The organism is Traorella massiliensis (assembly GCF_900104665.1).
GTDB lineage: Bacteria > Bacillota_I > Bacilli_A > Erysipelotrichales > Erysipelotrichaceae > Traorella > Traorella massiliensis.
Genome location: NZ_LT629969.1, coordinates 591,716 through 707,058, shown reverse-complemented (window position 1 = coordinate 707,058; position 115,343 = coordinate 591,716). Strand labels below are relative to the sequence as shown.

Below are 115,343 nucleotides of genomic sequence, written 5' to 3'. Positions count from 1 at the left end.
TCCTAGAAGGTCAGTAAAAGTAAGACGAATGAATTTCACATCATTTTCTTCTACAAATCGCAAGACTTCACGTTCTGTTTCGTTCATAAATACCTCCTAAATATGAAAAAAGCATTCAACACAAAAAAGATGTGGAACGCCTTTGTCCTACTAATATATCTTAATAACTCATCGTTAATTTGTCAATTATTTTCTTTTTTTTTTCATGGCATAATGAGTTATTTTATTCTAAATAGAAATTGCCTAAAATATAAAAAAATGATATTATGTATCAGTAACAGTTAGGAGTGAAATTTATGCCAAGTTATGTTGTCGTAGGGAGCCAATGGGGTGATGAAGGTAAAGGTAAAATCGTTGATGTCTTAGGTGAAAAAGCAGATATGGTCGTGCGTTTCCAAGGTGGAAATAATGCAGGTCATACCGTAGTAGTCAATGGTAAGAAAACAGTGCTTCATCTTCTTCCAAGCGGTGCTTTGCATCCAAATGCTAAATGCATCATTGGTCCTGGTGTTGTTATTGATCCATTTGTTTTTTTACAAGAAATCGATGCTTTAGAAAGTCAAGGTTTCGATAGTTCACACATCTTGATTTCTGATTGTGCTCATCTCATCATGCCATATCATATTAAATTAGATATGCTTCAGGAAGAGAGATTAGCCAATAATAAGATTGGAACGACAAAAAGAGGAATTGGTCCTTGCTATGCGGATAAATATACACGTATTGGTTTAAGAGTTGGCGACTTGATAGATTTTGAAACTTTTAAAAAACGTCTAGCATCTACTCTAGCCATTAAAAATGAACAGATTACTAAGCTCTATCGTGAAGAACCATTTGATTATGATAAGCTGGTAGAACAATTTAAAGAAATTAGAGAAAAACTATATGATCGTATCATTGATTCCGTTACTGTCGTCAATGAAGCTTTAGATAGCAATCAGCATGTTCTCTTTGAAGGCGCTCAAGCAGCAATGCTGGATATCAATTATGGAACTTATCCTTATGTCACAAGTTCTTCACCAACCAGTGCCGGTGTATGTGAAGGAGCGGGTGTATCGCCACATAAATTAGATAAGATCATTGGTGTTGTGAAGGCTTATTCCACACGTGTAGGAGAGGGTCCTTTTATAACCGAACTAAATGACGAAAATGGTGCAAAGCTAAGAAAGATTGGAAATGAATATGGCGCCACAACAGGAAGGCCTCGACGTTGCGGCTGGCTGGATCTATGTGTTGTAAAACGAGCAGCCGTCATCAATGGGCTTACAGATTTAGTAATCACTAAAATTGATGTATTAGACAGTTTTGAAAAAATTCCAGTATGTATCGCTTATGAAATCAACGGTAAACGCACAACTGCCATTCCAAGCTCTCTTGAAGAATACGCAAAAGCAAAGCCTATCTATGAAATGATGGATGGCTGGTGTGAAGATATCACTTCTATTCGCTGCTATGATGATTTACCTGAAAACTGTAAGAAATTCTTAGCAAAAATTGAAGAATTTACAAAAACGAAGATATCTCTTGTATCCGTTGGCCCTGATCGAGAAAATAATATCGTTATTCATGAAATCTAAAAAATACACCTGATTGGTGTATTTTTATTCTATTTGTTGAATTGGGGCATCCGGATCATAGTTTGGCTTTTCAAAATGAATCGTTCCGTTCCATTTTTCAATTTCAATCAGACTAACGATCGATTCAGGAAGCAACGCAAAATATTCGGATACCTTCCAATTCATATTGTCTGTAGTAATGAGCTTTTCATTCGAATAAGGTAAAATCCTGTTATTTCTCATTCGATCAAGATCAAAAGCAAAATTTTTCATAATGTCCATATGAGCATTTTCCAAGAAGTAACGATATATCTGAGTCAAAAATTCAGTGTCTATAATCGATACTTCATAAGTATCGATAGCTCCAAAACTTACGCATGGCTCATAAGAAGCGGTTAAATCATTAATAGTATGACTTTCAAAATACCATTCTTCTTCACCTAATACTGTCACCAATTTTCTAAGTTCCGTAGTAGAAAGATTAGTAAAAGAGCTGCACTTATAATTGTTTAAAAAGTTCATGAGCTTTGTAGTTTTTAATTCATTTCTTTTTTCAAAAATACCTTCAATTACTGCATTGATATCATTACTTTTTTCATAATAATCAGCCACTTGCTCAGCATTCATCATTACTTTTTCTATCGTACAGACTTCTTCTACACAGACTTCTTGAGGAATACTAACTCCCTGCATGATATCCACATAATTTAAAATCGACTGAATATTTGTCTTGATGAAATAATCAAATTCAACGCTAAATATACTTTCAATAGAATATAATAGATTGTCAATTCCATTATATGAAACATTATATAGTGCATCAGGATAAGAATCATAGGCAACATTAGGAATATACAGGTTATTTGGTATTTCAATGACCGTAAATTCATGATCAAGAGGATCAATAAACAGAATCAAGCATTTTATTGAATATGAAACATAATCTACAGGAATATCATCTTCGCTTAAAGTAAGAAGAATACTGATTGGCTGATTTTCATCTAGAGGTTTTGACACATGAGAGATCTGAACTTCATGTACATTTTGACTTAAAAGAATAAGATCTTGATATATTTGTGGATATGTGGCTTCTAAAACAGCTAGATTATGATCACTAAAAATCATTCCCTGAATCTCATTCGCTTCTAATGCTCGTATTAAATAATCCATATTGTAATATTCAACAAACTCACAGTTTTGCGTCTGAAAAGAAACGTTGATATCTTGAAAAGTCTGAATATGATTACGATCATTCATTACAAAACCTATTTTCTTACCATTAAGATCTTGAGAATCTTTTATATTTTCATCATTACTGAGAAGGTTCATCTGATAATCCATTACATTTTCTTCTTTTTGCTGATCAGCAGAACGTTTATCTCCTAAATAAAATCCTCCAATTACTAAGGCAATGCTCAGAATTAATAAAATGAAACGACGTAACCAGGCTAATTTTCTGGTTAAAAGAAGCCAAATAAACATACCTATCAGAAAAGCAATAAAAAGCAATATCAAGAGAATCAGCCATAAAAATGAAACAATATTTCCTAAATAGAGCTGAGTTGACATGAAAATGGCGGACACTGTAAAGATAATCAGTAAAATCAGATCAATTGTCGTACTGATTCTATCTTTTCTCATATGCCCACCTCCATTCTATTTAGAAATTATATCTAAGATAACTTGGAAAATAAGTTGGAACTGTATCATAGTAATTTTCGACTGTAATTACCTTTGGATCAAGCTCGAAAGTATTTTCATATTTCTCCATATCATTTAAATCAAAAGCAAAATCATTAAAGGTTTCATCTGAATTCATCGTTACATATAAATCATGCACATGCATAATATCTTCTTCCTCTAATAAAACTGCATAAAGATCCTGACTCGTATAACTTGCACAAGGGAAAAGATATTCATAATTTGAATTTATGGTAGAAGAACCAAATGTCCATTCATGACCATCGCTGATAGCGTTCATTACGAACGATTTCACACTGCTCATCGGAAGATTTGTAGACACATAGTTAGATGCAACATTTAAAACATCTCCTGCTTTTAAAGCCCCTTCAACAGAAAGCAACTTATTTACTACAGCAGCAATGATATCACGTTGAGCCTGTTCTCTTCCCTTTACATCCCATCCGGCAGTATGACGATGACGAGCATACGCCAAAGCCTGAGAACCATTAAGGTGCTGGTAGCCTTTATTCAAGCAGATCAAATCAGAAGAAGCAAATGAACGATTTTCATCCTGTTCACAGAAATCCAGCTGTACATCAACATCAATACCGCCTAATGTATCTACAATTTCAATCAATGATTCAAAAGTTACTTTCGCAGTATAATCAATTTCAATTCCAAAAATTTTCTCTAGTGCTTCCGCACCTGCTTCGACACCATCCCAGCCAAGATGAGTCAGCTTATCCGGATAATCATCATATTTAGAATTTGGAACATATGTATCACGATTTATTGAAATCATTTCAACATGATAATTTTTAGGATCTACCATTAAAAGCATATTAACATCACTTAAACCATTATAAGTTGGCTCACCCATATCATCCATTCCAGAAACATAAACTACGAAAGGTTCTGTCAGATCACTTTCAACAACATCTGACTCCGTTGTTGTTGTCATCTCGATCGTATGGATCACTTTGTAATCATCTGAATATGTACTGTCTTCTTTCTGAATTTCAAAAGTCTGATCCTGATCACTAATTAAAACTGCATCAGCTTCGTGATCATTCAAAGCAGCAAGCATCTCATCAGTATTTTCATAAGCCATATTTTCCATAGAATAACTTTCTAGCTGTTCCATCGAATAAGTAATTAAAGCATTGACATGATCCACATAACCAAGTACATTCACATCTTCAATGTTTTCTAAAGATGAATCCTTCAGGGCAATCACATACATTCTGCTGATATTGGTAGAACCGTCATCGACATTCGCAAATGCACTCCGTATTCTTCCCTGGAACACTGCCCCAAAACCGAGCACACAACATAAAAATACTAACAAAATTTTACGAATAATAAAGGCTGCCATATTTTCTATTCGAAAGCTGACAAATATTAAAATAAAAATCAATAGCAATATAACGCCAGCAATCAAAATATAGTTCATCGGAATCAATTCACCAACGATTGCTTCAACCAAAAAATAAATACTTCCTGCAAGAAAAAGGATCAGCAGTACTAGATCAATTCTCTTATTGATTTTTTTTGTACTTTCTTTCAAAATATCACTCCTATTCTAAAATCTATACCTTAAATACTCCGGAAAGTATTCTGGCACCACATCATAATAATTTTCTAGCGTTACTACATGTTTGTCAAGAGTAAAAGTATCCATATACTTTTCCATATCATCTAAGTCAAACGCAAAATCATTAAAATGTATCTGTGTATTCATGGATGTATAAATATCATGCACAAGCTGAATATCATTTTCCTCTAATAATACTACAGAACGTTCTAAATCATTTTCCATGGCACAAGGAAGAAGTACCTCAACATCTCCATTTACCGTCGATGAACCGAAAGTCCATCCGTGTCCTGAATCAATGGCACTCTTCACAAAAGAGCGTGCACTATCCATTGACATATTTGTAGATACATAGCTTGCCGCCACATTCACCACATCACCTAATTTCAATGCTCCCTCAACTGAAAGCATCTTATCTACGATAGCCGCAATGATATCACGCTGAGCCTGTTCTCTTCCTTTGACATCCCATCCTTCTGTATGACGATGTCTGGCATAAGCTAAAGCTTGTGACCCATTGAGATGCTGATAACCTTTTTCCAAATGTATTAAATCACCTTCTTCAAAAGAGCGATTCTCATCTTGTTCCGTAAAAGATATTTGTACATCGACATCAATCCCGCCTAGAGTATCAATAATTTTGATCAATGACTCAAAAGTAACTTTCGCATAATAATCAATTTGAATACCGAAAACTCTTTCTAACGTATTCATGGCTGTTTCAGGCCCATACCACCCAAGATGAGTCAGCTTATCCGGATAATCATTCATCATCGGATTTGGTATATAAGTGTCACGATTAATTGAAACCATTTCAACATGATGATTGATTGGATCAACCATCAAAAGCATATTGACATCATGCAAACCTAATTGTGTAGGCTCACCCATATTATCAAGTCCTGCTATATATACAACAAAGGGCTTTGAAGTTAAATCATTTGAAACGACATCATTGTTGCTTTCAATCGTCATTTCTATCGTATGAATCGTTTTATATTTCCCCGAAAAACTGTCATTATTTAATTCCTGCAACGTCTGATCCTTTGCACTGATCAATACCGCATCAACTTCTCCGCCTTCCAATTCTGAAAGTTCTTCTTCAAGACTATCATATGTCTTTTTTTCAAACTGATATTCGCTCAGTTGTTCCAGCGAATATTCTAAAAGATCATCACTCTGGCTTAAATATCCGAGTACACCTACATCTTCTATATTTTCATAACTGTTATCCTTCAATGTAATGACATACATGTAATCTTTATAAAAAGAACCGTCATTTACATTTGAAAAAGCATTTCTGATTTGTCCCTGGAAAATTCCTCCAAATAATAATACGACACATACAACCACTAAAAATACTTTTCTAAAAACACGAAAAGTTGAATTTCTCACTTTAAATGTAAGAAAAATACCAACAAACAAAAATAAAACTACTACTAAAAATATAAGGATATATTTTAATGGGATCAAATTTCCAAGAATTGCTTCTATTCCAAAATATAATCCAATTACCAAAAATATCAGTAATAAAACAAAGTCTACTTTGTTATCGATTCTTTTCCTTTTCCTTTTCCTATTCTTCATATCGTTTCTCCTAAAAATAACATTTGTATTATACCACTTTTCATAGAGGATTAAATGTGAAATTTTGTGATTCTCCCTTATCTGAAAATTGTTCGCACTCATTGAACAAAAAAAGGAGAATTATCTCCTATAAATCTTTTAAATCATTGTCTAATAGTTCCTGCATGATTTTTTTCTGTGTTGGATCATTTGTATATTGAATAACTAAGCGAATACATTCTTTAGCATCCTCTAGCTTTTTATTAGCTTTCAAAACATATGCTTTTTTAAGATTCCAAACTGCTTTTTCCGCATCATCACTATCTTCTATTTTTTCATCAATATAAGGAATCGTAGAAATATCTTTATCAAAATACATCTTCATATCCATCTCAATACTCTTTTTCATTTGCGGATCAAGATTATTTTCATCAATAAAAATATTCATTTTACGCTGCATGTTTTTAGCGTTCGATTCACTATTAATCGTAATAAAATACTGAAAAGCTGTCTGATATACGGCAAAGTGTTGCTTACGATTCATACGCATCTTTTCCATCAGTGAGATCTGTTCCTTTACCTTTTTATCAGCACTTCTGGCAATATAATTATTTAAACGCATAAATTCACGATTATATGGTGCAAAAAGATACTTTACTATAAAAGAATCAAGAAGCTTTAAAAACTCATCTTCATCAGTCATCATAGCCTTCATAAGCTTTATTGTATATTTCTTTCTTATGTATTTTCCAACAATATTAATTATCACTGCCAAAATAATACAGACAATGATAGCTATCAAAATTCTGTTATCCATATTTATCCTCCAAATACCCAATCATAAAGATTCAACATGTAGATTATAACATATTTATCATAAAAAAAGAAGTTCAATTTCACAATTGAACTTCTAAACATTTATTTCATCGTATCACATATTCATCATTTTCAACATCTAACAGTACACGCTGATCCTTACTGATCGTTCCTTCAATGATCTTTCTTGCGATCATCGTTTCAATATTACGTTGGATATAACGTTTCATTGGACGAGCACCATATACTGCATCAACACCATATTTTGAAATATTTTCATAAACACGATCACTGATTTCAAGCGTAATATCTTTTTGTTTTAAGCGTTCAACTAATTCATTCATAAACTTATGAGCAATCTTGCGTAACATTTCATCATTAAGTGAATTGAAAACGATAATTTCATCAATACGATTAATAAATTCTGGCTTAAAGAATGATTTAACAGCCGCCATATAACCTTCCTTAGGATTCACATCATTCGCATGCTCGCTTCCTAAATTGCTTGTCATGATCAAAAGGGTATTTTTAAAGTCAATCGTAACACCTTTGTTATCTGTAATACGTCCATCATCTAAAATCTGAAGCAAGAGGTTAAATACATCTGGATGTGCTTTTTCAACCTCATCAAAAAGAATGATGGAATAAGGATTACGGCGAACCGCTTCAGAAAGCTGACCTCCTTCATCATAGCCAACATATCCTGGAGGAGCACCAATCAGACGGCTCACACTATGTTTCTCCATATACTCGCTCATATCGATACGAATGATATGACTTTCACTGTCAAACAACTGTTCAGCTAATGCTTTTGCGACTTCAGTCTTACCAACACCTGTAGGGCCTAAGAAAAGGAAGGAACCAATAGGACGATTTTCATCTTGAATTTGTGCCTTGCTTCTCATGATCGCATCACTAACGAGCGTCAATGCTTCATCCTGACCAATGACCCGTTTTCCTAAAGCTTCACGCAAATGAAGAAGTTTGATACGTTCACTTTCAACCATTCGGCTCACTTCAACACCGCTCCATCGGGAAACCACTTTTGCGATCATTTCTTCATTGACCGTCTCCTGAATCAAAGAATCACTTTTTATATTCTCACTAGCCTCTTTGATACGTTTTTCAAGATTTGGTATCGTCTGATACTGTAAACGAGCTGCTTCTTCATAACGGGCATCATTTTGGGCTCTTTCAAGTTCCAGCTTAGCCTTTTCCAAATCAATCTTATCCTGCTTGCTGGCTTCCAGATCACGCTTTTCATCCATCCATTTCGCATGCAATTCATCACGTTTTGTCTTAAGTTCTTTAAGCTCTTCAACAATTTCAGCCAATCGTTCCTGGGTCTTTTTATCTTCTTCCTGTTTTAAAGCTGTTTCTTCAATTTCCAGCTGCATGATCTTACGAGAAAGCTCATCCAATACTGTTGGCATCGAATCCATTTCTACACGCAGCATAGCACAGGCTTCATCGATACAATCGATAGCCTTATCCGGTAAGAAACGATCCGTAATATAACGATTGGAAAGTGTTGCACTAGCTATAATTGCCTCATCGAGGATTTTTACACCATGATAAGATTCAAAACGGCTTTTTAATCCACGAAGAATGGAAATCGTATCTTCAACACTCGGTTCATTGACCATAACTTTCTGAAAACGTCTCTCTAAAGCAGCATCCTTCTCAATATATTTACGATATTCATCGAAAGTTGTAGCACCGATACAACGTAATTCTCCACGAGCCAGCATCGGTTTTAAAAGATTTGCGGCATCCATGCTGCCTTCTGTTTTACCGGCACCTACCAGGTTATGAATTTCATCAATAAATAAAATGATACCGCCATTTGCATTTTTAACTTCTTCAAGAACCGCTTTTAAACGTTCCTCGAATTCACCACGATACTTAGCACCGGCAATCAATGCTCCCATATCCAATTCAATCAATTTTTTATCTTTTAATGTTAAAGGGACATCCCCCTTCATGATTCTCCAGGCAATACCTTCTACGATAGCTGTTTTACCAACCCCTGGCTCACCAATCAAAACAGGATTATTTTTAGTTTTTCGTGATAAGATTTCTATTACACGACGAATTTCTTCATCACGTCCAATAACAGGATCAATTTTGCCATCCTTTACATCCTCAACTAAATCACGTCCATATTTACTTAAAGCTTCAATGTTATTTTCACTCGTCTGGGTATTCATCTTCATTCCCCCTCTGCGAATCATTTCTTCATTTTCCAGCTTTTTCAAATCAATGTGACATTCACTAACGACACGTTGTGAAATACTGCTTTTATTCTTTAAAAGAGCCAGCAGAACACTAAATACACTCATATAGCTTTCATCATGTTCATCTGACCATTTTTTCGCATTCATAAAGCTTTCCTGAACCTTATTACTTAACGTAATATCCCTATAAGAGGTTCTAGCAATATGCGTATTTTCATCCCGAAGAATTTCAAATACTTTTTCTTTATCAAGTGAAACACGCTTAAAAAGGCCGTCAAGTGTGTTATCCTCAAATATAGCTTCTAAAAATTCTAATGTATCTACGCTCACATGCTGATAGTTCTTAGCTTTTTCAATTGCCTTCAGCAATATTTTCTGCATATTTTCTGATAATTGATTTACATCCATGAGAATCCCTCCTTTAGCACTCTCAATCACTTTGTGCTAATGGTATTATAGCACATAAATTAGCACTGTCAACCCCTGAGTGCTAATTATTTTAATTTTTTATTCTTTTACGTGCTTCTCTTCTTGGACAAACATCAAAATGACTCCTATAAGCATAAAGAATGCAGCGATCCAAATAGCATAATTCCCCCATTGCCAAGAACATAAAGCACCTATACCTGCCCCAAAAGCAAAAGTAAGAATCAGCAAATAATAATACAAACTTTTCCTTTTTAACTCTTTATCTTTGTTTAGATGATAATGACAAAGCATTTCTGTAGCACTTCGCATATTACCGATACACATTGTAGTTGCGAAAGAAATTCCTTTAAACTTACGAAAGCTCTGTACCTGCATGGCACAGGCAAATGATAAAAGGACATTCGCAATCATATCTGTTTTTAGAAATCCTGCTAAGATCAGCAAAAAAATCTCACTGACTAATACAAGCTGGCGCCAGTGAAAAAGGTGCGAATATTTATATTTCTGATGAATTTTTTCACTAATATAAACACCCAATATAAATGCTAATATCGGTAAAAGATAATGGAGGGCCTGGCTAAACTGAGCACTCATCAAATTCTGAGCAAATAAAACAATATTTCCTGTCTGAGCATTCGCAAAAACATGTCCTCGGCTATTATATGAATAAGCGTCCTGAAACCCTCCTGCCAGTGTTAGCAGGATTGCTAATGGCATTGATTGTGACATTTGTCTTTCCTGATTCATTCTTTTTCCCCCTAATGCTTTTCAATCCCTATTATGTATGGTGCCAAATGGCGATTTAACAATCCAAAGCGATAAATATCATAAAACTTGCTTTCAAAAGAAGCAAGCTCTTTTTCGATTTGCTCAGCTTCTAATTTTCCACTTTCAAAACCTGGATAACAAACGATCACAATCTTACCGCCATGATTTAATTTCTCCACTGCTTTTTTTATTGTCAGTAATACTTCATTTGCATTTGTAATAATATTTCTATTCCCTTTAGGATAATATCCTAGATTAAAAATGCCTCTATCAAAATGTTCTACATCCTCATCAAAATACAAATGGCTCTTATGGTGAAACTCGATATTTGAAACTTGAGAACACAATTTTTTCGCATCATCAAGTGCTTCTTTTTGAATATCATAGCTATATACAAAAGAAACATACTTGCTTAAAAAAAGTGAATCATGTCCTCCCCCACATGTAAAATCAACTGCAACACTCTGCTCATCAACCCCCTCAGCCAATATTTCATGAGCAATATCTACAACTTTTTTCAACATTCTCTTGTTACCTTTTCCTTTCCAATCTATAATAAAACTAAGATGAAAACTTTGCAACTATTACCTCCTCAGCCAATTCAAGAAGTAGTCAAAAAGCTGAGTGAACATTATGAAACTTATTATGTCGGAGGCTGTATCCGTGATTTTTTATTAGGAAAAGAAGTTCATGACTACGATGCTGCTACGGCTGCCAGTGTTGAAGAAATGAAAGAAATACTTAGTGAATATAAAATTATAGAAACAGGGGTACGTCATGGAACCCTCACGATCATCAATCAGCACCACCATATTGAAATTACTACATTTCGTATTGAAAAAGATTATATCCATCATCGTGCTCCTAAAAGTGTTGTTTTTACACGCTCTCTTCGAGAAGATTTAAAGCGAAGAGATTTCACTATCAATGCTTTTGCCTGTGACCCCGATGGAAACTTTATTGACGAACATCACGGGCTTGATGATTTAAATCATAAAATCATTCGCTGTATCGGTGATCCTCAAAAACGATTTCATGAAGATGCTTTACGCATTTTACGAGCCATACGTTTTGCTTACTCCTTGGGTTTTACGATTGAAAAGGAAACAGAAAAAGCTCTCTTCAGATCTCTTCCTGAATTAGAATCTATTTCCATTGAACGGAAAGTCGATGAACTAAAAAAAATGCTCATGATCAAAGATAAAAATCCGTATTCTATCCTTGTTTATTATCACTTATTTCCTTATTTCGATATCAAGGCTCATTCTTCTATCGCCTCTGCTCTTGAAAAAGCTCCACATGATCTGGAATGCAAGATAGCCTGTTTTTTCTTTTCTGGTTCATATGCCAGAAAAACATTAAAAAAATGGCATTGTTCGAAAAAGATGATCCGCCAAGTTGAAAAACTAGTTGAATACAAGAAAATTGCCCTTTCAAATGATCCGGTTACCCTGCGACATTTAATCTATGAAAACGGAATTGAATTAAGTGAAAAGATATTATGTTTTAAGCAAATCGATCTTACTTTATTTCATCAAATGATTGAAGAGCACGACTACTTAGATAAGCTTGCTATTAACGGCAACGACTTAATTACCTTAGGTTTGGAAGGAAAACAAATCAAAGAAGCCCTGCATCGATGTGCTGAGCTAGTGCTAGCTTCCCCTTCTCTCAATCAAAAAGAATATCTTCTAAGTTATATAAAATCATTGATGAAGAAATAATAGCGTCAGCAATAAAGCTGACGCTATCGTTTATATTCATTACTTTTTTAATGAAACATATCTTTTTTCTTAAAAATCCAAGTAGCAATCACACAGGCAATCACTGCCAGAAGAGTTGGGAACCACCACTGAGCAATTGGAAGTCCTTCAACATTCATTCCATAGAAACTAAAAATAATATTAGGAATGGCCATAACGATCGTAATGACAGTCAATACCTTCATAACAATATTCAAATTATTCGAGATAACGGAAGCAAAAGCATCCATCGTACCTGATAAAATATTTGAATAAATATTACACATCTCGACCGCCTGATGAATTTCAATCATAACATCTTCTAAAAGATCCTGATCATCTTCATACATCTTAATCAGCTTGCCACGCATGATCTTATTCAAGGTGACCTCATCGGCCTTCAAAGAAGTCGAGAAATAAACAAGTGATTTTTCAAGTCCTAACATTTGAATCAATTCTTTATTCTGCATAGACTGATGAAGCACTCTTTCTGTTCTAGAAGACTCTCTATCAATTTGACGCAGATAAATCAGATAACGTTGAGAAATTCTCAAAAGCAGTAAAAGTAAGAAGCGGGTTTTTAACTCTGTATTCATCCCCTTCACTCTTCCTTCAGCCATATCTTCTATATTGAGATTTTCCTGAAGTGCAATTGTAACAATGTAATCCTTCATAATGACAACACCTAAGGGTAAAGTTGTATACAATAGTGTCTTATTATTCGGATCATCATCAGCATTTGGATAGTCTACGATCACAAGTGTCTGTCCTTCATCTTCATCATAATCTACGTGTGAACTTTCTTCTTCATCCAGAGAAGCTTTGACAAATTCAGGCAAAACCTTAATTTCATTGATCAGATAATCTGTTTCTTCAGTCGTCGGATGTACGACATTAATCCAGCACCCTTTTTCAGGTGCATCAATTTTCTTTGTTACATTATTAAAAGTCTTGTAGAATTCAATCATATTCCTACCTCCTTTTTACAGGAGATAGTCTTGCACATCTCCTGTTTTCTTATTCATTCTACTTCGATCAGGGCCTAAGGGCTCAGGAGACATACAAACACCTTCTTTCCTGCTTCATTATACCACAGTTTAAATCAACTGTAGTCTATAAATTTTATTCTTTTTCAAAAATAAAAGCTGCCTAAGCAGCTTCCTAATCATTATTTTTAATTTCTCTTACAGCCATTTCAATTTCCATTGACATATCTCTTTTACGATAAGAGTCTTTGGATTCACATAAAGGACAAACATAACCATCCTCATTTAAAAACTCTTCTCCATCAAATTCATAACCGCAAATTGAACACATCCACATAACTTTTTTCCTTTCTATCATTTCATTCCTTATATTTTGAGAATGATTACTATTATTATAACATGTTTTAGGTGTTATACAATTATTTTGATTAAAAAAAGCTCCTATGCGATGCATAGGAGCTAAACAATTTTATCCGTTGATCTGTGACATTACTTCTTCTGCAAAGTTTTCCTGACGTTTTTCAATACCTTCACCAACAGCATAGCGTACAAATGATTTTACGCTAGCGTTATGGTTTTTTACATATTGTCCAACTTTCAAATCTGGTTCTTTAAAATAAACCTGATCAACTAAGCAGATTTCCTGAAGAGACTTTGTCAGTCTTCCTTCAACGATACCGTGAAGCACTTTTTCAGGCTTGTTAGAAAGTTTAGGATCGTTCTTTAAGATTTCCATCTGAACGTGTCTTTCATTTTCAATGGCTTCCTGAGGCATGTTTTCACGAGAAACATACTGAGGATTCATAGATGCAACCTGCATTGCTACATCCTTAGCTACAACAGTATCATTTGTACCCGCTAAAACAGCTAAAGCAGAAATCTTGCCACCCATATGAATATAAGCACCGAAAGCATCAGCATCAGTTTTTTCAACAACTTCAAATCTTCTGAAAGTAATTTTTTCACCGATAGTTGCTGTTGCATCTGTTACTAATTCTTCTAATGTCTTACCATCTGCAGTTGCAGCCATTGCTTCTTCAAGCGTACTTGGCTTATTTTCCAGCAATAGATTCTGGATCGTATCCATAAGTGCTAAAAACTGTTCATTTTTCGCAACGAAATCTGTTTCTGAATTTACTTCAAAAATAACTGCTGTATTGTTGTCAACAGCTACACGAGTAGCACCTTCAGCAGCAATGCGTCCAGCTTTCTTAGCAGCTTTTGCAATACCTTTTTCTCTTAGCCATTCGCTAGCCTTTTCAATATCACCATCGCATTCAATCAGGGCTTTTTTGCAGTCCATCATTCCTGCACCTGTTTTTTCTCTTAATGCTTTTACATCTTGTGCCGTAATTGCCATTTGCTTTTCCTCCTGTAATTATTCAGCAGCTTCTGCTTCTGTTTTTGCTTCACTAGCTTCAACTACTGGTTCAGCAACTGTTCCTTCTGTTGCTACTTCTTCTTTTTCTTTTCTTGCGAATGAACGTCCGCCTCTTTTACCATCTCTGTTGTAAGGACGACGCTGAGCCTGCTGAGCACGTCTTTCTTCATTTTTCTGACGACGTCTTCTTTCATTTTCAGCAATCTGTTCTTCCACATTCACAATTACATCAGCCATTGTAACATCTGGTTCTTCTTCAACCTGACGAGCTACTGACAATAATCCGCCCTTAGCTTCTACAATCGCATCTGCCATCAGTTCAACCACTAACTTAATTGAACGAACAGCATCATCATTTGAAGCAATTGCATAATCAACTACTTCTGGATCACAGTTAGTATCTACCATTGCAAATACAGGAATACCTAACTTCTTAGCTTCTGCAACAGCATTATGTTCTTCTTTAGGATCAATAACGAATAAAGCGTTAGGAAGCTTCTTCATTTCCTTGATTCCACCTAATGAATTTTCTAATTTTGTTTTTTCTTTCTTGATCTGAGCAACTTCTTTCTTAGGATAAACTTCCAAAGAACCATTTGCTTCCATTTCTTCAATTTCAATCAGACGTTTAACACGTTTCTGAATTGTTCTGAAGTTTGTAAGAAGTCCTCCAAGCCATCTCTGATTAACATAGAATGAACCTGAACGTAAAGCTTCTTCCATAACGATCTGCTGAGCCTGTTTCTTTGTACCAACGAATAGTATCTTTCCACCTTCTGCAGCAATCTGATTCAGCTTGTTGTAAGCTTCTTCGATCTGTTCTTGAGTTTTCTCAAGATTAATGATATATACACCGTTTCTTGATGTATAAATGTTTGGTTTCATTTTTGGATTCCATCTGCGAGTCTGGTGTCCAAAATGAGTACCTGCTTCCAATAATTTTCTCATTGAAATGACTGCCATATACTTTTTCCTCCGTTTTTCCTCCATCATTTCAAATCTCTGATAACCTATCATCATCAACCAGCTTCGGGACTAAGGCACGGATCAGAGAATCCATGATGTGTGTATTTTGCGCATTGCGCCTGTTTATTATAGAATAAAAACGCCTGAAAAACAAGCGTTTTTATTGATTTCATAGGAATTTCATTCATAATTCACCACAAGATGTATAGTACATTAAACTATCCACGTGGAAAAGCTTTTTCATAGGTATTTTTTAAATGTTCTCTGGATACATGAGTATAGATTTGTGTCGTCGAAAGAGACGAATGTCCTAACAGTTCCTGCACAACTCTTAGATCCGCTCCGTTATCAAGAAGATGGGTTGCAAATGAATGGCGGAACATATGCGGATGTACCTTTAAAAGCAGCCCGCTTTTTAAAACGACCTTATCTAAAATATACTGTACTCCACGAGTTGTTAATGGTTTTCCTTTCAAATTGAGGAAACAGATACGTTCTTTTTCATCACACCATTTTCTTCGCACTTCTTTCAAATACAACTTTAAGATTTCTGCTGCTTCATCATAAAAAGGCACGATCCTTTCTTTGCTTCCCTTTCCGATAACTCGTAATATTTGTTCATTAAGATCAATATCATCAATACGCAATGATACAACTTCACTGACACGTAGACCACAGGCATACATGATCTCAAACATTGCCCGATTACGAATATTTTCATCATTATCAAGAGAAATACTGTTTAATAAAGCATCCATTTCATCATAAAAGAGAAATTCAGGAATCTTTTTCTCTTTTTTTCCTAGTTTGATCAGCGCAAATGGATTTTTATCTAAGCCATGATATTCACTTAAATAGCGATAAAATGAACGTACGGTCGATATCCTTCTTAAAACAGATGAATTTTTTAAATTACATTCCATTCTTAAATAAGTAATATAGTTAAGAATAATTTGACGATCTACCTGATCATAACTGATTTGTTCCCTTTCTAAAAAGGTTTGAAAATGATTCAAATCACGTTGATAAGCATCTCTTGTGTGTTCACTATTCGTATTGGCAGAAGCAATGTAATCAAGAAATTTATCGATCCATTCATTCATCAAAACATGCCTTCTTTTCTTGAATGATATCTAATGCTTGTTTCGCCAGCACTTCTTTTTTATTATGCTTATTTGTTTTAGAAAGACACTGCATGATTCCATAAGTAGCATTCATCGGCTGAAAATATTTAGGATGTGTATGCGTAATATAGTGAGCCATAGCCCCCATCATACAGCTTGGCGGCAAAATGACACATTCCTTGCCACGCATACGATTTGCCATATTCAGTCCTGCTAACATACCACTGGCAGCTGATTCGATATATCCTTCGACACCACACATCTGACCGGCAAAGAATAAATCGTCTTTTAGCTTACACTCATAAGTAGCTTTTAACACCTTTGGTGAACAAATATACGTGTTGCGATGCATGACCCCATAACGGGCAAAGCGAGCATTTTCAAGTCCTGGAACTAAAGAAAGCACTCTTTTTTGTTCTGGCCATTTCAAATGGGTCTGAAAACCAACGACATTATATAAAGAGGCTGCGGCATTGTCCTGACGAAGCTGAACAACTGCATATGGCTTGATTTCATCCGTTTCTAGACCTACAGGCTTCATCGGACCAAATAAAAGTGTCTTTTCACCTCTTCTGGCCATTTCTTCAAATGGCATACATCCTTCAAAATACTTTTCTTCTTCAAATTCATGCATCTTAACACATTCTGCATGAATGACTTCCTGATAGAAAACTTCAAACTGTTCTTTTGTCATAGGACAATTGATATAACTGGCTTCATCTTTATCATAACGTGATTTATAGTACGCTTTTGTAAAGTCGATTGAATCCTTTTCAATGATAGGTGCTGCGGCATCATAAAAATAGAAAGATTCTTCCTGAAGCAGATCTTGAATACTTTTTGAAAGAGCATCACTTGTTAGAGGACCGGTTGCAATGATACAAGCCCCTTCTGGAATCTCACCTACTTCTTCATGAACGATCGTCACCAATGGATGCTCACTTAACCGCTGGGTAATTTCTTTCGCAAATTCCTCACGATCTACGGCTAAGGCACTTCCTGCCGGCAAGCGATGTTTTTCAGCCACCTGCAAGATCAAAGAATCAAACTGGCGCATTTCTTCTTTTAGAAGACCTATTGCGCTTGTTATCTCATTGCTGCGTAGTGAATTACTACAAACAAGCTCACTAAAATAAGCACTTTTATGAGCTGGCGTGCTTTTTTTAGGTCTCATTTCAATCAAGGTCACAGGAATATTACGCTTTACTAGCTGCCAGGTTGCTTCACAGCCGGCAAGGCCTGCACCGATCACTTTGACACTATTCATTTTCTTCACCTTTTTTCTTTTTTGGCTGTTTTTTTATGTAATGACATTTTGGAAAGCCTGAACAGCCGACAAAGGTCGTTCCATATCTTGATTTACGTTCAATAAGCGGCTTACCACATTCCGGACACATCTCACCTGTTGGTTTTGGTTCCTCTTTAGGTGCATTGATTTTCTTGATCGTTTTACACTTTGGATAATTGGAACATGCTAAAAAGCTTCCATAACGGCCTTTTTTCATTACCATCGGACTGCCACAATTTGGACATGTTTCTTCAGATTGCGTTTCTTCTTCATTCTCACTTTTTGTATATTTGCAAGCTGGAAAGTTACTGCAAGAAATAAAACGGCCATATTTTCCATTGCGATAAACCAGCTCACTGCCACATTCCGGACAAAGTTCACCTGTCTTTTGAGGTGCTAATTTTTCCATTTTTTCATAAGCTTCATCTAAAAGCGGTACAAATTTATCATAGAATTCCTTTAATTCTGTATAACTTTCTTTTCTTCCTTCCGCAATCTCATCCAAATCTTTTTCCATATTAGCTGTATAAGAGACATTGATGATGCTTGAGAAATATTCCTGAAGCTTGGCATCGGTCAAAAAGCCTTGTTCTGTAGGGATGAATACCTTTGTTTTACTATTTTCATTACTTTTCACAAGTTCCACATATAAACGTTTCTGAATCGTATCAATAATACTTGCATAGGTACTTGGCCGTCCAATTCCCTTTTCTTCCATTTCTTTGATCAGTCTTGCTTCAGAATAACGTAATGGCGGTTCTGTAAAATGCTGTTTTCTTTCCAAAGAAACATTCTTTAAAACTTCCTGTTCGCTCATTTCCGGAAGTACTTCATCTTTATTCTGTTCATAATCTTTATAAGCCTTTAAATATCCATCAAAAGTTAAAACAGAACCAGAAGCATTAAATTCATGCCCCTCATTTTCAATCGTTACACTAACACTGTCACTCTGACTTGGAGCCATCAGATAAGCGATGCTTCGTGCATAGATCAATTTATAAAGCTTATATTCATCATTCGTTAAATCTTCTTTGATAGAATCAGGTGTATAGTCAATGTGAGTCACACGAATCGCTTCATGGGCATCCTGGGCATTTTTGTTATTTTTCTGATGTACCTTCCCCACATATTTCTTTCCATATTCTTTTTCAATATAGTCAAAAGCCTCTTTCACAAACACATCGCTCAATCGTGTTGAGTCACTTCGCATATATGTAATCAAACCTTCATGATTACCTTTAATAGAAATACCTTCATAAAGTTTCTGAGCGATGCTCATCGTTTTCTTACTAGAAAAATTTAGTTTTGTAGAAGCTTCCTGTTGAAGCGTTGAAGTAATGAAGGGAAGACGTGGCTGCTTCTTTTTTACTTTTTTATCGATCTTAGTAATAACATAGTCACCATTGCAGGCATTTTCAATAGCTTTCGCCTCTTCTTCATTTTTTATTTTTATCTTTTTACCATGCACCTTATTTAAAGAAGCTTTAAATTTCTTATTATTTTTAGTCACCAAAGCATCGATCGTCCAGTATTCCTCGCTTTTAAACGCCTGAATCTCTTTTTCTCTTTCTACGATCAGATTCAATGCTACCGATTGTACACGTCCTGCACTCTTTGATTTGATCTTATTCTGCAATAGTCCTGAAAGCTTAAATCCAATGATACGATCCAGCATTCTTCTTGTTTCCTGACTCTTAACTAAATCCATATCGATCGTACGAGGTGACTTAAAAGCTTCAATAACCGCATTTTTAGTAATTTCGTTAAAGATGACACGATTTTTCTGATCTTTATCTACTTCTAATACTTCCGCTAAATGCCAGGCGATAGCCTCTCCTTCACGATCGGGGTCGCTCGCCAGATAGATTTCAGAACATTTCTTAGCAGTTTCTTTTAATTCTTTGACAGTCTCTTTTTTATCTTTGCTGATCACATAGGTTGGCGTAAAATTGTTTTCAATATCAATTCCCAGTCCACCCTTACCACTGGTTGCAAGATCACGTATATGTCCTTTACTAGAAACTACTTTATAGTCATTTCCTAAATATTTTTCAATTGTTCTTGATTTTGATGGGGATTCCACAATTACCAATTTTTTCATTTTTATCACACTCACTTCTTTATTATTATTCTTGTTTTTTTCTTTTTGTCAACACTTTTCATCTTTCCTTTATAAAAATGCTGGCTCCCTGTTCAATCAAATAATTACATCCAATCCCAAAATCATCATCAAAACGATATGGAAAAGCAATGATTTCTTTATTTAATGACTGAACATAATCCGCAGTGATCATCGTACCACTTTTACTTTTTGCTTCCACAACATAACACCTGTCACCTAATGCCGCTAAAATACGATTGCGCCAAGGAAAATGATGGGCCAAAGGTAAAGAACCTGCTGGATATTCACTAAGCAATAACTGATCTTTTTTCATTTTTTCATACAATTCATCATTTTCTTTTGGATAACTTTTATCCAGGCCACAGCCAATGACGCCTATCGTCTTGTAGCCAAGTTTAAGCGCATTATGATGAGCTAAGGCATCGATTCCCTTTGCCATTCCACTAACGATGACTGTTTGCGGATCCAATGAGCGAATCAGGTCATAACAACTATTGTTTGCATACCTGGAACAATTTCTAGAACCAATCACACATACCTTTGGATATTTTAAAAGCGTCAAATCACCTTCATAAAAAAGAATATAAGGAGGATCGTCTAAAAGAAGAAGTTCTTTTGGATAATCTTCGTCCAATATAGTTAGATAACGCTGCTTACAATTTATTCTTTCCCACTTTTCATTACGCATGATTGCCTGATGCATGGAAGCATACTCACCATGATATTTCAATGCATAATATAAAATCTGTTCTCTCATAAAAAAATCACCTCTACTCTTATATATGCACAAAAAGGTGATTTTTCCTAAAATAATTGTAATTGTTTTATTTTTTGTTTAGCTATTGGACCATAACTTTCACGATGAATCTCTAATACTCCATATTTTTCTATAGCTTCTAAGTGCTGTTTTGTCCCATATCCTTTATGTTTCGCAAATCCATATTCCGGATAGAGAAGATCATAGCCCTTCATGATGTGATCACGGACAACTTTCGCCAAAATACTGGCCGCCGCAATGCTGACACTTTTCTGATCGCCTTTTACGATCGCACAAACTTCACAAGACATGCCATTCAAAGGCATCGCATCTGTCAAGATTCCTTCAACACACTTGAATTCATGACCCAGCTCTTCCATCGCTTTCTGTGTGGCCCGATAAATATTTAAACGATCAATTTCTTGAGGACTTACGATCTTGATATGATATTCTAAAGCATCTTCAAGGATGATCTTAAACATTTCTTCACGTTTTTTCTCACTAACCTTTTTAGAATCGTAGATTCCTTCATGATGGTAGCCCTTTGCAAAGCAAACAGCTGCCACTACTAAAGGACCGGCTAATGGTCCACGTCCTGCCTCATCCATTCCGATGACATATGTCTTTCCATCCTTCCACCAGCGTTTTTCATATTCATTCGCTGTTTCCATCGCTTCTCTCCCAGCTAATTCTGCCGATCAAACCATCACGGGCTTCACGAATAAAAAGATTCATGGCTTTTTCTTCATCCAGTTCATTTGCTGTTTTAATACATCCACGCTTTCTAGCAATTCGGCGTAAATTTTCTAATGGATCATCACTTAATTCAATTTCAAAACGGCTGATAAGATACTGTGGGTAATACTCCATGCAGTATTTTAAACCAAACATAAAAATCTCTTCCATCGGCAATATTTCATCTCGGATCGCTCCACTGATTCCCAAACAAAGACCTACATTTTCATCTCCAAATTTAGGCCATAAGACACCTGGCGTATCTAACAGCTCCAGATCTTTATTGATCTTCACCCACTGTAATGTACGGGTCACACCTGGACGATCAGCTGCCACGACAGCTTTTTTCTTGGCAACACGATTGATCAGTGTTGATTTACCAACATTAGGAATACCCACGATCATGATACGAATAGCTCTTGGATTAATCCCTCTTCTTTTCTGACGTTCAATAAAAGAAGCCATGATTTCTTTGCTGGCAGAAGTCAGAATCTGCGTCATATTGTCTTTTAATACATTGCACCCTAAAACCTTTGTCGTATCATTTTTCAAGCTTAAGATCCATTTTTCCGTTTCTTTAGGATCGGCCTTATCTATCTTTGTTAGAATGATACAACGTGGTTTATGGGCAATCAATTCTTCTAACAAAGGGTTTTTAGAAGCATTTGGAATTCGGGCATCACGACATTCCACCACCATATCTACCATTTTTAATTTTTCCTGCATTTCCCTTTTGGCTTTTGTCATATGACCCGGAAACCAGTTGATATTTGTTCTATTTTCTCCCATAATTCACTTCCTTTACTAAATGATACATGATTTATCTAATGATTACTTTATCCCAAATTCATCAAAAGGATAATAGATAAAAATACCTACACTTGTAATTTCATCTTTATGAAAAGCCCCTACAACTCTTGAATCTGTAGAATGCTGTCGATTATCACCCATTAGAAAATATTCATCTTCTCCCAAAATAAATGGACCAAAATCCTCCGTGAATCTTCCATATGTCGCAACTTCACTAGCTACATATTCTTCATCCAAAAAATCCTGTTCCAAAGGTTCACCATTGATATAAATCACATCATCACGGCATTCAATCGTTTCATTTGGCATACCGATGACTCTTTTGACCCAATGATCATTACTATTATCCTTGGCTTCCACAACAACGATATCAAAACGATGAATATCAAAATTTCTAGAAATAATACTTGAAAAACCTCTTTCTTTATCTTTTAAGGTTGGATACATGCTATTACCGATAACCTGAATCGGATTCACGATAAATCGGGTAACAACCAGAAACACCACAAACCAAAAAACAAGAAGTTTCACAAAATCAAAAACTTCTTTTTTTATATCAAATCTTTCTTCTTCCATTATTTCACAACCTTTCCATGATTAAAAGGCCACAATATATATATATCCTTTGCAATCAGCTGACTCGTATCAAACGGTCCTACGATTCTTGAATCCAATGAATGTACTCGATTGTCGCCCATTAGAAATACTTCATTGTCATTAAGCTTAACTTCATTAAAATCCTTCGTAAAAAAACCATGTTCTTCAATTTCCTGCTGAACATATTCTTGATCAAGAAAATCTTCTTCAATCAGCTCTCCGTTGATATATATGTGGTTATCCTTACAGGAAATCGTTTCACCAGGAAGGGCCATGACACGTTTTACCCAATACTCATCATCTACTTTCACAATAACTACATCAAATCTTTCTAGCTTTTGAGTTTTAAGCGAAAGAATGCTGGAAAAACCAAAATCTTTATCGTGAAGCGTTGGATCCATACTTTTTCCATCAATTTGAATCGGATAAGCTACAAAATTTACGATTAGAAGCATCACTGCTAAACAAGCTAAAAATGTAACCTGCATTTGAAGTATATTCAATAGTTTTGTTGTCGTCTTATTCCCAATTTTTCTCATGTTTCTATTATATCATTCTTTTTATAAATTTGTACTTAAATAAATAAATTGTCATAAACCAGCCACACCATAAAAAAAACAGACCGAAGTCTGTTTTTAGCGAATTTCTTTGATACGTGCTGCTTTTCCAGATAAACCACGCAGATAAGTTAACTTGTTTCTTCTTACCTTACCAATACGAATTACTTCAATCTTATCAACGATTGGTGAATGTAATGGGAATGTTCTTTCTACACCTACACCATTAGAAATTTTTCTTACGATGATATTTTCATTGATACCGCCACCCTGTTTTGCGATAACGATTCCTTCAAATACCTGGATTCTTGACTTATCTCCTTCTTTGATCTTTACGTGCACTCTTACAGTGTTTCCGCTTCTGATTTCAGGAAGATCTTTTTTCAGTTGTGTTTTAGTTACTTCATTTACTAGATTTAAGTTCATCTTTCTTCTCCTTTTCTCATGTGTTTTTTTACACTTATTCATTCGTATTGCTACCAGCGGAATAAATGTGCCTATTTAAGCCTATTTATAATAACATAAATGAATTGCAGGATGCAATTATTTTTTTTCAATTTCTTCAATAATTTCACTTAAAAACTGTTTTTCTTCTTTAGTGAATGCTCTTTTTTCTAATAAATCAGGACGTTTTATATAAGTTTTTCGCAATGATTCTTTTAAACGCCATTTACGGATGTTTTCATGATGACCGCTCAAAAGAATTTCCGGTACCTTTTTACCATCATATTCGATAGGACGGGTATATTGCGGATATTCAAGCAAACCATTTTCAAAACTATCATCCTCATGACTCTCTTTCGTAATGACACCATCCAATAGACGAATGATGGCATCTGAGATCGTCATAGCGCCAATTTCACCGCCTGTAAGCACGAAATCACCCATACTGACCTCTTCATCCACATAATCACGAATACGCTCATCAAAGCCTTCATAATGTCCACAGATAAGAATTAAATGTTCATAGTTTCGTACATATTCATGAGCCATTTTCTGATGAAAAGTCTTTCCCTGCGGTGTAAGCAAAATAACATGTGAATTTTCCTGACGAACAGCTTTTAGACAATCAACGATTGGCTGAACCATCAAAAGCATCCCTACGCCTCCACCACAAGGCGTATCATCAACATGATTGTGCTTATCAAGCGTATATTGACGATAATCGACACATTCAAGTTCAACGTGTCCTTTTTCAATCGCTTTCTTAATGATAGAAGTCGTCCTGAAGGAATCAAAAAATTCTGGAAACAATGTCATGATCGTAATTCTCATAACATGCCCTCAATCACATCAACATCAATTCTTTTTTCATCAGCATCTACATTTAGAATAAACCGCTCCACATATGGAATCAGTATATCTTTCTTACCTTCACAAGAAATACGCAAAATTTCATGAGCCTGTGTTTCTAAAATTTCACTTACTTCACCTAAAAGTTCATCATGATAATATACTTGACAACCTTCCAGTTCATAGTAATAAAAGTCATCATCCTCACTGCCATCCACCTCAACCAAAAGATCAAGGCCTTTATATTTTTCAACATCATTGATATGATGATGATCTTTAAACGTTACTAGAACACACCCTTTATGAATACGAAAAGAATCAATTTCAAAGTAAATCGTGTCTTTACCATAATGAATAAAAACTTCATTTCCTTTTGCAAATCTTTCTTCCAAAGAATCTGTATTAGGCATGACCTTCAGTTCTCCTCTGATCCCATGGGTATTTACTATTTTTCCTATACTCAGCTGCATACTCTCACCTCTAAAAATAGGATGCAACTGCATCCTAATAAGATTCAAACTTGATCGTAATCTTTTTATCTTCCTTGCGGCTTGCTACTGACATCATCTGGCGAATGCTAGAAGCCATAGCTCCCTTCTTGCCAATCAAACGTGCCACGTCATCACTATTTGCGTAAACATAAAGACAGATTTCATGCTCATCTAACGTCTCCATCCGTTTCACTGAAAGATTCAACGCATCACTGACGATAGGTTCGCACAGGTTATATAAAACCTTTTCGTAATCAATCATTACTTAGACAATTTAGATTCGTGGAACTGTTTCATGATACCCTGCTTAGATAAAATGTTACGAACTGTGTCACTTGGCTGTGCACCGTTCTTCAGCCATTTCATAGCAGTTTCAGCATCAACTTTTACTTCCGCAGGATTTTTTGTTGGATCATAATATCCAATTTGTTCAATAATTCTTCCATCTCTAGGGAAACGGGAATCAGCAGCTACAATTCTGTAAAAAGGAGCTTTTTTAGATCCCATTCTTTTTAATCTTAATTTAACAGCCATGTGTTTATTTCCTCCATATTTTCTATACGGACATGATTCTACCATAGAGAAGAATAGATGTCAAGGTTTTTTACTTGACATCTTGAATACTATTGGCTTTTTTATTCACTGATTCGAAAATGCCCAATAATCTCATATCTTTCTAAAACATCTTCTTCATAACGAAATTGCAAAGGTGAAGCATGATGGATCAAAAAAGGAATTCCTTTCCCATTTCTTTTGTCCGATATAATACCAATATGTTCAGGAAAAACAACGATATCCCCACCCTGCCACTCTTCAATATCACTAAGATCATTTGTCAAAGAAACCGCATGATTTTGAAAATAAACAAGTAAGTTGCGTACCCGTCGAAAATCTATGTTAGCATCTGCCACTTCAACATCATAATCATCCGGATGAGCAGCGATATCTTCATCTACTAAAATCTGCAAATCATAACCAGCATCTTTCAAGGCAAAGGCGACGACATCACTACACACTCCATAACCATCATTCGGATATCCGCCCTGATAATAAACACTTTTATATTTCGGTTCTGTTTCTATATAATGAAGTGCATTCATTAAAATATCACTTTGATCATCCACTCCATCCTGATTTTTATCTATAGAGCTTCTGAATGTCTCTATACCAAAATAAGCATTATCATAATAACGATGAGGCAGTATGTTGAAATGGTAGAGCATCAAAACAATAATACCTGTGAATATTAGAATACCTGTTATCAATAAAATTCTTTTTCTTTGTTTATGATTCATCCTTTCCCTCCCATCCTTATTCTATCATAAATAGATTCTCTTATTTCTTACATTTTCACACAAATGAAAAGAAGTCCTCTTGGACTTCTATCTTCTTCTTCCTTTTGTTTTCAATTTTGGACGATTCATGCTGCTAGAGCGCATCATCTGATTCATCTTAGCCATATTCGGCATACCGCCCTTTTGCATTTGACTCAACATCTTCATCGCCTGTTTGCTTTGTTCGTACTGCTTGATCAGCTTGTTGACATCACTGACCTGCACACCACTTCCCTTAGCGATACGACTCTTACGAGAAGCCTTCAGGATGCTTGAATCATCTCTTTCCTCTTGTGTCATTGACAGAATGATCGCCTCTGTTTTCTTCATATCATGACTCGCTTTGACCTCATCGATCTGACCTGCCATCTGACTCATACCAGGGATCATTTTCAAAATTCCACCAAGTGATCCCATTTTATTGACCTGACGCAGCTGCACTAACATATCATCAAGCGTAAAACGCCCGCTCATCATACGCTTAGCTGTTCTTTCACTTTCTTCGATATCCATTTTCTCTTGCGCCTGTTCCACAAGAGTCATGATATCACCCATACCTAAGATACGATCTGCCATGCGATCTGGATAGAAAATATCTAAATCATCAATTTTCTCACCCTGACTGGCAAATTTAACCGGTACTTTTGTCAATGAACGAACAGAAAGGATACCACCACCTCTGGCATCGCCATCCATCTTAGTCGCAACCAAACCTGTTACATGTAACTGTTCCGTAAAACTTTGCGCCACGCTGACAATATCCTGACCACTCATAGCATCTACCGTCAGCAAGATTTCATTTGGTTTCAGATAAGCTTCTATATCTTTTAATTCCTGCATCAATTCTTCATTGATATGCAGACGTCCTGCAGTATCGAAGATCAACGTATCATAGTTATTAGCCTTCGCATAATCAAGTGCATGCTTCACCTGTGTTAATACATCAACATCTACACCTTCACTGTAAACTTCAACATCAATGCTTCTTCCAAGTGTCTTTAACTGTTCAATAGCTGCCGGACGAATAATATCACAAGCCACTAACAATGGTTTCTTGCCCTTTTTCTTTTTCAAGACATTAGCAATCTTAGCTGCTGCTGTCGTTTTACCGGTACCCTGAAGACCTACCAGCATGATCGTTGAAAAAGAAGTCAGATTCAGTTCATTATCACCATCACCTAATAATGCAACGATTTCATCATGAACGATCTTAACGACCATCTGACTTGGATTCAACGAATCCATGACTTCTGTGCCCATTGCCTTTTCTTTGACATTAGCAATGAAGTCTTTTACAACCTGATAGTTTACATCCGCTTCCAGAAGCGACATCCGCACTTCCTTGAGCATCTCATTCATATTTTTTTCTGTAAGTTTACCCTGACCGGATAAATTTTTAAAAGCCTTATTTAACTTATTTGTCAATGATTCAAATGCCATACTCCACCTCGTTTTGCCTCACCATTATACCATAATTTTCACAAAAGACTATACCATTCTTAAAGATAGCTTTTGAAATGCTTGCGCTTTAGCTCATAATCTACACTGCTACGTTTTTCACCTAACTGATTCACCCAGGAATCAACATTCACCCTCACCTTTTTAAAACCTAGCTGTTCATAGACGTGCTGTGCACGCTCATTTTCTAAATCAGTATCTAAAATGATTTTTACCATTTTTTCTTCTTCAAAAAGGTATTGGATCAGAAGGCTTAAGATTTGTTTACCATATCCTTGATCCAGCATTTTTAAGTCACAGATCTTAATACCAATTTCAGCTGTTTTATCACCAACATAATGAAGCCCCATCTCTCCGATAGCACGAGAATCTTTTTCAATGATCAGTCTTTTATGATTTGTATCTGAACATAACTGTTGTTTTACCTTAGCCTCATCGATATGTAAGCCTTTCGGAAAACCTGCATGAGCCATTACACGACCATCATTCCACCATTCTACTAGCTGACCGGCATCATTTTGAAAAGCACTACGAATCGTGAAAAAACCATGTTTCAAATAAATGTTCTTTTTCGTTACCGTTTCCTCTATTTTTCGATATATTTGAATATCAAATTCAATTTCCGTATGTAAGCTTTCCATAGAAGCTACTTTATGAGCAGCCTCTTTACTGCTTTTCCAATAGTAAGGAGTCATCATAAACAAAGCCTCGATATCATCATGATGATCGACATGGATGATATCTTCTACCTTAATACGTTCTATTAGTTCAAAGCGTTCATCCTTGATTACATCCGTTTCATTTTCATAGACCTGATCATATAATTCTTTTTTCAATCCCCAAAGATGGCGTTTATGAGGAGCTACCCGAACATAAAAACCATGCTTTTTTAAAACACGAGCACATTCATCGATAGGAGCCGGGGCAAAAATATTCGTTACACAATCGACACTTTTATCTTCAAAAGGTAAACGAAAAATGCTCGCAACGATATACTGGCTATGTTTATCTGTCCGTGAAGCTATTTTTAAAGCATCTTTGCTTAAATCAACACCATAAGCTTCATCAACATACTGACTCATACCAGAAGTGTAATACCCTTCCCCACATCCTAGATCAAGTAATATCTGTACTTGAAGACTTTGAATAACTTCTTCTAATTTCTCTTTTAACACACGATAATGACCCGCCATCAAAAACTGATGACGAGCCTGTACCATTTCCTTAGAATCACCATGAACCTTGCCGCCAAGCATCAGATTAACATAACCCTGTCTGGCAATATCATATGTATGATGATTTTCACATCGCCAAACACCTTCACTATGAATCAGTTTTGCGGCACATTTTGGGCAAATCATAAAAGTGCCTTTCTAGCATCATTATAAATGGTTTTAAAATCCTCAAAAGTTACATCCTGATAACCTTGATCATTTTTACGATAAATAAATATATGATTGTGACCATCTTTATAAATATTATAAAATGTATTATTCAGTTCAATTTCTCCAAAGTCATAACGATTTTCATCTTTACGCATCTGGGTTTCCAAATCAGCAATTTCTTCCTTTTCAATACGCCATGTATAAGTGCCATAAATCGGAAAAGCCTTGATCATAATGACCGTATCCTCCACCTTTTCCTCATTGAGTTTCATAAATTTCATTTCAATATTTGAACGGATATCTACTGGCTGATCAAAATCTACTTGACTGAGCACTTTTTTATAATCATCAAGCGTCTCATAAGGAACAATGATCAAAGAAACCGGATTACCTACGAAGGCATCTTTTGCGATGACAGGAACCTCTAATCTGGAAAAAACAATTTTCTCGATTCTATTATTTGCGAAAGCACGGCTTTCGATCCATTTGATTTTTTTATGAAAATGAATCTGTGTCAAATAATTGCCTTCAAATGTTTCAGCACCTACTGTCGTTGTTTTTTCTCCTAAATGAACATAATGAAGACTCTTATTTTTAAAATCATCACCATCAATCACTAATACAAAATCATTAAAAAATAATTCACCATCTTTAAATAAATACAGCCTTTTCTCAACCATTGTTATCCCTCCGTTATTACTATACAGATACAACCCTCATGAAGAGTGATCTTGCTTTCTTTTCCTATAAATTCATTATCAACCCCTAGTGTTGTCGCATTGCTTATCCTTTTATGATCCAAAGAGTATTTAAGATTCTCTATTGATATCACTGATTCATCCGCTAATGAAAAAATACTGATATATCCGCTCATAGAAGCATCATAGCTCCTGCTTCCTTTACCAAGCACCTCCACACGGCTATTTTGCGAAATCATGATCCCATGAGCTTTCTTTTGGCATAAAAAATTTAAACATTGTATATTTCCTAAGGTATGTTCCAAACGGCCTCCCATACCTCCATAAATTACAAATTCATCATACCCTCTTTCTAATCCTGCCAGAATTGCCAGCATCATATCTGTATCATCTTTTTCAGGCTGACTGCGCAAAATTTCTATCCCCTTGATTTCATGGGGATAAGAATCAAAATCACTGACAACTAGATCCGGATGAATATTGAAATTCAAACAATATTGATATCCTCCATCAACAGCTATAACAAAATCATTTTTTTCAAGAGAAATGTTTTCTTCCTTCATTTCTCCAGCACCAATCAAAATACATCTCTTATTCATAGTATCATTTTACCACAAATCAGCATATAGTGATGAACATTTCATCATTATTTTATTGAATCATCTAACCAGCGTGTTGCTCCTATCTGACCAACTGCCTTACCACCACATTCATTTGCGAAATCAAGACAATCCATCAGCGATTGATTATCTAAAAGCGCTTTTAAAAAGCCTGCCACGAAACTATCACCCGCACCCGTCGTATCAACACATACAACTTCCTTTTTAGGTGATACCCATTGATGTATTTCATCATTATAAACATAACAGCCTTGCGCACCCACTTTAATGATAACATTTTTAACTCCCGCATCATAAATCTTTTTAGCCGCTTCTTCAACACCTCTAACACGTGTAACAAGTTGTGCTTCGCTCTCATTACAAAACAAATAATCAATAAGAGGTAAGGACTGTTTTAAATCATCCAGCGTTTCCTGATGTTTGCATTTTGTCATATCGGCCGCAACGGCCATTCCCTGCTTCTTAGCCATATTGAAAATAGCTGCAAGCTCCTGATCATTAATTTGAGGAAAAACAAAGATACTGGCAAAGCATAAAATTTTCGCAGATGCACAAAAAGGCATCGGAATATCTTCTAAGGTCAGCTTTCTTAAAGAACCATTTGCATTCGTCAGAAAGTGACGTGAACCATCCTTTTTGATCAAAACACCATTAATTCCTGTTTTTAGATCATCACGCATCGTCTTATCATTTAATAGTATATGTTGTTGCTGACATTTAGAAAAAATAAACTCCCCTGCCTGATCTTTTCCAAGAATCGTAATAAGCTCTACTTTTTTCTTAAAAGCTGAGAGAACCAACGCTTCATTCAAAGCATCTCCACCATAGGACAACACAACATCATCGCAAGAATAAGAGCCTTCCTGAAAAACACGCTCATCAGCAGGATAAGCCAGCACATCCAAAATAGCTGCTCCAACAAGAATAATTTCAGGGTTCATATTAAATCATCTCCGCTATTATTCTATCATATTTTTACTCATAGACAGCATCTTTCTAATTTTTATTAAGAAACATGAACAAAATTAAAAATGGGTGTTGCATTTTCTTGCAAATTTTTATATAATAAACAGGCAGTAAAGAAACACGGTTCCTTAGCCAAGTGGTAAGGCAATAGACTGCAACTCTGTGATCGCCAGTTCAAATCTGGCAGGAACCTCCAATCTTGGGCTCGTGGTGAAACTGGTAGACGCAAGGGACTTAAAATCCCTCGGATGAATAATCCGTGCCGGTTCGATTCCGGCCGGGCCCACCATTCTAAATTAAATTGACTCTTTCAAACGAAAGAGTCTTTTTTTCTATAAAGAGTAAAAATCTAAAATGTTTTATGCTCAAACCATATTAAATACATAAATAAAAGAAGATGATATCAAAATCACCTTCTTATTTATCATTAATGAGCTTTTACTTTTACCCAAAGTTCTGAAAGCTTAGCTGTCAGCTCCTTGTTGTAAACAAAGACTTCATCTTTATCATAACCGCTTCTTGGAATATAAGCATCATTTCCTTCAAATTCACCTGCGCTTAATTCTTCCAGTACTTCTGCATTGCTTGATGCATAACCTGCATATTCAGAATTAGCATATGAAGCATCATAACCTAAGATAAAGTTAATGAATTCATGAGCCAGATCAGGGTTTTCAGCATTCTTAGGAATTACCATTGCATCACTCCAAAGATTTGTTCCTTCCGTTGGACAATAATATGCCATGTCTTCGTTTTCCATAAGAATTGTTACAGCATCACCTGAATATACTACTGCAAGATCTTTCTGACCTGATGACATTGCATCAATGACTTCATCAGTCACATAAGCTGGAGACATCGTATCATTGATCTGAATCAGCCAGTCATAAGCCTCTTGAATTTCACTTTCATTGCTTGTATTCATTGAATATCCTAAAGATTTAAAAGCAATCATGAATGAATCACGTTCTGAGTCATACATATAAATTCTACCTGCATAATCTGTATCCTGGAAGATGGCCCATCCTTCATTTTCAAGATCATTGATATCTACATTATTTTTATTGTAGACGATACCTACGCTTCCCCAGAAATAAGGAACAGAATATGTGTTATCTGGATCATAAGGAAGATTTTTTACACCATCAGCAAGGTTTCCAATATTAGGAATCTTTGACAGATCCAATTCCTGAAGCATATCTTCCTGAACCATTCTTTCGATCATGTAATCACTAGGTACAAGGACATCATAAGTTTCACCTGTCTGAACCTTTGTGTACATTGCTTCATTTGATAAGAATGTTTCATAGACAACTGTTACTCCAAATTCATCCTCAAAATCTGAAATAACGCTTGGTTCGATATATTCTCCCCAGTTAAATACCTTCAATGTCTGTCCCTGATATTCACTATCAGAGTTAGAAGGTGTGTTTGAGCAGCCGCTCAAAGTTAGCAGTGACAGCGCACCAATTACAGTAAATAACTTTTTCATGTTCATGCAACCTCCTTTTTCTTTCTTAGCATTGGAACAATATTTACTAATATCAGAACAACAGTAATTATCACAATTACTAGTGTACTGACGGCATTAATCGATGGATTGATTCTTTTTGACATCGAGTAAACAAGAATCGAAATATTACTTACACCGTTTCCGGTAACAAAATAACTAATGACAAAATCATCAATGGACATCGTAAAAGCAATCAAAGCTCCTGATACGATACCCGGAAGTATTTGTGGAACGATAACTTTAGTCAGTGCCTGCCAAGGCGTCGCTCCTAAATCAAGGGCTGCTTCCGCAAGGTTAGGATCAAGGGATCTCAGCTTTGGAGATACCGAAAGCATGACGTAGGGGATACAAAACGCAATATGCGCTAGTAATAAGGTAAGAAATCCCTTTTCAATGACTCTAAAACTTGAAAATAACATCAATAGGCCAATTGCCGTTACAATTTCCGGATTCATGACCGAAAGATTGTTGACCTGTTCGATTGCCAATTGCAATGCTTTTCTTGATTTAGAAAGACCAATGGAAGCAATCGTTCCCACGATCGTAGAAATAATCGTTGCCAGAATAGCAATGACAAAAGTATACCAGATGGCTTGCATCATATTACGGTCATTGAACATTCGTTCATACCACTGTAATGAGAAGCCTTTAAATACTGTCAATGAACGTGAATCATTGAATGAAAAAACAATCGTATATAGAATAGGCAGATAGAAGAAGATCAGAATGAGAGCTAAATAGAATTTAGAAAATAATTTTTTCATAATACCCTCCTTTTCCCTGCCGTTTCCTTATCGGCCTTCTTTGTCAGATACATGCTTATGATAATAATGATTGCCATGATCAGTGAAATAGCACTTCCTTTATTCCAGTCCCCAGTTGTCAGGAAGTAATTTTCAATCACATTACCAATCAATTGTACACTTCCCTGTCCAATCAGCTGTGAAATCTGGAAAGTGGAAGCAGCCGGTAAAAATACTAACGTAATACCGCTGATAACTCCAGGAAGAGAGAGCGGGAAAGTCACTCGCCAGAATGATTGAACCCGATCAGCCCCCAAATCTGCAGCAGCTTCCAGATAGCTTGTATCCATCTTGATAAGCTGTGAATAAACCTGCAGAATCATAAATGGCAGGAAATTATAGACCATAACAAAGATCACAGCACCTTCTGTACCGATCATCTGTTTAGGACCAATCCCTAAATATCCTAGAATCGTATCAAACAAACCACCGCTTTGAAGCATTCCTAACCATGCATAAGTTCGAACAAGCATATTGATCCATGTTGGAAGAGTAATCAGCAGCATCATCAAATTTTGATATTTGCTTCCAAGCTTTGCCATAAAATAAGCGGCAGGATATCCGATCAGAATACAGACCACAGTTGTAATCAAGGCAATCTTAAATGAAGTTGCCAATACTTTCAGCAATACCGGCTCTGTCAAAAAATAGATAAAATTATCCAGTGTCAGACGTACCTGAACCACATCATTTCCCTGCGTACTGAATGCATAAAACAGGATCATCAGCATTGGCACTACGATCATGATCGTTGCCCAGATAGCGTATGGATAAGCCATTCTCGCAAACTTTTTCATGAGAATGTTTCCTTGCTCATGATATGAATATCTTCCGGATCAAAAGATAGACCTACCATGGAATCAACTTCAGCATAATCTGTTGTGTGAACCTTATATTCATAGCCTGTTGTCTTAAAGGTTACCTGATACTGACCTGGTGTAATATTTTCAGGATCAAAATCATAATCAACAGTTGTAATTTCAACCGGGATATCCTCATCAAGATCCCATGCCTGGGCATTTGCCCAGATCTTTAGATCTGTTTCTAAAGCTACAGAATCCTGAATTTCATCCACTTTTTTAAAGAAGTCTTCCGCAAAGATCTCTTCTGCATATTCTTGTGATTCTACACGGTTTTGATCTTTTACGATCATGTTGACCGTACAGCTCGTACCCGCAGCCGTTGTAAAGGTAACTGGATAAGTTCCCTTATGAGGCTGGATATCATGAGATACCTTCACAATTGAAATAAGTTCATCTGTTTCACTGCTCCAAGCCTGAGCATCTGCACGAGCAATGATTTCCGCATCTGTTAATTCCTTAACATCTTCAATATCAAGATTGAAATTATTAGCGCTCATCAGCTCTTTGGCACTTTCATTCACGATTGGTTTATCATCTTTCACATCCATCGTTACCGTAATGCTCGTACCTGGACGGGTTTCGACAACAATCTCATAGTGAACACCTTTAAATAGTACTGATTTCACGATACCTTTCAGCTTTCCTTTAGATTTTGGTACAATATTTAAATCTTCAGGTCTTATAACTATATCGACTTTTTCATTTTCTTTAAATCCAAAATCAACACATTCAAACTTTTTATCTTCAAACATTACCTGATAGTCTTTCAGCATCACACCTTCAATAATATTGCTCTCACCAATAAAATTAGCGACATACTCATTGATAGGTTCATTATAGATATCCGTAGGTGTACCTACCTGCTGGATTTCTCCTTCTTTCATAACCACAATCTTATCTGACATCGTTAAAGCCTCTTCCTGATCATGTGTTACAAAAATAAAGGTGATACCGACTTCCTGCTGGATACGTTTAAGTTCCTTCTGCATTTCTTTTCTAAGCTTTAAATCTAAGGCACCTAAAGGTTCATCTAAAAGCAATACCTTTGGTTCATTGACCAAAGCACGGGCAATCGCAACACGCTGCTGCTGTCCACCGCTCATTTCCTTAACATCACGATGAGCATATTCTTCCAGATTTACAAGTTTCAACATACGGTTTACTTTTTGTTCAATGATATCTTTCGAAATCTTTTTAATTTTCAAACCGAAAGCAACATTATCAAACACATCCATATGTGGAAATAATGCATATTTCTGAAAAACTGTATTTACTTCACGGCGATAAGCTGGAACATTCGTAATTTCCTCACCATCAAAATAAATCTCTCCCTGCGTTTGATCAAGAAAGCCTCCTAAGATCCTTAAAAGAGTTGTTTTCCCGCATCCGCTAGGTCCTAATAACGTCACAAACTCATTTTCATAAATATCCAGATTGATTCCTTTTAGAACGATCTGGCCGTCAAATTCTTTGACGATGTTTTTAAACTGAATTAAAGGTTTCATATTCTATTCCTCCTAAAATAGCGGCGGCGTCGTGATCCACAGCACTTTGGCAGGCGCACTGCTTTCATTTTTGAGATAATGCGTATTTAATCCCTTGATATAGAAAGTTTCTCCCTTGCGCACCGTAATTTCTTTATCTCCATCTACTAGGATGACGCGTCCGCTGAGAACAAATCCAAATTCCTCTCCATCATGCGGATCAAGTCTTTGGCTTTCTCCTCCTGCTTCAAGTTCAAGCAAGATTGGTTCCATTTCATTTTTTTGAGCATTTGGCACGATCCAATTAACGATACAGCCATCCCGCTCATCAACGAAATAATCTTCCTTGGTAAAGACACTTTTTTCTTCCTGTTCTTCTTTAAAGAATGCCGCCAGTGTCGTACCTAAAGCTTCCAGTATATCGTTCAAAGTTGCGATAGAGGGGGAGGTCAGGTTTCTTTCCACCTGGCTTAAAAAACCTTTGGTAAGCTCGCTGCGGCTTGCCAGCTCCTCCAATGTTAATCCGTTTTTCGTCCGCAGGCGTTTGATTTTCTGACCTATGTCCATAGCCCCTCCTTTCTTTGTTTAGTTATGCTAAACAAATTGTTTTGTTAATCGAACCAATGATATTATACAGAATTTTCAAATAAATGCAACACTATTTTAAATATTTTGTTTAATATTTTAAACTTTTTTATCAGAATAAAAAAAAAGACGGCTTCACCGTCTTAAAAATGTATTATTTTTTTAAAGAAATGGCTTCTTCAATTTCTAATAACTCGATCCAGCGTTCATTCTTTCTTTCAATTTCCGCTTCGATTTCACTTCTTTTTTTAGAAAGTTCATTGATCTTTATAAAATCCTGTGTTTCGTTCATTTCATCATCGATATCCTGAAGTTCTTTTTCAAGCTTTTTCAATACCTCTTCCATCCCTTCCAGCTCTTTTTTATCCTTACTTGAAAGATATGGCTGATTCATCCGTTGCTGTTTTTTGATCTCACTATAAGATTGCTTCTCTTTTACGATCTTTTCATTTTTTTGATGATGACTATAGTAATCAGAATATGTACCGACATAAGAATGAATCGTTTTATTTTCAAAAGCAAAAATATAATCACAACAGCGATCCAAAAAGTAACGGTCATGAGATACGACAAATACGGCTCCATTAAAATGATCCAGATAATCTTCTAAGACATTCAATGTCTGAATATCTAAATCATTAGTTGGTTCATCCAAAAGCAATACATTAGGTGCCGACATAAGTACCTTCAATAAATATAATCTTCTTTTCTCTCCACCGCTAAGATAGCTTACACGTGAATACTGCAGATGAGAATCGAATAAAAATCTCTCCAGCATCGCTTTTGCGTTCAATCGTCCTTCATCAGTAACAAGATCATCGCTTACCTCCATGATCACATCTTTAACGATCTTAGAATCATCCAGATCATCACTTCCCTGTTTGAAATAACCAATTCTGACCGTTTCACCAATTTCGATATGTCCCTGTGTTGGGGTTAAATCACCTGCAATCAAATTTAAAAACGTACTTTTCCCACAGCCATTATCGCCAATGATCCCTATTCGGTCATTCCGCTTTAAATGATATGAAAAATCAGTAAAGAGCGTCTGCTGATTGATGCTCATTCCAAGATGCTCGATCTCGATTGTTTTCTTACCTAAACGGGTAGAAGTATGAATCAGTTCTACTTTGCCGTTTTCTTTGATCTTTTCAACATTTGATAGCTTTTCAAAACGAGCAATACGCTCCTTGCTTTTTGTACTGCGTGCCTGAGCATTTGAACGGATCCATTCAAGTTCAACTCTTAAAAAGGCATTTCGTTTACGCTCATTGGCAAGAGCCACTTCTTCTCGTTGTTGTTTTAATTCAAGAAAGGCTGAGTAATTTGCCTGATATTCATAGATCTTAGAACGATCGATCTCAATGATCTTATGAACGATTCTTTCTAGAAAATAGCGGTCATGGGTTACCATTACTAAAGCACGATTCATTTTGATCAGATATTTTTCTAACCACTCGATCATTTCATTATCCAAATGATTGGTCGGTTCATCTAACAACAAAAGATCACACGATTTTAAAAGAGCTATACCTAAAGCCACTCTTTTTCTCTGTCCTCCAGAACAAGTAGCGATCTTTTTATCCAGATCATCAATTTTTAGTTTTGTCAGCACTGAGCGAATTTCAAAGTCCTCACATTTTGGTGCCCTCTCCTGTACGACCTCAAAAATCGTACGATCATCATCAAAATCATCATCTTGTGCAAGATATGAAATCTGAAGATTACTTTTGTAAATCATCTTTCCTTCATAAGTTTCTTTTCCTGCCAAGATCTTTAAAAACGTGCTCTTGCCAACACCATTCACACCCACAAGTGCTATCTTATCATTTTCTTCGATAGAAAAAGAAACGTTATCTAAAATACATTTCTCATTATGAAACTTACTTATCTCACTTGCACTTATTAACATAAAATCACCGTTTCAATCATACCACAAGTCGTATGAATCAGCAAAAGAAAAAAGGCAATTACTGCCTTTACTTACAGAACCGTATCAATCAATGCTTTAATTGCTGGTTTTGGCTGATAACCGACAACCTGTTTCACTATTTGGCCATCTTTCATCAAAACCAGATTTGGAATCGACATCACACCGTATTCTCCGGCAAGATCACCTTCCTGATCAACATTTACTTTAACGAAGTTGATTTGTCCTTCATATTCCATTGAAAGTTCTTCAAGCACTGGAGCTACCATCTTACATGGTCCACACCAGTCAGCATAAAAGTCAACTAATACAATGCCATTATTTTTGATTGATTCAAATTCTTCCTTGTTTACAATTCTCATTGTGCATCCTCCTTTTGATGATTCTAGTATATCATATACCTTTTAAAATGCTAGTGTTTTGCCTTCATGACAATTTCATCATACCCGGTTTTTTCATCAAATTCACGTGCAAACTCAAATTCATCCAATTCATGAAGAATGATTTCCGCAGTCGTATTGATAAGTGTCCCCTCCATCAAATGTCCACCCATCGTATGGCCATCTTCTCCACTCAAAGAAATATGCAAATGCACGCCATCTTTAGAAAGCGTACCAATGAGCGAAACAATTTCATAACGGTTTTTATCGTGAAAAAGAGTTTTGCCATCTGCTAAGCGAAGTCCTGTTTCATAGACACAGCCAACACAACAAGCAACATAACCTGCATCGATATGATGCATTTTGATATATTCTTCAAGACTTTTTTTCAAATCAGCACCATAGGTTAAACGAAATACATGTGTTTTCATTGTCCTCCATCCTTTCAAACAATAAGCGCCATAGAAGCTTGCGTAATTTTCATAAAATCATCTACCGAACAATGAATCTGACAGCCAATTTTACCTCCGCTAAAGATAATCGAATCCATCGAAGAAGCTGTATCACTTAAAATAACAGGATATTTCTTTTTCATGCCTATCGGTGAACATCCTCCTCGTATATAACCTGTCAGTCCTAAAAGTTCATTGACGTGTACCATCTCAATACTTTTTTCATGAACCGCTTTTGCACATTTCTTAAGGTCCAGCTCATCGGCAACATTCACAACAAAAACATAGATTTTTTTAGAAGCTGAACGAGTTACAAGAGTCTTATAAACCAGTTTAACATCCTGATGACATTTTTGAGCGACACTGATGCCATCAATCATCCCATCCTCAGTGTCATAAGTATAAACTTCATATTTTACTTTTTTTGCGTCTAACTGACGCATAGCATTTGTCTTAACGTTTTTCATACAAAGTATTATAAACATCTTTTCAAAAGTTTGCAAATACGTTATAATAATCCCATGCCGACTTAGCTCCAACGGTAGAGCAACGCCATGGTAAGGCGGAGGTTGTGAGTTCGAATCTCATAGCCGGCACCAGTATTAAATCAAGCCCATTTCAAGGGCTTTTTTCTTTACAAACTTTTTTATAAAAAAATTAAAATTTTTTAGAGGAGGTAACTAAATGTACACGATGATGCAAGTCTGTAAAGAAACAAATATGACCTATCAGACGTTAAAATATTATTGCAATGAGGGATTGGTACCTAATGTTAAACGTGACGAGAATAATCGTCGTATTTTTGATGAGCAGGATGTAAAATGGATCAAAGATCTTGTGTGTCTGAAAAAATGTGGTATGACCATTCAAGAAATGAAAGAATATCTGCAGCTTTGCCTTGAAGGTGAATCAACCATTCAAACACGTAAAAAAATGCTTACGAAAAAGCAGGAAGCATTACGCATATCTATTCAGGAATTAGAAGAAAGTGTTGCCTATATCGACTGGAAACAAAACTTCTATGATGAAGTTCTTTCAGGCAAGCGACCTTATGTAAGTAATCTTATACGCAAATAATATTTAAATCATGTTAGTATAGTTACAAAAAGGAGAGGATAGAATGAAAAGTATTTTACGTTTTTTTTCAGCACTTGTCAGTGAACAAATTTTTGGTGCTGTTTTAGGGGTTTTAGCTATCATTGCTTTTGTTTATTATGCATTAAAAAAAGATTATCAGGATTTGAGCGATCATCATATGATAGGTAAGATTGCTCATAAATTCGGAAATCTTCCCGCTAAATTATTATTGTTACTACTGTTAGGACTCTTGATTGCCTGCAGTGTGATGCTGGTATTTGGCAAATAATAAAATTCCACCTCTGCTTGATGAAGTGGAATTTTATTTATCCCTTTGTCTACTTTAGTGGAATCGTATCCCTATTATATTTATGTAATAAGGAAGCAGGTTTCTGATGAATCCTCATATTTTCATCATAAGCCTTATAAATACCAATTTGCTCATATATATCTCTGGCATCCATCATATGATAAGGCATTGATACTGCAGCACCATCTGCCTTTGCCGTAATCAATAAATATTCTTTGCCATTCACCTTCGCAAAGCTTGCCATGCACTGTCCAGCCTCTCCGGTATATCCTGTTTTACCACCTAAAAAATCTACCTGACCATTTTCTTCAATCAGTGAATAAGATATCGTACTTTTCATCAAAAGTCCTTCCGGATGGCTTTGTGTAGCCTGTGAAAGATATTCGCTAGAAGTAATGATTTCTTTGAATGTTTCATTCTTTAAAGCATAGCGCATCAAATAGGACAGATCCTCCAAGGTCGTCACCTGCTGATCATTGTGAAGTCCTGTCGAATTAACAAAATGAGTATGATTCATATTTAACTCACTTGCTTTTTCATTCATCAATTGTGCGAAAGCTTCTTCACTGCCAGCTACATAGTTCGCTAAAGTTAGGGAGCATTCTGCTCCCGAAGGTAAAAGAACACCATAGAGAAGATCCAGAATAGGTACCTCATCATTGGGCTGATAACCAGCCATTGAAGCTTCTTGTTCATAAAGATATGGATAGATATCTTCCAATATAACAAGTGTTTCATAAAGATTCTCTACACTTTCAATAACAACGATGGCTGTCATCATCTTTGTCATAGAAGCCGGATATATCGCATCCTGCATATTTTTAGAAGCCAGTATCTTGCCGCTTTCCATTTCTTCTAATAAGGCATACTGGCTATGAATATGGGATAGATCTGCACTAAGGGCATATAAAAAAGTATTGCTCCCCTGTGCTTTTTGAACAGGAATCAGTGATGCCGCAAAGATCATTAAAAAAGCAACTATCAGTACAGCAGCTAAATTACGTAAAAATTCAGTTAAATTTTCCATAATCTATATTCTATCAAATCCCATTGTTTTTTCAAGAGAAAAGACTCTCATCGAGAGTCTTTCTTTCATTATTCACTGCTTCCTTCTTTAATAGCCCTGATTTCTCCTAAAACTCTTTCCAAAGAAGTTTCATCCGGATACATGACATAAGCATTAAAACCATTTGCAGGTGTCCAGTCCGTTCCACCGGTTCCAGTCAAGGCATCCGAAGTAATTGTCCACCCTTGCATATCATTCAGCTGCATTTTGATCAGTGAATTGATTTCACTTTCACTCATATTTGTCTGGAAAGTACCGCTGATGGCATCCAGAAAAGAAAGATAGTTCGTAATAATAGCCGGTGAAGTTACTTTATTAATGATTCCAGTTAATACTCTTGTCTGGTTCGCAATACGTACATTATCGCCACCGCCAAAAGAATAGCGTTCTCTAGAGAAAGCTAAGGCTTGTGCCCCATTAAGGTGATTGACACCTTGAGTAAAAGTATATCCGCCAGCACTAAAAGCATATTCACTGTTAACATCAATACCGCCAAGCGCATCTACGATTTTTTCTAAAGAAGAGAAATTGATGCGCACATAATAGTTGATATCTATTCCCATATAATTCGATACGGATTCTACCGTACAATCTACTCCGAAAATACCCGTATGAGTCAGCTTATCTAACTGATTTGCCTGACATACTTGTGGAATATAATAATCTCTTGGAATATCGACGATAAAGATTTGATGGGTGGCTGGATTAACGGTCATGACCTTATTGACATCACTTCGGCCTACTGTAGAAATACTGCCGCTTTGATCAATTCCAGTCAAATAAACCGTAAACGGTTCTGATGTTACATCAACATTTACTGAAATATCTTTTTGTTCTTCTTCATAGACATAGCTTTGGATCACCCTTGTTTCATTTGAAAATTCCGGATGATTTTCATCAAACTGGCTTCTAAAAGCTTCATTTAATATAATAGCTTCTACATCTCCATTATATAAGGCATCTGCGAAACGGTCAAAAGCTACATAATCTTGTATAGAAAACGCTGAATTAACTTCTCTTATTTCATCTAACGCCTTTTCAATATAGCTATAATCACCAACATTGATATTACCAATTGTCTGTGAAAGATCTTCTATTGATTCAATAGGACTATCTTTTAAGACTATGACGCTTACTTCAATCTTATTTGTGTTATCCGAAACAATATTTTTTATAGCGGAATTTGTTCTATATATGTAGACACTTCCAAAGATCATTACAGCACTAAGAATAGCCATGATAATTTTTCCCAGTGTCTTATTTGTCTTATGAATTTTCTTAGACATCTGTAAACTGATCAACATCAGTGCTATGATAAATACAATAACTGCAACCACTGCATAGTACATCAACGGAAGCTTATCCAGCATATAAAGCAATACCAGAAAGATAATGCTTATAAGTAAGAAAACAGCGGAAAATATAATATCAATCGTATTTTTTTCCGGTTTCTTCGATTTTCTTTTACTCATAATTCCCTACCTCGATTCAAAACGTTTTTATTATAGCACAATTCTATATAAATATATCAAAAAACATAATTTTACACATTCTCAAATTTCTTCATCATAAAGGGTATTTCTTCAATAATTTTTGATGGCAAGACAGTATGCATCTTTTGAGCCAGCTGATCCCCGATCGCTCCGTGAAGATAGACACCCTTACAGGCACTTTGAAGAGGATCATACCCCTGTGCCAGAAGGCTCACGATGATACCTGACAACACATCACCGCTTCCTCCTGTAGCCATTGCCCCATTTCCACTCATACAGCGATAGCTTTGATGACCATCTGTAATTAATGTATGTGGTCCTTTTAACACAACGATGATGTGATACTTTTTCGCAAATTCAATGGCACTCATCGTAGGATCATCCAGTTCGGGACAAAGCCGTTTAAACTCCCCTAAATGCGGTGTTATGATAATTGATCGCTGTCCATCCAGCCAATCTAAATGTGAAGCAAGAACATTTAAAGCACATGCATCAATGACAAGCGGCATCTGCGTATGATGCAATACATATCTCAACAATTCTTCGCCACCATCCAAACCACAGCCAATCAAAGCCGCTTGATACCCACTCATCTTGGCAACTTGTTCAAAAGAAGCATGGATCGCTTCAGGAACAGCGAGTGAAGCTGCTTGCAAAACACGAGGATCAGAACAAAGACAAGTAAGACCACATCCCGTATAAACAGAAGCTTTTGTGCTCAGCAAAGCTGCTCCTTGATATTGCTCACTGCCACAGATCAAAAAGCTTCTTCCATAAGTATATTTATGTCCATCATAGCTTTTCTTTTGAAAAGAAATCTGATCAAGACTTTCACAAAGACAAATCTGATTTGAAAAGTCTTCAACTTTAAGTCTTTTTATCACTACTTCACCTGTATGTTTCATCGCATCAGGATGAAAAAAACCTAATTTATAAGCAAAAAAAGTAATTGTTTTAGTAGCATGGATACAATTTTCAAAACATTTTCCACTATCACAATCCATTCCACTAGGTACATCAATCGAAACAATCGGAATAGAAGAATCATTCATCTTCTGAATCATTTCACCCTCAATACCTAACGGATTTGAATGACAGCCAAAGCCAAACATGGCATCAATAAGCAAATCACACTTTTTGAAAGCTTCATCCTTTTCTTCCACCAATAATCCTTTTTCAAGACATAACTGATAATAATAGTTACATGCCTGACTTAAATGATCTTGTTTACAAGAAATAACAGAAACATGTTTTTTCATTTTTAAAAGTTTCAAAGCCAAAGCATAACCATCCGCTCCATTATTCCCTCTTCCACAGACTACACAGATATGATCTTTGTCCAAAATTTCTTCCAATACACATTCTGCAGCCTTATCCACCAATTCTTCGATAGTATATTTTTCAAGCAATATTTCATCGATTTTTTTCATCTGTGCCCGACTAGCTATCAACATACCATCACCTCTTTGTCATATTATACCATAAAAAAAGGACAATAAATGTCCTTAAAATAATCGTCCGATATCATTGGCTGTCGCAAACACCATCAATAAGACGATCAGTACCAGCCCCACAAGCATAATTGCAGTCTGTATCTTTTCTGATAAACGTCGGCCAATGATCTTTTCAATGGCAACGATGATGATTCTTCCGCCATCTAATATTGGAATTGGAAATAAATTAAAGATACCCACATTTAATGAAAGAAGTCCTACCCATAAGATCAAAGCATTTAAACCTTCCGAAGCAACCTGACTCGTTGCCTGATAGATTCCGATAGGTCCGCTCACATCCTGCAGGCCTACACCACGAATTAAATTACCAAATGCCTGAATGATTTGTCCCATCATTTCAAATAGCATTTCAGCTCCATAATAGAAAGATTCATACCATGCGATAGTTCTAACCTTAGGCTGTGAATTAAAGCCCACTAGATAGCGTTGCAAAGTTTCATCATATTGTGGTTCTACTACAAAATTTAACGTCTTTGAACCACGTTCAATTGTATAGATCACACTTCCACCTGTATAATTGCTCATACCTTCTACCAAATCATCAAACGTTTCAGGAATGATTTCTTCGCCATCAGGAAGTACCATCTTGACGATCCGGTCCCCTTCCATCATACCTACTGTGGCTGCCGGTGAATTTTCCACGATTGAACCAACAATTGGATCAGAAGGAGCGCTCACATAGCCTCTGGCCATGACGACACCAATAAAAATCGCAAAAGCTAATAAAATATTTAACGTTGCCCCAGCAGCCATGACCACGATCTGTTTCCATGTTTTGATACCATTGATCGTTCTTTCAAAAGGAATTCCTTCGATATCACTGCCTTCTTCACCAGCCATCTGGACATAACCGCCTAGCGGAATAGCACGAATTGATATCGTCGTTTCTGATTTTTTATACTGATAAATCGCCGGTCCCATGCCAATAGAAAATTCAGAACAATAAACGCCAAATTTCTTTGCCACAATCAAATGTCCCAACTCATGAATAATGATGATGATTGACAATACAACGAAAAAAATGATTAGAGAAATAAGTATATCCATTAAAATCCGCCTTTCAGTATATCATTTACATAATTTCTTGTTGCTGTGTCTGCTTCAAAAATCTCTTCTAATGAAGCATCTTTTTTATATTCGATATGCTTTAATGCTTTCATGATCAGCTTTTCAATATCTAAAAAAGCAATCTTTTCTTCCAAAAATGCCTGAACCGCCACTTCATTTGATGCATTTAAAATCGCACAGGCATTTCCTTCCTTTCTTCCACACTCATATGCAACTTTCAATAACGGGAAACGTTCAAAATCAGGTTTTTCAAAGTGAAGACATCCAATAGCACTCAAATCACAGACTTCTCCATTGATCAGTTCATCTCGATCTGGACAGCTAAGCGCATATTGAATTGGCAGGCGCATATCAGCCGTTCCCATCTGTGCCAAAAGAGCTGTATCTCTTGTCTGGATCAATGAATGTATGATACTTTCACGATGAACCAAAACATCTATTTGATCATAATCCATATCAAATAAATAATGAGCTTCAATAACTTCAAAGCCTTTATTCATCAATGTTGCGCTATCTATCGTGATCTTAGCTCCCATTTGCCAGTTTGGATGCGAAAGAGCCTCTTTCACAGTCACATTTTCTAATTCATCACGGTTTTTATCACGGAAGCTTCCACCACTAGCTGTAATGATCAGCTTTGCGACATCACTGCGCCGTACACCTTGAAGACATTGAAAAATAGCTGAATGTTCACTATCGATTGGTGTTAATCGTACCTGATATTTCTTGATTGCTGAAGAAACAAACTTACCACCGACAACTAGTGTTTCCTTATTCGCCAAGGCGATATTCTTATGATGTTCAATCGCACATAAGGTTGGCTTTAGTCCAACAAAACCTACAAGCGCATTTACGACCCAGTCACCTTCATCTAAGCTGACAAGTTCTAAAAGGCCTTCATCACCACTCATGAAATGTACCTGCGGATATTCCTTTTCAAGCAATTTCTGATCTTCATAGCTCCCAACACAGACGTATTTCACAGGCCATTTTGCCAAAATCCGATGTACTTCATTGATTCTTTTTCCTACGCTGAAAGCAATTAATTCATACTGATCCGGATGATGCTCGATCACATCTAACGTCTGGGTTCCGATCGAACCGCTTGCACCTAATAAAATAATCCTTTTCATAGCACCACCATCATTAAAAAGTAAAAACAAACTAAATTAAACAATAAGGAATCTACCCTGTCTAATATACCGCCATGTCCTGGCAAAAGATTTCCAAAATCTTTGATCTTATAACATCTTTTGATTGCGGAAAAAGCCAGATCGCCGATTTGCCCAAAAATCGGACAGCAGATTCCCGAAAGCAAAACAAGGAAAAATTCCCGTTTATTCATAAATAATTTCCAAAACAGTAATGAAAACAAAAAACCAAAGACCCATCCGCCAATACTTCCTTCAATTGTTTTCTTTGGTGAGATGCGTTCATTCAATTTATGCTTTCCAAAAAAACGTCCACATAAATAAGCAAACGAATCACAGCTATACGTAGCAACAATAATTAGTGTCATATAACGTGGACCCAAAGCATAGATTTCTTGCACAGCATTACCTACAAGAATAAAAAAAGCAATAAAGCTCATACAAATAAATGAGTCTTTTGGTGTAAATCGTACATGCCAGACTGGCAATGCCAAAAGCAAAAGATAAATGATCCCTACATAAGCAAATACGATATCAGATGGAATATATAAACCTATCCATTCTAATAAAATCAGCATGATGACAAAAGATAATGGAAACGGATCATCTGCCAGTTTTGAAAATTCATAAGTACCTACAGCCACGATAAATAATATCAGACCTTCCATAAAAATACCACCAAAGACAAGACATGGTATGACTACTGCCAATATAGCGATCATGGTCAATATACGAGTTTTCATTTCAAACCTCCAAAACGTCGATTACGATGATGAAATTCACAAATACACTCATCAAACTGATTTTCATCAAAATCAGGCCATGCACATGATACAAATATCATTTCTGCATATGCTATCTGCCACAAAAGAAAATTGCTGACTCTTATTTCACCACTAGTCCGAATCAAAAGATCAACATCACTTGTCTCACTCATCAGACATGAAGCAAATTCTTCTTCAGTAATCTCTTCTATTTCCTTTTTCTGTAGCTTTTCAGCGGCTTTTTGAGCAGCCGTGACAATTTCCCTTCGACCGCCATAATTCACAGCTAAACAAAGATTTAAGCCTGTATTCTCAGCAGTCTGCGCTACAGCATCTTTAATAATCCGAGCTGTATTCTGTGGAAAACGTTCAATTTCACCAATATAGGTAACTCGTATATTTTCTCTTTTCAATTCCGCAATATATTTTTTAAAAAATATGGCCGGTAATTTAAAAAGATAATTTTTTTCTTCTTCTGGGCGAGCCCAGTTTTCAGTTGAAAAAGCATACAGCGTTAAGCTTTTCACATGATTTCTATTAGCATGTAATGCAATACGCCGTACATTTTCACTTCCTGCAAGATGTCCAGCTGTACGTGGTTTATTTTGAGCTTTGGCCCAGCGGCCATTGCCATCCATGATAATAGCAATATGCTTTGGATATTCAAATGACATGACTTCCCTCCTTAAAGCAAAACCCACATGTTGTGGGTATTTGTTAGATAGACATGATTTCTTTTGATTTCACAGCAACGATTTCATCCACTTTCTTTGTGAATTCATCTGTCAATTTCTGCACTTTTTCATTCGCACGTTTTACATCATCTTCTGTCAGTTCTTTATTCTTCTTAATGCTGTCATTCGCTTCACGGCGAATATTACGAATGGCAACTTTAGCATCTTCGCCCACCTTGCTGGCATCCTTGCTGAGTTCCTTACGTGTTTCCTCTGTCAACTGAGGAACATTTAAACGAATCACATCACCGTCATTCATTGGTGTAAGACCAATATTAGCGGCATTGATCGCCTTTTCAACATCTCTAAGGATCGTCTTATCATAAGGCTTTACTACCAATTGACGTCCCTCTACAACGCTAATAGAAGCCATCTGATTCAAAGGAGTAGGACTTCCATAATATTCTACTTCTACTCTTTCTAAAATATTTGGATTAGCACGTCCTGTGCGAATCTGCGCCAAATGGCTCTGCAATGTTTCAATTGCCTTATTCATTTTTTCTCTAGCTTGATCTAATGTTTGTTGCATAATCTTACTTGCTGATGGTCGTTCCATCAACTTCTCCTTTCACTGCTTTTAAAATATTTCCTTCTTTATTCATATTGAATACGATCAAATCGACATTATTATCCATGCACATGCTTGTAGCTGTCACATCCATCACATGCAGATTCTTGTTGATCAGCTCTAAGTAAGTCAGCTTCTCATATTTGACCGCATCGCTCACAATTTTTGGATCGGCACTATAAACACCATCCACACCATTTTTGGCCATCAAGATGACATCCGCTTTGATTTCACTAGCTCTCAGGGCAGCTGTCGTATCCGTTGAGAAATAAGGATTTCCCGTTCCTGCTCCAAAAATAACGACTCTGCCTTTCTCAAGATGACGCAAACACTTTCTTAAAATATAAGGCTCAGCCACCTTATTCATGGAAATAGCTGTCTGAACTCTTGTTGGAACACCAATCTGTTCAAGGGCATTTTGTACTGCCAAGGCATTGATCACTGTTGCCAGCATCCCCATATTATCAGCCTGTGTTCTTTCCAGTCCCATTTCCTCACACACTTTACCACGGATGAAGTTACCGCCTCCAACAACGATGGCCAATTCCACCCCCGTATCATGCACTTCTTTGATTTCCTGCGCCAATTTGCGCAACACTTGCGGATCGAACGCATGATCTTTGGAAGATAGGGCCTCCCCGCTCAGCTTCAATAAGACTCTTTTATACATAATTGTTCTCCTGACTTATTCTAACCTTTTTTATTATACAAGAAAAAGGCTTCTTTCTCAACACTCAATCCTATTTTTCATCAATTTGTCTTAAATGCGTATGAAAAAACTGCATCATATAACCTATCGTTAACACACTGACAATAGGACCCAGACTCAATTTCGCTCCTAAGAGCATCCCTAAGATAACGAGTATCAGATCAAAAGATGAGCGTATCATTCGTATTGTATATTTTGTTTTATTCACGATTCCAAAGATCAAACCATCAAAAGCACCTCTTCCAAAATTAGCACTTCCATAGTAAACGATCCCACCGGCCAACAATACTAAACCTATCAGCAATAAAAACAAACGGATAAGAAAAAGCTCACTTTCTAACGGCAAAAGACTTATCAGATCCATTGATAAAGAAACCAATACAGAATTAACGACGGTTCCGATCCCTAATTGTGAACGATCAATGAAAAAAAGCATTAATATAATAACTCCACTTACCAAAAGATTTGCCGTACCATAGCTCATACCCGTTTGAATATGAATTCCTTCCCAGAAAAGAGCCATGGGATCTACACCAAATCCGCCTTTCATCGCTATTGCGATACCGCCACCCATCACGATCGATCCCACGATCAGGCGAATGACCCTACGCATGAATGATCCTTAGACAAGCTTCACGGAATAAATCTCCACGCTGTTCATAATTATCAAATTGATCATAACTGCTGCAAGCAGGAGAAAGCAAGATCACATCCCCCTTTTGTGCTATATCAAAAGCTTTTTCAAGGGCCTCCTGCATTGTTTCACAAGTAGTAGAATGTGTAAATTCAGCCGCAATTTTTTCTTTGGTCTGTCCAAAGGTAAAAGCATGCTTGACACGTTCATCATAATCATGCAGTTCATCAAAGCTAATCCCTTTATCCTTACCTCCGGCAAGTAACAGAATGTTCTTTTCAAAAGAAGCTAAGGCAATACATGCCGCTTGCGTATTGGTCGCCTTTGAATCATTATAGAAAGAAATACCTTCTTTTTCACCAATATATTCAATACGATGCTCAATACCCTTAAATTCTTTTAATGCCTTTTCGACATTTTCATAAGAAACACCCATCTTAATCGCCATGGCTGCCGCAATCATCGCATTGCTGACATTATGTTCACCAACGACCTTCAGATCTTTTACATAAAATAGATGCTTCCCTCTTAACAAAGCTTCACCATTGCACACATAAAGATCTACATCCTGACGCTTTAATGAAAAATCAATGATCTCACATTGAATATTCTTTGCATAATGCATCACTGTCTCATCATCTACATTGCGTAAAAACCAGTCATCCTCCTTTTGATTCATCGCAATACGCATTTTTGATTCATAATAAGATTCCAAAGTCGGCATATAATCCAAATGATCAGGAGCTAAGTTACAGACAACACTTACTTCAGGGCGAAATGTTTCAATACCTAAAAGCTGAAAATTACTCAATTCAAGTGCAATGTCCTTTTCCTCATCTTCATGTTCAAATACGATCTCACTTAACGGTGTACCGATGTTGCCTGCTGCTAAGGCACGATGATTCATCTTTAAACATGCCTCAAGCATGCTTGTAATCGTTGTTTTACCATTTGTTCCCGTTACTGCGCCATAATGAAATTTCTTTGCATAGCGATAAGCAATTTCAATTTCTGTATAGATCTTTACATGATTCCTGACAAAATAATCGATAATATCTACATTATAGCGAATACCCGGATTTTTTACGACAAATTCATAGCCTGTATTCTTCAAAGATGCCGGATGCCCGTTATCATAGACAATCATTCCATCTTCTTCCAATTCATTTTTCTCTTTGATTTCTTTTTGATCCGTCAATATGACTTCATAGCCATGACGTTTTAAAAGCTTTGCTGCCGCAATACCGCTCTTAGCTGCACCAATCACCAGTACTTTTTTCATTTTATAGGACCCCCATCAGATAACCCACGATCGCAAAGACCGCTTCAATACACCAAAACATCAAAACAACCTGTTTTTCATTCATACCGCCTAATTCAAAGTGATGATGTAAAGGAGCCATTCTAAACACTCTTTTTCCTGTCAGTTTGAAAGAAGTTACCTGAATGATGACACTCAATACTTCCAGCACGAACATACCACCAATAACAACTAACAAAATTTCTTGTTTTAAAACCATTGCTACAGCTGCTAATAAGCCGCCTAGAGCCAAACTGCCCGTATCGCCCATAAATATTTTAGCCGGAAAGAAATTGTTCTTTAAGTAAGCCAATAAGCTTCCAAAAACCGCCATCAGGAAAACACCTAACCCATATTCTCCCTGCAAGATTGAAAATAAGATAAACGGCGCTAAAGCAATCAATACACAACCGCTGCTCAACCCATCCAGACCATCTGTTAAGTTCACAGCATTGCTTTCTGCAGTAAACATAATTAAGATCAGTACAAAATAGAACCATCCCAAATCAATTTCAACATGTGTAAATGGAATCAAGATACCCATTGAAGAAACATTTCGATACATGAAGAAAATGATCACAGCTAAAATCAATTGCAGTAAAAATTTTGCTGATGGTGATAAACCATCATTATTTTTTTTCACGACAATCAAGAAATCATCAATAAAACCAATCAAGGAATAACCAACATAAGAAATGATCACAATCTGTATTTTAGTATCTAACAAAGCCTGTGGCATCAAAATAGCCAATACGATGATCGGTACTAACACAAAAACAAAGCCGCCCATGGTCGGTGTACCTGTTTTTTTCAAATGACTTTTAGGGCCATCCTGACGAATGCTTTGTCCGAATTTAATTTTATGTAGAAAGGGAATTACTAAAGGATAGATTCCCAAGGATACTACAAGACTGATAACTAAAGCTACTATAAATATCTGCATAAATTCAACCTCTTTCACACTGGCATATACATGCCTTATCATTATAAGGAGTTTTAACTCCCTTGGCAATCAGAAATTGTTCATTTCCTTTACCTGCAAGCAGTATTATATCATTTAACTGCGATAAGATAAAAGCTTTATGAACCGCTTCAGCTCTTTTTTCGATCACGATGACATTATGAAAACGCTCCAGCTCCATATCTTTCACGATCTTTTCAAAAGATTCATTACGGCTGTTATCTTCCGTAACGATCACGATGTCACATAAAGAAGCAGCAATCTGAGCCATCGGCGCACGTTTTTTCTGATCTCTTTCGCCACCGCAGCCAAATACACAAATCAGTCGCTTTTGAACATGCTTTTTCAAAAAAGAAGCAACAACAGCCAGTGAATCTGGCGTATGGGCATAATCAATCACAATGCTGCGTGAAGCTAGTTCAAAAATCTCCATCCTTCCCTCTACCGGTTTTAATAACGATATTAGAGGAACACATTTTTTAAAATCAATGTTCATACTTTCTAAACACGCTAAAACGGCTCCAAGATTCATGATCGTATGTTCTCCAGCCAAATTCGCCACAAAATCATATTCTCTAACAGAAAAACGGCATTCATTTAATGTAGTGTTCCCTGCTTTAAGCTGAAAACGTCCCTTAATACCATAAGGAATCACTCTTTCTCTTTCAAACTGAAACATCCGATGTAAATTCAGCTGATCATAATGAAGCAATATCTTCCCTTCCTGTTTCAAATAAAAGCGCAGTTTAAACTTAGAATACTGATAATGTGTAAAAGTAAGATGATAATCTAAATGTTCAGGTGTAATATTCGTATAAATGATACGATCAAAACGGATAAAGGCCAAACGGTTCTCTTCAATGGCATGTGAAGAAACTTCCATGATAATACAATCGATCTGATCACGATGTTTCAAAAAAACCTTTAAATTCTCCATCACATTCATGGTCGTATTGTCACTTTCCACATGTTTATCTTCAAACTCATTTACCTGCGTTCCTAATCGGATACAGCGATAACCTAACATTGTCAGCATCTGCTTAAGAAAATGCGTTACACTGGTCTTCCCATTCGTTCCTGTAACCCCAATAACAAAATAATGAGCACTTGGATCATCATAAAAAAAGCATAAAAGTTCCCCTAAATATTTTTCTTCAACCACATATGCATTTCTTGCCAAAGCATCTTCTTTATATCGTTCTCCTGCATAGATACTATTTTTATCACATTCTCTAGAATCATGAGTGATATTATAAATGACCCGATTTTCATCAGTATCCAAGCCGATCGCCTGTAAACATTCTTTCAATTGTCGAGACAAACCAGCACCACCTTTCCATTTTCTTGAAGATAGGTATTTGATGACGGATACTGTTCAACCACCTTATCACCATCGCCTATGAATTCAAATTCTAATCCTTCCTGAATACAATCTTCTTTAGAAAGTCCAATAAAATTACCAACTTGTATCATTTTTGGATCAAGCCACGTCGTTTTCTTTGGAATCTGTGTCTGTGCTTTTTCTACTTCCAAATAAGGCAGTATATCCTCATACATATTTCTGACAACAGGAGCAACGACCGTACCGCCATATTGAATATTATTCTGTGGCGAATCACAGGCAACATATAAGACAATCTTCGGATCATCCATAGAAGCGGCACTTAAAAAAGAGAGTACATATTCATTACTTAAATAAACGCCATTCACTGCCTTTTGGGCAGTGCCACTCTTACCGCCAATCTTATAACCATAGATATACGAATTCTTGCCACCGCCATTAGCTACTACACTTTCTAAGGCAACTCGCATCAATGCACTGGTCTTTTCAGATATAACCGTCCCTTGACTTTCCGGCTGTTTTTCATACAAATCTTCTCCTGTCAAAGGATTTGTGACTGATGAAACAATATAAGGCTTATAAAGCGTACCCCCATTGATAACTGCACTAAAGGCTCGTACTAACTGTAAAGGAGTAGCACTAATTCCCTGACCAAAAGCAACCGTTGCTGACTCCACAGGACCCATTGCATCATAGTCAAACATGATACCACTGCTTTCTCCTGGAAGATCGATACCTGTCTTCTTGCCAAATCCAAAGTTCATGACATATTCATACAGTTTTTCTTGTCCAAGCCGACGACCGATTTCCACAAAACCCGGATTACTGGAGTTTTCCAGCACTTCAAGAAAAGTTTGCTGGCCATGTCCTCCTGCCTTCCATGATTTAATACGTGCTCCCTCAACAATTTCATACCCACGGTCATAATAAGTATCTGTATACATATCAAAACATTTTTCTTCCAAAGCACTCGCAAAAGTAATGCTTTTAAATGTAGACCCCGGTTCAAAAGACATCCAGATCGGTAAATTACGATTTAATGTCTCAATATCATAATTTTGATATTCATTAGGATCAAAATCCGGTTTGCTGACCATTGCTAAAATGGCTCCAGTGTTAGGATCCATCGCAATTGCCAAGGCACTTGTCGGCTGATACTTCAACATCATCAGATTCATTTCTCTTTCTACAATTGATTGAATCGTTGAATCTATACTTAAAACAAGATCATTCCCATACCCATAATGAACCACTTCCTCCTCCAATGCCAATAGATTACCCTTTGCATCAAAAGATATTTTTAAATCACCGCTTTCAGCCTTTAAATATTCATCATATTCCAATTCCAGACCACTAAGCCCCTGATGATCGATGCCACAAAAACCAAGCACCTGAGAAAGATAAGCACCATTAGGATAATAACGCTTTGAATCCTGTACAAGAATAATTCCTTCTAAATCTTCTTCCATGATCTTATCTCGCTGCTCATCCGTAATATTTCGCCCTTCCGGCTGTAACTTCTGAGTAGAAACCCTTTTTTCTAGTTTTGCTAACAGATCTGCTTCATCACACGCTAAGATTTCACTAAGAATTTTAGCGGTACGAGGAGCATCCTTAATCATCAAAGGAACTGCCATCACGCTCGTACTAGGCATATTAATAGCCAAAACTTCCTGATTACTGCTGTAGATCGTTCCTCTTTTCCCAGATATTTTAAAATCACGCTGCCAAAGATTCTCTGCTCTTTCTAAAATCGTTGCATGATGAAACAACTGTTCATACATCAGCTTAAAACAAATCAATAAGAAAACAAGTCCAATGATGACTCTTACCATACGCATTCTTTTTAAGTTCATTTCTTTTTGCATATTTTATATTATGATATAAAAAAAAGAAAAAGACCTACTGTAAATAGGTCTTAATTGCTTCAAGCACCCTTTCATTATCCTTTGAAATAATAATGATCTGATACCCTTCTAATTCTGTAACCATCGCATTTTTCACCAGTTCTTCCTCTTGCGGCATTGAAGCATAATCGGTTTCTAAACGCTTTAAATATGAACTTAAAGCATCTTTTACTTCCTCTTCCTGTCCTTCAACAGGTTTTACGATCAAATAAGTTCTAGCACTCGTTAATACCGGTTTTTGAATGGCATAAGAGGAAACCATCGTAAGATCCAAACCATAATCTTCAAGATCACCGTCTTCTGCAGGAGTCAGCACCCCAAATAAAGTTGTACGGGCATTTTGAATGCGGCTTAATACTTCCTGATTATCCGTAGATACGATCAGTGCTATAAAATCTTCATTTTCTTCAATCAGTGCATTTTCAAGCAAATTTTTATCTGTATCATTATCAGCACTTAAAATACGCTGACTTACATAATCCATCAATTCCTGCTTCAGTGCTTCTTCGCACCCACTGACCGGTTTAAATACCATATACATCTGTGCGCTTGTCGGTGAAATACGGACAGTACCGTGAAGAACATTACTAGGTGTAATGCCCAGCACTTCTTCATAATCATAATCATATAAGTCTATTAAATTCTCAAATATATTGTCTTTTTCATATTCCACACTTGAAAGAACATTTGAAATATCAAAGGTCTCTTCTGCCAGATAAGGAAGCTCTTGGTTTAATGTTTCCAGATTTAATGTCTGATCCTGTGGCTGTGAACAAGCAGTTATCAATAAAAAAAGTGAAAGAATCAAACCAAAACGTTTAAGGTTCATGCTTACTCCTCCCTCGTCTTCATTATTATACAGAAAAGCAAAAATAAAATCAAATCGCACAAAAAATCCCATGGGTTACATGGGATTTATTCGAGTTGTATCACAATTTCCGTATCAGAAGTAACGGCTGTATTTTCTGTGACACTTTGGCTTACAACCGTGCCACTGCCATTACAAACAATGTTAAGTCCACTCATTTCTTTGTATATCATAACATCTTTATACGACCAATTGATCATATTTGGCATACTAATATTTACAGAATTTGTTTTGATAAATACATTCTGATTCGTCGTTACAGAATCATTCGAACTTGGATACTGGTCTGTGACCATTGTACCATCACCAATAAATACAGGATGTACATTCATTTCAGACAGTTTCTGATTAACATAATCCATCGTATGATTTTTTAAGGCTGGCATAGAATATTCCTGCCAATTTTCATAATTGGTATCCGTATCGGTTGTTTCTGTAGAACGAATACCTGCTGCTTCATAGGCAACAGTAAAGAGATTCTGATAGAAGCTCTTATCAAAGTCACCAACATGAGAAGACTGGAAGCCATAGTAAACCATGATTTTTGGATCATCACTTGGAGCAGCAGCCATGATATTTGATGTATAAAGAGATTTGCCATATGAACCATTAACCGCAATTTCTCCAGTACCTGTTTTACCAATCATATCAAGTCCTTCAATATTGTAGGAATAACCCGTTCCTTTTTCCGGATCCTGAATAACCTGTTTCATTAGTTCCATGACCTTCTGTGTCGTTTCAGTAGAAAAAATACGCTGTGGATTTCCCTCTTCATCTGTATGAACATATGTCGTTTCTCCTTCATAGACGACATTATTGTTTGCATCTACAATTTTATCAATATAGTAAGGCTTAACCTCATAACCATCATTAAAGATTGTGGTATATGCCTGTACAAGCTGTAATGCCGTGATACTGGAACCTTGTCCATAACCAAAGTTTAAACGGTCAATCGCATAAGTATTATTTTTAATACCTTTTTCTTCAGACATCGATAATCCTTCTACCCCTGTCTGTTTAAAGAAACCCAGACGATCTAAATAATCCCAGAATACATCTGTTTTCAGATAACTTGTCAGTAAAGTGGCAATACAAGTATTAGAAGAACGTACCAGTCCTTCATCAAAGGTAATCGTTCCCCAGCCTGGACGGTAACCATCATTAATATTTCCTTCCAGTGAACATGGTCCTTCTTTACGATAGATTTCAGTATAATCTTCATTATAGCCGATACAGAAACGTCCCGTTTCAACGGTATCAGATCCACGGTAAACGCCTTCTTCCATAGCTATAGCATAAGTAAACGGCTTAATAACAGAACCAGGTTCAAAAGTAAACATGCTTGGCATATCTGTATAAACAAGATCTTCACGTGAATTTAAATCATAGGTTGGATAGCCGCCATAAGCTAATATCTTACCTGTTTCAACTTCCATGACAATGGCCCATGCATTTTCCGCATCATTATTTTCAATCGTTTTTTGTAAACAATCTTCAAGTGCTTCTTGAATATCTTTATCAATCGTTAAATAGACATCGCTTCCATTTGTGGCCACTTCTGTAATACGAGTCGTTCCCGGAAGTGAATAACCATTGGCATCTTTCTGCGAAACGGCCTTACCATCTGTTCCCTTGAGATAATCATCTAAATAGGCTTCAATTCCTACTTGCCCCACTAGACGCTGCTGTTCAGAATTATAACTGGCAAAGCCTAATAAAGTAGAAGCAAAACGACCTGGAGTATAAACTCTTGACACGGTTTTTTCAAACTCGATCCCTGGCAGACCTGTTGTTTCTTTTTCTGGATCTGGCGTATAAACAATTGCCTCAATCGCATCTTTCTGCTCCTGTGTAAGATTTTTTCCTTTTTCTCCTAAATATGTCTGATATTGACCAGTATCCTGAAGATTCAGATATTCCAGGATCTGATCTGCCTCCATCCCTAAGATTGGCGCTAAAGCTTCAGCTGTAAACTGTCTGTCTTCCACATAAGCATAGTCACCTTGACGGTTTTTATCTAGTATTGCAACAATCGTATAAGTATCACTATTTTGCGCAATCGCACTGCCATTACGATCTCTGATCGTTCCTCTTTTAGCCTGCAGTACCTCTACTTTTTCCTGAGAACCCGCTTTTTTCTCCAGTACGTTGATGCCGCTTCTCAGATGGACACCGCTGATGGTAGTGAAAAAGACATTAAATGATATAATGCCTCCAATTAAAACGATTGCTAGAAAAATAACTAATATTTTGATATTAGTTGTATTCTTTTTCATTTAAACCACTCACTATTCTTTTTCATCAATATATGTAATACGATTTGTATCGTAATTTAAATTGACACCGTTAGCAGCACAGATTGACATCAGATAATCTCTTTCTGTATATCTTGCTACTTCAAGACGTAATGTATCCAATTCTTTTTGTTTTTCCTCATTCTCATTGTTTAGCTGTGTCAATTCATAGTTAAGTGACACATTCATGGAGCGAATCACAAAGGTTGATCCAAGATACGCCAAAAGGCTCAAAGCAAAAACAACACTGAGGAGATTCTGCATTTTCAGTTTTCTTTTTTTCTTAACGATTTTAGCCATCTTATTTCACCCTTTCTAATATTCTTAATTTAGCGGAATGGGAACGATTATTCGCTTCCAGTTCCTCTTCACTTGCCGTAATTGGTTTACGGTTTATACAGCGGAAATCTGCCTGCTTGATTTCACTTTCTTTCAATGGAATACGTTTGTCCACATCTTCTGCAGTACTTTTACGTCGGAATGTATCCTTAACGATACGATCTTCCAGTGAATGAAAACTAATAACGCAAATTCGACCGCCTACATTCAAACATTCACAAGCCTCTTCCAAACAGATTTCAAGTTCATGAAGTTCATCATTCACTTCAATACGAATGGCCTGAAAAATTTTTTTTGCCGGATGTCCTTTTTTATTGAGCACCTTCGCCGGATAAGCTGATTTAATACAATCAACAAGTTCGAAAGTAGTTTTGATTGGTTTTTCAGCACGACGCTGCTCTATCTTACGAGCTACCTGTTTCGCAAATGGGTCTTCCCCATAGCGTAGAAATACACGACATAATTCTTCAAAGGAATAGTCATTTACAACGTTTTCAGCACTTAATGACTGACTCTGATCCATTCTCATATCTAATGGTGCATCATAACGATAGGAAAATCCTCGCTTTGCCTCATCAAACTGTGGTGAGCTGACACCCAGATCAAGAAGCAGACCATCAATACCACTGATTTGATATCTTTCAAGCTCTTCTTTTAAATGCTTAAAGCCGTTATGTATCAGGGTCACATTTGTGCCAATTGCCAGCAGTCGTTTGCGACTTTCTTCAATGGCTGCTGCATCTTTATCAAAACAGATCAGTTGCCCTTTAGGAATTCTCTTTAAGATTTCTGCGGAATGCCCGCCTCTTCCAAGCGTACCATCCACATAGATGCCATCTTCTTTGATATTTAAGCCTTCAATACATTCATTTAATAATACACTTACATGTTTCATAGCATAAATTCCGTTAAGCTTTCAGCCAATTCCTCAAAGCTTTCCTCACTGTTTGATATATATTCTTCCCAGACATCCTTTGCCCAAATTTCAACCTTGCTTCCGGCTCCTACTACGACACATTCCTTTTTGATATTAGCCTGTTTGATTAGATTGGCAGGGATCAAAATACGTCCCTGTGAATCAATTTCTACCTCACAAGCTTTGCTTGTCAGAATACGAACAAAAGCACGAGCCTGTGATTTTGTAGCTGGCAAAGTTTGAAGCTGAGCATAAATCTTCTCCCATGCTTCACTCGTATAAAGTGTCAGGCATCCATCCAGTCCCTGAGTGAGAATCAGTCCATCCTTCAGTTCGCTGCGGAAACGAGCTGGAATAATCAGTCTTCCCTTAGCATCAAGGTTGTGAGAAAACTCACCCATGAACATATCATCACCCACTTTCTACCACTTTACGCTACTTTATACCACTATTATAAAAGAATTGCTTGAAATTGTATAGTCTTTTTTTCATAAAAATTAATTAAAGATTAAACAAATACATTCTAAAAAAGTGTCAATGCACGAGGTTAGACACTTTGTGTTAATTTAGGAAAAAATTGGATACAAAATCATAAAAAAAAGAGAGGATTTTACTTCGATCCTCTATCTCTAATCTTTTAAAATTCTTGTTAACATTACATCTCTAGCTTTATTTTCCAACGTATCATCTAACTGTTCCAACTCTACATCACCATAGCGTTTCTTTAACGCTTTACGAAGGATCAAATCCGCTATTTGAGGATTTTTAGGCAATAAAGGGCCATGCATATAGGTACCCAAGACAGAACCATTATAAAAGCCTTCAAAGCCACAGCCAAAGCTATTTCCCTGACCACTGAGCACTCTGCCAAAAGGGGTTGAAACGTTTTTTGTCTGCCCTCCGTGATTTTCAAAACCTACGGCCTTAAATTTCTCACCTTCAACATCTACTTCAATTGCAATATTACCGATACAGCGAACATCACGTGAAGCACTTTCAGTATAATAGTCAAAAAAGCCAAGTCCTTCAATCTTATTCCCATCGCCATCCAGATAATACTGGCCAAACAACTGATAACCGCCACAAATCAAAAGAATGAAACTTCCCTCATCCATGGCCTTTCGAATATTCTCTTTACGGCTTAACAGATCTTCTACCAAAAGACTTTGTTCCTTATCGGCACCACCACCGATAAATAATAGATCATAAGCACTCAGATCCTTTTCTTCTTTGAGTGAACAGGTATCTACGATGCATTCAATATTACGTTTTTGGGCACGAATCTTCAGCACCTGAATATTTCCCTTATCACCATATAGATCCATCAGATCATGATACATCCAGCATATTTTCAGATTCATGACGCATGCCTCCTTATGATTGAACGTGTTGACTGCAAGGCAGTATAAGTAGCGATCACATAAGCATCTTCTTTTAATTCTTTTAATCGCACGATACCATCCTCAACACGTTCATAGACTTCAATATTCTCATAACCTTCATATTTCATACGTAAGGCAATATCATAAGCTCGTGTTCCACTACATAAAACTCTTTTGGTATGTTCATCAATCAAAAGATCAAAATGAGCATCCCAGATCCAGGAAACATCACGACCATCCTGATCATGATCATTCAAAATAATCATTACATTTTTATCTTCATGATTTTTCATGATAGCCTTCATTACTTCATTGGCTCCTGTTGGATTTTTCACCAGATTCAACAGACATTTACCATTTAAATCAAAAGACTCATTACGTCCCTTATGCATCGTAAAAGTTTTAAACACTTCATTCGCACATTCATCAGAAACACCATTGACACCCATACAGCACAAAACAGCTGCACAGTTATAAATCGCATAAATAGCATTCTGAAATGAATGATACGTCTTCTGATTCATCGTAAAGGTTTCATTCTCATAATCGATCGCATCTACAAAATACTCAATATCATTCTTTCCAAAACCACATTCACAAACAAACTTTCCAATATGCGAATACTGATAATAATCATAATGCAAAGAACGGCCACAACGTGGACAGAATTTCCCCTCACTGGCTTCATTGCTCGTTTCTGAAGACACTTCATTTTTACCTACACCATAATAATGAATATCCGCTTTCTTAGCACTATCTGCCAGTCGCACTACATTAGGATCATTAGCATTTAAAATCAGATGTCCCTCATAATCATCTAGCACCGACTCAATACGCCGTACGATCGTTTCCATTTCTCCCGCACGATCCAATTGATCACGGAAAAAGTTATTCACAACAAAAGTGGTGACCCCAAGATCCTTAAAAACACGCATGACCGTCAGTTCATCTACTTCAAGTACTACTACGTCTGCTTGTACTTCATATCGCAAAGAGGAATGGGTACACAACAACGTAACGATACCTTCTTTCAGATTATCACCTTTACGGTTACCAATAACACGATAACCTGCCTTAGCGAATGATTCAACGATCAGATTGCTTGTCGTCGTTTTCCCATTCGTTCCCGTAACCATGATGACCTTCTTAGGCATCTTAAATTTTTTTAATATATCCGCATCCATCTTCAACGCAATCGTTCCTGGTAAAGAACCTCCTCTTCCCATCAGCGATAACAGAAAATGAATTCCTTTGATCAGCAATAGTTTCATAAAACACCTCTTTGTGATTATACAACACAACACATAATAAAAAAAGAGTCATTGACTCTTCTTAGGCAACTTTTACACCATCGTAGTAACCGCACTCTCCACAAACTCTGTGAGTTCTCTTGAATGCTCCACAGTTAGGACATTTTACCAATGTAGGTGCCGCTAACTTGTAGTGAGTTCTACGTTTAGCTTTTCTAGTTTTAGAGTTACGTCTTTGTTGAACAGCCATCTTGCTACCTCCTCACCTATTCCTCTATCTTGAAATCCTTTAGTTTTGCTAATCGAGGATCGATTTCATCTTTTTTAGATGAATTAAACTCTTCCTCGCTCACAACTTCCCAGCCTTTTCCCTTGGGATACTCGACCCCTTCTTTTACAACCTTGTAAGGAATCTCCATTACAATCAGCTGGAAAATTGCCGGATACAACTCGACGATGTCTTTCTTTGTCTCATGGATATCCAAATCCTGAGGATTCTTTTCAAATGAATAAACTTCACTTGAAGATGTATCAAATTCCACCTCAACATCTTCCAAAGAAATGCTGCAAGGTACCACCATGATCCCTCTCACATGAATATTAGCAATTGCCAATTCAGTAGAAACATCATAATGAATATCACCTGATACTTCAACATCCTTTAACTTCCTTAAGTGGCTTACCTTTTTCAAATCAGCTTCATTGAATTCAATCATTTCATCAAACTCAATCGTGTTGTTTTCAGCCTGGAGTAATTCACTTTTCGTCCACTTCAAAGAAATCACCTCGTTGCTTAACGTAAGTAGTTTACCACAAACCCCAACAATAGGCAAGATTTATTTGCTGGAAAGTTAAAATACTTGACAGTAACTACAATTTTCTTTTCATATCTATTCTCATACAGATTGTTTTGAAAGTATTCAAAATAACATAACTCTAAAACTCCCGCTGAACTCGGCATCCAGCTGAATATGTTTTGGATCTATTCAAAATAACATAACTCTAAAACCGACAGTTACGCTAAGAGTCTGTGTAGGAGGTTTTGGATCTATTCAAAATAACATAACTCTAAAACTGCATATTTGGTACTTCATCTAACTTTTCAGTTTTGGATCTATTCAAAATAACATAACTCTAAAACGCTGATTTTGTTTCTATATATAATGTGTCAGTTTTGGATCTATTCAAAATAACATAACTCTAAAACCAGACTTCTCATCTGCAAGGTCAAGCCTCTGTTTTGGATCTATTCAAAATAACATAACTCTAAAACCACCCGAACGATTCATCATTCACAACAAAAGTTTTGGATCTATTCAAAATAACATAACTCTAAAACACAATGCGCTGGTTAGCACTTATAACACCAGTTTTGGATCTATTCAAAATAACATAACTCTAAAACCTGCCCTCTTTTGTGCCAGTATCTGCACACGTTTTGGATCTATTCAAAATAACATAACTCTAAAACATAGCCGATGCAATGCTTACACAGGTGAAAGTTTTGGATCTATTCAAAATAACATAACTCTAAAACCCAAATTCACTCTCTACGTTCATATATTCGGTTTTGGATCTATTCAAAATAACATAACTCTAAAACTTTATCATCGTGGCCTTGAGACAGTTTGTCGTTTTGGATCTATTCAAAATAACATAACTCTAAAACAATATCAAAGAAGTCTGATAATCAATAATCGTTTTGGATCTATTCAAAATAACATAACTCTAAAACGTAAGAAAGCCGTTCGCAGAAAGTATCACAGTTTTGGATCTATTCAAAATAACATAACTCTAAAACTTATATGTCCAGACGCTGAGATGTACCTTTGTTTTGGATCTATTCAAAATAACATAACTCTAAAACACTGCGCCACCGATTGCCAAGAATCCAACAGTTTTGGATCTATTCAAAATAACATAACTCTAAAACATATCATCAACATTAAATTTATATGTACCAGTTTTGGATCTATTCAAAATAACATAACTCTAAAACGATATATTAAGACCTGCACCAACTTTAACAGTTTTGGATCTATTCAAAATAACATAACTCTAAAACAAAGCGATTTTAGATTCGAGATAGTCCATTGTTTTGGATCTATTCAAAATAACATAACTCTAAAACTCTTCAAATTCAAGTTCTGAAAGTCTTTTAGTTTTGGATCTATTCAAAATAACATAACTCTAAAACCCAGATTTCTATTGTGGCAACATATCTAGAGTTTTGGATCTATTCAAAATAACATAACTCTAAAACCCATCAAGAACACGGCCAACACCAACTCTTGTTTTGGATCTATTCAAAATAACATAACTCTAAAACAAAGAAGACGCAGGAGTGCTCGTTCCACTAGTTTTGGATCTATTCAAAATAACATAACTCTAAAACTATAATCAAAGTTCCGATAAAGGGGGTGTGGTTTTGGATCTATTCAAAATAACATAACTCTAAAACTTGATATACGGCTAAAATATGAGAAAATTCGTTTTGGATCTATTCAAAATAACATAACTCTAAAACTGTATTCCAAATATCCATCCCATGTTTCAGTTTTGGATCTATTCAAAATAACATAACTCTAAAACCTCAAATTTAGAATGAATGGGTAACGACTCCATCTGTTATTTTGAATTTATATCTTTATTATAAATCAAATCAAATTCGTTATCAATTAAATATACATCTTCAAATAGCGATTCTCTTTCAATCGAATTTTCTATAAATAATGCATCTATTTGTTTATACCGTATATATTTAAGTATTTCCTTTACTTCTTCATCATCAAAATAATCTAGAGAATGAGATATAATTAAAAGAATATCTGGCATAAATTCAGAAAGAATTTCTATTATCAATAGTGCTTTTTCTAGCAATGTTGAATATTCTGCCCATATTTTTATACCATGAGATTTAAAATATGTTTCTAATTCTAACTGTTCATTCAAAATTAAATCGAAGCTCCATTCACTTGCTGCATTAATTATAGAATGATTTATCATATTGATGGATGAATAAAAACTATTAACTAATTCATTACTCTCTTCTATTATCTGCTTTAGAGATAAATATAACTTATTAAGAATTGTTTTAGAATTAATTTCAAAACTGAAAATATCCTTTATCAAAATAACATTTTTTGATAAAACAAGTTCTAATTCATCATTATAAATAATTATTTCATTTAAGTTACGATGATCATAAGTCAATATGTTTTTTATAGTGTTAGTAAATAATTTTTTATCCTCAATAGCTAATAGCACATTTTTATAAGAAAATGTTTCAATATCTTTGTAAAATCCTTTAATTCTAACTTTCATATTATAATGATCCTTTTTTCGCTATCTTCTATTTGACTTTGTTTATTGCCAATAATATATTCCATCTGTGAAAACTGCTTCTCTGTTACTACTAACATTTGTATCAAACCTTCTTCTGGTTTATTCTTTTCTAATTTCAATTTCTCACTTTTTACTATTGAACTATTTAAAGCAAGTTTGCAATAAACACTTTCTTGCATCATAATATAACCCGATTTAATTAAAAACTTATGAAATTTCTGATAAGATTTGCGTTGTGAATATGTTAAAGTTGGCAGATCAAAAAATAGAATCATTCTCATATATCTAAAACTCATAACTGTAAAATTCTATTAATTCTGTATTCTCATTTTCAATCGCATTGAATACACTTTTAACATAAATATTAATTGCATTACTTACATATTGTTCCTTATTTTTAATTATTATCTTATTATCTAAAACTTCCAGAAGAGATAGTTTCATTGAAGTATCAAAATATACTTTTTCAGTATTCTTAACTATTTTATCTATCAACGGTCGAAATGGTTCCATTAAATCGCTAGAAAGATTAAAATTATTAAAGTAATTACTGTGTTTGATACCAATTTGTGTTAAATAACCATAATTTACAATAGACTTATTAAATTGTGATAATAAAATTGAATAGCCATAATTTAAAGAAGCATTTATATCATTACTTTCTTCTCTCGAAAATTCCATACCAAACAATGAATTAAAATACACTTTAGCCGCATGGCCTTCCCTGTTGGTAGAATCCATTAGTTGTAATTCTTCACTATATTTTATAAGCTTTTGATAATTCTTATTGTCTAATGAATACAACAATTTAGATTGATTACATATTTTTTCTTTGATAATTCTGGTCCATATTTTTTGAGTATATAAAGTCCAATTTATCTGTTTCATAATAGTTTGACTTGAATTGTGAGCGCCATAATATGGAATTAGTTCACTTTGTGGATTTCTTTTATCATCACAAAAAATAACTTTAATTTTCCGTTTCATTAATTCTGATATCAAGTAAGAAGTGATTGATACAGCAGTAGAATCTATCAAAAGTGTTGATATTTCTGAAAGGTGAATTAAATTAAGCTTTTCGTTGCGAATAATTAAATAATCATTCTTGTATGAAAGTCTTGATTTTGATTTCACTACAACAGTACGCCAAGTCATAGCTTTTCCTTTTTACAATATATACCAGTTACAGACTGATGATAGAAAACCGTCTTATCTAAATCTATCATTATTTTGTTGATTCGCCCAACTCTATCTGTTAAACCAAGCAATTTTAAATTTCCATTTTTTGCTCCAGCTGACATTACATTTAAAATCTCAATGATTACTTTGCATTTAATATCAATATCAGAATTTTTAAACGATTCAGTTTTATCAGATAGCTTTTCAGCAATTTTTTTATATTTAGGATAATGAAAAAACATTTTTTCTATTAAATCTATATATAGCGTATTAATCTGTGTTTCGTCTATTGATTGATAATCGTTAATTTTTATAGATTTTATTATTTCATTTAGTATAATTGTTTGTTTCCTATTCAAAATTAATTGTTTTGCATTTTGAAGTTCATCTGCTGAACTAATAAAGAATAATCCTCCATTTATTTCAACTAGCTGATTCTTTTTAATTTGTTTAATGATATTAACATAGTTTAACTTATATTCTTTTTCAACATATTGAATGAGTGCTTCATTAGATTGATTTTGTAAATATAAAGGAATATTTACAATTCTTCTAATAAATTCTTGTTTTTTTGACAATTTTTTTCCTTCTATTGCATAAAAATTATAGCTAATTTGAGTAAATCCTCCATATTTTTGCACATCTTGTCTATTTTTGTTTACTGGAAAAGAAGCTTCAGTTTTTCCATTTTTACTATTTTTATCTGATGGCATAATAGTTATTTTAAATAATTGACCATCATTAACTTCAAGTTTTTTTGTAACATAACAATCTTTATAATCAAATACCTTATTAATATTATTTATCATTTCAGGTTCCCAAAGTATCTCACCTGTATCAAGATCATAATGAGTATAGTTCATTGAATTTAATATAAAACCAGAATGTCCTTGATTTCCAAGCTTACTTTTTTGATTATGTATATAACTATTATAGTCAAATCTACCATTAAGTTTTGGTAATGATTTCTTCACGAACAATCCGATAATCGAAGCGATATATGCATCATGTGCGTGATGAAAATGATTTAATTCCCTGATTTTGAGAATTTCATATTTTTCTCTATAACTATGACCTAGGTTAGCACGTATCGCATAAACTTTAGTACCTCCGTAATAACTTGAAATAATTCTAGCAACATGTTTTATTACTTGACGAGTTTCTACCAATTGGCGATTAATAAATTTCTCAACCATGTTGTCATCCATCTTTGAACGTGTTAAATTAATAAATTTCTTTTTTGAAATTAGTCTTTTATCGTATAAATTTTTCCAGATCATATATTGCCTGTTCCTAATTTCCAAAGGCACAACTAAATCATCCAATTTTCTTTGATTTTCTGAAGAAATGACAAGAACCTTGTTATCTAAACTATCATCCTTGATTAACGAACGAGGAAGAATATGGTCAATTTGATAATCACTTAATCGATTGATATCTAAAGGTTTATTTGAGTACATACATTTTCCCATTTGTGTAAAATATAAATATAGCCGATCATCCATACGTCCTGAATCTTTATAATCATTTAATTTACTTATTATTTCTTTTACTTCAGTATTTAATTCCAAGTTTTTATAGATTTGTTCTAATTGTGTGGTACGAGACAAAGTCCTTTTTTTTGTTTTTTCTTCACGTGCAAATTCTATAAATACATTCGTTGGATTATGTCCCATAAAATGAGCGATTTCATCTATAATTAGAAAAGTCTGACGAATACTTTTTTTGATTGCTGGAGAACAGGCAAGTTTATCGATTTCTTCATATACTGAAATATTATCATTTTCTTTAAAATATTCATTTTGTATTAACTGATCATACCCCAACTGATCATCATTAATAATTTCCATTAAAGTTAAATTATCTTCTTCCATTACATCCAAAATAGTAGCATGAGAGCTAATTCTGTTGTCAGCATATAAACCATTTACTAATTTTGAAGATAAACTTGACCATCCTTTATAATTCAGCTTCATTATTTTTTCTATCTTATCTTCAGATAAAAGATAAACCTTTTTTAATCTTCTTTTTAATATTTTTGGATCATTGAATATTGTAACATCATTTGCTATTTTTTCAATTAATTGATAGTTCTCATCATTAACCTCTCCAAAAATATTCATAAAATCTATCCACACATTCATAGATGAAGCAAATTCTTTATCCTTCTGATAACCAGTAATTTCTTTTATTTCTCCATACTCTTCATTATTCAACCAATCAATTAAATGTTTTTCTTTCACTTTTTTATGTTTTAAGAATAAATCATTAATGATACGTAATTTCGTATCCCTTCTAATTAATTTACCATTAATCCTTATCTTATTAAGTTCGGAGAGAACTTCATACTTATTGCAAGTTAGCGAATTTTTAGGCATTACAGGTTCACTTGGTAAATATGTACACATACTTTTTAATTTTTCAATAAATAGAGCTGCTGTATTATCGACATCTACAATTTCTTCATGATTCCATGGCAAAATTCTCTCATCTTCCTTACCAATTTTCTTTTTTAGCCATCCAAATGTTTTATTTCCATCTAAAGGACCATAAAAATAAGGAATTCTAAATTCGAGTATTTTTATTATTTTATCTTTATTTTCCATTAATTCTGGATAATAATTTGATTGCTTGTCTAAGATCATACGAAGTTCCTGAAGTTGCATCTGATATGGAATCGAACCATAAATGCGACTATTTTGTTTTAACATAAAATTTTCTTTTTCAATTTTTTCAATTAATTGATAGGCTTCACATGTATCAATTTTCAGCAATATTTTCTTAATATATTTGTAAAAGTTATCTTGTGATGCTTTTTTTGGATGATAAATATAATTATAATAATTATGCTCATTTATCTTATCTCTGAAAACTTCATGATATACTTTAGTATCATATTCTTTGATAATTTTTTTTAATTGTTTCAAATCTTTTTTATGGTCCTCATATTTTTTGATCATTATTTCAGAAATTGTAGCCCCATTAGAATCTTCCCCTAAAATTTGCTGAAGTTCTATCCAGCTATATACGTTTTGAATTTCTTCAAAAACAGATAATTTATTATCATCTAATGCAGTTTCATATTTTGTTAACAGATCATTAAAATCTTCTTCAGACAATTTAAATATAATATCTTTATCATCGTCTTTTAGTTTTTCAAACGGATAAATTTTTGAAAAATTACATGACATCCCTAAAACTCCATTAAATAAATTAGTAAGAATCGATTTTAATGAACTAGTTGCTTCAAACTTTGATACACATTTTTCAACTTTTTCCTTTTTTGTAAGATTACTTGTCAGTGTCTCAATTATATTTTGGATATTTATATCGTCTATATCCTCTTCAATACCATTTTCTTCAAAAACATGATTCAACAATGATCCTAATTTTTCTTTTATATCTAATTTGTCATTTATAAATTCTTTTCCCTCATAAAGAAAATTTCCTCTATATTTTATAATATGATGCAAGGCAAGATAAATTAATCTAGGATCTTCTTTTTTATTACTATTACATAAATAATTTCTTAAATGATAGATGGTTGGAAATTTCTTATAATAATCTTTATCCGTAAACTCCTTATCTGAAAATAAATTATAATTATCTTTATAATTTTCCTGAAGAACTTCCTTTTTATCTTCTTGAACTAAAAAAGTACTATTTTTCATACGTATAAAAAATGTTGGATCCTTTTCCAGAACCATTTTTTCCATAATTGATTGAAGAAGAAAAATTCTTTCTCTTCTTTTATTGTACCTTCTTCTTGATGACCGATTTAATCGTCTATTAGCAGCGGTTCGAGCTTCTTCAAATATTCTGCTTCCCCATAAATGATTTTTATTCTTTTTTAAAAGCTTAAATTGCTCATCAATAACTGCCCAGCCAACTGATGAAGTTCCTGTATCAATTCCAATACTATAATTCATGTTTTTATTCATTTTATCTTGACTTCCTTTCTTTATTGAGTTATTCTAATTATGTCAAGAGATTGACATATTCAAAATAACATAACGAGTTAAAATAAAGCTATGCTTAAATGCCGTTAATTCGGTATCACTTAGGTGATAAATGAATAGTTGCCATGCAGCTATTTTTTTATGCTTTTTTAACTCTCTCTTCTTTTCTACTAATAATTTGTAGCTTTATTTCACAATATAAATATACGTAATCCAACATCAATTTCTTCTACTAAATCTCATTACTCCAACATATCCGCTCTTTCTTTCAAGGCATCAAAATCAGGATCGTCAGCAGCATTTTTAAGACCTAATTCATAATAATGCTTCGCCTTCTCTAAATCCTTATGATAAGAAGTAAAGTCATCCACAAGCTCAACATAACCCCATAGCCACTTTGGATTCTTTTTTAATTCCCTTACGATATTTCTTTCTCCTTCTTCAGCTCGCCCAAGCTTAAATAAAAGGGTTACCTTTAAACGCAATGCATTTTCATAATCTAAATCTGTTAATTCAAAAGTATCCATATATTCTCTTTGCATATCTAAAAACATCTGCAAATCTTCTTTTGAATTATAAACAACAATTTCATAATCACCAATAAAATTCATTGCGAAATCTTCCATAATACCGCACTTATCTAAATCATCTAACGTTTTGATTCCATTTCTTTTCGCAAAGTTGATCAAATATCTAAATACTTCCACATAATAAGGTCTTGCTTTATCTTCTTCTCGATTTTCATAATAATCCCTTCCTATCAGCATTTTCTCATTGATTTTCTTGTCAAAAAATTTTCCCGGTTTGTTTCCATATAAGTTCATTGTTTTTCTCCTTTATTATTTAGAGCGTGGTCGAAAACATTTTAACGGCTTGTTTACGCTCTTTTTTAATTGCCGTTTTTTTGAAATCCCCCCAACTTTTTTCACTTTTTGCTTGACAAATCGCCCTCGTTGCGGGCTCGCTTTGCTCGCCTTTCTGTAGTAAGTAGGTGGTGATCTTCAATGTTAATTTATTTCTCTTCGTCTCAAGATTACAAAGAATTTCTTAAGACAGAAAAGTCTTCTCTTTCAACTTCTGATCTTTTCAGACTTTCTTCTCCTAATTTTAAGTCTGCTATTCATAAGTTGTCTAAACTTGATGTCGACCTTGTCGCCGATATCATCTTTCCTTTATATTCTCCTTTGGGTCGTCCCGCTAACGATCCTGCTATCTATTTGCGTTCTGTCGTTTTGATGCTTCATCTTGGTTTTACTTCTCTTAAAAATTGGTGTTATGAAGTTCATCACGATAGGCTTCTTCAATATCTTATCGGTTCTTGGAATGTTCCTAACCATTCTTCTCATTACGATTTCATTAACCGTATCACTCATTCTTTTTCTCACCATAACGATCTTCTTCCTAAAGGCCTTTTTACGAATAAATCTAATTCTTCTAAACCTAAGAAAGGTGAAAAATTAATGAACTTCTCTAATGATGATACTTATTCTCTTTTCGATAATTACACTCATGATGGTTCTGTTTTTGACCGTGATCGTATGATTTATACTCTTCAATTACTTTTTAACGCTATTGCTGTCATTCCTTCTCATGACATGGGCTTTATTGATTCCTACAATCTTGTCTTTTCTGGTGATGGTTCTGCTTTTCATATTCATGCTTCTCCTTTTGGTCATCAAATCATTAAAGATGACAATATTTTAAACACTCATCGTTATAGCGCTAAAAACGCAGATTTTGGTTGGGACAGTGATCTTGGAATGTATTACTTCGGTTATACTCTCTATAACATTTCTTATCATAACCCTCTAATCCATACTGACCTTCCCGTCTTTATCGATTTAGAGAAAGCTTCTCGTCATGATGCTCTGTCTTCCATTTCCTCTACCGCTCGTTTCCTTGATATTAACCCTGAACTCTCTCCAAAATTCATGTGTTTCGATTCCGCAAGCGATTCTTCTGCCGTTTACCAATTTCTGCGTCACCATAATATTATCCCAATCATTGATTTCAATCAACGTAAATTGGGTAAAAATATTTATAAACACTTTGATTCTATTAGTGAAAACGGCAAACCAATTTGTGATTGTGGTGTTGAAATGTATCACTGTGGCTACGACTATCAAAGGCAAAGAAGAAAATTCCGTTGTCCTCTAAAAATGGGATTGATTGATTCTTGTCCACATGCAGATACATGTTCTCCTTCTCCATATGGTAGAACTGTTTACATTAACGATTCGCTTGATATGCGTCTTTTTGGCCCTGTTCCTTACAAAACAGATAAATGGAAAGAACTATACAAAAATAGAACTTGTACTGAGAGAATCAATAATAGAATTCTCAATGACTATCATCTTCATCAGATGAGAATTCGTGAAGACTCCAAAGCAGCTTTCTTTTCAATCTTTGCCGCCATCAATATTCATCTTGATGCTTGGATTAAAAATGAAACCTGATTTTCGCTAAATTTATTTTATTTCATTTGTTCACTTGTTTTTAGTGCGCTCATTTTTTTTATTTAACTTTTTTATTTAAAATCTCTTCTTTTTCTTTTCGATTAAGTACTACTTTTCGTCCTTACTCATTTATACTTTAAGTTTACACGAAAAAATGGTAAAAAAACATAACATTTCTATCTTTTTTTATAATTATCCAATCTTTCACTCTATCTTCCCTCTTATAAGTTTTCACTTGCTTTCTTTAATAAATAATAAAAGAAAATACAAACATAAAATAAGAACTTAAAAACTTTTTTTAATACAAATTCTACTTTATTCATCGTTTATCCTCCATTTCTATTATTATCATACAAAAAAGCCTGTTAAAAAAACATAACACATCTATCGTTTTTGATAAAATTGTTACTAATCAATGAGAAATAAATAATAAAATGTAAATATTTTTAGAAAAAAAGACATTTTCATGGATATAGAATAGTAGGTTCCCTACAAAGAAGTGAAAATTCATGACGTCTGTATTATTTGTATAGAGGGGGTGCAGTTGGGATTTGAACTTATCATTCTTCTCCAATTATTATATGAAAATGTCGTAGCTGTGAAGGAATGTTTACGTTTGAACATACTGTACATTAGTCTGATTAAACGATAATCTACGATTTTCCCTTCATAATAAAACCCCAGTGATTGCAACACCAGGGTTTCATATTTGTATGAAGTTCATCTGTTATTATGATAATATATTCTTACTTACATGTTAATTAATAATTCATGACAATAATTTTAAATAACTGTAAATGATTAATTACTCAACAGACCTTTAAAAATTATAGTAAAAATTGCTGTTTTTACTATAAGTGAATATTATCTTTGCTATTTTAGCATCTACTAGCTCTTACTTCCTGTCCAGAACTTATTTACATAATCTTTTTCTATTGATATTTTTAATTCATCATATATTTTATTATTAATTCCATTGTCTTCCATACATTTTAAAAGATTTTTATTTCTTTTTATTAATTTAATAATTTCAATTCTTGTTGGAATTCTATTATTTTTACTCGAATTACAAGTTTGACATACATACACTAGATTCCAAACATCATCTGAATACATATATGACCAAGGAATAACATGATCAATAGAGAGATGATCTTCTATTTTCTTATTACAAATAAAACATTTGTGTTCTTTATTTTCTAAATCTAAATAACTTTTAAATTTATTTAAGGAACTTCTTTTTATCTCTCTTTCGTCCATAATTTTAACTTTCTTATTAATTCTTGGTGTACTATTAAATGTTTCCAAGATTAATCCCCATCGATAATTTATCAGATCGTACAAATCCTGTTCATTTTCTTTCAATAATTGTAATAATGAAGAATCTATTTCTAAAAAATCGTCCCCTTTGATATAAGAATATAATTCTGTATCTTTGCCATTTAATATTTTAAAACGCCAACTCACATCTTTTTTATAGTTCTATTATAATCTTCTAACAAATTGAATTTTTCAAATTTAGTTTCTGCTTTTTCATATAATTCGGGTGCTTTTGATTGTACACACATAAAATATTTGTCAATGAGTTCTTTCACACAAGTTAAAATTACAGGTGGTTTTAAGGGATTAGAACCTTGTTTTAAGTTAAAAAAGATTGTTTGATTCCAGTAATATTTGATATACTTTTTCGCAATATCACTAAACTGAATTGTTATTTTTTCATTTGTTAAATCAATTTGAGTTGATATTTCAACTAATGATTTAGCCCACGCCATTTTATAAGTATTGTCATAATTACTTTCTCTAATGATTTGTTTGAACACATTAAATTTGTTCATCATTTTCTAAGACTCTTTCCAAAAAAATCTTTTTTTCAAAACCACCACGTTTATTACGTTTTAAATTAGCTACTTCTACAATATCCTCTAATGTTTTATTCTCTAAGATACTTAGCGAACGTATGATTTCTAACATATCAGCCAATTCTTCTATTCTATCCTCACTTGTATCTGCGGATAACACTTCTTTATATTCTTCTAATAACTTTATCTCCAATTCCTTTTTAAACGTTTTATCATCTAATACCTTTACGATAGGTTCACGTCCATCGTCTTTTATAATTTTAGGAATATTATCTCTGACTAGTTTATTATATACTTTTTCCATAAATACCTCATTATCCTACTATCTTATCCATAAATGTTAACATATCCTGCATGACTTCTTCTTTGCAGTATTCATTTAAGATTTCATGGCGAGCATGAGGATAGACTTTACTCTCTACATGGGTATATCCTCGATCTTTCATAAAATCAACGGCATATTCAAAATCTTTCTGACTGATGCGACATGGGTCTTCTTCACCTACAATGTAATAAATCGGACAGTCTTTATTCTTCATCTGCCATCCTGTTGGATCATAGGTGTTTTTTAGAAGCAAGAACAGATTGAGATAACCATTAAGCGTAAACAAAAAACCACACTTATCACTTTCCTGATAAGCATCCTGCACTTCTTTTACACTGCTGATCCATGAATGCGGATAATAAACTTCATCAAATGCTTTATTATATGTACCAAAAGCTAACTTATCTACTAGTTTTGAGCGATGCCGCTTTCCTAAGAAAATACTCATCACTTTCACGAGCATGATCGCTAAAGAAGTTAATGGGTTTTTTGATGGTGAACCACAAACGATCAAACCTGCATATGCATCATCATTTCTTTTCATGACACAGCGAACGACAAGACTTCCCATTGAATGACCAAATAAGATGATTGGAAGATCAGGATACTTCACTTTGATCTCATCACTAATCTGAATCACATCACTTACAATGGCATTTCCACTAGAATCATTAAAATGTCCTAGATCCTCATTGTCGATATTACCATGTCCACGATGATCATGCATCACACAGATATAACCATTTTCTGCCATCTTTTTCATTACTGGCTGATATCTTTCCTTATTTTCAGCCATGCCATGACACATTTGAAGAATGCCCTTTACTTCACCTTCAGGTTCAATGACCATCACTTCTAACAAAAGACCATCGACCCTCGATTTTGTTTTATAGAACTTAAATTCCATTTTCCTCACCTTCATTTAATATATCATAATTTATGATTTTATGGTATATTAAGCTCATGAAAACATGTGGAATCGTCGTGGAATATAACCCATTTCATAATGGTCATATTCACCATATCAGCCAAACTAGACAAATCACTCATTGTGATATTTTAATTGCTGTCATGTCGCCAAACTTCGTTCAGCGTGGAGAACCTGCCATTATTGACAAATGGCATCGAACCCAAAACGCCCTTGAACATGGAGTTGATTTGGTCGTTGAATTACCTTTTATCTTTGCCACCCAAAGTGCTGAACCTTTTGCTATGGGGGCGATGCATCTTTTAAACCTGATGGGCTGTGATGCTTTTTGTTTTGGCTCAGAAAGTCATGATCTTCAAGAACTTATTCGCCTTTCTCAATTAGAAAAGATGGCATTAGATAAAAAGAAGGCACCTGTACAATCATATGAACAGATGTATGGAACCCTTTATGCCAATGATATCTTAGGTATCAATTATCTTAAATATTCTAAAAATATGAAGCCTTATTGTATCAAAAGAACCAATCACTACTTTGATGAACAATTGGAAGAAAACATTTCTAGTGCCACCAGTATCCGTAAAGCTGTTCAAGATCAGCTGGATATTTCAAAAGCGACACCAGTCAAAATAGAAAATCCTGTTTTTTTGAAAGATTTTTATCCAATGATTCAACTATTGCTTTTTACGCTTCCAAAAGATTCTCTTAAAGAGTTGTTTCTAATGGATGAAGGTATTGAAAATCTTTTGATCAAAAATGCTCAAGCTTCATCTTTTGAAGAATTTATGAACCATTCTGTCTCAAAAAAATATACTCGAAGCAGGATTCAGCGTACTTGCATTCATTTATTGAATCAGACAACAAAAAAACAGGTCAATGAGCTTTCTTTACCAAATTCTGTCCGTATTTTAGGAGCTAATGATAAAGGAAGGCAATATTTAAGAAAAAGTGATTTTCTCTATGCTTCTAAATTTAATCAGATTGAAGAAGCCTACCGGCAAATGGAATATAAAGCCACCTGTCTTTATTCATTAGCTCTGCCAGAACATTTACGTGAAGACTTCCGTAAAAGAGAATTGGAGGCGCCTATTTTTCTATGATATTCATATTATTGATCCTTGTTTTATTCCTATTACTTCCTGTCATCTGTTTTCCTTCTTGCAAACGTGATGAAGGCTATGTGGACGCCCTGATCGTTTTGGGATGTCCTGCCTATGATGATGGCACGATGTCAGTCACTCAGAAAATGCGTGTAGAAAAGGCCGCAAAGGCTGTCATCCAATATAAGATACCCGTATGTATCTTTACAGGCGGGAAAGCTCATAATCATTATTCAGAAGCTTCGATCATGGCTGAATACTTTACAAAGCTAACTCATCAAAAAGCACTTTTAGAAGATAAAAGTACAACAACTTATGAAAATATGAAATACACTCAAAAACTTTGCCAGGAACATCAATTTAAGAAAATTGGCATTCTGACAAGTGGCTACCATGTAAATCGTGCCTATGCGATGAGCCGTAAATTTTTTGATGATGTCATTATGTTTCATGCTCCCTATCGTTTTACGATCAAGAAAATGCTTCGTGAATATGTTTCAAGATATCAATATCTTTATATTGAAATCAGAAATTATCTTAAAAGGAAAGAAAAGTGATGCCGTGCTATGCATCACTTTTTTTCATCATTACCCTTTCACAGCCCCTGACATCCCTTCAGCATAAAATTTCTGCATGACTACAAACAAGATGGCAATGGGAATCGATACACAAACAGCCGCAGCTGCAAAACGAGTATACCATGCATCGATCATCGTATATTCTAACATACGCCACATACCGATCGATACAGTATATTGCGAGGCATCTGCACGACAGATCACCCTTGCGAAAATAAAATCGACCCACGGTGCCAGAAAAGAAGATAAAGCTGTATAAACCAGAATTGGACGGCTAAGAGGAATTGTAATTCTGGTAAAGATCTGCCACTTATTTGCCCCATCCAAAAGAGCCGCTTCATCAAGTGCCTTAGGAATCGTATCAAAAAATCCCTTTGCGACATAAAATCCGGTTCCACTTGCAGCACTATATACTAAAATCAGGGCTACCTTGATCATAGCTCCTTCTGATAATCCTAATGCCTGTAAGATATAATAAACCGCAATCATCGACATAAATCCTGGAAATAAACCTAATATCATAGCAATATTCATCAGAGGCTTGCGTAGCTTAAAACGCAGACGTGAAGTACAATAAGCCACTGAAAGCACAAAGAAACAAGAAATAACACAGGCTATCGAAGCAATTAATAACGTATTCATAAACATTCTTGGAAAGTTCAAAACACCAATATCCGTAAAAAGAAGCAGATAATTGTCCAAAGTAAGATTCTTTGGAAAGAAAGTTGTGACATAACTGCCTCTTTCTAAACGAAAACTTGTTAAGATGACCCATAAAATAGGTAATATCCAAATAACTGCCAATATGCTTAAACCAATATAAACCGAAGCATTGACAGCTTTTTTCTTATAATTATGTTTCATTACATAAAGCCCTCCTCATCTTTATATGACTGACTGTTGCGATACGTCAACAGTGAAATGATGGCCAGCACCACAAAGGTAAATATACCAATAACAGCACCTAAATTATAATACTGCTTGTCTATTGTCAGCTTATATAACCAGGTAACTAGAAGGTCTGTCTTACCGGCACTCATTCCTACAGGTGTCGGATCACCACCTGAAAGCAGATAGATCACATTAAAATTATTGATATTGCTCATAAAAGTCGTAATCAGATAAGGGACTGTCACAAACAGCATATAAGGTAAGGTGATCTTCGTAAAGATCGTAAATGCATTTGCCCCATCTACCTTTGCAGATTCATATAATTCTGAAGGAATATTTTGTAGAATACCACTAACCTGAATCATGGTAAAAGGAATCCCTACCCATAAATTAATAATAATTACTGTGATACGGGCCCATGTCGGATTTGTAAAAAATGGCAATGAAGCTGAGGCTTCAATCAAATGCATATTCCGTAACAAAATATTTACAGCTCCTTCAGGCTGCAACATCGTTCGCATGATCATAAGTGAAACAAACTGCGGAACGGCAATTGAAAGAATAAAACAGAACCGCCAAAACCCTTTCCCCTTTGTTTCTTTACGATTGATGACAATGGCCAGCATCATTCCTAATACATAGTTTAAGATCGTCGCAAAGATGGCCCATGTCAGTGTCCATCCTAAAACACCCCAAAACTGTCGTCCAATGTCCCCACTCACATCCAATACCTCAGCGAAGTTTTTAAGTCCTACCCAATCAAAAAGAATTAAATGCTGATCAATTTTGCTGTAATTTGTAAAGGCCATCGCAATCATAAAAATTAAAGGCAAGATCGTAAATATAAGGACACCCGTTACAGGAGCACTAAGCAGTAAAACATGTAATTTACTATCAAAAAGCTCACCAGCATCCTGCTTGAATGTAGGTAACATCAGTCCCTTTTCTTTTAAACATTGTGCATGATAGGCACTTTTCACATTCGCCCGATATACGATGAAAAAGGCAATCGTTAAAAAGAGAATGCTGATGCCAAACAACAAAATCAAAAGTGACTGATCACCTGCGGTATACTCATAGATGCCCTTGGCTTCATTCCATACTTCTTGCTGAGCAGCTTCTCCCAAACCCGGTAACATTCCCAAAATTGAGAAACCGCTTGTCAGCATGATGCTGATGTAGATGATCTGTACGAGTAAAAAAGCTCCTCCTTTGAGATACTGCTCTCTTAAGAAATTACCGCTGCCCATGAGAAGAAACGAGCTTCTCGTGATCGTATCACCCTTACACCAAGCCTCTTTGAATCCTGATTTTTCCATACCTTCTCCTTTTTGAAAAAATCCCAAGGAAGATATCCTTAGGATCGTATTTACTGATTGTTCAGCTGGGTTACATAGTCATCCAGCTTCTGCTGTGCATTGTCCTTGGTAATATCTTTAGCGATCAATGCCTTGCCAAATGTTTCTGCTGCTATCCAATAAGGAGCCATTTCTGAAAGCGTTGGCTGAATAATGGAAGTATTCGCAATCGTATCATTTTGAGCATTGATCAGAATGTCCTTAGAAATTGTAGGATCACTCAATAATTCATTACTGCAAGGAATCACACTGCGCATTTCGTAATGTTTCAATTGTGCTTCACTGCTTCCTAAGAAACGTGCTAGCGCAACCGCAACTTCCTGATCTTCACAGTTTGGATTCACACCAATAGCCTTACTTCCTGCGAAAGAAAGCATTTGCTTATCTGTGCCATTAATATTTACCATTGGCAGCTGACTAGCTCCCAGGTTATCTCCTAAGATTTCTTTTACCTGAGCATAATCCCAGCTTCCTGAAAAATAAGCTTTTACTTCACCACTTCTAAGATTTGAAAGACCTGCACCATCCGCATCATTGACAAAATTCGGATTAGCCACTAGATCTACCATATAATTTACGGTTTGAAGTCCTTTTTCACCGCCAAAATCAATACCTTTAGAAGCATCACTGCCATCTCCAAATAAAGTAGCACCATTGGCTAAAAAGAAGCTTCCATTGTACCATGCAGTTGTCATCGGAAAAGCAACCTTGCCTTTTTCCAGCATCACATCTAAGCTCTTGATATCATCTTCGCTAAAAGCTGATTTATCATAATACATGAACCAGGTATTCGTTGTAAATGGAATGCCATAGATCGCATCATCCTTCGTAACTGAATCTATAATAAGCTGTGAGTTATTTTTCTTCACATCTTCAGCTGCTTCACCGCCAAGTTTCGCAATCGCATCGGCATCTAACAGCGTTCCGATCTGATCATTGGAGAACATATAGACATCCGCCGAATTTTTTGGATCCTGCACTACTGTTTTACCGATAGCTTCCTCACTTACCGTTCCATACTTAAATTCAATTTCCCACTGTGGATTCGCAGCTGCGAATTCATCGCACATTGTCTGCAGCCAGTTACCCTGACTTTCATCCTGATCTTCAGCAGGTGACCATACAGTCAACGTCACATTTTTCTTTTCTTCAGCTTCTTGGCCACAAGCACTCAGTGCCAATACACCAGCTAAAGCGATCAAACTTTTTCTGATTTTCATTTTATCCTCCTGTCGTATGCCTCCATTATAGGTTTTAAAACTAAAAACGTATATATAAGGAATTTATGATATCTATCAAATTTCTATGTCTTCGTCCATTTCCCTCATATTTACCAGTTTTACACATCTAGTACGATATCTCTTTGGCGATATACCATAGGTTTCTCGAAAGATCTGACAGAAATAGGAAACATTCTGATAACCAACCTCACGTGCAATATCAACAATTTTCTCATAAGATTCATCTAAAAGCTCCCTTGCTTTTTCCATGCGCACCTGACGTATATACCTTGCCAGATTTTCACCTGTTTCCTTTTTGAAGATACTGCTCAGATAACTTGGCGTTCGACATACCACCTCCGCAAGCTGATCCACACTGATATCCTGCTGATAATGACATAAAATATATTGAATTACCGAATCAATTTCCTTATGTACAAAACCCTTTTGACGTTCAAATAAAACGATCGCTTCTTTACAGCCCTGATCAATAATTTCCATCATAGCACTACTCTTATCAGCCCCATAAAAACAAATGATCATTCGTTTTACCTTTGAAGCATTCTCTTTTTCTAAAAAACGACACATTTCCCGTAAAAGCGGACTTAATATAAATTTCATATAATGAGGTGATGAGAGATCTTGTGTATGTTCATGCAGTTCAGATAAAGAACTTTTCATCTTAATCGCATCCTTACATATCAAACCTTCTTCTAACCCTTTCACGGCCCACTCCATTTTTTCTAAAGAAGAAAGATCACTCATAAAACTTTGATTTTTTTCTCTTTCATATGATTGATTCATCTTAAACCTCCTTTAAATACAAGAGCGTGGTCGAAAACATTTTAACGGCTTGTTTACGCTCTTTTTTAATTGCCGTTTTTTTGAAATCCCCCCAACTTTTTTCACTTTTTGCTTGACAAATCGCCCTCGTTGCGGGCTCGCTTTGCTCGCCTTTCTGTAGTAAGTAGGTGGTGATCTTCAATGTTAATTTATTTCTCTTCGTCTCAAGATTACAAAGAATTTCTTAAGACAGAAAAGTCTTCTCTTTCAACTTCTGATCTTTTCAGACTTTCTTCTCCTAATTTTAAGTCTGCTATTCATAAGTTGTCTAAACTTGATGTCGACCTTGTCGCCGATATCATCTTTCCTTTATATTCTCCTTTGGGTCGTCCCGCTAACGATCCTGCTATCTATTTGCGTTCTGTCGTTTTGATGCTTCATCTTGGTTTTACTTCTCTTAAAAATTGGTGTTATGAAGTTCATCACGATAGGCTTCTTCAATATCTTATCGGTTCTTGGAATGTTCCTAACCATTCTTCTCATTACGATTTCATTAACCGTATCACTCATTCTTTTTCTCACCATAACGATCTTCTTCCTAAAGGCCTTTTTACGAATAAATCTAATTCTTCTAAACCTAAGAAAGGTGAAAAATTAATGAACTTCTCTAATGATGATACTTATTCTCTTTTCGATAATTACACTCATGATGGTTCTGTTTTTGACCGTGATCGTATGATTTATACTCTTCAATTACTTTTTAACGCTATTGCTGTCATTCCTTCTCATGACATGGGCTTTATTGATTCCTACAATCTTGTCTTTTCTGGTGATGGTTCTGCTTTTCATATTCATGCTTCTCCTTTTGGTCATCAAATCATTAAAGATGACAATATTTTAAACACTCATCGTTATAGCGCTAAAAACGCAGATTTTGGTTGGGACAGTGATCTTGGAATGTATTACTTCGGTTATACTCTCTATAACATTTCTTATCATAACCCTCTAATCCATACTGACCTTCCCGTCTTTATCGATTTAGAGAAAGCTTCTCGTCATGATGCTCTGTCTTCCATTTCCTCTACCGCTCGTTTCCTTGATATTAACCCTGAACTCTCTCCAAAATTCATGTGTTTCGATTCCGCAAGCGATTCTTCTGCCGTTTACCAATTTCTGCGTCACCATAATATTATCCCAATCATTGATTTCAATCAACGTAAATTGGGTAAAAATATTTATAAACACTTTGATTCTATTAGTGAAAACGGCAAACCAATTTGTGATTGTGGTGTTGAAATGTATCACTGTGGCTACGACTATCAAAGGCAAAGAAGAAAATTCCGTTGTCCTCTAAAAATGGGATTGATTGATTCTTGTCCACATGCAGATACATGTTCTCCTTCTCCATATGGTAGAACTGTTTACATTAACGATTCGCTTGATATGCGTCTTTTTGGCCCTGTTCCTTACAAAACAGATAAATGGAAAGAACTATACAAAAATAGAACTTGTACTGAGAGAATCAATAATAGAATTCTCAATGACTATCATCTTCATCAGATGAGAATTCGTGAAGACTCCAAAGCAGCTTTCTTTTCAATCTTTGCCGCCATCAATATTCATCTTGATGCTTGGATTAAAAATGAAACCTGATTTTCGCTAAATTTATTTTATTTCATTTGTGCACTTGTTTTTAGTGCGCTCATTTTTTTTATTTAACTTTTTTATTTAAAATCTCTTCTTTTTCTTTTCGATTAAGTACTACTTTTCGTCCTTACTCTACAAGTCTTCTTTTTAATGCTTCAAGATGCTTATCATCCCCCTGGATCAGTAGACAGTAGTTTTCATTTTGATGCGTAAATAAAAGCATATAAACATTTTGCTTGTTTAGATTTGAAAAATCCTTTCTACATTTTTTAGGATATTTCAAAAAAGATTCCCGATCATATTTCACCAAAGCTGTCATTTCTTTTAAATTTACATCATATAATTTCTTTCGTTTTCTATTATGTATAATTTCATCGATTTCCAATTGATCATCAAATAAAAGATATTCTATTTCACGATCATAGTGATATTTCATCAAATACGCTATCATCAATATAAAAAAACCTATCATAAAAAAGATGGGCAATAGAAAACTTATTATAATCACCAAAATACCTATCATTCCTAAAAGTACTTGTATCAGTTTTTGAAGAAAAGAGAGTTCTTTATAGAAACTATATTCTATATGTTCATTCATATTATCACCTCTTTTTAATCATAATGAAATTTTATGTAAAACATTGTCGATTTATGTAGAATCAAAGTTATTTCCTCTTTATTTATCACAATTATCGTATATATTTGATATTGTTTAAATAAACGATATATTCTCTGATGAAGGATGAATGATACAATAATAAAAAAGGAGGATATCATGGCTCATTTATCATTAAAAAACATTTATAAAACTTATTCTAACGGCTTTGAAGCCGTTAAAAACTTTAATATTGAAATCCAGGACAAAGAATTTATCGTCTTTGTTGGACCAAGCGGCTGTGGAAAATCAACAGTACTGCGTATGATTGCCGGATTGGAGGACATTTCCTCCGGTGAGCTTTATATTGGCGATAAATTATGCAATGATATTGAACCTAAAAATTGTAATATCGCTATGGTTTTTCAAAATTATGCACTCTATCCTCATATGAGCGTTAAAGAAAACATTGCTTTTGCGCTAAAACTTCGTAAAATGCCTAAAAGTGAAATTGATAAGCGTGTGGATGAAGTAGCTAAATTATTGGACATTGAATCTTTATTAGATCGCAAGCCTAAGGCCTTGTCAGGCGGGCAGCGCCAGCGAGTTGCTTTAGGAAGAGCGATCGTAAGAAATGCTCAGGTATATTTAATGGATGAACCGCTTAGTAATCTAGATGCCAAGCTTCGTATCCAGATGCGTAGTGAGATCATCAAGCTGCATGAACGAGTCAATGCGACCATGATCTATGTGACCCATGATCAAACAGAAGCCATGACAATGGCAGATCGTATCGTTGTCATGAAAGAGGGAAATATCCAGCAGATCGGCACTCCAAAAGATATCTATCATCAGCCTGCCAATATGTTTGTTGCCTCTTTTCTAGGTTCATTCGCCACAAATTTTCTTCAAGGAATGATCAAAGACAATTGTTTTTATTGTGAAAACCATCAAATTCAGCTTCCTGAAATGTTCCATGAAAAATTAAAGAGCTATCATGATAAAGAAATCATTCTTGGCATACGCCCCGAAGATCTGCACAGTGAAGATATCGTGGCTGATACCTACCCTACTTCATGTTTTGATTTTGAAATTGAAGTCAGTGAGCTTTTAGGTCATGAATTCATCTTACATGGCAATTTGGGACAACAGCCATTGGAAGCTAAGATTGCTGCCCGTCAGGATATAAAGGCACATCAAAAAATCAAATTAGCCATGGACCTTGCGAAAGTACATTTCTATGATCCTCAATCGCAGATCAATATTATATAAGTAAAACAAAACTCACCATATGGTGAGTTTTTATATGTGCCAAATCTCTTCATTATATTGAGCAATCGTACGATCACTTGAAAAATAACCTGCTTTAGAAATATTCACAAGCATCTTTTGAGCCCAGCTTTTCTTATCTTCATAAGCCTTGTAAATCTGATCTTTTGCTTGCAGATACTCTTTTAGATCCAAAAGTGTCATAAACCAGTCTTTCGTTGTCAATTCCTGATGAAGGCGCCTTAATGATGTTTCATGTCCAATAGATATCATTTCCTCGCCAGCCAAAAAATCTACAAGTCTTTTTATATCCGAATCGGATTGAATCATCGCAGAAGGATCATAATCCTGCTGCTTATAATGTTCAATAACGACAGAAGCTTCTTTTCCAAAAATAAAAATATTTTCTTTACCGACTAAATCTAAGATCTCTACATTCGCACCATCCAATGTTCCCAGTGTTACTGCCCCATTCAGCATCAATTTCATATTACCTGTACCACTGGCTTCCTTTGACGCCAATGAGATCTGCTCTGAAATATCACAGGCCGGAATCAGCTTTTCCGCAAGTGTTACATTATAATTTTCAATCAAAGCTACTTTTAAATACTTAGAAGCAATCGCATCCTTATCAATGACTTCTGAAAGAACACTGATCGCATGAAGAATATCTTTTGCCAAGGTATAGGAGAAGGCTGCCTTCGCACCAAAAAGAAAGGTAAGAGGTGTTTTAGGAATTTCTCCTTCTTTGATACGCAAATAGTAATGAATGATCGAAAGAAGATTCATCTGCTGACGTTTATATTCATGGAGACGTTTGATTTGAATATCAAAGATAGAAGATGAATCTAAATTTAATTGATGATATTTTTTTAGATATTTACATAAACGATCTTTATTTACTTGTTTGGCTTCTCTTAATTTTTCAAGTATGGATTCATCATGATAATAAATCTGTAATTTTTCTAACTGTAATGGATCTTTTTTATACTCCTGGCCAATGGTTTCATCCAGCAGTTCACATAAGGAAGGATTGCAGGAAAACAGCCATCGGCGAAAAGAAATACCGTTTGTTTTATTATTGAATCGTTCAGGATAGAGTTCATAAAATTCTTTCAGTTCGGTATGTTTTAAAATATCCGTATGAATTTGTGCGACCCCATTGACACTTTTAGAAAAATGAATATCCATAGCAGCCATATGCACGATATGATGCTGATCAATAATCGCTACTTTTTCTAAAGAAGAACGTTCATGAGCTAAAGCATCCAGCAAGAGAATGATATCATAGAGCTGTGGAACAATTTCTTGAATATAAGAAAGCGGCCACTTTTCAAGTGCTTCAGCTAAGATCGTATGATTGGTATAGGCACATGAAAGACTGACTTCTGTTACTGCTTCTTTCACCGTCATACCTTCTTTCATTAAAAGGCGTATCATTTCAGGAATGATCATGGAAGGATGCGTATCATTGATCTGTATGATGACATGTTCATGCAGACAAGACAAATCATATCCTTTTTCTTTTGTTTCTTCTAGGATCATCTGGGCTGCTGAAGAACATAAAAAATATTCCTGATAAATACGCAGCTTTTGACCCGCTTCATTTTCATCATTTGGATAAAGAAAAAGAGTCAGATTTTCTCGAACATTTTGTTGATCAAATTGAATTCCCTCTTTCACTAAAGACTCATTGACTGTTTCTAAATCAAAAAGTTTTAATTGATTCTTACTGCCATCATAACCGGCAATATCAATCACATTCATCAGTGATGTCAAAGAAAAGTCTTTGTATTCTACCGTGTATCTTTTTTCTGTGGGTATCAGCCATCCTTTTTGATCCATCCAATGATCAGGATACTCTTTCTGCTTATGATCTTCAAAAACCTGTTTAAAAAGCCCTAAATGGTAATTAAGACCCACGCCATCTGCACATAACTGCAAGGCTGCCATAGAATCTAAGAAACAACTTGCTAATCGTCCCAGACCTCCATTACCAAGAGAGGGTTCACCTTCACATTCTTCAATATCACTCATTTGAAAACCATATTTTTCAATGATTTGTTTTATTTGCTGATCGATACCTAAATGAATTAAATTATTTGACAAAAGTCGTCCAATTAGAAATTCCGCAGAGATATAATAAAGTTTCTTTGGTTTTTCAATCAGTTTTGATTCCTTTAATTTCTCACTGACATAAATAAGTAAAATCCTATATACCTGTTCGATCGTACATTCACTTAATGAATGTCCCCATGTCTGTTGAGATAAAATTTGAATATCATTTTCAATGTTCATGTTATTTCCTCCCTGACAACTATAACAGTCAGTTTTTTGATATACAACAAAATCACTAAAACTTGATATTCATCCGATAAATTTAATAAAGAAAAAATGCACCTTTCGATGCATTATTCTTCATTTACATTTTCAACATTATGCCATACATTCTGTACATCATCGACATCATCCAATAGGGTTAACAAACGTTTAAATAAAACCATGTCTTCACCTTCAAGTCGACAATATTCATTTGGAAGCATAGCCAGTTCTAATGTGTCATAAGTCACTCCCGGAATCAATTCATCAATGGCTTCCTTTGCCTTATACAAATCGCTAGGTTCCACAAGGATCTGCATATTTTCTCCCTGTACTTCAATTTCTTTTACATCGACATCAGCCATGATCAATGTATCCAGCATCGTTTCTTCATCTGTATAAGCAATGATGATATTTCCTAAATGCTGATAGTTAAAAGATACGCTGCCACTGACACCCAATTTCGCATGTGATTTATTGAAAGCTGTACGTAAATCAGCAATCGTACGATTCTGATTATCCGTTAAACATTCAATGATCACTGTTGATGCACCAGCACCAAAACCTTCATAAGTAGCTGATGAATAGTTTTCAGTTGATCCGCCTTTTGCCTTATCAATAGCTCTTTTAATAACATCGGCCGGTATATTGTTGGCCTTTGCTCTTTCGATTGCTTTTTTCAGCGTCTGATTCATATCTGGATCAGGTTCACCTGATTTAGCTGCCACATAGATTTCTTTAGAATGTCTAGAGTACAGCTTAGCATTTGCAGCACTTGTCTTCGCCATCGCTGCCGCTCTTACTTCAAAATGTCTTCCCATATATTCCACCTTCTTCAAATTTTTACCCAACCATTCTATCATACTTCATATGAATTTTAAAGAAGAAATTCAAATAGGTCTTTTTTATAGTAAAGTGAAAAGTTAAATTCTACTTTAATATAGGAAGAGATGAATTTAATCTTTCACAAAATTCATGTTGAATTTACTCTTTCAATATGTCATATTGAAAATGACCGGAAGCAGCCAGAATCACAAAGAAAGGAGGCCCTTATGGCTGCCACAAATAAAAATAAACATATGACCGAAAATGAAAGAAAAATTATTGAATCAAGTATTCGTAATGGTGCCACCCATACGGCCATTGCACAAGTCATCGGTAAAGACAAGTCTACCATAGGAAAGGAAATCAGGCTTCATCGGGTCCTGACTTATAAATGCAATCTTCCTCTGGAATGTGTGAACCGATCCAAATGCTCTCATAATCACAGCTGTAAATTGGAATGCCCTGATTATATCCGGTTTAAATGCTCACGAAGAGACAGAAGTCCCGGGGCCTGCAATGGCTGTTCAAAATTTCATTCCTGCAGATTCAATAAATATGTCTATCAGCCCGAAACAGCTCACAGAGAGTACAGGAATACGCTTGTCGATTCAAGAGTGGGCGTGAACCTGACAACAGAGGAGGCAAAAAAGATGGGCGGAATTGTCAAACCGCTTCTTGATCAGGGCCAGTCCCCTTATCAAATCATTCAGGCTCATCCGGAATTAGGAATTACTGAAAGAACCCTCTATACTTATATCGAAACAGGCGTATTCAGTATTGTCGGAATCAGTGTTATGGACCTAAGACGCCAGGTATCCAGAAAAAAATTCAAGTCTAAGAAAGCCGCTTTAAAAAAGCGTGAAGACAGAAGATTCCTGAAAGGGAGAACCTATAAGGATTACTGTAACTATCTCTCCGAGAATGAGGACGCCAGAATCGTACAGATGGATACGGTATACAACGATATATCAAATGGTCCATTTATTCAGACATTCAAATTTGTGAAATACGGCTTCCTGTTCGGCATCCTTCACGAAGAGAAAACAGAGGAAGCGATGGTTTCAGGCGTGAATGCTTTAGAAAATCTTTTAGGCAGCGAACTTTTCCATGAAGAAGTTGAAATTCTTCTGACAGACCGCGGAAGCGAAATGGCCGATGCAGAAGGAATTGAAAAAAAAGAAAACGGAGCAAGAAGAACCCGTGTCTATTACTGTGATCCGATGCAGTCCACACAAAAGGCAACCCTGGAAAACAATCATATTGAACTGCGCTACATTTTTCCAAAAGAAACAGATTTAAGAGCTCTGGGGCTAACATCTCAGAAAGCCTTGAATACTGCACTGTCGCATATTAACTCGATGTCAAAAGAAAAGCTCAACGGAAAGTCACCCATTGAGCTGATGGAATTTCTTCATCCTGAACTCATGAAGAAATTCAACGATTTTGGAATTACCAGAATCGAAAAAGATAACATTATTCTAAAGCCCTACTTATTGAAAAAATAATGAATTAAAAACCAGCTGCTTCACGGTCTTTCAAACAAAACATAGTAGAATTTAGTCTTTCCAGCCAAAAAAATTTCTAAATTCTCCTATCCTTTATTGCGGCCTTTTTATGTTATCGTCAATAATATTATATACCTGAAACAGTAATTCCTACAATAACAAAAAGCAAATAACTATCCGTCTGTCCTGATAACTATTTCATTTTAGAAATGATGAACGACTAATTTCCACATTTTTTTGTCGCTTTTTAAAGTAGAATTTAACTTTTCACTTCACGTAGGTCTTTTTTATCGCAAAAATAGCGTCCAATCACGAATGGACGCTATAATTCAGCTAGCAAATTTGAAAAATATAAAACTTAAGATATTCACTTTCCGGAACATTCCAGAGAATCGGATGATCACAGCATTGTCGACGCTCTTCAATCAAACGCAATTCAACATTGGCCTCTTGTGCTGCCTCTTTCAACATTCTCACAAATAAATAGTTTTCCATAAAATGAGAACAGCTGCAGGTTGCTAAATAACCCCCTCGCGGTAACTTACGCATCGCTGTCAGATTGATTTTTTTATAACCCTCATAAGCATGGTTAACCGTCTTTTTAGACTTTGTAAAAGCTGGCGGATCTAAGATAATTAAATCAAATTCGTTCTTTTTGATATTTTCCAGATAGTCAAAGACATCAGCAACTACATATTCAACATTCAACTGATTCCTGGCAGCATTTTTCTTGGCCATCTCGATTGCTGTACTCGAAATATCCACACTCACGACTCGTTTGGCCTTTCCTTTAGCGGCATTTAAACCGAATGAACCCGTATGAGTAAAACAATCCAGTACCTGCATATTTTCCGCTAGTCTTGCTACTGCCAAACGGTTATATTTCTGATCCAGAAAGAATCCCGTTTTCTGACCATTTTCCACATCTACTTCATATTCGATACCATTTTCACATATAATCGTATGTGTATAAGAAGGAATTTCCATGTTTCTTAAAGGATAGTAACCCTTATATTGGACAAGCCCTTCCTTTTCTCTTAGATTAGAATCATTCCGCTCATAGATACCTTTGATTTCATCTTTTTCCTCATTCATCAATTCAATAAGTTTATGAAAAAGAAGATCCTTGATTTTCTCCATACCTAATGAATTAACCTGAGCAACTAAAATGTCATTAAAACGATCGATTGTCAATCCGCTAAACATATCAGCTTCACCAAAGATCAAACGACAGCATGAAAAATCATCTTTCATGACCGTCTTACGATACTCGAGTGCATGTCGTAAACGACGCTCATAAAAAGCTTCATCAAATACATCATTCGCATTACGTGAAAGAATACGAACACGAATCACTGAGTTATCATTGATAAAACCACTGCCATAATATTTTCCTGATTCACTGACAACATCAACGATCGCTCCGTTTTCATAAGGCTCATAAGATAATATTTCATTATCATAGACCCATGGATGTTTCTTTTCCTGTCTTTTTGCTGCTTTTTTACTAATCACTACTTGTGGATAATCTCTTTTTATTTTCATGGATTTATTATATCAGAGTTTAAAAAGGAATACCATTCTAACGTATGGAATTCATCAATTCATGAAAGTCATAACAAGCATCATTATAATAATGATATAAACGATCATATTGAAAATAGTACTCTTTTTCTCTTTTTGTTTTTCCTTTATAAATTCCTTTCTTTCCCTTTGAACTCTATTCAAAGGACGGTTTGACCGTATCTTGCTTACAGTCTTTTCCTCGATAGGCCCTCTTCTTACCGTATAACTTTCCTTCGGTTTCGTGCGAGTAAAACAATAGGGGCAATATTTCTCACTATCATCATAAATTGTCTTACATTCCCTGCATCTTATCTTCATATGTTCACCTCTTTTATATATTAAATTTAATACGCCTGATTTTAGAATCTAAAACAAGCTTTTCATCTAACAAATACTGAATAATGACATCTTTGATCATCAATTTATCAAATTCCAAATGATCTTCACTAAATAAAGAGGGATACCCGCTTCCTCTAAAAAGAAAATCATTGGCACACACAAGATACTTTTTCTGTTTTTCCAGTTCCTTTCCATCGATAAAAACTTCTATCGTATTTTCTTTTACGATTACTTCAACATTTTTGCTTACACTTAAATGCCCGATTATTTTACCACGAAAACCAGGAGCTCTTTCTTCATGCAGACAGTAATTTGGATCCATTGATAACCTTAACGCTTCTAAAACTTGTTCACCTTTTAAATAAGCTCTTGACACATTTAAAGGTGAAGGAGCAGCATCAAATACATCTGCCTTTGAAACTTTCCTTTGCAAGCCATGAAGGCATAAGCCGCTATTGGCGATTGCAAAGTCATCACTCATAACTTTTAAAGAAGCATCTGCAATAAAATTTGTCAGATCATCCTCACAAACCCAATCATGACTCATTTCAAAAGGGAGTTCCACAAATGGCTGTTTTAAAACATTGATGGCTTTTCTTTCCTCTAAAACAACTAACTGCTCCATACGCTCATCAGCAAGGTAATCCTTTGTATCATACATTTGTGAGGTAACCGATCTCATCTTTTTATTTTCAATATCGATCAAACATTCACCTACATGTTCCCCATACTCTCCTGCCTGATGAATATAAGTACCGTTGACATATTCATGATTTCGCATCAAAGTATGCGAATGTCCGCCTATGATAAGATCGATGGGCAATTTTTGAGCAATTTCTCTATCCTGCTGGATTCCCATATGTGATAACAGGATATAAATATCTGCCTCATTCGTTTCTATTTCCTGTTGAATGCAGACAAGCGGATCTTTGACATGCAAACCATAAAGATGAGAAAAAGAATTATAAGAATCACTGCCCACGCTAACACCAATGATACAGACCTTTACATCTTCAAATTTTTTTATGATGCTCCTTTTCAAAGGTATTTCTCTTGAAGGATAGTAATCAATATTACAGGATAGAACATTTACATCTTCATTTTGAATGATATTTTCAAAATTTCCTTCACCGCTCCATAGATCATTATTTCCTAAAGTCATGGCATCATAACCACATGCTTTAAGAAATACGATTCCTGCTTTCGCATCGGATCCCAGTAGTGTGAGTGATTTCATATCATGAAAGTCACCACCATCTAAAACAAGTACATGCTCTTTCTTATTTTTTTGAATACATGTCTTGATCAGCGGAAGCTTTTCAAAATGAGAATGAATGTCATTGGTGTGTATAATTTGTAATTTCATAGTTTTATTATAAAAGAAAAGAGGTTGGACATCAACCTCTTAATTCTGCGTCATATTCTTTTTTCAAAGCATCTAATATCTTCTGATGAACATTATTGATTTCCTGATCAGTCAAAGTTTTTTCCTTAGACTGGAACAAAATACTTAAGGCAATTGACTTACAGTCACTAGCCACATGTTCACCTGTATATACGTCAAAGACTTCTACATTTTTAACGATGGCTCTATCACAGCGTTTGATCGTTTCAACGATATCTCCTGCCTTGATTTCTTTTTTCACCACTAATGCAAGATCTCGTGTAACTGATGGATATTTAGAAATACCTTCGAATTTGATCTTAGAAGCTTTATTATTCAATAATACCTCTAAATTTGCTTCCATCATGACACAGTCGCTTGATACATCATATTTTTTAGCCATCATTGGATGAATGACACCTAAGATTCCAAACAATTCTTTTCCTATATAGATAAGAGCACTGGCATAAGGATGGAAATGTGTCGTATCTAAATCATTTTCTTTGATCTTTACACGACTTCCTTCAAAACCAAAATCACTTAATAACGTTTCTGCCAAACCTTTTAAAGCATAGAAATCTGCTTTAAGCTCGATCTTCTGCCAACGGCTTTTCTGCATCGCACCTGACATTACGATTCCTAGATGTTCTTCATTTTTATTTTCACTATAGATATGACTTAATTCAAACAATGCAAGATCTTTCACACTGCGATTTTGATTATAAGCCATCACATCTAACATGCTTGGTAAAAGCGTATTACGCACATATTTACGATCCTCACTCATTGGTGAAGCCAATTCTACGACTGGTTCAACTCCCATGATCGCATCATCGATATGTTTTTGACTTACCAGAGTATATGATTCACACTCATAAAGACCTAATTGAGTCAATAATGTACGGATACGGCGATTCATCTTCTGACGATTATCCAGTTCTCCTTGCGTCATTTCCATAAGTGGCAAGGTAGACTGTAAACGATCATAACCAATCAGACGAATGATTTCTTCGGAAACATCTGCTTCAATCTTAATATCGCTTCGATAACTTGGCACTGAAATAGAAATGCGGTCACCTTCACATACAGGCGAGAAATCTAGCCACTGAAGTACATCACACATTTCTTCAGCACTAAACTGTGTTCCTAAACGCTTATTGATACGTTCTACAGAAACTTCTAAGGCTGTGTCTTCAACGTGTGGATCTCCATAAACAGCTGTTTCTTCGATGCCTTTAGCGTCAGCGTATTCAATTAAAAGCTGTACGCAGCGATCCATGGCCTTTTTAGGAGCCCCTGGTTCAATTTCTTTTGAATTACGAATCGAAGCATCACTCGTAATATTTAAACGACGAGCTGTATTACGGCACTGTACATAATCGAAAGTAGCCACCTCAATAATGATTCCCTTGGTCGTTTCATCGATCTTAGAATCATCACCACCCATTAAACCGGCAATACCCACAGGTTCACCATGTGTTGTGATCATGATATCTTCAGGTTCGATCTTATAGTCAACACCATCTAAAGCAGTATAAACAGTATCAAAGCCTGTGCTAACTACGATATCCTGATGCATCTTGTTAATATCGTAGAAGTGTGTTGGCTGACCTGTTTCCAGCATAACTAAATTGGAAATATCCACCACGTTGTTGATTGATTTTACACCTGCTGCATGAAGGATCTCTTGGATCCATTTTGGTGATGGTTTGATGGTCACTTCTTTGATGACTTTTCCTAAGAATAAAGGACATTTATCCGTCGTTGAAGATACCTTTAACTGCGTCTTTTCACCAATATCACTGGCATTTTCAAAATCAGGTAAAGTTACTTTTTTATGAAGGATGGCACCTACTTCTTTGGCAAGTGCAAAACTTGCCAGACAATCACTGCGGTTAGGTGTCAAACCGACATCCAGCAGTACATCATCTAATCCTAAATATGCTAATGGATTACCACCTACAACTGCATCTTCTCCTAATTCTTCAATACCATTTTTCTGATCATCACTTAACTGCTTTGGATCAACACCTAGTTCTAAAAGCGAACAGATCATACCATTGCTTTCAACCCCACGAATCACACTTTTCTTAATTTCAACTTCAGGCAATTGAGCTCCTACTTTAGCTACGATGACCTTTAGTCCGGCACGAACATTCGGTGCTCCACAGACGATTTGTTCACAGCCATCGGCAAGTTCTACCTGACAAACATGAAGATGATCACTATCAGGATGATCTACACATTCTCTCACATAACCGATTTCCAGATGGGTTCCTTGTGCCAAAGGCTCAATTCCCTCAACCTCTAAACCAGCTTCAGTCATTTTATCTGCCAATTGCTGAGCTGTTATATCACTTAAATTCATATACTGGCTGAGCCATTTTTTACTTGTAATCATAAAATCCTCCTAATCGAAACGTTTGAACATCTTTAAGAAACGTACATCATTTGTATAGAAATGACGAATGTCATCAATACCATACTTCAACATTGCTACACGTTCTACTCCAACGCCAAACGCAAAACCACTCATCTTTGTCGAATCATAGCCAGCCATTTCCAAAACATTTGGATGAACCATACCAGCCCCTAAGATTTCAATCCAGCCTGTTCCTTTACATACCGGACAGCCTTTGCCATTACAAACATGACAGCTGACATCTACTTCTACACTTGGTTCTGTAAACTGGAAATAACTTGGACGGAAACGAATCACACGGCTCTCTCCAAACATTTTCTTTGCCATAAATTCAAGCGTTCCCTTTAAATCTGATAACTGAATACCTTCAGCAACGACTAGTCCTTCCATCTGTGTAAACTGATGAGAATGCGTTGCATCATCATCATCACGACGATACACCTTACCCGGACAGATCACCTTGATAGGATGAGGTGCATGAAGCTCTAATTGACGTGTCTGAATCGCTGTCGTATGCGTACGTAAAAGACGCTCATGATCGATATAGAAAGTATCCTGCATATCTCTAGCCGGATGTCCCTGAGGAATATTCGCTCTTTCAAAATTATAAAAATCAAGTTCTACCTCAGGACCTTCTGCTACCGTATAGCCTTGTCCGATAAACAAATCTTCAAGCTCCTGTTGAACTAATGTCAATGGATGGATATTACCGATCACTGGCTTGTAACCTTCTAATGTAATATCAATTTTCTCTTTTTCAAGGCGCAGATTCATTTCTTTAACTTCAAGTTCACCACGTTTTGCTTCAATCGCATCACTGACAGCCTTTTTAATTTCATTGACCTGAGCACCAAAAGCTGGTCTTTCTTCAGCGGAAAGATCCTTCATCATTTTCATAACATCCTGAATCGGACCCTTTTTTCCTAAATAATGAACTCTTTGTTGTTGGAGCTCAGATAAACTTTGGGCATTTTCAATTGCCTGCATCGCTTCTTCTTTTAACTGCTCTAGCTTTTCCATTTTCTACCTCTCTAAAATAAAAAAAAATCGCAACCTGCAGGAACGCCTTCAGCGCGGTACCATCCTGTTTCATCTTGCGACACACTTTATACCGATAACCGTGGCTGACGGGGGAGGATTGGTCCCACTCCAAGGTGAATTCAATCGAATCATCAACAGAAGGCTTCCAGTCGCTGACCCTCTTTCCCTATTTGATGTTAGACGATCTACTACTCCTTATCATCGCTTTAATGGTTTCATTATAAATCATTCTACACATATTCGCAAGATTTTTCGTGAAGTGAAAAGTTAAATTCTACTTTAAAAAGCGACAAAAAAATGTGGAAATTAGTCGTTCATCATTTCTAAAATGAAATAGTTATCAGGACAGACGGATAGTTATTTGCTTTTTGTTATTGTAGGAATTACTGTTTCAGGTATATAATATTATTGACGATAACATAAAAAGGCCGCAATAAAGGATAGGAGAATTTAGAAATTTTTTTGGCTGGAAAGACTAAATTCTACTATGTTTTGTTTGAAAGACCGTGAAGCAGCTGGTTTTTAATTCATTATTTTTTCAATAAGTAGGGCTTTAGAATAATGTTATCTTTTTCGATTCTGGTAATTCCAAAATCGTTGAATTTCTTCATGAGTTCAGGATGAAGAAATTCCATCAGCTCAATGGGTGACTTTCCGTTGAGCTTTTCTTTTGACATCGAGTTAATATGCGACAGTGCAGTATTCAAGGCTTTCTGAGATGTTAGCCCCAGAGCTCTTAAATCTGTTTCTTTTGGAAAAATGTAGCGCAGTTCAATATGATTGTTTTCCAGGGTTGCCTTTTGTGTGGACTGCATCGGATCACAGTAATAGACACGGGTTCTTCTTGCTCCGTTTTCTTTTTTTTCAATTCCTTCTGCATCGGCCATTTCGCTTCCGCGGTCTGTCAGAAGAATTTCAACTTCTTCATGGAAAAGTTCGCTGCCTAAAAGATTTTCTAAAGCATTCACGCCTGAAACCATCGCTTCCTCTGTTTTCTCTTCGTGAAGGATGCCGAACAGGAAGCCGTATTTCACAAATTTGAATGTCTGAATAAATGGACCATTTGATATATCGTTGTATACCGTATCCATCTGTACGATTCTGGCGTCCTCATTCTCGGAGAGATAGTTACAGTAATCCTTATAGGTTCTCCCTTTCAGGAATCTTCTGTCTTCACGCTTTTTTAAAGCGGCTTTCTTAGACTTGAATTTTTTTCTGGATACCTGGCGTCTTAGGTCCATAACACTGATTCCGACAATACTGAATACGCCTGTTTCGATATAAGTATAGAGGGTTCTTTCAGTAATTCCTAATTCCGGATGAGCCTGAATGATTTGATAAGGGGACTGGCCCTGATCAAGAAGCGGTTTGACAATTCCGCCCATCTTTTTTGCCTCCTCTGTTGTCAGGTTCACGCCCACTCTTGAATCGACAAGCGTATTCCTGTACTCTCTGTGAGCTGTTTCGGGCTGATAGACATATTTATTGAATCTGCAGGAATGAAATTTTGAACAGCCATTGCAGGCCCCGGGACTTCTGTCTCTTCGTGAGCATTTAAACCGGATATAATCAGGGCATTCCAATTTACAGCTGTGATTATGAGAGCATTTGGATCGGTTCACACATTCCAGAGGAAGATTGCATTTATAAGTCAGGACCCGATGAAGCCTGATTTCCTTTCCTATGGTAGACTTGTCTTTACCGATGACTTGTGCAATGGCCGTATGGGTGGCACCATTACGAATACTTGATTCAATAATTTTTCTTTCATTTTCGGTCATATGTTTATTTTTATTTGTGGCAGCCATAAGGGCCTCCTTTCTTTGTGATTCTGGCTGCTTCCGGTCATTTTCAATATGACATATTGAAAGAGTAAATTCAACATGAATTTTGTGAAAGATTAAATTCATCTCTTCCTATATTAAAGTAGAATTTAACTTTTCACTTTACTTCGCAAGATTTTTTTCATTTTCCTCTTTACAATTTGTAATGAATTTGGTAATATAATAAAGCACTATGGCGATTGTGGTGAAGTGGTTAACACAGCGGGTTGTGGTCCCGTCATGCGTGGGTTCGAATCCCATCGGTCGCCCCATTTATGAAATATAAGCTAATTTGTCCTGCAAATTAGCTTTATTTTTATATTTTATCCAAACTTTTTAAATCAGTTCGATACTCCATGTTTAGTTGTCTATGTAAAAAGAAAAATGCTCTTTGACAACTGAATACGGGGCATGGAACTTTCCAAAAACAAATAGTAATCAATATGTGTACGCAATGACAATCGTACTTGACGTTAACTGAGTCAATATATCATCATAGCTTTAGTTAATCCTACAAAATTTACTTTTGACATGGATTTCATCAGAAAAGACTTTATTAACAATTAATGTAATTGAATTATATAAACATTTATAGAAAAGAGATGCCTTAATTAGAAGTTGAAAACAATCAAAAATAGATAATTTGATAAAACTGTTGACATTTAGGTAATACATATTGATATGAAACTAAAACATTTAATACTATTAGCTATACCATTAATCATTTGTTCAATTATAGGTTTTACAGTTACTTTTCCTGTTCCATTTATTGAAATTATTTATGGAAGTATTATCGCTTATCAGTTGTATCAGATTAATCACAAATTAGATTATCTTAAAGATAAAGATGACCTTAAAGATCATCAGCAATGAAAAGAATCAAATAATTCATTTATAATAAAAGCTCTTTTACTATAGAATAGCTTTTATTTTATATAAAACATGATCTTCGTAATATACTCATCCTCATCATGTGAGGTCAGATAATCATTGATACAAAATTCATAAGAATCAGAAATAATATGTAAATTATTTTCTTTACAGTAATTCAATAATTTCTTATAAGAGTGACCAATAGATAAATAATCACCTATATGATAGATATAAACACATTTACCTGATGGAAGAGTTACGATATTTTGTATTTTATCTGTTTTTTCAATCGGTAAAAAAGCTTCACTGGCTTCTGTAAAGCGATTTTCTTCAATACGTTTCAAAGGAACGATCACACCTGATTGAAAAAAGATCGGTAACTGTTTTTGAAATGCTTTAGAAAAACATTTCTTAGTAGCAACACTAATTTCTTTTAATGAATAAGGTTTCTTAACAGCTTCAGTCAATATATACTGCTCTTCGATCTTTTCTATGATCACTTCATTCTCTTTGTATGATCTTGAATGTTCCATTTGTTCACAGCGATGTTTGACCCTGCTTTGAATCAGACGGAGTTCTTTAATCTTTTCTTCAATAACGGATAGCTGGTTTTTAAAAAGTATGAGTGAACGGTCAATATTATAATTACGCATGTGTTCTTTTATTTCACGGAGTGAAAAACCAATCTTTTTCATGATCAAAATCGTATCCAGATAATCAATTTGGACTGCACTATAATAGCGATAACCTGTATTTGGATCTACATAAGCAGGACAAAATAAACCAATCTTATCATAATAAATGAGTGTCTGTTTCGATATATTCTGGTACTTTGATACTTCTCCAATAGAAAATAAATCTTTCATAAAATCTCCTTGACATTATAGTTACTATATCCTTTATTATATCTATATTCACTTACAAAATACAAGGAGGTTTTTATGTCATCTTTTATACATCGATTACCTATAAAAAAAATGATCCTTATCGTTATAGGTGCTATGATTACATCCTTTGGTATTCATAACATTCATCAGCAATGTAATATTACAGAAGGCGGAGTCATTGGATTGATGTTATTGATCGAGCACTGGTTTCACATATCACCTGCCTACATTACACCTATATTAGATATCTGCTGTTATTTATTGGCATTTCGTTATCTGGGAGGTCACTTTATTGTTACATCTATCTTATCTACACTCAGTGTTTCCCTTTTTTATAAAGTATGGGAGCTCTTTCCGCCAATGCTGCCAAATCTTAGTGATACTCCACTGTTAGCGGCTATATTAGGAGGAATCTTTGTCGGTGCAGGTGTAGGTATGATCGTACGGCAAGGTGGTTCAAGCGGGGGCGATGATGCTTTAGCACTGACGATTTCACATGTTACTCACTGTCGTTTATCTTACGCCTATCTTTTTAGTGATCTAACTGTATTAGGATTATCACTTACTTACATTCCTTATCAAAGAATTATTTTTTCTTTAATTACAGTCACTGTTTCTTCTTTTTTAATAGATCGAATACAAGACATAAAGTTCATAAAACCGCAAGAATCAGAGAAATAAGTTCATAAGATATGATAATTCGCAGTACAGCCTTAGATGATTTAATAGCAATTTCTAACATTGAAATGTAACGTTATTCAATCGAAGAAACTGCATCAGAAGAAGAATATAAAAATACTAGCTTTTATCAATGGTCCTCTTATCAATGAAAAAAGATGGTACTTATCAGGCGATTCCTGGTATCAATACAGTTTTCACCATCAGTATAAAGGATATGAGCTAGTTATTACTGATATAAAAGCACAAGGTTGAAAAAGGATGTGTCCTTACTTGTAAAACTCATCTGATCGATTTTTAGTTTTGTAAATAATGGTATATCAGATTCAACCCTTGCAAATGAAATCTGGTAGGACATGTCATTGATTTTTTAGTTTAAAAGAGTCCGCTTTCAAAGTAGAGAGCGGAATTTTATTTGATCTAATCCTTTAAATACAGATATCTTCTGTTTCATTTTTTTGAAAGGATAGATATATTTGTTTCATTTAGATGATTCATACTTTCTTTTTAACATAATAAAACAACAGGCACCTAAAATAATATTCAAATAAAAAGTAGCAAAACGCCATAAGATCATCATGCTTACGGCAGCACTTTTGGTGAACATGCTCATAAACAGAAATATAAACATGCCTTCGCTCCATCCGGCATCTCCCGGAAGCGGTGTCAAAGCATTCAGCATATGCACAAAACAGGAAATAGATATGACTCGAAACAAATCTTCTAGTGTCAGAGGTAATTGAAGTAAAAGTGCAATGAGATAAGGTACGGCATAAAGCAGCAAAAGACGGCAACCATGAGTGATGATAATTAGAAACGTTTCTTTTTTATTTTGTTTTAGCTGAGAAGTATGGATATTGAATTGATCGATCATGTCTTTTCCTTTTATAAATAATGTTTCAGGATCTTGAATAAAATGAAGCTTTTTAAGGAATAAAATCAGAAGACTTGATATTTTTATATATAATTGAGGAAAACGATTCATGGAATAAAGAAATAGAATCACAGATATGTTGATACAATAACCGAATAGAATCCATACCACTGTTTTAGGAAAGGCAAGCAAAGCCTGTTTCATGCTTATACCTAAGATCATGGTTACTGTTATGATCAGTGCCAATTGAAATAAGAAAAAATCTTTCCATAAAATCGCAGCTATTTCAGTATAGCTAAAATGCTTTTTTCTTAAAATATATGTTAACGATACCTGCCCTCCGCCTAAAGGTGTCACACTGTTGAAGAAACTGCCGCTAAAAGCGAATAAGATTCCTTCTGATATTTTAAAATTAGTTTGATAAGGTTTAGCTAACCTATATAATATCCAGCCTTGTATCATTCCTAAAGAAGCGCAAAGAAAAAGAATAGGCAGATAAGCGATAAGAGAAATTTTAGAAAGTTGTATCAATATAATTGAATAGTCATCTTTAAGGATGATTCCAATAACTAAAAGCATCAGGAGGATCATAAATATTAACTGATAAATTGGTTTTATTTTCATCTACTTATCTTAGATCATTTTGATGCAAATGATGTCGATTTCATGTTGATGTTAAATAATTATGAATTTTTTCTACTTTTTTTGGGAAATTTGTAATTTTGATGCATATAAAATAGTAGGAGGTAATATTTATGAAGTCAATTTTCATTGCCTACAGCATGATCATTGGATCCTTTGTCCTTTTTCTTTCATTTTGCTGGTATGTACAGTTTGATCATACACAAAATGTAACCGAAATGGCTGTAAAAAGAGCTTTGCTTTCAACAATGGCTGATTATGTCGATCAGAGTGAGTTTGAAGCTCAAGATGCTTTCGAAACTTTTACTGCTTATTTTAAAGAATTAGCACTTGAGGATTATACCTATGATCTGACATTAAGTGGTTTTATGAAAGAACCCTTGTTTATGAGAATTCATTGTCAAGCTGTCAATGAAAGTAAGCTAAAGGGAATGAGGATTGAAGTGGATGAAGCCATGGTAGAGGAGTTGAGTGAATGAAAAAGAATACGGTTTTAATAGGGCTTATCGCACTCGTAATAGTCAATGTGCTGCTTTTTAAGATTCTTTTAGACAAGCAATTAGATCTGGTAGAAGTACCGATTGCTAAAGTGCAGATCGAGCCACGTACTAAAATTGAAGAAGGAATGCTTGAAACTGTTAAGGTAAGCAAAGCTCTTTTGAATGAAGATTGTATTTTAGATATAGAGGAAGCGATTGGTAAATATACAGAAATTGAAGGAATCATTCCTAAAGGATCGCTTTTATATCAGTCAATGCTTTTTGAAGAAGAAGAGCTTCCGGATTATCCAGCATTAAAATTAAAAGAAGGTCAAAATGTATTTTCTTTACCTATTGATTTAGTTAAAAGCTCAGGCAATTCCTTAACAAACAATCAGATGATCGATGTTTATGTCACACTTTCACCTAAAAAAGAAAATCCTGTAAGTGATGCTTTATTATGGGGCGTACGAATTATCAATGTTGTTGATCGCAAAGGTATCGATATGAAGAAAAGTGAGTTGAATGTACCAAGTGTCATTAATTTAGCGGTAGATGAAGAATATGTTGCTTTGTTGAAAAAAGCAAGTGAAATGGGTAGTATTGATCTTTATGCAACAGCTTACCCACAAGAGGAAGAATGTTTGTTGAACGAGGAAAGCGTCCTTCTTCCACTTTTGTATGAATAGCTTTGATTTTGGTCCATTAACTCCTTATATTGAGGATGAAAACATCACGGACATCAATTACAATGGAAGGCATTTATGGATCGATCATCTCTCAAAAGGAAGATATTGTGAAGCTTTTGATGAAGATGAATTCATTCAGCAGTTTTGTTTCAAGATGGCAAATTATGTCAATTGCAGCTTTAATGTATCTTCTCCCATTATTGAAGCTGAAACCAAGGATTTACGCATCAGCATCTTACATCATTCTATCGCTCGCAGCGGACATAGCATTTCGATACGTAAGACTCCTGCTGTCTTAAGATTGAATGATAAGAAGATGGTGAAAGAGAGATATGCAAGTACAGAAGTACTAAAGCTTTTAAAAAAAATGGTGGAACATCATTGTAATATCATGATATCCGGACTTCCCTCTTCAGGAAAGACCGAGCTGATGAAATATCTGACACAATTCATTAAAGATAGTGAACGTATCATTACGATTGAAGATACATTAGAACTTCGAGCTCATGATATTTTTGAAGATAAAGATGTTGTGGCTTTAAGAGTAAGTGATCGTTTCAGTTATGTCGATGCTATCAAAGCATCTTTAAGACAACGACCGGACTGGATGCTTGTTTCTGAAGTACGCAGTCATGAAGTGGTTCATCTTTTAGAAAGCATTTCTACTGGCACTCATTTGATTTCAACGATTCATGCTTATGATGCGCAAAAGATTCCAAGTCGTATCTTACATATGTTTGAAAATGTAGAAATCAGTAATCAGATCATCTTAAACAGTATTCATGAATCCATCGATTTTGGTATCCATTTGGAAGCTAATATCAGTGAAAAAGGAATTCGTCGTTTTTTGAAACAGATAGTTTGTTTTGATGTCAAAGATGAACAGGCACAAAGTCATATCATCTATGATGGTAAATTACATTTAGAAGATATGCCTGAAAGACTAAAACTAAAATTAAAGATGGAGAGGTCCAAATGATGATTTTCGTTTATATCTTAGCTATTTTTCTTTTACTAGCTCTAAATTTTTCTAAGAAAAAGAATTTCTTTAAATATGCGATCTTTAATCGAAAAGGATATCAGGAGCTAAGAAAAACAATTCTGACCTATGGTTACAACTATGATATAAAAACCCATCTCTTTAGTACGGCTTTCTTTCTCTGTGCCTTATATTTCCTTTGTTATCAATTCGAAGTACGTATTGAAACCTATCTTTTATTAGCTCTTATATCCTTATTCATGCTTCCTCATATCATTATTTGGCTTCTTTTTCACTCTTATCAAGAAAAAATCTTTAATAGTTTCACAATGTTTCTTCAGACTTTTATTGCTGTATTCAAACTAAACCCTAAAACTTATCCATCTTTATGTGAATGCGAAAAAGTCTGCGAAGGTGAAATACATATACTGATTTTAAAAATGAAAGAAAGATTAATGGAGGAAGGAAATGTCGAAGCAGCGTTAAAGATTTTGAGTGATTATCAGCCACACTTTATTGTTCACAATTTAATTACCTTAGTTGCGACAATTGAAAAACATGGAGGAAGCTTTAGTGAAGGCTTAGATTTAATTCAAGATGATATTGATGACTGGATTGAGGATATCTATAGTTTTAAGAAAAATCAAGTGAGCACGAAAAACAAAATGATGGGTCTGTGTTTGCTTTCCATCGGTATTGCTTTTTTATCAAAAAATATGCTTGCGGAAATTTCTTTCAATACTAATAGTGATATCTATCAGTTATCTATACTTATTTTCTTATCATCACTTTTATTTACTCTTTTCATGGCTCATCGCATCTTTTCAAAATCATGGTTTGAGAAGGAGGAAACCCTATGATCCAAGTCATCCTTCCTGTAATTATCGTATTATTGCTATTTCTTTTTCATAAAACGTTTGATCCTCTGCTTGCTTCTTTGATTCATGAAGATGATCTCAATGAACTGATTCATGAAGACTCGCAGAAGTATTTACTCAAAAGAATTCGCAAAAGCAAAATTGCTTTGATTCCTCTATGCTTATGGAGCAAGCTAGATTATTCTTTTACCTTTCTCTTTCTTATCTTACTTATCTTTATCTTCCTTTTAAAAAAGGATTATTGGATATTAAAACAAAACGTGAAAAGAAAAAGCCGTCTTTTAAAATTTCAGTTTCCAATCTGGTTAAGACAGCTGCAAATCCTCCTTCAAAGCAACACTGTTGCACAGTCACTACGTCTGTCTTTGGATCATGCACCTACGTTGATACAGAATGATTTAAAAAAACTTATTGATGAAATTGATCAGGATGCCTTAAATATTACCCCCTATTTAAATTTTCTTAGCGCTTATCGCCTCAGCGAGATCGAGCGAGCAATGAAACTTTTATATCGATATAACACCGTTGGTAAAGATGATGCTTATCTGCAATTTAACCGTATGATACAAACAACTACAAAGTGGTTAAGAAGCGAAAGAGAGGAACACCATAAAGATGCAATGGCTATTTATGAATGGTTTTCTATGATTCCCCTTTTTGGCGTGACACTCTTATTTCTAGCAATTATGTGTGAGGTTGTCATGAATATGTTTATGAACGGAATGTAAAGGAGGTTCCTATGAAAGCTTTTTTTGAAGAATATGGACTTGTACTGATCGTAACGATCATTGCTTCAGGCATGATTTTATTTGCCAGTGAGTTTAGAGGTACGATGCAAGATACAATTGAAACTCAATGGGATAAAATGACAGAAGAATCACCTCTTTAATCTATGAAAGGTGCTTTTGAATTTGGATTTATCATGATTTTCGCATTGCCAATGATTGTCTTTGGATTAAATTTTATGCAAATTTTAATGACTTATAATCAGGCAAGGCAATACCAGAACTATGTCGTTACTCAAATTGAACATCAAAACCGTCTAGATGATTCAGTCTATGAATTAATTGATAATGGAAAAAAATACTGTTCTTCATGTACATTGAACATTACCCCAACTGATCAGCGCTACGACGTCAAAGTAACTTTTCCTATTCATCTTTCTCTTATCAATTATCATACGAATGGTTCACTTCACATGATGACACAAGTTATAAAATAAAAGGAGATCTAACCGATCTCCTTATACTATAATGTTACTGTTACTTTTTCACCATTAGGACCTTCAGCAGCATTCAAATAGTCAACAATTTCCTGTTTTTTATCTGCTTTAGATGGACGACAAGTACTTACGCTTTTTACTTTTCCATTCACCAATGCTTCCGCTAGACCACTACATCCCGGATAACCGCAAGATCCGCAATTATAACCAGGTAAAAGCTGCGTAACATGTTCAATACGTTCATCTTCTTTAACTGCTAAAAATTTATTGGCAAGACCTAAACCCAATCCTAGGATTGCTCCTAGAACGAGCATCAAAATGATTGCTTGTATCATAGTTCCTCCTTAATTTTGGCTAGGGTGATTTCCACATGAAAAATCTTTACACCCATGACAGGCCTGTTTCAGATTTTCACAGCCCTTAGGCACTGGCGTTTTGTGATTCAGATAATAGAAACAGCCATATCCAGCAGCCAGCACCACTAATATGATAATCCCTGTCATATTATACCAGCCCTGCTAATCCTGAGAATGCTAAAGCCATCAATCCAGCCACAATGAGTGCAATTGGATTTCCTTTAAAAGACGGCTGTGTATTTGCTGTATCTAAACGTTCACGAATCGTAGAGAAAATAAATAGAACCAAAGCAAAACCGATAGGTACAGCCAAAGAATAAGTACACATTTCCGCAAAGTCATAGCCATTAGAAATATTATCTAATGCGACACCCAATACCGCACAGTTCGTTGTGATCAAAGGTAAATAAATACCTAAAGCTTTATACAAAGCTGGTGAAAATTTCTTGATGATCATTTCTACAAGCTGTACAAATGCCGCAATAACTAAAATAAATGTAATCAGATCCATGTATTCCAAACCAGCTGGTTCTAACACCTGATAATAAAGAGTATAAGTTACGATACTTGATACAAAAATTACAAAAGTAACTGCAGCACCCATTCCTAAAGCACTATCTACTTTTTTAGAAACGCCAAGGAAAGGACACATACCCAAAAATCTGGTTAGAATAATATTATTGATAATGGCAGCGCCAAGAAACAATGTAAATAATTCACTCATATGTTTTCTCCTTTCTACTTAGCTGCTTCAAGTGCAGCCTGCACCGCTTTCTGTGCTGAATTACTTGAAATTGTTGCTCCTGACAGTGGCTCAACTTCAAGTGTATCCAGTGTCATACCTGCAAACTGGCTTGTAAAGTCTTCATTTGCAATCTGATCGCCAACATGCTGTGTATCATTAGCTTCTACAACGACTACATTCTGTACTGTTCCATCTAAAACCGTAACCTCTATGACATTTGGCTTTCCGTCTGCATGATTATAGACTGCATAGCCGTCTACACTTACCGTATAAGTTACGCTTCCATCGCTATTCTCTGTCGTATTAGTGATTTCCGTGTTGAAATCCATTCCTGTTTCACTTCCACCTGAACTGCTGTTATTTTCTTCTTCAACAGGTGTTTGTGCTGCGGCAGTATCAACCATAAAATCACTTCTTAATGCGATAAAAGCAACTAAAACAATTGCAACGATACCTCCGCCAATCTTCCAAGGCTTTTTATTTTTGCTGTTTTTGAAAGCTGTTAAGGCAGCAGCCAAACAAGCAAAAGTAAAGAAGGCGCCAATTGGCTGACTAAATATAGATACTACATATTCACTTGGGAAAAACGTAGTTTCAAAAATAATAAAATTTGTATTAAACGGATTCGTGAAACTTAATGTTCCTGTAGAGATAATCTGACGAACTACCGACATAGCTAAAAGTCCAAGCGTATAACCTAGCCCCATACCTAAGCCATCTACCAGCGAATCTATGACACCATTTTTACTGGCAAATGCCTCAGCACGTCCCAGAATAATGCAGTTAACCACGATTAATGGCAAGAAAATTCCCAATGCTGTATTTAATTCAGGCGTATAAGCTTCTACAAGCATCTGAACAATCTTTACCAATGCCGCAATAACAACGATATATACCGGAATTCGAATTTCATCCGGTGTAATCTTACGAATACATGAAATAATAACATTAGACATTACTAATACAAGTGTAACTGCCACACCCATGCCAATAGCATTGTTGAGCGTCGTAGAAATTGCCAATGTAGAGCATAATCCAAGATAAAGTCCAAAGATCGGATTTTCACTTATGAAACCCGCTTTAAAATTTTCAAAACGTTTCATAAAGATCCCCTCCTAATAATTCTCGTTGTGATAATTCACAACTTCTGCAAGACCATTTACAACAGCGGTAGATGAAACTGTTGCACCACTTAATGTATCAACCTGATCATCAATTGACTGACCAATAAAGGATTCATAGAACTCAGGATCCGCTACACGTGAACCATAACCTTGTGTATCATTAATTTGAGTTACCTTATATCCTGAAAAATTACCATCATTATCAATTGCGACAAGATAGGTAATAGTATCACTAAAACCTTGAACGCTGACTTTATAGATTACACCTTCACCCTCAGCTTCATAAATATTTGTAATATATTCAACTTCTCCCTTAATTTCTACTTCTGTAAAGTTTCCGTTAGGGAAAAATTCTTCCAGCGTAGATCTTACTTCTGCTAATGCGTTTTCTTCAATAATTGGTGCCGTCAGATTATTGACAGCTGCCAATGCTCCTCCGGCAATTGCAGAAATCACAGCTAGGAAAAGCGTTAAATGAATGATTTTTTTCATAAGACCCCTCCTATTGCTCCAAAGCAGCTAATACTGCATGATATGCTGAATTACTTGAAATTGTTGCTCCTGACAGTGGCTCAACTTCAAGTGTATCTAGTGTCATACCTGCAAACTGGCTTGTAAAGTCTTCATTTGCAATCTGATCGCCAACATGCTGTGTATCATTAGCTTCTACAACGACTACATTCTGTACTGTGCCATCTAAAACCGTAACCTCTATGACATTTGGCTTTCCATCTGCATGATTATAGACTGCATAGCCGTCTACACTTACAGTATAAGTTACGCTTCCATCACTATTCTCTGTCGTACTAGTGATTTCTGTGTTGAAATCCATTCCTCCTGTACTGTTGCCGTTTTCTTCACCTGCTGGCTCCTGTGCCGCTTCAAGTGCTGCCTGCACCGCTTTCTGTACCGAAGTGCTTGAAATTGTTGCTCCTGACAGTGGCTCAACTTCAAGTGTATCCAGTGTCATACCTGCAAACTGGCTTGTAAAGTCTTCATTTGCAATCTGATCGCCAACATGCTGTGTATCATTAGCTTCTACAACGACTACATTCTGTACTGTTCCATCTAAAACCGTAACCTCTATGACATTTGGCTTTCCGTCTGCATGATTATAGACTGCATAGCCGTCTACACTTACCGTATAAGTTACGCTTCCATCGCTATTCTCTGTCGTATTAGTGATTTCTGTATTGAAATCCATTCCTGTTTCACTTCCACCTGAACTGCTGTTATTTTCTTCTTCAACAGGTGTTTGTGCTGCGGCAGGCTCAACCGCATGAATTGCCAATACACCACATCCAAGACCAACAACAGCTAGACATACAAATGTAATAACGGCATTCCTTAAGCCTTTAATTTGTTCACAGTCACAGACACGTTCGATCATCGGTGTACATGCATTCATGATCAGGATAGAATATAAAACACCTTCCGGAAGATTGGCTTTTACACGAATCAACACCGTCAAAATAGCACAGCCCAATGCAAAAATAACTCTTCCTGATGCACTTGTCGGATTAGTAACCGGATCAGTTGCCATAAAGAAAGCTCCAAACAATAGCCCACGGCTTAATACATGGTAAACAGGATACCACATACCCATGCCTTTAAATAATGCCATAACTGCTGTCATCACAAAGACACTTCCTATATAAACAACAGGTACTCGCCAATCAATAACCTTACGTACTGCAAGAATGATTCCTACCACAATGATTAGAATTCCACAAGTTTCACCTAAAGCTCCAGGATGAGAACCAAACAGTAAACCACCAAGGCCACCAACAGAATTCAATAATTCATTGACCATGCCAGCATCTGTTACACACCATGAATATGTATTAGCCATTAATGTTGTCGGTGTAGCGCCTGTCGTAATATCCGCCGCTACCATACTTGAAAATGCTGTTAAGATTATCGCTCTTCCAACAGCTGCCGGATTGAAGATATTCTGTCCAAAGCCGCCAAAAGCCAGTTTTCCGAAAATCGTACAAAGAACCGCTGCCACTGCAACTGCATACCAGTGTGTGTTAACAGACACCATAAGCGCTAAAATTACACCTGTAATCCAAGGAAATGACCCTTTTAAATATGAAACAACATCTTTTTTGATGACTAATGCCCAAACTATTTCAGTAAGCATACAGCCTCCAAGCGATGCTGCCATGATCAGCACTGCCTGAACAACATATTCGCTACCATAGTTTGTCGCATAATAAAACAGTGAATACAAATAAATAACTATCAGCCCCAATAACAGTTCAAACATGATTCTTTTAGTCGAGTTTGTACTGCGATAATTTGGAGCCGGACTGTAATTAAATTTCATCGTCACTTCCCCCTATTTCTTAGCCTTCGACATTTGATAGGCTCGCTTAGCTCGGCGTACATTTTCTGTAACTGCAATTTTAGAAGGACAAACATATGTACACATTCCACATTCAATACATTTACTGACATTTAGTTTTTCCAAACGTGCCATATCTTTTAATTTGTTTGCCTGAACGATACGTACTGGCTGCAAACCACTAGGACAATGATCAGAACAGCTTCCACATCTTAAGCAGGCAACTTCATCAATCGCTACTTTTTTCAATACCGTAATAGCATTATTCTGTCTTTCTACACAGACATCATCTGTCGTAATCGTAGTCCCCATCATTGGACCGCCAAAGCAGACAACAACATCATCTGTCGTATAACCGCCACAAGCTTCAATCACATCGTGTGCACTGCTTCCTACAGGTGCTATTACATTGCACGGTTTCTTTACTGCGTCTCCGCTTACCGTCAGCATCCTGCTAACAATCGGTTCACCCGTTGTCAATGCTTTCGCAAACATATAGGCTGTTGTTGCATTATTCACTATACATCCAACTTCCAGTGGAAGTTTATCATAACGCTTTTTCGTCAATTGATACACAAGCGTTCTTTCCCACCCCATCGGATAAACATCAGGCACACTGATACATTCGATATCCTTTTCATTTTTCAGTTTTTCGCTGACACTTTGAATGAGTTCAGGATGTGTTTTCTTAATAGCGATCAATACTTTTTTCGCATCACTCATCTTCTTCATCGCCTTTATACCTGTAAGCACCAAGTCAAAATCATTTTCCATGACTTTATAATCACTGGTAATATAAGGTTCACATTCCACAGCATTAATAATCAGATTTTCAACATCCTTAACATCTTTATACTTTACATAAGCAGGAAAACCTGCTCCACCGCAGCCGACAATCCCAGCATTCATCATAAAATCCACTAACTCTTCACGAGTAGCAGTTTTATAATCCAGCACAGGATTTTCTTCTTTTGTATATTTTTTATCATTAGAAATAACTACATGCTTGACCTTCTTTAAGCTCTGATGTAATCGGTCTTCAACAGCTTCTACTTTACCACTAACACTAGAATATATAGGAACTACAAAGCGGCTGTTGAACTGTGCAATTTTTGTTCCAGCTTTCACCTCATCTCCTGGCTGAACAAGTATTTGTGGATTCATTTCTGTACCAAAATACAATGGAATCGCAACCTTTTCAGGAACCAAAGTGATGATATCTGCATGTTCACTCAACTCTTTGTGCCCATTTATATGGGTACGCATGGACCCTCTAAACAAAGACATTTCGTCACCTTCCTCTTCTTACAATCGTGTAAAACGACATCTCTGTTATTATAACATATTCTCACATAATTTTATAATATAATTTATCAAACTTCATTCCTTTGTGATATCTTTTCCTTAGACAGTTTCAAATAATTATGTTTTGTCTTTTATTATGTCCTTTATTTCTCATTTAACACACAAGAAAATGATTTTGTAACCAAAATCATATGCAAATAAGCAACTCCCTATCTGCATACCCACCTGCCTTTCTAGCGGCGTGGTTCCACCGGCACCTTCACATCTCCTTCTTTTGCTCCTCTCTGAAGCGTAAGGCATTGGCGAAATGTTCCAGTGTCAGCTTATTATTTTTTTCTGGCAGGATTCCATCCCTTTGCCATGCTTCCATCTTCCAGTGAATCGCATGACTGCCGGGTCCTGCTTCTTTTCTATCTGAACAGGCATAAATAGGGAGTTCTCTGACATTCCTCCAATGTCGCTTTCCCCAGATCCCTGATCACTTCTTTCCATTCCCTGTATTCATGATATTCGTTCGGTATCCTTTCCCGGTACCCTTCTCCCCTCCTTGCAATCACATACGCTGCACTGTGGTGGATGCTTAGCCCTAGCCGCTTCGCATATTTCAGCTTCCCGATCTGCGTTGTGTGCCTTGGATCCACCTTCCTTAAATATACTCCTTTTTCCATGCATTTCCTTTCGATCTTCTCCTCCAGCCTCTTATATGCAAATGTTCCCAGCATCCGGTTATAGTTCCTGTCCCTGTACAGGCTCTCTTCTTTCTTCCTCTCGAATTCTAAATCTTCCATGATCAGATTCTTTTTCTTGCCCGCACATTCCTCTACGATCCGTTTCACTGCCACATACCTTTCATATTCCCTCTGGTTCCTTGTTCCTCTTTCTTTCAATGGAATCCTCCATGCCTTTACCAGATTCCCTTTTCTGTCG

The 115,343-nt window shown here is 35.5% G+C and carries 114 protein-coding genes, 4 tRNA genes, 1 pseudogene and 1 CRISPR repeat array (1 of these 120 cut by a window edge); of the genes and pseudogenes, 23 read left to right on the top strand and 96 right to left on the bottom strand.

Features of this window, described 5'->3' with window-relative positions; genetic code table 11:
- Positions 1-87, bottom strand: partial view of a glutamine synthetase beta-grasp domain-containing protein gene (locus tag BQ5367_RS10695; RefSeq protein ID WP_071442481.1) — the 5' portion only. Its footprint begins 1,017 nt before the window's first position; only the first 87 of its 1,104 coding nucleotides appear in the window; it begins with the start codon at positions 85-87; its stop codon lies off the left edge, out of view.
- A gap of 209 nt (positions 88-296) precedes the next feature.
- Here BQ5367_RS10695 and BQ5367_RS10690 point away from each other — a divergent pair, with 209 nt between their 5' ends.
- Entirely contained in the window at positions 297-1,577 is a 1,281-nt protein-coding gene (locus BQ5367_RS10690; protein WP_071442480.1) for an adenylosuccinate synthase, read from the top strand.
- Positions 1,578-1,601: 24 nt separating this feature from the next.
- Here the strand turns inward: BQ5367_RS10690 and BQ5367_RS10685 are convergent, their stop codons facing one another.
- The 7 genes from BQ5367_RS10685 to BQ5367_RS10655 all read right to left on the bottom strand — a co-directional run bounded on the left by BQ5367_RS10685 (position 1,602) and on the right by BQ5367_RS10655 (position 11,173).
- Positions 1,602-3,197, bottom strand: a complete 1,596-nt coding sequence (locus BQ5367_RS10685) for a hypothetical protein (protein ID WP_071442479.1) — start codon at positions 3,195-3,197, stop codon at positions 1,602-1,604.
- A 19-nt stretch (positions 3,198-3,216) separates the two neighbouring features.
- Positions 3,217-4,806: an LCP family protein gene (locus BQ5367_RS10680; RefSeq protein WP_071442478.1), complete on the bottom strand. Its 1,590-nt coding sequence runs from the start codon at positions 4,804-4,806 to the stop codon at positions 3,217-3,219.
- A gap of 15 nt (positions 4,807-4,821) precedes the next feature.
- Complete coding sequence (locus BQ5367_RS10675) at positions 4,822-6,420, bottom strand: LCP family protein (protein WP_071442477.1); 1,599 nt, start codon at positions 6,418-6,420, stop codon at positions 4,822-4,824.
- Between the two features lie 127 nt (positions 6,421-6,547).
- The gene (locus BQ5367_RS10670; RefSeq protein ID WP_071442476.1) at positions 6,548-7,216 is read right to left on the bottom strand and encodes a hypothetical protein; all 669 of its coding nucleotides are present in this window, start codon (positions 7,214-7,216) and stop codon (positions 6,548-6,550) included.
- A 106-nt stretch (positions 7,217-7,322) separates the two neighbouring features.
- Positions 7,323-9,860 carry an ATP-dependent Clp protease ATP-binding subunit gene (locus BQ5367_RS10665; RefSeq protein WP_071442475.1) on the bottom strand — a complete coding sequence of 846 codons (2,538 nt, stop codon included), beginning with the start codon at positions 9,858-9,860 and terminating at the stop codon, positions 7,323-7,325.
- Between the two features lie 99 nt (positions 9,861-9,959).
- The gene (locus BQ5367_RS10660) at positions 9,960-10,628 is read right to left on the bottom strand and encodes a YoaK family protein (RefSeq protein ID WP_071442474.1); all 669 of its coding nucleotides are present in this window, start codon (positions 10,626-10,628) and stop codon (positions 9,960-9,962) included.
- A gap of 11 nt (positions 10,629-10,639) precedes the next feature.
- Positions 10,640-11,173, bottom strand: coding sequence for a tRNA 5-(aminomethyl)-2-thiouridylate-methyltransferase MnmM (locus tag BQ5367_RS10655; protein ID WP_083383248.1), 534 nt, complete (start codon positions 11,171-11,173; stop codon positions 10,640-10,642).
- Between the two features lie 51 nt (positions 11,174-11,224).
- Here BQ5367_RS10655 and BQ5367_RS10650 point away from each other — a divergent pair, with 51 nt between their 5' ends.
- Complete coding sequence (locus BQ5367_RS10650) at positions 11,225-12,373, top strand: CCA tRNA nucleotidyltransferase (RefSeq protein ID WP_071442473.1); 1,149 nt, start codon at positions 11,225-11,227, stop codon at positions 12,371-12,373.
- Positions 12,374-12,420: 47 nt separating this feature from the next.
- On the opposite strand, the gene BQ5367_RS10645 is transcribed toward BQ5367_RS10650, so the two are convergent.
- The 23 genes from BQ5367_RS10645 to BQ5367_RS10535 form a co-directional block, all read right to left on the bottom strand.
- Positions 12,421-13,359 (bottom strand): magnesium transporter CorA family protein, encoded by a 939-nt coding sequence (locus tag BQ5367_RS10645; protein WP_071442472.1) that lies wholly within the window; start codon positions 13,357-13,359, stop codon positions 12,421-12,423.
- A 193-nt stretch (positions 13,360-13,552) separates the two neighbouring features.
- Positions 13,553-13,735: a hypothetical protein gene (locus BQ5367_RS10640; RefSeq protein WP_071442471.1), complete on the bottom strand. Its 183-nt coding sequence runs from the start codon at positions 13,733-13,735 to the stop codon at positions 13,553-13,555.
- 111 nt (positions 13,736-13,846) lie between these two features.
- A complete protein-coding gene (gene tsf / locus BQ5367_RS10635) occupies positions 13,847-14,737 on the bottom strand; it encodes a translation elongation factor Ts (protein ID WP_071442470.1) in 891 nt (296 codons plus the stop codon).
- An 18-nt stretch (positions 14,738-14,755) separates the two neighbouring features.
- Positions 14,756-15,721, bottom strand: coding sequence for a 30S ribosomal protein S2 (rpsB, locus tag BQ5367_RS10630; RefSeq protein ID WP_071442888.1), 966 nt, complete (start codon positions 15,719-15,721; stop codon positions 14,756-14,758).
- Positions 15,722-15,942: 221 nt separating this feature from the next.
- Positions 15,943-16,827, bottom strand: coding sequence for a tyrosine recombinase XerC (gene xerC, locus BQ5367_RS10625; protein WP_071442469.1), 885 nt, complete (start codon positions 16,825-16,827; stop codon positions 15,943-15,945).
- A complete protein-coding gene (gene trmFO, locus BQ5367_RS10620; protein ID WP_071442468.1) occupies positions 16,820-18,115 on the bottom strand; it encodes a methylenetetrahydrofolate--tRNA-(uracil(54)-C(5))-methyltransferase (FADH(2)-oxidizing) TrmFO in 1,296 nt (431 codons plus the stop codon). Before trmFO ends, xerC begins: the two co-directional genes overlap by 8 nt.
- A complete protein-coding gene (gene topA, locus BQ5367_RS10615) occupies positions 18,108-20,237 on the bottom strand; it encodes a type I DNA topoisomerase (protein ID WP_071442467.1) in 2,130 nt (709 codons plus the stop codon). The genes trmFO and topA overlap by 8 nt, the downstream gene beginning before the upstream one ends.
- Positions 20,238-20,295: 58 nt before the next feature.
- A complete protein-coding gene (gene dprA / locus BQ5367_RS10610; RefSeq protein WP_071442466.1) occupies positions 20,296-21,015 on the bottom strand; it encodes a DNA-processing protein DprA in 720 nt (239 codons plus the stop codon).
- Positions 21,016-21,062: 47 nt separating this feature from the next.
- Complete coding sequence (locus BQ5367_RS10605; RefSeq protein WP_071442465.1) at positions 21,063-21,686, bottom strand: ribonuclease HII; 624 nt, start codon at positions 21,684-21,686, stop codon at positions 21,063-21,065.
- Positions 21,670-22,539 (bottom strand): ribosome biogenesis GTPase YlqF, encoded by an 870-nt coding sequence (ylqF, locus tag BQ5367_RS10600; RefSeq protein ID WP_071442464.1) that lies wholly within the window; start codon positions 22,537-22,539, stop codon positions 21,670-21,672. Before ylqF ends, BQ5367_RS10605 begins: the two co-directional genes overlap by 17 nt.
- A 42-nt stretch (positions 22,540-22,581) precedes the next feature.
- Positions 22,582-23,136 carry a signal peptidase I gene (gene lepB / locus BQ5367_RS10595; RefSeq protein ID WP_071442463.1) on the bottom strand — a complete coding sequence of 185 codons (555 nt, stop codon included), beginning with the start codon at positions 23,134-23,136 and terminating at the stop codon, positions 22,582-22,584.
- Positions 23,136-23,696 (bottom strand): signal peptidase I, encoded by a 561-nt coding sequence (gene lepB, locus BQ5367_RS10590; RefSeq protein ID WP_071442462.1) that lies wholly within the window; start codon positions 23,694-23,696, stop codon positions 23,136-23,138. The genes lepB (BQ5367_RS10595) and lepB (BQ5367_RS10590) overlap by 1 nt, the downstream gene beginning before the upstream one ends.
- 96 nt (positions 23,697-23,792) lie before the next feature.
- A complete protein-coding gene (gene rplS / locus BQ5367_RS10585; RefSeq protein ID WP_071442461.1) occupies positions 23,793-24,140 on the bottom strand; it encodes a 50S ribosomal protein L19 in 348 nt (115 codons plus the stop codon).
- Positions 24,141-24,257: 117 nt separating this feature from the next.
- Entirely contained in the window at positions 24,258-24,989 is a 732-nt protein-coding gene (gene trmD, locus BQ5367_RS10580) for a tRNA (guanosine(37)-N1)-methyltransferase TrmD (RefSeq protein WP_071442460.1), read from the bottom strand.
- Positions 24,986-25,477 carry a ribosome maturation factor RimM gene (gene rimM / locus BQ5367_RS10575; protein ID WP_071442459.1) on the bottom strand — a complete coding sequence of 164 codons (492 nt, stop codon included), beginning with the start codon at positions 25,475-25,477 and terminating at the stop codon, positions 24,986-24,988. Before rimM ends, trmD begins: the two co-directional genes overlap by 4 nt.
- A 34-nt stretch (positions 25,478-25,511) precedes the next feature.
- Positions 25,512-25,760: a KH domain-containing protein gene (locus BQ5367_RS10570; protein WP_071442458.1), complete on the bottom strand. Its 249-nt coding sequence runs from the start codon at positions 25,758-25,760 to the stop codon at positions 25,512-25,514.
- Positions 25,760-26,032 carry a 30S ribosomal protein S16 gene (rpsP, locus tag BQ5367_RS10565; RefSeq protein WP_071442457.1) on the bottom strand — a complete coding sequence of 91 codons (273 nt, stop codon included), beginning with the start codon at positions 26,030-26,032 and terminating at the stop codon, positions 25,760-25,762. The genes BQ5367_RS10570 and rpsP overlap by 1 nt, the downstream gene beginning before the upstream one ends.
- Positions 26,033-26,133: 101 nt before the next feature.
- On the bottom strand, positions 26,134-26,793 hold the full coding sequence (locus tag BQ5367_RS10560) for a DUF1287 domain-containing protein (protein WP_071442456.1): 660 nt from the start codon (positions 26,791-26,793) through the stop codon (positions 26,134-26,136).
- Positions 26,794-26,880: 87 nt separating this feature from the next.
- The gene (gene ffh / locus BQ5367_RS10555) at positions 26,881-28,272 is read right to left on the bottom strand and encodes a signal recognition particle protein (protein WP_071442455.1); all 1,392 of its coding nucleotides are present in this window, start codon (positions 28,270-28,272) and stop codon (positions 26,881-26,883) included.
- A 59-nt stretch (positions 28,273-28,331) separates the two neighbouring features.
- A complete protein-coding gene (locus tag BQ5367_RS10550; RefSeq protein ID WP_071442454.1) occupies positions 28,332-29,651 on the bottom strand; it encodes a GNAT family N-acetyltransferase in 1,320 nt (439 codons plus the stop codon).
- A complete protein-coding gene (locus tag BQ5367_RS10545) occupies positions 29,648-30,355 on the bottom strand; it encodes a leucine-rich repeat protein (RefSeq protein ID WP_071442453.1) in 708 nt (235 codons plus the stop codon). The genes BQ5367_RS10550 and BQ5367_RS10545 overlap by 4 nt, the downstream gene beginning before the upstream one ends.
- A gap of 2 nt (positions 30,356-30,357) precedes the next feature.
- Complete coding sequence (locus tag BQ5367_RS10540) at positions 30,358-30,972, bottom strand: thiamine diphosphokinase (RefSeq protein ID WP_083383245.1); 615 nt, start codon at positions 30,970-30,972, stop codon at positions 30,358-30,360.
- Between the two features lie 47 nt (positions 30,973-31,019).
- Entirely contained in the window at positions 31,020-31,934 is a 915-nt protein-coding gene (locus BQ5367_RS10535; protein WP_071442451.1) for a carbohydrate kinase family protein, read from the bottom strand.
- A gap of 147 nt (positions 31,935-32,081) precedes the next feature.
- Between BQ5367_RS10535 and BQ5367_RS10530 the strand changes: the two genes are divergently transcribed.
- Together BQ5367_RS10530 and BQ5367_RS10525 are read left to right on the top strand one after the other, a co-directional pair.
- Positions 32,082-32,155: transfer RNA gene (locus BQ5367_RS10530), tRNA-Cys, on the top strand.
- Positions 32,156-32,160: 5 nt separating this feature from the next.
- A tRNA-Leu gene (locus tag BQ5367_RS10525) sits at positions 32,161-32,248 on the top strand.
- Between the two features lie 138 nt (positions 32,249-32,386).
- On the opposite strand, the gene BQ5367_RS10520 is transcribed toward BQ5367_RS10525, so the two are convergent.
- The 9 genes from BQ5367_RS10520 to ybaK form a co-directional block, all read right to left on the bottom strand.
- Entirely contained in the window at positions 32,387-33,451 is a 1,065-nt protein-coding gene (locus BQ5367_RS10520; RefSeq protein WP_071442887.1) for an ABC transporter substrate-binding protein, read from the bottom strand.
- Positions 33,452-33,453: 2 nt separating this feature from the next.
- Positions 33,454-34,236 carry an ABC transporter permease gene (locus BQ5367_RS10515; RefSeq protein WP_071442450.1) on the bottom strand — a complete coding sequence of 261 codons (783 nt, stop codon included), beginning with the start codon at positions 34,234-34,236 and terminating at the stop codon, positions 33,454-33,456.
- The gene (locus tag BQ5367_RS10510; RefSeq protein ID WP_071442449.1) at positions 34,233-35,072 is read right to left on the bottom strand and encodes an ABC transporter permease; all 840 of its coding nucleotides are present in this window, start codon (positions 35,070-35,072) and stop codon (positions 34,233-34,235) included. Before BQ5367_RS10510 ends, BQ5367_RS10515 begins: the two co-directional genes overlap by 4 nt.
- On the bottom strand, positions 35,069-36,643 hold the full coding sequence (locus tag BQ5367_RS10505; RefSeq protein ID WP_071442448.1) for an ABC transporter ATP-binding protein: 1,575 nt from the start codon (positions 36,641-36,643) through the stop codon (positions 35,069-35,071). The genes BQ5367_RS10510 and BQ5367_RS10505 overlap by 4 nt, the downstream gene beginning before the upstream one ends.
- Positions 36,644-36,655: 12 nt before the next feature.
- A complete protein-coding gene (locus tag BQ5367_RS10500) occupies positions 36,656-37,189 on the bottom strand; it encodes a helix-turn-helix domain-containing protein (protein WP_071442447.1) in 534 nt (177 codons plus the stop codon).
- A gap of 172 nt (positions 37,190-37,361) precedes the next feature.
- Positions 37,362-39,119, bottom strand: a complete 1,758-nt coding sequence (locus BQ5367_RS10495; RefSeq protein WP_071442446.1) for an ABC-F family ATP-binding cassette domain-containing protein — start codon at positions 39,117-39,119, stop codon at positions 37,362-37,364.
- Between the two features lie 71 nt (positions 39,120-39,190).
- On the bottom strand, positions 39,191-39,499 hold the full coding sequence (gene trxA, locus BQ5367_RS10490; RefSeq protein ID WP_071442445.1) for a thioredoxin: 309 nt from the start codon (positions 39,497-39,499) through the stop codon (positions 39,191-39,193).
- Between the two features lie 50 nt (positions 39,500-39,549).
- Entirely contained in the window at positions 39,550-39,948 is a 399-nt protein-coding gene (locus BQ5367_RS10485; protein WP_071442444.1) for a PPC domain-containing DNA-binding protein, read from the bottom strand.
- 14 nt (positions 39,949-39,962) lie between these two features.
- On the bottom strand, positions 39,963-40,436 hold the full coding sequence (ybaK, locus tag BQ5367_RS10480) for a Cys-tRNA(Pro) deacylase (RefSeq protein ID WP_071442443.1): 474 nt from the start codon (positions 40,434-40,436) through the stop codon (positions 39,963-39,965).
- A gap of 56 nt (positions 40,437-40,492) precedes the next feature.
- Here ybaK and BQ5367_RS10475 point away from each other — a divergent pair.
- The 3 genes from BQ5367_RS10475 (at position 40,493) to BQ5367_RS10465 (ending at position 41,335) form a co-directional block, all read left to right on the top strand.
- A tRNA-Thr gene (locus BQ5367_RS10475) sits at positions 40,493-40,568 on the top strand.
- An 85-nt stretch (positions 40,569-40,653) separates the two neighbouring features.
- The gene (locus BQ5367_RS10470; protein ID WP_071442442.1) at positions 40,654-41,046 is read left to right on the top strand and encodes a MerR family transcriptional regulator; all 393 of its coding nucleotides are present in this window, start codon (positions 40,654-40,656) and stop codon (positions 41,044-41,046) included.
- 43 nt (positions 41,047-41,089) lie between these two features.
- Positions 41,090-41,335, top strand: a complete 246-nt coding sequence (locus tag BQ5367_RS10465; protein ID WP_071442441.1) for a hypothetical protein — start codon at positions 41,090-41,092, stop codon at positions 41,333-41,335.
- A gap of 49 nt (positions 41,336-41,384) precedes the next feature.
- On the opposite strand, the gene BQ5367_RS10460 is transcribed toward BQ5367_RS10465, so the two are convergent.
- The 28 genes from BQ5367_RS10460 to BQ5367_RS10325 form a co-directional block, all read right to left on the bottom strand.
- Entirely contained in the window at positions 41,385-42,383 is a 999-nt protein-coding gene (locus BQ5367_RS10460) for a D-alanyl-D-alanine carboxypeptidase family protein (RefSeq protein WP_071442440.1), read from the bottom strand.
- 68 nt (positions 42,384-42,451) lie between these two features.
- Positions 42,452-43,894, bottom strand: a complete 1,443-nt coding sequence (locus BQ5367_RS10455) for an LCP family protein (protein ID WP_071442439.1) — start codon at positions 43,892-43,894, stop codon at positions 42,452-42,454.
- A gap of 71 nt (positions 43,895-43,965) precedes the next feature.
- Positions 43,966-45,369 (bottom strand): bifunctional ADP-dependent NAD(P)H-hydrate dehydratase/NAD(P)H-hydrate epimerase, encoded by a 1,404-nt coding sequence (locus BQ5367_RS10450; protein WP_071442438.1) that lies wholly within the window; start codon positions 45,367-45,369, stop codon positions 43,966-43,968.
- A 51-nt stretch (positions 45,370-45,420) separates the two neighbouring features.
- A complete protein-coding gene (gene rseP / locus BQ5367_RS10445) occupies positions 45,421-46,476 on the bottom strand; it encodes an RIP metalloprotease RseP (RefSeq protein WP_071442437.1) in 1,056 nt (351 codons plus the stop codon).
- Positions 46,476-47,630: a 1-deoxy-D-xylulose-5-phosphate reductoisomerase gene (gene dxr / locus BQ5367_RS10440; protein ID WP_071442436.1), complete on the bottom strand. Its 1,155-nt coding sequence runs from the start codon at positions 47,628-47,630 to the stop codon at positions 46,476-46,478. The genes rseP and dxr overlap by 1 nt, the downstream gene beginning before the upstream one ends.
- On the bottom strand, positions 47,627-48,391 hold the full coding sequence (locus tag BQ5367_RS10435) for a phosphatidate cytidylyltransferase (RefSeq protein WP_071442435.1): 765 nt from the start codon (positions 48,389-48,391) through the stop codon (positions 47,627-47,629). Before BQ5367_RS10435 ends, dxr begins: the two co-directional genes overlap by 4 nt.
- Positions 48,388-49,086: an isoprenyl transferase gene (locus BQ5367_RS10430; RefSeq protein WP_071442434.1), complete on the bottom strand. Its 699-nt coding sequence runs from the start codon at positions 49,084-49,086 to the stop codon at positions 48,388-48,390. The genes BQ5367_RS10435 and BQ5367_RS10430 overlap by 4 nt, the downstream gene beginning before the upstream one ends.
- Before the next feature lie 43 nt (positions 49,087-49,129).
- Positions 49,130-49,702: a ribosome recycling factor gene (frr, locus tag BQ5367_RS10425; protein ID WP_235858764.1), complete on the bottom strand. Its 573-nt coding sequence runs from the start codon at positions 49,700-49,702 to the stop codon at positions 49,130-49,132.
- Entirely contained in the window at positions 49,680-50,384 is a 705-nt protein-coding gene (gene pyrH, locus BQ5367_RS10420) for a UMP kinase (protein WP_071442433.1), read from the bottom strand. Before pyrH ends, frr begins: the two co-directional genes overlap by 23 nt.
- A gap of 70 nt (positions 50,385-50,454) precedes the next feature.
- The gene (locus BQ5367_RS10415) at positions 50,455-51,036 is read right to left on the bottom strand and encodes a YczE/YyaS/YitT family protein (protein ID WP_071442432.1); all 582 of its coding nucleotides are present in this window, start codon (positions 51,034-51,036) and stop codon (positions 50,455-50,457) included.
- On the bottom strand, positions 51,029-52,339 hold the full coding sequence (gene murD, locus BQ5367_RS10410; protein WP_071442431.1) for a UDP-N-acetylmuramoyl-L-alanine--D-glutamate ligase: 1,311 nt from the start codon (positions 52,337-52,339) through the stop codon (positions 51,029-51,031). The genes BQ5367_RS10415 and murD overlap by 8 nt, the downstream gene beginning before the upstream one ends.
- A gap of 1 nt (position 52,340) precedes the next feature.
- The gene (mraY, locus tag BQ5367_RS10405; RefSeq protein ID WP_071442430.1) at positions 52,341-53,300 is read right to left on the bottom strand and encodes a phospho-N-acetylmuramoyl-pentapeptide-transferase; all 960 of its coding nucleotides are present in this window, start codon (positions 53,298-53,300) and stop codon (positions 52,341-52,343) included.
- A gap of 4 nt (positions 53,301-53,304) precedes the next feature.
- Positions 53,305-54,639, bottom strand: coding sequence for a Mur ligase family protein (locus BQ5367_RS10400; RefSeq protein WP_071442429.1), 1,335 nt, complete (start codon positions 54,637-54,639; stop codon positions 53,305-53,307).
- On the bottom strand, positions 54,624-56,516 hold the full coding sequence (locus BQ5367_RS10395) for a penicillin-binding transpeptidase domain-containing protein (protein WP_235858763.1): 1,893 nt from the start codon (positions 56,514-56,516) through the stop codon (positions 54,624-54,626). The genes BQ5367_RS10400 and BQ5367_RS10395 overlap by 16 nt, the downstream gene beginning before the upstream one ends.
- A gap of 46 nt (positions 56,517-56,562) precedes the next feature.
- Positions 56,563-57,396, bottom strand: a complete 834-nt coding sequence (locus BQ5367_RS10390; RefSeq protein WP_071442427.1) for a DUF4358 domain-containing protein — start codon at positions 57,394-57,396, stop codon at positions 56,563-56,565.
- An 86-nt stretch (positions 57,397-57,482) separates the two neighbouring features.
- Positions 57,483-59,711 carry a penicillin-binding protein gene (locus tag BQ5367_RS10385; RefSeq protein ID WP_071442426.1) on the bottom strand — a complete coding sequence of 743 codons (2,229 nt, stop codon included), beginning with the start codon at positions 59,709-59,711 and terminating at the stop codon, positions 57,483-57,485.
- Between the two features lie 12 nt (positions 59,712-59,723).
- Positions 59,724-60,029, bottom strand: a complete 306-nt coding sequence (locus BQ5367_RS10380; protein WP_071442425.1) for a hypothetical protein — start codon at positions 60,027-60,029, stop codon at positions 59,724-59,726.
- A gap of 1 nt (position 60,030) precedes the next feature.
- Complete coding sequence (rsmH, locus tag BQ5367_RS10375; protein WP_071442424.1) at positions 60,031-60,963, bottom strand: 16S rRNA (cytosine(1402)-N(4))-methyltransferase RsmH; 933 nt, start codon at positions 60,961-60,963, stop codon at positions 60,031-60,033.
- Positions 60,960-61,385, bottom strand: a complete 426-nt coding sequence (gene mraZ / locus BQ5367_RS10370) for a division/cell wall cluster transcriptional repressor MraZ (protein WP_408033456.1) — start codon at positions 61,383-61,385, stop codon at positions 60,960-60,962. Before mraZ ends, rsmH begins: the two co-directional genes overlap by 4 nt.
- A 228-nt stretch (positions 61,386-61,613) precedes the next feature.
- On the bottom strand, positions 61,614-62,345 hold the full coding sequence (locus tag BQ5367_RS10365) for a type 1 glutamine amidotransferase (RefSeq protein ID WP_071442423.1): 732 nt from the start codon (positions 62,343-62,345) through the stop codon (positions 61,614-61,616).
- A complete protein-coding gene (locus BQ5367_RS10360; RefSeq protein ID WP_071442422.1) occupies positions 62,342-63,637 on the bottom strand; it encodes a Mur ligase family protein in 1,296 nt (431 codons plus the stop codon). The genes BQ5367_RS10365 and BQ5367_RS10360 overlap by 4 nt, the downstream gene beginning before the upstream one ends.
- 61 nt (positions 63,638-63,698) lie before the next feature.
- Positions 63,699-63,866 (bottom strand): 50S ribosomal protein L32, encoded by a 168-nt coding sequence (gene rpmF, locus BQ5367_RS10355; protein ID WP_071442421.1) that lies wholly within the window; start codon positions 63,864-63,866, stop codon positions 63,699-63,701.
- 16 nt (positions 63,867-63,882) lie between these two features.
- Positions 63,883-64,401, bottom strand: coding sequence for a YceD family protein (locus BQ5367_RS10350; protein WP_235858782.1), 519 nt, complete (start codon positions 64,399-64,401; stop codon positions 63,883-63,885).
- Between the two features lie 122 nt (positions 64,402-64,523).
- A CRISPR array of direct repeats spans positions 64,524-66,208; the repeat unit is 36 nt; unit sequence GTTTTGGATCTATTCAAAATAACATAACTCTAAAAC.
- 36 nt (positions 66,209-66,244) lie between these two features.
- Complete coding sequence (gene csn2 / locus BQ5367_RS10345) at positions 66,245-66,940, bottom strand: type II-A CRISPR-associated protein Csn2 (RefSeq protein ID WP_071442419.1); 696 nt, start codon at positions 66,938-66,940, stop codon at positions 66,245-66,247.
- Positions 66,937-67,236, bottom strand: a complete 300-nt coding sequence (gene cas2 / locus BQ5367_RS10340; RefSeq protein WP_235858781.1) for a CRISPR-associated endonuclease Cas2 — start codon at positions 67,234-67,236, stop codon at positions 66,937-66,939. Before cas2 ends, csn2 begins: the two co-directional genes overlap by 4 nt.
- A 10-nt stretch (positions 67,237-67,246) precedes the next feature.
- Positions 67,247-68,116, bottom strand: a complete 870-nt coding sequence (cas1, locus tag BQ5367_RS10335; protein WP_071442417.1) for a type II CRISPR-associated endonuclease Cas1 — start codon at positions 68,114-68,116, stop codon at positions 67,247-67,249.
- Entirely contained in the window at positions 68,113-72,081 is a 3,969-nt protein-coding gene (gene cas9, locus BQ5367_RS10330) for a type II CRISPR RNA-guided endonuclease Cas9 (protein ID WP_071442416.1), read from the bottom strand. Before cas9 ends, cas1 begins: the two co-directional genes overlap by 4 nt.
- A gap of 260 nt (positions 72,082-72,341) precedes the next feature.
- Positions 72,342-72,923 carry a hypothetical protein gene (locus BQ5367_RS10325; protein WP_071442415.1) on the bottom strand — a complete coding sequence of 194 codons (582 nt, stop codon included), beginning with the start codon at positions 72,921-72,923 and terminating at the stop codon, positions 72,342-72,344.
- A 180-nt stretch (positions 72,924-73,103) separates the two neighbouring features.
- On the opposite strand from BQ5367_RS10325, the gene BQ5367_RS10320 reads away from it, so the two are divergent.
- Positions 73,104-74,555: a transposase gene (locus BQ5367_RS10320; RefSeq protein WP_071441052.1), complete on the top strand. Its 1,452-nt coding sequence runs from the start codon at positions 73,104-73,106 to the stop codon at positions 74,553-74,555.
- An 888-nt stretch (positions 74,556-75,443) separates the two neighbouring features.
- Here the strand turns inward: BQ5367_RS10320 and BQ5367_RS13290 are convergent.
- Genes BQ5367_RS13290 through BQ5367_RS10305 form a run of 4 tightly spaced genes read right to left on the bottom strand, consistent with a single transcriptional unit; the run spans position 75,444 to position 77,649 of the window.
- Positions 75,444-76,022 (bottom strand): HNH endonuclease, encoded by a 579-nt coding sequence (locus BQ5367_RS13290; protein WP_083383242.1) that lies wholly within the window; start codon positions 76,020-76,022, stop codon positions 75,444-75,446.
- Positions 76,019-76,396: a hypothetical protein gene (locus tag BQ5367_RS13285; RefSeq protein WP_083383241.1), complete on the bottom strand. Its 378-nt coding sequence runs from the start codon at positions 76,394-76,396 to the stop codon at positions 76,019-76,021. The genes BQ5367_RS13290 and BQ5367_RS13285 overlap by 4 nt, the downstream gene beginning before the upstream one ends.
- On the bottom strand, positions 76,380-76,721 hold the full coding sequence (locus BQ5367_RS10310) for a nucleoside triphosphate pyrophosphohydrolase (RefSeq protein ID WP_071442414.1): 342 nt from the start codon (positions 76,719-76,721) through the stop codon (positions 76,380-76,382). Before BQ5367_RS10310 ends, BQ5367_RS13285 begins: the two co-directional genes overlap by 17 nt.
- 10 nt (positions 76,722-76,731) lie before the next feature.
- Entirely contained in the window at positions 76,732-77,649 is a 918-nt protein-coding gene (locus BQ5367_RS10305; protein WP_071442413.1) for an alpha/beta fold hydrolase, read from the bottom strand.
- A gap of 32 nt (positions 77,650-77,681) precedes the next feature.
- Between BQ5367_RS10305 and BQ5367_RS10300 the strand changes: the two genes are divergently transcribed.
- Together BQ5367_RS10300 and BQ5367_RS10295 are read left to right on the top strand one after the other, a co-directional pair.
- Positions 77,682-78,770: a tRNA(Met) cytidine acetate ligase gene (locus tag BQ5367_RS10300; RefSeq protein ID WP_083383239.1), complete on the top strand. Its 1,089-nt coding sequence runs from the start codon at positions 77,682-77,684 to the stop codon at positions 78,768-78,770.
- Complete coding sequence (locus BQ5367_RS10295; protein ID WP_071442411.1) at positions 78,767-79,327, top strand: YdcF family protein; 561 nt, start codon at positions 78,767-78,769, stop codon at positions 79,325-79,327. Before BQ5367_RS10300 ends, BQ5367_RS10295 begins: the two co-directional genes overlap by 4 nt.
- A 30-nt stretch (positions 79,328-79,357) precedes the next feature.
- Here the strand turns inward: BQ5367_RS10295 and BQ5367_RS10290 are convergent, their stop codons facing one another.
- The 4 genes from BQ5367_RS10290 to BQ5367_RS10275 all read right to left on the bottom strand — a co-directional run bounded on the left by BQ5367_RS10290 (position 79,358) and on the right by BQ5367_RS10275 (position 83,621).
- Positions 79,358-80,212: a sugar ABC transporter permease gene (locus BQ5367_RS10290; protein WP_071442410.1), complete on the bottom strand. Its 855-nt coding sequence runs from the start codon at positions 80,210-80,212 to the stop codon at positions 79,358-79,360.
- Positions 80,212-81,558 (bottom strand): carbohydrate ABC transporter permease, encoded by a 1,347-nt coding sequence (locus BQ5367_RS10285; protein ID WP_071442409.1) that lies wholly within the window; start codon positions 81,556-81,558, stop codon positions 80,212-80,214. The genes BQ5367_RS10290 and BQ5367_RS10285 overlap by 1 nt, the downstream gene beginning before the upstream one ends.
- A 50-nt stretch (positions 81,559-81,608) precedes the next feature.
- The gene (locus BQ5367_RS10280; protein WP_071442408.1) at positions 81,609-82,817 is read right to left on the bottom strand and encodes an extracellular solute-binding protein; all 1,209 of its coding nucleotides are present in this window, start codon (positions 82,815-82,817) and stop codon (positions 81,609-81,611) included.
- Positions 82,818-82,892: 75 nt separating this feature from the next.
- A complete protein-coding gene (locus tag BQ5367_RS10275; protein WP_071442407.1) occupies positions 82,893-83,621 on the bottom strand; it encodes an AraC family transcriptional regulator in 729 nt (242 codons plus the stop codon).
- 180 nt (positions 83,622-83,801) lie between these two features.
- Here BQ5367_RS10275 and BQ5367_RS10265 point away from each other — a divergent pair, with 180 nt between their 5' ends.
- Positions 83,802-85,253, top strand: a complete 1,452-nt coding sequence (locus BQ5367_RS10265) for a transposase (protein WP_071441052.1) — start codon at positions 83,802-83,804, stop codon at positions 85,251-85,253.
- Between the two features lie 121 nt (positions 85,254-85,374).
- Here the strand turns inward: BQ5367_RS10265 and BQ5367_RS10260 are convergent, their stop codons facing one another.
- Positions 85,375-85,845 carry a hypothetical protein gene (locus BQ5367_RS10260; protein ID WP_071442405.1) on the bottom strand — a complete coding sequence of 157 codons (471 nt, stop codon included), beginning with the start codon at positions 85,843-85,845 and terminating at the stop codon, positions 85,375-85,377.
- A 177-nt stretch (positions 85,846-86,022) separates the two neighbouring features.
- Here BQ5367_RS10260 and BQ5367_RS10255 point away from each other — a divergent pair, with 177 nt between their 5' ends.
- Positions 86,023-87,114 carry an ABC transporter ATP-binding protein gene (locus BQ5367_RS10255; protein ID WP_071442404.1) on the top strand — a complete coding sequence of 364 codons (1,092 nt, stop codon included), beginning with the start codon at positions 86,023-86,025 and terminating at the stop codon, positions 87,112-87,114.
- A 30-nt stretch (positions 87,115-87,144) separates the two neighbouring features.
- On the opposite strand, the gene BQ5367_RS10250 is transcribed toward BQ5367_RS10255, so the two are convergent.
- Together BQ5367_RS10250 and BQ5367_RS10245 are read right to left on the bottom strand one after the other, a co-directional pair.
- Positions 87,145-89,409: a glycogen/starch/alpha-glucan phosphorylase gene (locus BQ5367_RS10250; RefSeq protein WP_071442403.1), complete on the bottom strand. Its 2,265-nt coding sequence runs from the start codon at positions 89,407-89,409 to the stop codon at positions 87,145-87,147.
- A 113-nt stretch (positions 89,410-89,522) separates the two neighbouring features.
- Positions 89,523-90,251, bottom strand: coding sequence for a YebC/PmpR family DNA-binding transcriptional regulator (locus BQ5367_RS10245; RefSeq protein ID WP_071442402.1), 729 nt, complete (start codon positions 90,249-90,251; stop codon positions 89,523-89,525).
- 231 nt (positions 90,252-90,482) lie between these two features.
- On the opposite strand from BQ5367_RS10245, the gene BQ5367_RS10240 reads away from it, so the two are divergent.
- Entirely contained in the window at positions 90,483-91,760 is a 1,278-nt protein-coding gene (locus BQ5367_RS10240; protein ID WP_071440651.1) for a helix-turn-helix domain-containing protein, read from the top strand.
- Between the two features lie 333 nt (positions 91,761-92,093).
- Here the strand turns inward: BQ5367_RS10240 and BQ5367_RS10235 are convergent, their stop codons facing one another.
- From BQ5367_RS10235 to BQ5367_RS10210, 6 genes are all read right to left on the bottom strand, one after another.
- A complete protein-coding gene (locus BQ5367_RS10235) occupies positions 92,094-93,305 on the bottom strand; it encodes a class I SAM-dependent rRNA methyltransferase (RefSeq protein ID WP_071442401.1) in 1,212 nt (403 codons plus the stop codon).
- Between the two features lie 54 nt (positions 93,306-93,359).
- Positions 93,360-93,644, bottom strand: a complete 285-nt coding sequence (locus BQ5367_RS10230; protein ID WP_071442400.1) for a hypothetical protein — start codon at positions 93,642-93,644, stop codon at positions 93,360-93,362.
- Positions 93,645-93,657: 13 nt separating this feature from the next.
- The gene (locus tag BQ5367_RS10225; RefSeq protein ID WP_071442399.1) at positions 93,658-95,031 is read right to left on the bottom strand and encodes a bifunctional metallophosphatase/5'-nucleotidase; all 1,374 of its coding nucleotides are present in this window, start codon (positions 95,029-95,031) and stop codon (positions 93,658-93,660) included.
- A gap of 31 nt (positions 95,032-95,062) precedes the next feature.
- Positions 95,063-97,450, bottom strand: a complete 2,388-nt coding sequence (gene pheT, locus BQ5367_RS10220; RefSeq protein WP_071442398.1) for a phenylalanine--tRNA ligase subunit beta — start codon at positions 97,448-97,450, stop codon at positions 95,063-95,065.
- Between the two features lie 9 nt (positions 97,451-97,459).
- Positions 97,460-98,491: a phenylalanine--tRNA ligase subunit alpha gene (pheS, locus tag BQ5367_RS10215; RefSeq protein WP_071442397.1), complete on the bottom strand. Its 1,032-nt coding sequence runs from the start codon at positions 98,489-98,491 to the stop codon at positions 97,460-97,462.
- A 551-nt stretch (positions 98,492-99,042) separates the two neighbouring features.
- Entirely contained in the window at positions 99,043-100,320 is a 1,278-nt protein-coding gene (locus tag BQ5367_RS10210; RefSeq protein WP_071440651.1) for a helix-turn-helix domain-containing protein, read from the bottom strand.
- A gap of 211 nt (positions 100,321-100,531) precedes the next feature.
- Between BQ5367_RS10210 and BQ5367_RS10205 the strand changes: the two genes are divergently transcribed.
- Together BQ5367_RS10205 and BQ5367_RS10200 are read left to right on the top strand one after the other, a co-directional pair.
- Positions 100,532-100,607, top strand: a tRNA-His gene (locus tag BQ5367_RS10205).
- A gap of 409 nt (positions 100,608-101,016) precedes the next feature.
- Positions 101,017-101,208, top strand: coding sequence for a hypothetical protein (locus BQ5367_RS10200; protein ID WP_071442396.1), 192 nt, complete (start codon positions 101,017-101,019; stop codon positions 101,206-101,208).
- Positions 101,209-101,261: 53 nt separating this feature from the next.
- On the opposite strand, the gene BQ5367_RS10195 is transcribed toward BQ5367_RS10200, so the two are convergent.
- Complete coding sequence (locus tag BQ5367_RS10195) at positions 101,262-102,074, bottom strand: MerR family transcriptional regulator (RefSeq protein WP_071442395.1); 813 nt, start codon at positions 102,072-102,074, stop codon at positions 101,262-101,264.
- 75 nt (positions 102,075-102,149) lie between these two features.
- On the opposite strand from BQ5367_RS10195, the gene BQ5367_RS10190 reads away from it, so the two are divergent.
- Positions 102,150-102,776, top strand: a complete 627-nt coding sequence (locus BQ5367_RS10190) for a YitT family protein (protein WP_071442394.1) — start codon at positions 102,150-102,152, stop codon at positions 102,774-102,776.
- A 478-nt stretch (positions 102,777-103,254) separates the two neighbouring features.
- Here BQ5367_RS10190 and BQ5367_RS10185 read toward each other — a convergent pair whose 3' ends face one another.
- The gene (locus tag BQ5367_RS10185; protein ID WP_071442393.1) at positions 103,255-104,271 is read right to left on the bottom strand and encodes a lysylphosphatidylglycerol synthase transmembrane domain-containing protein; all 1,017 of its coding nucleotides are present in this window, start codon (positions 104,269-104,271) and stop codon (positions 103,255-103,257) included.
- A gap of 131 nt (positions 104,272-104,402) precedes the next feature.
- Between BQ5367_RS10185 and BQ5367_RS10180 the strand changes: the two genes are divergently transcribed.
- From BQ5367_RS10180 to BQ5367_RS10155, 7 genes are read left to right on the top strand one after another with little or no spacing between them, the layout of a single operon-like run.
- On the top strand, positions 104,403-104,768 hold the full coding sequence (locus BQ5367_RS10180; RefSeq protein WP_071442392.1) for a hypothetical protein: 366 nt from the start codon (positions 104,403-104,405) through the stop codon (positions 104,766-104,768).
- Positions 104,765-105,457 (top strand): Flp pilus assembly protein CpaB, encoded by a 693-nt coding sequence (cpaB, locus tag BQ5367_RS10175; RefSeq protein WP_071442391.1) that lies wholly within the window; start codon positions 104,765-104,767, stop codon positions 105,455-105,457. Before BQ5367_RS10180 ends, cpaB begins: the two co-directional genes overlap by 4 nt.
- A complete protein-coding gene (locus BQ5367_RS10170; RefSeq protein ID WP_071442390.1) occupies positions 105,450-106,436 on the top strand; it encodes a CpaF/VirB11 family protein in 987 nt (328 codons plus the stop codon). The genes cpaB and BQ5367_RS10170 overlap by 8 nt, the downstream gene beginning before the upstream one ends.
- Positions 106,433-107,296 (top strand): hypothetical protein, encoded by an 864-nt coding sequence (locus BQ5367_RS10165; protein WP_071442389.1) that lies wholly within the window; start codon positions 106,433-106,435, stop codon positions 107,294-107,296. The genes BQ5367_RS10170 and BQ5367_RS10165 overlap by 4 nt, the downstream gene beginning before the upstream one ends.
- Complete coding sequence (locus tag BQ5367_RS10160; protein ID WP_071442388.1) at positions 107,293-108,042, top strand: hypothetical protein; 750 nt, start codon at positions 107,293-107,295, stop codon at positions 108,040-108,042. Before BQ5367_RS10165 ends, BQ5367_RS10160 begins: the two co-directional genes overlap by 4 nt.
- 11 nt (positions 108,043-108,053) lie before the next feature.
- Positions 108,054-108,203 (top strand): hypothetical protein, encoded by a 150-nt coding sequence (locus BQ5367_RS13730; protein WP_202615297.1) that lies wholly within the window; start codon positions 108,054-108,056, stop codon positions 108,201-108,203.
- Between the two features lie 3 nt (positions 108,204-108,206).
- Positions 108,207-108,536: a hypothetical protein gene (locus tag BQ5367_RS10155; RefSeq protein WP_071442387.1), complete on the top strand. Its 330-nt coding sequence runs from the start codon at positions 108,207-108,209 to the stop codon at positions 108,534-108,536.
- A gap of 26 nt (positions 108,537-108,562) precedes the next feature.
- Here BQ5367_RS10155 and BQ5367_RS10150 read toward each other — a convergent pair whose 3' ends face one another.
- The 9 genes and pseudogenes from BQ5367_RS10150 to BQ5367_RS10120 all read right to left on the bottom strand — a co-directional run.
- A complete protein-coding gene (locus BQ5367_RS10150) occupies positions 108,563-108,871 on the bottom strand; it encodes a (Fe-S)-binding protein (RefSeq protein WP_071442386.1) in 309 nt (102 codons plus the stop codon).
- A gap of 9 nt (positions 108,872-108,880) precedes the next feature.
- Positions 108,881-109,039, bottom strand: a complete 159-nt coding sequence (locus tag BQ5367_RS13725; RefSeq protein ID WP_202615296.1) for a hypothetical protein — start codon at positions 109,037-109,039, stop codon at positions 108,881-108,883.
- Between the two features lies 1 nt (position 109,040).
- Positions 109,041-109,616: an electron transport complex protein RnfA gene (locus BQ5367_RS10145; RefSeq protein WP_071442385.1), complete on the bottom strand. Its 576-nt coding sequence runs from the start codon at positions 109,614-109,616 to the stop codon at positions 109,041-109,043.
- 14 nt (positions 109,617-109,630) lie between these two features.
- Positions 109,631-109,966, bottom strand: coding sequence for an FMN-binding protein (locus tag BQ5367_RS13865; protein WP_235858780.1), 336 nt, complete (start codon positions 109,964-109,966; stop codon positions 109,631-109,633).
- Positions 109,967-110,098: 132 nt separating this feature from the next.
- Positions 110,099-110,740: pseudogene (rsxE, locus tag BQ5367_RS13860) on the bottom strand (electron transport complex subunit RsxE); the annotation flags it as partial.
- Positions 110,741-110,752: 12 nt separating this feature from the next.
- Positions 110,753-111,253: an FMN-binding protein gene (locus tag BQ5367_RS10135; protein WP_071442383.1), complete on the bottom strand. Its 501-nt coding sequence runs from the start codon at positions 111,251-111,253 to the stop codon at positions 110,753-110,755.
- Between the two features lie 10 nt (positions 111,254-111,263).
- Positions 111,264-113,093 carry an RnfABCDGE type electron transport complex subunit D gene (locus BQ5367_RS10130; protein ID WP_071442382.1) on the bottom strand — a complete coding sequence of 610 codons (1,830 nt, stop codon included), beginning with the start codon at positions 113,091-113,093 and terminating at the stop codon, positions 111,264-111,266.
- A gap of 12 nt (positions 113,094-113,105) precedes the next feature.
- Positions 113,106-114,377: an RnfABCDGE type electron transport complex subunit C gene (locus BQ5367_RS10125; protein WP_328586475.1), complete on the bottom strand. Its 1,272-nt coding sequence runs from the start codon at positions 114,375-114,377 to the stop codon at positions 113,106-113,108.
- 449 nt (positions 114,378-114,826) lie between these two features.
- On the bottom strand, positions 114,827-115,343 hold a 517-nt coding region (locus tag BQ5367_RS10120), incomplete at its 5' end, for an IS200/IS605 family accessory protein TnpB-related protein (protein WP_143052389.1).

Coding starts and splice junctions, on each gene's coding strand:
- BQ5367_RS10690 (WP_071442480.1), top strand. CDS start 297: ATGCCAAGTTATGTTGTCGTAGGGAGCCAATGGGGTGATGAAGGTAAA.
- BQ5367_RS10685 (WP_071442479.1), bottom strand. CDS start 3,197: ATGAGAAAAGATAGAATCAGTACGACAATTGATCTGATTTTACTGATT.
- BQ5367_RS10675 (WP_071442477.1), bottom strand. CDS start 6,420: ATGAAGAATAGGAAAAGGAAAAGGAAAAGAATCGATAACAAAGTAGAC.
- BQ5367_RS10670 (WP_071442476.1), bottom strand. CDS start 7,216: ATGGATAACAGAATTTTGATAGCTATCATTGTCTGTATTATTTTGGCA.
- BQ5367_RS10665 (WP_071442475.1), bottom strand. CDS start 9,860: ATGGATGTAAATCAATTATCAGAAAATATGCAGAAAATATTGCTGAAG.
- BQ5367_RS10660 (WP_071442474.1), bottom strand. CDS start 10,628: ATGAATCAGGAAAGACAAATGTCACAATCAATGCCATTAGCAATCCTG.
- BQ5367_RS10655 (WP_083383248.1), bottom strand. CDS start 11,173: ATGTTGAAAAAAGTTGTAGATATTGCTCATGAAATATTGGCTGAGGGG.
- BQ5367_RS10645 (WP_071442472.1), bottom strand. CDS start 13,359: ATGATTGAATTCTACAAGACTTTTAATAATGTAACAAAGAAAATTGAT.
- BQ5367_RS10640 (WP_071442471.1), bottom strand. CDS start 13,735: ATGATAGAAAGGAAAAAAGTTATGTGGATGTGTTCAATTTGCGGTTAT.
- tsf (WP_071442470.1), bottom strand. CDS start 14,737: ATGGCAATTACGGCACAAGATGTAAAAGCATTAAGAGAAAAAACAGGT.
- rpsB (WP_071442888.1), bottom strand. CDS start 15,721: ATGGCAGTCATTTCAATGAGAAAATTATTGGAAGCAGGTACTCATTTT.
- xerC (WP_071442469.1), bottom strand. CDS start 16,827: ATGAATGAATGGATCGATAAATTTCTTGATTACATTGCTTCTGCCAAT.
- trmFO (WP_071442468.1), bottom strand. CDS start 18,115: ATGAATAGTGTCAAAGTGATCGGTGCAGGCCTTGCCGGCTGTGAAGCA.
- topA (WP_071442467.1), bottom strand. CDS start 20,237: ATGAAAAAATTGGTAATTGTGGAATCCCCATCAAAATCAAGAACAATT.
- dprA (WP_071442466.1), bottom strand. CDS start 21,015: ATGAGAGAACAGATTTTATATTATGCATTGAAATATCATGGTGAGTAT.
- BQ5367_RS10605 (WP_071442465.1), bottom strand. CDS start 21,686: ATGGAAACAGCGAATGAATATGAAAAACGCTGGTGGAAGGATGGAAAG.
- ylqF (WP_071442464.1), bottom strand. CDS start 22,539: ATGGGAGAAAATAGAACAAATATCAACTGGTTTCCGGGTCATATGACA.
- lepB (WP_071442463.1), bottom strand. CDS start 23,136: ATGGAAGAAGAAAGATTTGATATAAAAAAAGAAGTTTTTGATTTTGTG.
- lepB (WP_071442462.1), bottom strand. CDS start 23,696: ATGAGAAAAATTGGGAATAAGACGACAACAAAACTATTGAATATACTT.
- rplS (WP_071442461.1), bottom strand. CDS start 24,140: ATGAACTTAAATCTAGTAAATGAAGTAACTAAAACACAACTGAAAAAA.
- trmD (WP_071442460.1), bottom strand. CDS start 24,989: ATGAGAATTACGATCATGACATTGTTTCCAGAATTTTTTGATTCCTTC.
- rimM (WP_071442459.1), bottom strand. CDS start 25,477: ATGCAGCTGAGTATAGGAAAAATAGTAAATACCCATGGGATCAGAGGA.
- BQ5367_RS10570 (WP_071442458.1), bottom strand. CDS start 25,760: ATGATTGATTACGAAAAGGTTTTATATAACCTGTGCGAACCTATCGTC.
- rpsP (WP_071442457.1), bottom strand. CDS start 26,032: ATGGCTGTTAAATTAAGATTAAAAAGAATGGGATCTAAAAAAGCTCCT.
- BQ5367_RS10560 (WP_071442456.1), bottom strand. CDS start 26,793: ATGAATCATAAACAAAGAAAAAGAATTTTATTGATAACAGGTATTCTA.
- ffh (WP_071442455.1), bottom strand. CDS start 28,272: ATGGCATTTGAATCATTGACAAATAAGTTAAATAAGGCTTTTAAAAAT.
- BQ5367_RS10550 (WP_071442454.1), bottom strand. CDS start 29,651: ATGATTTGCCCAAAATGTGCCGCAAAACTGATTCATAGTGAAGGTGTT.
- BQ5367_RS10545 (WP_071442453.1), bottom strand. CDS start 30,355: ATGGTTGAGAAAAGGCTGTATTTATTTAAAGATGGTGAATTATTTTTT.
- BQ5367_RS10540 (WP_083383245.1), bottom strand. CDS start 30,972: ATGAATAAGAGATGTATTTTGATTGGTGCTGGAGAAATGAAGGAAGAA.
- BQ5367_RS10535 (WP_071442451.1), bottom strand. CDS start 31,934: ATGAACCCTGAAATTATTCTTGTTGGAGCAGCTATTTTGGATGTGCTG.
- BQ5367_RS10520 (WP_071442887.1), bottom strand. CDS start 33,451: ATGAAAAAGTTATTTACTGTAATTGGTGCGCTGTCACTGCTAACTTTG.
- BQ5367_RS10515 (WP_071442450.1), bottom strand. CDS start 34,236: ATGAAAAAATTATTTTCTAAATTCTATTTAGCTCTCATTCTGATCTTC.
- BQ5367_RS10510 (WP_071442449.1), bottom strand. CDS start 35,072: ATGAAAAAGTTTGCGAGAATGGCTTATCCATACGCTATCTGGGCAACG.
- BQ5367_RS10505 (WP_071442448.1), bottom strand. CDS start 36,643: ATGAAACCTTTAATTCAGTTTAAAAACATCGTCAAAGAATTTGACGGC.
- BQ5367_RS10500 (WP_071442447.1), bottom strand. CDS start 37,189: ATGGACATAGGTCAGAAAATCAAACGCCTGCGGACGAAAAACGGATTA.
- BQ5367_RS10495 (WP_071442446.1), bottom strand. CDS start 39,119: ATGTTAATAAGTGCAAGTGAGATAAGTAAGTTTCATAATGAGAAATGT.
- trxA (WP_071442445.1), bottom strand. CDS start 39,499: ATGAGAATTGTAAACAAGGAAGAATTTGAATCAATCAAAAATAATGGC.
- BQ5367_RS10485 (WP_071442444.1), bottom strand. CDS start 39,948: ATGAAAACACATGTATTTCGTTTAACCTATGGTGCTGATTTGAAAAAA.
- ybaK (WP_071442443.1), bottom strand. CDS start 40,436: ATGAAAAACGTTAAGACAAATGCTATGCGTCAGTTAGACGCAAAAAAA.
- BQ5367_RS10470 (WP_071442442.1), top strand. CDS start 40,654: ATGTACACGATGATGCAAGTCTGTAAAGAAACAAATATGACCTATCAG.
- BQ5367_RS10465 (WP_071442441.1), top strand. CDS start 41,090: ATGAAAAGTATTTTACGTTTTTTTTCAGCACTTGTCAGTGAACAAATT.
- BQ5367_RS10460 (WP_071442440.1), bottom strand. CDS start 42,383: ATGGAAAATTTAACTGAATTTTTACGTAATTTAGCTGCTGTACTGATA.
- BQ5367_RS10455 (WP_071442439.1), bottom strand. CDS start 43,894: ATGAGTAAAAGAAAATCGAAGAAACCGGAAAAAAATACGATTGATATT.
- BQ5367_RS10450 (WP_071442438.1), bottom strand. CDS start 45,369: ATGTTGATAGCTAGTCGGGCACAGATGAAAAAAATCGATGAAATATTG.
- rseP (WP_071442437.1), bottom strand. CDS start 46,476: ATGGATATACTTATTTCTCTAATCATTTTTTTCGTTGTATTGTCAATC.
- dxr (WP_071442436.1), bottom strand. CDS start 47,630: ATGAAAAGGATTATTTTATTAGGTGCAAGCGGTTCGATCGGAACCCAG.
- BQ5367_RS10435 (WP_071442435.1), bottom strand. CDS start 48,391: ATGAAAACTCGTATATTGACCATGATCGCTATATTGGCAGTAGTCATA.
- BQ5367_RS10430 (WP_071442434.1), bottom strand. CDS start 49,086: ATGTCATTTGAATATCCAAAGCATATTGCTATTATCATGGATGGCAAT.
- frr (WP_235858764.1), bottom strand. CDS start 49,702: ATGGAACGACCATCAGCAAGTAAGATTATGCAACAAACATTAGATCAA.
- pyrH (WP_071442433.1), bottom strand. CDS start 50,384: ATGTATAAAAGAGTCTTATTGAAGCTGAGCGGGGAGGCCCTATCTTCC.
- BQ5367_RS10415 (WP_071442432.1), bottom strand. CDS start 51,036: ATGCGTAGGGTCATTCGCCTGATCGTGGGATCGATCGTGATGGGTGGC.
- murD (WP_071442431.1), bottom strand. CDS start 52,339: ATGAAAAAAGTACTGGTGATTGGTGCAGCTAAGAGCGGTATTGCGGCA.
- mraY (WP_071442430.1), bottom strand. CDS start 53,300: ATGCAGATATTTATAGTAGCTTTAGTTATCAGTCTTGTAGTATCCTTG.
- BQ5367_RS10395 (WP_235858763.1), bottom strand. CDS start 56,516: ATGAACTTAAAAAGAATGCGTATGGTAAGAGTCATCATTGGACTTGTT.
- BQ5367_RS10390 (WP_071442427.1), bottom strand. CDS start 57,396: ATGAACCTTAAACGTTTTGGTTTGATTCTTTCACTTTTTTTATTGATA.
- BQ5367_RS10385 (WP_071442426.1), bottom strand. CDS start 59,711: ATGAAAAAGAATACAACTAATATCAAAATATTAGTTATTTTTCTAGCA.
- BQ5367_RS10380 (WP_071442425.1), bottom strand. CDS start 60,029: ATGGCTAAAATCGTTAAGAAAAAAAGAAAACTGAAAATGCAGAATCTC.
- rsmH (WP_071442424.1), bottom strand. CDS start 60,963: ATGAAACATGTAAGTGTATTATTAAATGAATGTATTGAAGGCTTAAAT.
- mraZ (WP_408033456.1), bottom strand. CDS start 61,385: ATGGGTGAGTTTTCTCACAACCTTGATGCTAAGGGAAGACTGATTATT.
- BQ5367_RS10365 (WP_071442423.1), bottom strand. CDS start 62,345: ATGAATCTGAAAATATGCTGGATGTATCATGATCTGATGGATCTATAT.
- BQ5367_RS10360 (WP_071442422.1), bottom strand. CDS start 63,637: ATGAAACTATTGCTGATCAAAGGAATTCATTTTCTGTTATCGCTGATG.
- rpmF (WP_071442421.1), bottom strand. CDS start 63,866: ATGGCTGTTCAACAAAGACGTAACTCTAAAACTAGAAAAGCTAAACGT.
- csn2 (WP_071442419.1), bottom strand. CDS start 66,940: ATGAAAGTTAGAATTAAAGGATTTTACAAAGATATTGAAACATTTTCT.
- cas2 (WP_235858781.1), bottom strand. CDS start 67,236: ATGATTCTATTTTTTGATCTGCCAACTTTAACATATTCACAACGCAAA.
- cas1 (WP_071442417.1), bottom strand. CDS start 68,116: ATGACTTGGCGTACTGTTGTAGTGAAATCAAAATCAAGACTTTCATAC.
- cas9 (WP_071442416.1), bottom strand. CDS start 72,081: ATGAATAAAAACATGAATTATAGTATTGGAATTGATACAGGAACTTCA.
- BQ5367_RS10325 (WP_071442415.1), bottom strand. CDS start 72,923: ATGAACTTATATGGAAACAAACCGGGAAAATTTTTTGACAAGAAAATC.
- BQ5367_RS10320 (WP_071441052.1), top strand. CDS start 73,104: ATGTTAATTTATTTCTCTTCGTCTCAAGATTACAAAGAATTTCTTAAG.
- BQ5367_RS13285 (WP_083383241.1), bottom strand. CDS start 76,396: ATGATGAACAAATTTAATGTGTTCAAACAAATCATTAGAGAAAGTAAT.
- BQ5367_RS10310 (WP_071442414.1), bottom strand. CDS start 76,721: ATGGAAAAAGTATATAATAAACTAGTCAGAGATAATATTCCTAAAATT.
- BQ5367_RS10305 (WP_071442413.1), bottom strand. CDS start 77,649: ATGGAATTTAAGTTCTATAAAACAAAATCGAGGGTCGATGGTCTTTTG.
- BQ5367_RS10300 (WP_083383239.1), top strand. CDS start 77,682: ATGATTTTATGGTATATTAAGCTCATGAAAACATGTGGAATCGTCGTG.
- BQ5367_RS10295 (WP_071442411.1), top strand. CDS start 78,767: ATGATATTCATATTATTGATCCTTGTTTTATTCCTATTACTTCCTGTC.
- BQ5367_RS10290 (WP_071442410.1), bottom strand. CDS start 80,212: ATGAAACATAATTATAAGAAAAAAGCTGTCAATGCTTCGGTTTATATT.
- BQ5367_RS10285 (WP_071442409.1), bottom strand. CDS start 81,558: ATGGAAAAATCAGGATTCAAAGAGGCTTGGTGTAAGGGTGATACGATC.
- BQ5367_RS10280 (WP_071442408.1), bottom strand. CDS start 82,817: ATGAAAATCAGAAAAAGTTTGATCGCTTTAGCTGGTGTATTGGCACTG.
- BQ5367_RS10275 (WP_071442407.1), bottom strand. CDS start 83,621: ATGAATCAATCATATGAAAGAGAAAAAAATCAAAGTTTTATGAGTGAT.
- BQ5367_RS10265 (WP_071441052.1), top strand. CDS start 83,802: ATGTTAATTTATTTCTCTTCGTCTCAAGATTACAAAGAATTTCTTAAG.
- BQ5367_RS10260 (WP_071442405.1), bottom strand. CDS start 85,845: ATGAATGAACATATAGAATATAGTTTCTATAAAGAACTCTCTTTTCTT.
- BQ5367_RS10255 (WP_071442404.1), top strand. CDS start 86,023: ATGGCTCATTTATCATTAAAAAACATTTATAAAACTTATTCTAACGGC.
- BQ5367_RS10250 (WP_071442403.1), bottom strand. CDS start 89,409: ATGAACATTGAAAATGATATTCAAATTTTATCTCAACAGACATGGGGA.
- BQ5367_RS10245 (WP_071442402.1), bottom strand. CDS start 90,251: ATGGGAAGACATTTTGAAGTAAGAGCGGCAGCGATGGCGAAGACAAGT.
- BQ5367_RS10240 (WP_071440651.1), top strand. CDS start 90,483: ATGGCTGCCACAAATAAAAATAAACATATGACCGAAAATGAAAGAAAA.
- BQ5367_RS10235 (WP_071442401.1), bottom strand. CDS start 93,305: ATGAAAATAAAAAGAGATTATCCACAAGTAGTGATTAGTAAAAAAGCA.
- BQ5367_RS10230 (WP_071442400.1), bottom strand. CDS start 93,644: ATGAAGATAAGATGCAGGGAATGTAAGACAATTTATGATGATAGTGAG.
- BQ5367_RS10225 (WP_071442399.1), bottom strand. CDS start 95,031: ATGAAATTACAAATTATACACACCAATGACATTCATTCTCATTTTGAA.
- pheT (WP_071442398.1), bottom strand. CDS start 97,450: ATGATTACAAGTAAAAAATGGCTCAGCCAGTATATGAATTTAAGTGAT.
- pheS (WP_071442397.1), bottom strand. CDS start 98,491: ATGGAAAAGCTAGAGCAGTTAAAAGAAGAAGCGATGCAGGCAATTGAA.
- BQ5367_RS10210 (WP_071440651.1), bottom strand. CDS start 100,320: ATGGCTGCCACAAATAAAAATAAACATATGACCGAAAATGAAAGAAAA.
- BQ5367_RS10200 (WP_071442396.1), top strand. CDS start 101,017: ATGAAACTAAAACATTTAATACTATTAGCTATACCATTAATCATTTGT.
- BQ5367_RS10195 (WP_071442395.1), bottom strand. CDS start 102,074: ATGAAAGATTTATTTTCTATTGGAGAAGTATCAAAGTACCAGAATATA.
- BQ5367_RS10190 (WP_071442394.1), top strand. CDS start 102,150: ATGTCATCTTTTATACATCGATTACCTATAAAAAAAATGATCCTTATC.
- BQ5367_RS10185 (WP_071442393.1), bottom strand. CDS start 104,271: ATGAAAATAAAACCAATTTATCAGTTAATATTTATGATCCTCCTGATG.
- BQ5367_RS10180 (WP_071442392.1), top strand. CDS start 104,403: ATGAAGTCAATTTTCATTGCCTACAGCATGATCATTGGATCCTTTGTC.
- cpaB (WP_071442391.1), top strand. CDS start 104,765: ATGAAAAAGAATACGGTTTTAATAGGGCTTATCGCACTCGTAATAGTC.
- BQ5367_RS10170 (WP_071442390.1), top strand. CDS start 105,450: ATGAATAGCTTTGATTTTGGTCCATTAACTCCTTATATTGAGGATGAA.
- BQ5367_RS10165 (WP_071442389.1), top strand. CDS start 106,433: ATGATGATTTTCGTTTATATCTTAGCTATTTTTCTTTTACTAGCTCTA.
- BQ5367_RS10160 (WP_071442388.1), top strand. CDS start 107,293: ATGATCCAAGTCATCCTTCCTGTAATTATCGTATTATTGCTATTTCTT.
- BQ5367_RS13730 (WP_202615297.1), top strand. CDS start 108,054: ATGAAAGCTTTTTTTGAAGAATATGGACTTGTACTGATCGTAACGATC.
- BQ5367_RS10155 (WP_071442387.1), top strand. CDS start 108,207: ATGAAAGGTGCTTTTGAATTTGGATTTATCATGATTTTCGCATTGCCA.
- BQ5367_RS10150 (WP_071442386.1), bottom strand. CDS start 108,871: ATGATACAAGCAATCATTTTGATGCTCGTTCTAGGAGCAATCCTAGGA.
- BQ5367_RS13725 (WP_202615296.1), bottom strand. CDS start 109,039: ATGACAGGGATTATCATATTAGTGGTGCTGGCTGCTGGATATGGCTGT.
- BQ5367_RS10145 (WP_071442385.1), bottom strand. CDS start 109,616: ATGAGTGAATTATTTACATTGTTTCTTGGCGCTGCCATTATCAATAAT.
- BQ5367_RS13865 (WP_235858780.1), bottom strand. CDS start 109,966: ATGGATTTCAACACGGAAATCACTAATACGACAGAGAATAGCGATGGA.
- BQ5367_RS10135 (WP_071442383.1), bottom strand. CDS start 111,253: ATGAAAAAAATCATTCATTTAACGCTTTTCCTAGCTGTGATTTCTGCA.
- BQ5367_RS10130 (WP_071442382.1), bottom strand. CDS start 113,093: ATGAAATTTAATTACAGTCCGGCTCCAAATTATCGCAGTACAAACTCG.
- BQ5367_RS10125 (WP_328586475.1), bottom strand. CDS start 114,377: ATGCGTACCCATATAAATGGGCACAAAGAGTTGAGTGAACATGCAGAT.